Origin of the sequence: Pseudomonas sp. N2-3-1-14, assembly GCF_041228395.1 — a bacterium.
Lineage (GTDB): Bacteria > Pseudomonadota > Gammaproteobacteria > Pseudomonadales > Pseudomonadaceae > Aquipseudomonas.
The window spans coordinates 2,106,625-2,219,286 of record NZ_CP166199.1; the positions used below are offsets into that span (position 1 = coordinate 2,106,625).

A 112,662-nucleotide genomic window follows, 5' to 3' on the forward strand; every position below is an offset into this window, starting at 1 on the left:
GCCACGCCCGGCATGATCACAAAGTGCGCGACCACGCCCAGGGCCACGCGCCACGGATGGCGGGCAACCTCGGCGAAATCTTCAAGTTTCAAGGTCAGCCCCATGCCAAACATCACCAGGCCCAGCAGCGGCACAATGGCGCCTTTCAGGCCAATGAACCAGCCGGGCTCGAGGAAGGCGAGCACCGCGAAAATCAACACCCAGTAGGCGAAGGTATTGCCGACGAAGCGGCTCAAGGCGGCGAGTGCGCGCATGGGGATGTCCTTGTTATTAGAGTGTTCGGGGGAGCAGCGCGATCAAATGTGGGAGCTGGCTTGCCTGGGATGCAGGCACCTCGGTTTGTCAGTAACACCCAGGTGATGCTATCGCAGGCAAGCCAGCTCCCACATTGACCGTGTCCGTAAAGGCCTGTGTTGCGTTTAGATGCCTTGTGGGGTTTCTTCGCCGCCCAGCGCTTCAACCAATGCCGGCAGAAATTCGCCGAACGTCAGCATCATCAGGGTAAAGCTGGCGTCCAGTTGGCCCAGGGCTTCGTCGCCGCCGTCCTGTTCGGCCTGGTCTTGCAGCAGGTCTTCGAACTTCAGGCGCTTGACGGTCATCTTGTCGTCGAGCATGAAGGACAACTTGTCCTGCCAGGCCAGTGACAGTTGGGTCACGACTTTGCCGGTGGTCAAGTGCAGCTGGATTTCTTCACCGGTCAGGTCCTGGCGCTTGCAGCGCACAATGCCGCCGTCTTCATGGGTGTCGCGCAGTTCGCATTCGTCGAGGACGAAGAAGTCATCGGCCGGTTTCTGTGTGGTGACCCAGTCGGTCATGATCGCGGTTGGCGCGGTTTTTACCGTGAGCGGGCGAACCGGCAGGGTGCCGATCACTTCACGCAGGGTCGACAGTAGGTCTTCGGCGCGCTTGGGGCTCGCTGAGTTGACCAGGATCAGGCCTTGCTTCGGCGCGATGGCGGCGAAGGTCGACGAGCGACGGATAAAGGCGCGCGGCAGGAAGGCCTGGATGATTTCATCCTTGATCTGGTCGCGCTCCTTTTTGTAGACCTTGCGCATTTGCTCGGCTTCGATCTCTTCGACTTTCTCTTTGACTGCGTCGCGCACCACGCTACCCGGCAGGATGCGTTCTTCCTTGCGCGCGGCGATCAGCAGGAAGTCACCGCTGACGTGAACCAGGGGAGCGTCTTCACCTTTACCAAAAGGGGCGACGAAACCGTAAGTGGTCAACTCCTGGCTTGCACAAGGGCGCGCCAGTTTGGTGGCCATGGCCGCTTCCAACGCCTCGGCATCAACAGGCAGATCTTGGGTCAGGCGATAGATAAGCAGGTTCTTGAACCACATGGGGTGAGTCTCTCCTTTATACAAAGGGGGGCATTATTCTCTTGATAGCGCTCGAGGCCAACCCTGCCTAAGCCATTGGAAGGGCTGAAAAAAAAGATTTAAGAAAGTGCTTGCCAGACCTAGGGTCGCTCCGTAGAATGCGCGCCACACCGAAACGAAGGGTGATTAGCTCAGCTGGGAGAGCATCTGCCTTACAAGCAGAGGGTCGGCGGTTCGATCCCGTCATCACCCACCATTCGCTTCAAGTGTTACGCGCAGCGGTAGTTCAGTCGGTTAGAATACCGGCCTGTCACGCCGGGGGTCGCGGGTTCGAGTCCCGTCCGCTGCGCCATATTCGGTAACCTGGAACGCTGAACGCCAGGTCACCACGGAAAGCCCGCTCATTGAGCGGGCTTTTTGCTGTCTGGGGTGTGCGAAACCTCAAAAAACGCCGCCGATCATTTCCGATGATCGGCGGCGTTTTTTATTGGCCGGTTAGAAATCCCAGCGCACGCCACCGCCGACGGTCAACTTGTCCAGGTTGCCCTTGAGTTTGTAGGTGGAGATTTTTGCGTCCTGGTCATCACGCACGATCTTGTGGGTATAGCCGGCCTGCAACTGCCAGCCCGGCGCCAGTTCGCCAGTTATTTCCAGCTCATAACCTTGGTCACCGCCTTCGATTGTTTTCGTGGATTTCGAAATAGGCCGCGCTGGCGCTCAGGCGTCCGTCGAAGAAATCTGCCTTGGGGCCTAACTCGCAATACACTTGAGTTTGCGGGCCAGAAGCCCGGTTTTCCGGGGCGTGCGCTGCGCTTGAGAAAATATTTCAAATAAAGTGCATTTAAATCAAGACATTGCGAATTTTTGGTGTATGATGCCGCCCACACCGAAAGTGAAGGGTGATTAGCTCAGCTGGGAGAGCATCTGCCTTACAAGCAGAGGGTCGGCGGTTCGATCCCGTCATCACCCACCATTCGCTTCAAAGTGTTACGCGCAGCGGTAGTTCAGTCGGTTAGAATACCGGCCTGTCACGCCGGGGGTCGCGGGTTCGAGTCCCGTCCGCTGCGCCATATTTGCTTCCACTAAGGCCCACTGAGCGCCTGGAAGCCACGGAAATAGCGGCCTTGAGCCGCTTTTTTCGTTTTCTGAATTCCACTGAATTCCACTGGAATCCATCCCCAGCCACGGTTTTTAAGTACACATTTAAGTACACCGCTGGCACAGCCTTTTAAGATTCCTTGCGCATCAATTTTCGTATTGGTCCGTCTACCGCTGAGTTGTATTCCCCTCCTTGATGCAAAAGGAGGTGTCTGATGGCGCTGACAGATACAGCGATCAAGCAAGCCAAGCCTGCCAGCAAGCCTTATACGTTAACCGATGGGGATGGCTTATCTATGCAAGTGCCACCGACAGGTTCGAAGCGCTGGCATTTCCGTTCTATTGGGATGACAAGCAATGGCGTATTTCCCTCGGCATCTATCCAGGCGTCAGTCTCAAGGAGGCTCGCCAGCGGAGGGAGGCGGCACGTGCGCTGGTGGCCAACAATATCGATCCCCGCTCCATCGTCGCGCCGAGCGGCAGAAAGCCTCTCACGCCGCCAACAATACGTTTGAAGCGGTTGCCTATCGCTGGCATGAGTTCCGAAGTAAAAAGTTGACGAAAAGTAAGGCTTCTTTATGTGTCTTCTTTGGCCAAGGGTCGACAGCTGACCTGCTATTGGATGCGGACATCACGTCGCTCTTTGATGGGCGCTGATATTTCTGGGACACCGGATTGCTGACCGACGGGTGCTCGGGCTAATTTGAACCTCAAAGGGGAATGTGGGTTGTCGACAAGACCTGGCGCAACCCCATGAACGAGCGAATCTGGCGAACCCCGGGCAGGTAAAGCAATTGCTCCGCATGGAGCCGGTTGAAACTGTTGCTGTCCTTGGTGCGCAGCAACATGAAGTAGTCGAACTCCCCTGTCACCACATGGCACTCCATGCAGCCGGACACTTTTTGTGCCGCCGCCTCGAATGCAGCGAAGGATTCCGGTGTGGAGCGGTCCAGTACCACGCCGATCAAGACCACCATCCCCGCATCCAGCGCTTCATTGTCCAGCAGGGCGACGATGCCCTTGATCAGGCCGGCCTGTTTGAGCCGTTCGACGCGCCTGAGGCAGGCCGGTGCACTCAATTTCACCTTCTCTGCAAGCGCCACGTTGGAGATGGAAGCATCTCGCTGCAGGGTCTTGAGAATGGCGCGGTCGGTTCGATCCAGCGGCTGCGGCAACGGGACTGTTTTGCCCTGCTTCACTTGAATATTTGTTGCGTTCATATGGATTTATACGCAATTAAAGTATGTTTAGTGTTTCTTATGAAAAATTATGTTTCTTTATCTAATAGAAATTTGCAACACATATTTTTCGAACTCTTCTTAATATTGAACTCATCGAAGCCCCCTGAAAGAGCCTGGAACGCAGCCTCTTTTGCCTTTCGGTCTGGCGCTTTGATACTCAATAAACAAGGAGCAGAGTCATGAACCTGAATCGTTTTAAACGTTATCCGCTGACCTTCGGTCCTTCTCCCATCACGCCCTTGAAACGCCTCAGCGAACACCTGGGCGGCAAGGTCGAGTTGTATGCCAAACGCGAAGACTGCAACAGTGGCCTGGCCTTTGGCGGCAACAAGACGCGCAAGCTCGAATACCTGATTCCCGAAGCACTCGAACAGGGCTGCGACACCCTGGTGTCCATCGGCGGGATACAGTCGAACCAGACCCGTCAGGTCGCCGCCGTCGCTGCCCATCTGGGCATGAAGTGTGTGCTGGTCCAGGAAAACTGGGTGAACTACTCCGATGCGGTGTATGACCGCGTCGGCAATATCGAGATGTCGCGCATCATGGGTGCGGATGTACGGCTGGACGCCGCCGGGTTCGACATTGGCATCCGGCCCAGCTGGGAGAAGGCCATGAACGATGTGGTGGAGCGGGGCGGCAAACCCTTTCCGATCCCTGCGGGGTGTTCCGAACATCCCTACGGCGGCCTTGGGTTTGTCGGCTTTGCCGAGGAGGTACGGGAGCAGGAAAAACAACTGGGGTTCAAGTTCGACTACATCGTGGTCTGCTCCGTGACCGGCAGTACCCAGGCCGGTATGGTCGTCGGTTTCGCCGCGGACGGCCGTTCGAAGAACGTTATCGGCATTGATGCCTCGGCCAAGCCAGAGAAAACCAAGGCACAGATCCTGCGTATCGCCCGGCACACCGCAGAACTGGTGGAATTGGGCCGCGAGATCACCGAAGAGGATGTGGTGCTCGACACACGCTTCGCCTATCCGGAATACGGTTTGCCTAACGACGGTACGCTGGAAGCCATTCGCCTGTGCGGGAGCCTGGAAGGTGTGCTGACCGATCCGGTGTACGAGGGCAAATCCATGCACGGGATGATTGAAATGGTCCGCCGTGGCGAGTTCCCCGAAGGTTCGAAAGTGCTTTACGCGCACCTGGGTGGGGCGCCTGCGCTGAATGCCTATAGCTTCCTGTTCCGCAACGGCTGATTAACGCCAATCACCTGTAGGAGCGAGCTTGTTCACGAAGCGGTGGGTCAGTCGGCATCAATATTGAATGTCACGACCTCATCGTCAGATCGCCGTCCGGAGCAAGTGGCTCCTACCAAACCGCCGGGAGTACCGCCATGCATGCGATATCGCAATCTGCAGTCTGGATCAAGCAACCTTCGGCGGATGCCGGAGTGGTCATCGTTACCAGCGCCGCGTTGCCCCAATACATGATCGACAAGCTGCACGTAGCGATAGATGACTGGGACCAGGTGGCTTACCTAGTCATCAAGCAATCCGAGGCGTTGAGGGTCGACTGGTTACGGGCGGGGTCTAGCCCGGAGAACTCTGCCGGGGGCGATGCGTGTTTCGTCAGCCAACTGTTGTGCTCCGTCTCCCACGGAAGCTTTTTACTGGATGTCGAAGTTGGCATGGTGTCTGGCCTGACCTGGCTGGGATCCGTCTGCGGCCACCCGCTGCGCGTCGTCGAACTTGGAAAAATAGCCTCATCCACGGCGGCGATGGATCAACAGGTTGAAGAGGTGTTATCGGCGGCCCGCAGCCTGGCCAAAAGCCTGCTGCAGGCGCGGGGCGTGATTTAACCAATGCCCTCGTCAACCCGCCTGTTGCAACAAGAAAGGCAACGCATATGAGCCAAGCTGCCGATTGCCGTACCCACGCAATGAAGTGGGTGCGCGAGCCTTCAAGTTGCACGCGTATCGTGGTCATCGTGTGCGGACTTGATAGCGACCATATTGATTTGATCCATCAGGGTTTCAGCTGTTTTGACAATGTTGCGCTGATCCATGTCGATACGGTGAACACCGCGCCTGGCAAACGCGTCGAAGTGCGAGTGGCCAAGAGTGACTACTGCTTTGTGGTACTCGGTGAACTTGATGAGCGTTTATTGCATGACCTTTCCATTGGTCAGTCATGCATCTACCCGATAACACCCGACGAGGCGGCTGAACGTTCCGTCATTGCGGCAGTAGAACAGGTTAAAAGCCTCGCCCGAGTGAGCCATTCGCGCCACCTTGAAGTGATACCCGACACCAGCAGAAGTTGCCTACGGGCCTGTCTGATACCCTGACCCCGGCGATTCGTAGAGACCCATTACCTCAAACGCTGTCGCCGACAGCCAGAATGGTCGCCACCAACGCCAGGGCGCGAGGCACCAGCGTGTCCAGTTCCAGGTATTCACGATCAGTGTGGACCTTGCCACCCACTGGGCCCAGGCCACACAGGGTTGGAATGCCCAGGCTGGCGGTGAATCCGGAGTCGGCGCAACCGCCGGTGAACTCGCCTTCGACGCTGAAACCCAGCGCCAGCGCTTTTTGCTGGTAGATGTGCAGCAGGCGTTCGCTGTGATGTGCTTCCATCGGTAGAAAGGTTGTCGCTTCCTTGAGGACGGCGCTGGTACCGATCAGTTCTTCTTCTGCGACGATGGCCTGGATTGCGGTGAAGATCTGGTCCCAGTGCTTGAGTTCGATGAAGCGCACGTCAAGCCGGGCGCAGGCGCTAGGCGCGACGGTGTTGCTGGAGGTGCCACCGGATATCAGGCCTACGTTCGTGGTGATGCCTGCCGGGTAATCGGTCAAGGCATGGAGCTTGACGATCTTGCGCGCCAGGGCCTCGATCGCGCTGGCTCCGTCGGCATGGTTGACCCCCGAATGTGCCGCGCGGCCGCTGACTTCGATGATCAGCGTGGCACCGCCCTTGCGTGCGCTGACCACGTTACCGCTGGCCCGGCCGGGCTCGGTATTGAGCACGGCGCGGGCGGCCCGGGCGGCCTTTTCGATATGGGTTCTGGCGCTGCCGGAGCCGATTTCTTCGTCACCGGTGTACAGAACCTGCACCGGATAGGGCAACCGACCGGCGCGCTTGAGTGCCTTGAGGGCGAAGCAATTGAGCACCAGGCCACCTTTCATATCGGCGACACCGGGGCCATAGGCGAAATGGGTGTCGCGGCTGTAGCCGCGAGTCGTGGTGGTACCTTTGGGGAAAACCGTGTCGCGATGGCCCAGCAGCAACACCGGCTTTCCAGATTCGCCTGGCACTTCGGCGAGCATCACGTCGCCAAAACCATCGACCGGTATGCGCTTGAGCAGGATGCCGTCGGCTTCCAGTTCAGCCGCGAGCAGCGCGCCCACAGCGTCAACGCCCGCCTTGTCATAGCTGTTGGAGTCGGTGTCGACGATGCGCTGCAGCAGCGTTTCCATGGCTTGGCGCTGGTCAGCCAGCCAGTCCAGCGCCTGTTGCGCAGAGGCGCTCATTGCGCCCGCTCCCGTAACTGATGTTCCTGGGTCAGGCGTGCCGCGTCGTTGCCCAGGTCCCAGAACAGCCCGGCCATGATTTGCAGGCTTTCCTTGACCACCGGTGCCAGCAAGTGCTCGTTCGGCGCATGTTGCGAGCATGCAGGGTACGAGTGCGGCACCCACAATGTTGGCAGGCCGAGCACGTCCGCGAACACGTCGTTGGGCAGCGAGCCGCCGAGGTTTGGCAGCAGCGCAGGCTTTTTGCCGGTGGTCTGTGCCAGGGAGCTGAGCGCCCAACTGACCCACGGGCTTTGCGGATCCAGCCGAGTGGCATGCATCACATCGATGCGGCTTTGCTTGACCTCGACATTGCTGAAACCATGAGCATCCAGGTGGGCACGTACAGCCGGGATAAAGGTCGTGTAGTCGCTGTTTACCACGAAGCGGATATGGCAGTGGGCGTTAGCCTTGCCGGGAATCGCATGCACGGGTGCGTCCGGGTTGCCGGTCTTGAAGGCGATGACGTCGAGGGTGTTCCAGCCGAACACCTTTTCGCTCAGCGAGAGCTGCGGGTTACCCCAGTCGGCGTCGATTTCCGGATCGCCCGGTCCGCCACCGACGTCAATATCGGCCAGTGCCTGCCGAACCGGCTCCGGCAGTGTCTCGGGCATCAGGCCCGCAACTTTCACCCGACCGTGTTCATCGACCATGCTCGCGATGGCATTGGCCAGAATAATGCCGGGGTTGGCCAGCAACCCGCCCCAGTTGCCGGAGTGATGAGCGCCTTCGCGCAAATTGACCACCAGCTCGAAGTTGAATACACCGCGTGAGCCGAGAAAAATCGTCGGGCGTGATGCCGCCAGGCGCGGGCCGTCCGAGGCGATGAAAACATCCGCCGCGAGCTCTTTACTGTGTGCGGCACAGAACGCATTCAAGCCCGGCGAGCCTTCTTCTTCGCCCATTTCCAACAGCAGCTTGACATTGAAACCCAGCTTGCCGTCGCGAGCCTTGAGCGTTTGCTCCAGCGCGGTCAGGTTGATCAGGTGCTGGCCTTTGTTATCCGCTGTGCCGCGGCCGTACCAGCGATCGCCTTCGACCGTGACTTGCCACGGCGACAAGCCTTCACGCCATTGCGCTTCATAGCCGCGCACCACATCACCGTGGCCGTAGCTGAGCACGGTCGGCAGTTCTGGATGTTCAATGCGTGTGGCGATCAGGAAGGGGCCGCGTTCTGCCACCGGGTTGTTATAGACCATGACGCTGAAGCCCATCGCCTCGACATGCGGGGTGATGAAATCATTGAGGTAGCGATACAGCTCGGGCTGGCTATCCGCTGCCTGGCTTTCGGTGTGCAAGGCGACGCTACGTTCGAGCAGATTAAAAAAATCGCCGTTGTCGAATTGCTCTGTGGTGTTGCTGATGGCCAGTGAACGACTCATGAGTGGATAAGCTCCAGTGTTTGGGCAGAATTGTCGTGAAGGTGGCAACGCACGTTGCCGCCGATAAGCGGACCATTGGCCGGATAGGCCGTTGTGCAGGGGGCGAAGCAGCTCGGGCAGCGCGGATGAAAGGCGCAACCGGACGGCGGTGACATGGGGTTGGGGAAGGTGCCGTGCAGGCCGATTTCAGGAATGCCCAGGCGCGGATCGGGCGTGAGCACCGAATCCAGCAAGGCGCGGGTATAAGGGTGGCCGGGGTTGGCGAACAACGATTCGCGAGTGCGTTCTTCGACGATGCGCCCCAGATACATCACTGCGACCCGGTCTGCGAGGTGTTCGATGACCGCCAGGTTATGGCTGATCAGCAGATAGGTCAGGCCGAATTCGCGCTTGAGGTCCTGCAGCAGATTGAGGATCTGCGCCTGCACCGACACATCCAGCGCTGATGTGGGCTCGTCGCAGATCAATACATCAGGGCGCATGATCAGCGCCCGTGCAATCGCCACCCGCTGGCGTTGCCCGCCAGACAGCTGGCTCGGGTAGCTGTCGATCACCCGCTTGGGCAGGCCGACCACATCAAGCATCTCTTCGGTCTTCTTGCGTCGCTCGGCGGTGCTGCCGATGTCATGCACGATCAGCGGCAGGGTGACGATTTCGCGCAGGGTCTTGCGTGGGTTCAGCGAGGAGTACGGGTCCTGGAAAATCGGCTGGATATGCCGGGACATTTCCTTGCGATCAGTCGCCGCCAGATGTTTGCCATTGACCAGCACATCGCCGCTGGTAGGCGGCAACAGACCGAGCAGCATCTTGGCCAGGGTACTTTTGCCGCAACCGGACTCGCCTACCAGACCGAGGGTTTCGCCACGCATCAGGCGCAGGGAAACGCCGTCCACGGCCTTCAGGGTGGCGGCGGGTTTGAAAAAGCCCTTGTTGATCCGAAACTCGCGGCGGATGTCACACAGCTCTAAAGCGATGTCTTTTTTCATGAGCTTGCACGCTCCTGAAGGCGAATCGGTGCCGGGTTCGGTGCGGCGAGCAGGCAGCGCGCCATGTGTCCGTCCTGTTCGACTTCGGGGATGTTTTGCGCGCAGTCCGGTGTCGCCTGGCTGCAACGATTGCGGAACGCACAACCTTGCTGTTCGCCTACCAGACTCGGCACAAGGCCCGGAATCGAACCCAGCGCCTCACCCGGTTTAGTCCGGCCAGGGATTGGAATACTCGCCAGCAGACCGCGGGTGTAAGGATGCTGCGGGTTCTCGAACAGTTGCAGGGCAGGGGCGGTTTCGACGATTTCCCCGGCATACATCACTGCGACCCGATCGGCGATCCGTGCCACCAACCCAAGGTCGTGGGTGATAAAGATCACCGCCAGGCCGAGTTCTTTCTGAATGTCGCGAATCAAGCGCAGGATCTGCGCTTGAATAGTCACATCCAGTGCCGTGGTTGGCTCATCTGCGATGATCAGGTCCGGTTCGCACATCAACGCCATGGCGATGATTACCCGCTGGCGCAAACCGCCAGACAATTGATGCGGATACTGACGCAAGCGCTCGGTCGCATTGCTGATACCGACTTTCTCCAACATCTGCGCGGCGCGAGCCAGGGCATCCTTGCGCGACACCTTGCGATGCTGAGTCAGTACTTCGCTGAGCTGATCGCCAATGCTGTAGGCGGGGTTCAGCGAGGTCATCGGTTCCTGGAAGATCATCGCCAGACGGTTGCCGCGCAGGTCGCACATGCGCCGCTCGCTCTGGTTTAGCATGTCGATACCGTCCAGCGTCAGCCGTGACGCGGTGCGTTTGGCCTTGCGTGGCAACAGGTCCATCAGCGCCAGTGAGGTCAGGGATTTGCCGCAGCCGGATTCGCCGACGATGCACAGCATTTCACCGCGCTCGACTTCAAAATTCAGACCGCGCACGGCATGCAGCATGTCATCCGGTGTCGGGCTGTTGCCCATTGGAATGTCCACGCGCAGGTTTTCCACATGGAGTAGTGCCATGTTCGGTACCCTCTTTAGTTACGGCCGTCTATCAGTTACGGCCGTCGGGCAGGATCAGATCGCGCAGGCCGTCGCCGACCAGGTTGATGCCCAGCACCAGAATCATCAGGGCGACGCCGGGAATGGCGATGACCCACGGGGAAAAGAACATGTAGGGTTTGCCTTCAGCGATCATCAAACCCCAGGACGGCGTCGGCGGCTGCACACCAACCCCGAGGAACGACAGTGCTGACTCCAGCAGGATCGCGTGGGCCATTTCCAGCGTCGCGACGACGATCAGTGCACCGACCAGATTGGGCAGAATTTCACTGACCAGAATGCGCAGGGTCGAGCAGCCAAGCGCCTGGGCCGACGCCACATATTCAGCATCGCGAATCTGTTGCACAGAAGCCCTGACCACCACCGCGAAGCGATCCCATAACAGGCAGCCGAGCAGCACGATGACCACTTTCAGCGAGCCGCCCATCAGCGAGGCCGAGGCCAGTGCGACCATCACGACCGGCATCGCCAGCCGGGTAGTGATCAGGTAGCTGATAAACGCATCGACCTTGCCGCCGTAGTAACCCGCCAACAGCCCCATGACGGTGCCGATAAAGCCGGAAATCAGCGCCGCCGCAATCCCGATGAACAGCGAAATGCGTGCGCCGTAGAGCAGTCGTGACAGGTAATCACGGCCCAGCTTGTCGGTGCCAAGGATGTATTCCCAGGTGCCGTGGGCCATCCATACCGGCGGTTTCATGCGCAGCATCACGTCTTGCGCATAAGGGTCGTAAGGTGCCAACCACGGCGCGAACAGTGCGCCAGCGAAGATGATGAGCAACAACACCGCGCCGATGGCGAAACCACGATGACGAAAGCTCTTGCCAAGTACTCGGCTCAGGCTGCTCGGTGGTGGCAGGTAGTCATTGATCGTGAGGGTAGTGGGGGTGCTCATGTAAGCCTCCTAGCGCACGCGAATGCGCGGGTCGAGCAGTGCGTTGAGCACATCGGCCAGCAAGGTGAGGATGATGTAGATCACCGCAATCAGCAGGACCACGGCCTGCACCACCGGGAAGTCGTCACGGGCGATGGCGTCCCAGGCGAGTTGCCCGATGCCTTGCAGGGAAAACACGGTTTCGATCACCACCGAACCGCCGAGCATGAAGCCGAACTCCACCGCCGCCAGCGCGACTACCGGAATCAAGGCGTTGCGCAGTGCGTGCTTGAACAACACGCGGGCAGGGCGCAGGCCCTTGGCGCGGGCGGTGCGGATGTAATCGGAACTGAGCACATCAAGCATGCCGGCGCGGGTCAGCCGCATGATTGCCGGAGTTGCGTAGTAGCCCAGGGCAATGGCCGGCATGACGAAGTGCAGCAGGGTCGAGTTGCCGGACACCGGCAGCCACTTGAGCGTCACTGCGAACACCACGATCAACATCAGCGCAAACCAGAAACTTGGCATTGCCTGACCCAGCACCGCAATGCTCAAGGCCAGTCGGTCAACCCAGGTGTCGCGTTTGACCGCGGCCAGCACGCCCAGGGGAATTGCCACCAGCAAGGCGATGCCCAATGCCATGGCGCCCAACCCGAGGGTAATCGGCAAGCGGCTGGCGACGAGGTTGTAGACCGACTCCTGAAAGAAAAATGAATTGCCCAGGTCCAGCCGTAGCAAATCGCCCAGCCAGTTGAAGTACTGGGTCGGTAGCGGTTTGTTCAAACCGTACTGCACGCGGATCTGTTCGATCTGTTCGCTAGTGGCTTCCGGTCCGCCAATGGCAGTGGCCAGGTCGCCGGACAGATGCAAAAGAGAAAAGCTGATCACCGACACGGTAATGGCAACGCAAATAGCGATGCCCAGACGGCGCAGAAGGAATCCAAGCATGGCGAGTTTCCTCATATCTATTGGGTGACATGTGTGAGGACGTGTCTGTGGCAGGGACGAGTCCAGGCGCTACGGCACCTTTGGATCAGTCCGCCAGCTTGCGCATTACTTCCACGTGGACTCGACGAAACGCGGCAGCTCATCCGGGTACGGGGTGAACGCGAGTTCGGAGGTGTAGGCGTAGTTCATCGAGTAGTTGAACAGCGGCGCCCAATAGGCCTGTTCGCTGATGCGCTGCAACGCCTTGCGGTAGTTGTCCTTGCGCACTTGCGGGTCGAGGGCATTGTCGGCGGTCTGCAACCAGCCCTGGACTTGTGGGTCCTTGATGTTGTCGTCCGGGTTGCCCTTGAACCAGGTACCGGCCGACGCCGAGGTGTCGAGGATCGAGAACGAGCCCCAGGCCTGAAACGACATGGGTACCTTGCCACCACGTTGCTGATCGCGCAGGGCGGCGTACTTCAAGTAGCGCAGCTTGGCGTTGATGCCCACGGCGCGCAGGTTGCCGATGATGGCTTCGACGTAATCACGGTCGCGATAAGCGAAGATTTCTGTCTCGAAGCCATTTGGGTAACCGGCTTCGGCGAGCAGCGCCTTGGCCTTGGCCGGGTCATAGTTGTAGACCGTGGCTGCGGTAGTATCGCAGCCGAACTGGCCTGGATAACAGGCAACCTGCAGGGGTTTGGCTTCGCCACCCACCAATTGCGTGGCCAGCGCATTGCGGTTGATCGCATGGTTGATGGCCTGACGCACCTTGAGGTTCTTCATCGGCGAGTTTTCAGTGGAGGTACCCCGAGCATCGAGAATCAGGAAGCCGATGCGCATGGTTTCGCCGCTGGTCACGGTCAGGTTCGGCATGCCTTTGAGGTCGACTGCCTGATCCGGGGTGACACGCCAGGTCCAGTCGACACCATCGGTCATCAGCTCGGCCAGGCGGGTTTCCGCATCCGGGATCACCCGGAACTTGAGGTGGCTGATATGTGGCTGGCCTTGTGGGCTGTCCGGGAAGTAGTCCTTGTTGATCTCCATGGTCACGCCTTCGCCGGCCACCACCGACACGGCTTTATACGGCCCGGTGCCAATGGGCTTGCGACTGAATTCGGCCAGGCCGACCTTCTCGAAATACTGCTTGGGAAACATCGGAACGGCGTTGGACAGGTATTCCAGTGCGGGAGGGAAAGGCTTCTTCAAATGCAGGCGAACGCTGTAGTCACCGGTTTTTTCGGCGCTCTTGATCCAGTCTACGTTTTGCACGGTAACGACTTTCGCTTCGGGCGACACCACGTAGTTGAGGGTGAACACCACGTCGTCGGCGGTGAACGCGTCGCCGTTGTGAAATTTGACGCCTTTGCGCAGCTCAAAGTCGATGGTGGTGTCGTCGACCTGTTTCCAGCTGGTGGCCAGCATGGGTTTGTATTCGCCGCTTTTGGGATCGCGGTAGATCAGGTTGTCCCAGATCAGCCGGCCGAGAATCACACCTTCGCGTAAATCGTTGTGATAGGGACTGATGTTTTCAGGCTCGCTGTCGGAAGCGTAAACCAAGGTGTCGTTGGCTTTACCGGCATGAGCCGGAAAACTGATGATGATGCCCATCAGCGCAATACTGCAGGCGAAACCTTTGATGCCCATGCCGTCGTCTCCGTTGGCGAGTGTGGTTGAATCAAAGGGCAGCGGGTCGCAAATGCGTAAGGAGGATGAAAGCTCAGGCAAGGTTTTTTTGGTCTGGACACGAATGTAGGGAAAGGCTATCAATGCCACAAGAATAATATTTCGATACTTCCTTTGCCGAAAAGGCAACCCTTGGAGGCGCCGATGCAACTGTATGGCGTGCAGTCCACAGCACTGCGCTATTTTCTCGAAGTCGCGCGATGCGGGTCGATCAGCGAAGCCTCATTGCGGCTGAATGTAGCGGCATCAGCGGTGAGCCGACAAATTTCCAAGCTTGAGGTGGCTCTGGATGCCAGCCTGTTTGAGCGTCGTGCCCGGGGCATGGTGCTCAGCGAGGCGGGGGCGCGATTGGCGGCCTATGCGCGCAAGTCGCAGCTTGAGGCCGAGCAGGTGGTGCTGGAAATTACCGAGCTGCATGGCTTGCGGCGGGGCCATGTGCATGTTGCTTGCTCGGAAGGATTTGCACTGGAATACATGCCCAGGAGCATCAGCGCGTTCAGGCGTGAGTATCAGGGCATTCATTTCACATTGGAGGTCTGTGCGCCTGCGCAAGCAACTGAGAAAGTTCGTTCCGGCGAAGCCGATCTGGCGATGACCTTCAGCCTGACGCCGCAAAAGGAAATCAAGGTTGAACATGTCCTGAGCGGGGCGATTTTCGCCGTGGTCTCCAATTCTCATCCCTTGGCCGGGCGTGAAGCGGTCACCCTCGCCGAGTTGCAACCCTGGCCCATTGCGTTACCCAAGGCTGACACCACCATACGGCAGCTGTTTGACATCTGTTGCGGCGTACAGGGGTTGTTGTTCGACCCGGTGTTGACCACCAATTACGTTGCCGCGCTCTACAGCTTCGTCCGCGAAGAAGGCGTTATCAGCCTGGCCAGCGAAATGACCTTGCACAAGCAGGTGGCGGACAAGGCGCTGCAATGCGTGCCGATCCTTGATGAAGGCATGCAGGCACGCCGCATCGAACTGCAGAGCATGGCTGGGCGCAATTTGCCGGCAGCGGTTTCAGCGTTCAGGGATTTTTTGATTGCTGAGCTGGTGAAAGCCAAACGTCGCTGAACACCATCAGTAGGGCGTTGCCGCCGAGTTCAAGGGCAACGCGATTGATGGGCTTGCCGACCGTGGCGATGCGTCCGGTGTTACGTCCCTCATCCGTAGATGACCTGCGCACAGGTCAGTCCAGAAGTTCTGCTCTGTGCGCCAGTGCGGTCATGAGTTGTGAAAGATTGTCGGCAAGGGTGAGGATCTGCTGGCCCTGCACTTCATCCTGTTCGCTGTCGCGTTGCGAGGTCGGGCGCACGCAACTGATGCTACCCACGACTTTGCCGTCGCCATCGAAGATGGGCGCCGCCAGGCCGAAGACGTCAGCATCCACTTCGCTGATGCTCAGCACATATCCCTGGCGGCGCAGGCGCTGCAGCGAGCGTCGGAATTGCTCCCACGTCTTACCCAGGTTGCTGGATTCGACATCACTCGGGTTTTCCAGAAATATCCGGCTTTGGTGTCGCGAGCCCATATTGGCCAGAATGACTTTGGAAGTGGCGCCCATGAACAACGGTCTTGGCGAACCTCGTGAATAGCTCACCTGATTGGACAGATTGCCGGTTTGATGGACGCAGACCACTTGATCCTTGAACGATCGGCACACCAGCCATGCTTGCTCGGCGCCCCACTTTGGAAAGCTGGGCTCGAGTGCATGTGCGGCACGAACCAGCGGATCACTGACGCGCAGTTGGCGATCCCAAGTGATGATTCTCGCGCCCAGAGCGTAGCGCCCGGCCTCGACCTGAAACAGCAAATTGGCCTCGGCCAGTTCACGTACGTAACGGTAGGCGGTGGAGCGTGTGAACCCCAGCGCATTTCCCATCCCATCGACCGTCCAGATTGGATGGCGCTCGGTAAACAGGTCCAGGATTCGCAACATCCGCTCCAGGCTGGAGCCTTTGCTGTCAGCCAGGTGCTCGGTGTTGTCTTCGCAATCAAACGGTTTTTGCATGTCAGCGCTCGTCTACATTACTGGTGCGCAGGATACCAATTCGCTCGATTTCGATTTTGACGATATCACTCGGCTTCATCCAGGCCGGGGCGGCCGGCCGGAATGAACTGGAGGGGAGCACTTTGCCAGGGCTGGCAATAACCGGCAGAAAGCCGATTTCACTCAACCCCTGGCGGGCAGGTCTTTGAGCGCATCAGCGCCCGTTCGCTTTGTGAGCGTGTTGGTTGTTGCTTGCTTGCGGGGTCCAGTCGCAGCAAGGTAATCGCCGTCAGCGCGATGGCGCCCGGGATCAACGCTGCGATGAGGATCTCTGTCAAAACCCAGCCGGCCGCCAGCATCAAGCCTCCGCAAACAGGCCCTGTAATGGAACCCACGCGCCCGACGCCTAATGCCCAGCCGATACCTGTGGAGCGTATTTCCTGTGGGTACAACTCGGCGGCTAAAGCGTTAAGACCGGCCTGCGCGCCCTGTACCAGAATGCCCAGCGCCAGCATCGCGGGGAAAAGCGAATAAAGCGAAACCGGTAATTGGCTGAGCGCCAGCACGACCGCCAGGTAGCCCATGAACTCGAGGGTCAGCACATTGACCGAGCCCCAACGGTTCATCAGCCAGCCTTGTATCACTGAGCCGATCACACCTCCCAGGCTGAACAGAATAATCGCGCGGATCCCCATGCTTAGCGGTGCATGGGCTGCCACCAGCAGTGTCGGGATCCAGCTCATGATGAAGTACAAAATCAGCAGGTTCATGGCGTACGGCAGCCAGAGTAACAGTGTGCGACGCCACATGCCGGCGGTGAAAAGACGGCTCAGGGAAGTAGAGGAGGTTGCCTGTTGACGCGGACGGCCAAGGCTGGCGGGCAGTTCAGCGAGATCGGGTGCGAGCCGCTTGATGATAGCGCTCAGGGCAGGGCGACTGCCGGGCTTGCGACTGAGGAACTCAACCGACTCCGGAAGCCGCCGTGCCACGACGCCGGCGACCAGCAAGGGCAGCGCGCCACCAATCAGGAAAAGGTTTTCCCATCCCCAGGTGGCGAGGAGTTGGTCGACTGTCAAACCTGCCAGCATCGCGCCCAGTGGCATGCCACAGAACAGCAGTGTGACGGCACTGCGCGCATAACGCCGTGGGCTGTATTCAGAGATCAGCGCCACCAGGTTGGGGATCGCGCCGCCAAGACCTATACCGGTCAGGAAGCGCACGACCAGCAATTGCGGAACGCTGTTAACAAAAGCGGTCAGTAACGCGAATGTGCCGAACAACAGGATCGACAGCACCAGAATCTTCTTGCGCCCCAGGCGGTCCGCCATAGGGGCAAGTAGCAGGGCGCCGAGCATCAAACCCAATAAACCTGCCGCGAACACCGGGGCCAGGGCTTGGGGCGTCACGTTCAAGGTCGAAGCCATGGCCGTCACCAGGAATCCGACGATCTGGGTATCGAACCCGTCAAGCACTGCAACCAGTACGCAGAGGGCGAGCAGCTCCCATTGCAAGCGACTGACAGGCCGGGCGTCCACTACGTCGCAGAGGATATTGCTGGGGGTAGGTGTGTGCATGAACGTACCTCTTATTGTTTTTATTGTCTGGGGCAGGCAGGTGTCCTCGACTACGGCCAAATCTATTACTAAGCAAAAATCCTGTAAAGACAAAATACTGCAAAATCCCAAATTGCAGGAAATATGTAGTTTTTTATTTGATGGCTCGACCGCGGGCGCCGTTCCTGGCGTGATCTGCCGCATCGGGCTGTTGCCCGAAGAGGGAGCGGTGTGGGAGTTGGCCCTGGTTATCGTGCTCTATAAATGCGAGCCAAAATCTTCACTCGGTTTTGAGGCGCGTTGAGGAACAGTGCATTCCTTCGCCCACCCTTTGGGCACTCCATGATGTGGACGAACTTTCTGGGTATGTCCATAGCCGCGTAGCTCTGATTGGCGATGCTGCTCACGCCATGCTCCCCCATCAAGGTGCCGGCGCAGGGCAGGGACTTGAAGATGCTTGGTTTCTCGCACGCTTACTGGCTGATCCGCAGGTTCAAAGCAGGTCACGAGGGGCGTTGGTGCGGTAACCCAACGACACCAACACGTCTAAAATGAGTGGAATGAGCGTAGATCGTGATACCGCAGTTTTCTTCGTTTACACCCAATCTATTTAAGTACCATCTCGTGGTTCGGACCTGCTGGAGTTTGCATTTCTCAGGCCGCAAAAGCGTTCTCATCCGCGCCCGTACTTTTTCTTGTACAAAGTCGTCCTCGATATGCCCAACTGTCGAGCTGTGGCACTTATGTTGCCGCCATTAACCTGCAAAGCACTTTCAATTGCGCGTTGCTGCGTCTGCCTCAGATCCATCGGCGCTTTTGTAGGCGATGGCGCAACCGACAGTAATAGGCCCTCAAGCATGATCATCATGTCATTGCCTGCAAGGGCACTCGCCAATCGAAGGGTTTGCTCTAACTGACGAATATTTCCCGGCCAGGCCTGTTCTTGCAGTGCCAGCAACGCATCTGGATGCAGTGGTGGGGCGTCGAAACGCTGGCGCAGCCGTTCCACTAACACGGCGAAATCAGTGCGCTCACGCAGCGCCGGTAGGGTAATAGCCAGGCCATTGAGGCGGTAATACAAATCTTCGCGAAACGCCTTGTGAGCGATGCGTTCAGCCAGATTACAGTGGGTGGCGCTGATCAGTCTGACGTCCAAGGGGGTGCGCACGGCGCTACCCAGACGTGATATTTCTCGCTCTTGAAGCACCCGTAGCAAGCGGGTTTGAAGGGCGAGCGGCATGTCGCCGATCTCGTCCAGCATCAAAGTGCCGCCGTTGGCGGCGGCAAGTTGCCCAGCGTAGCCGCCTTTGCGCGCACCGGTGAAGGTGCCTTCGGCATAGCCGAAGAGTTCGGACTCAATCAGGCTTTCCGGAATTGCGGAGCAATTGATCGCAACGAAGGGCGCTTCAGGATGCAAATGCTCGTGCAGCGCACGAGCGAAGACTTCCTTGCCGGTGCCGGTTTCACCCTGCAGCATAATCGGCACGCCAGCGGCGAACGCCTTGTGTGCTTGTGCCAGTTGCCGGTTAACAGTGGGGTCTGTGCCCATAGGGGTCGACAATTGCGGACTTGAGACGATGATCTTGGATTCCGGTAACAGCATCTTGGCGTATAAACGCGAGCCATCCGTGAGGGTTAGCTGTTGGGCGTGCTCCGCGCTGGCGACGGTTCGGGTTTCAAACAACTGCTCGATGTGGCACTCGATTGGGGCGAATTGCTCTAGCCCCAACAGGCGTTGTGCGGCGCGATTGGCGTTACAAATACGCCCTCTGGGGTCGATCGCGATCAGTCCTTGCAACGGGGTGCCCAGCAGACGCCGATCATGCTGGAGAGACAGGATCTGGCAGTTCTTTAGCGTGCCAAATAGCAGATTTTCAGCTGCCATAGCAGCATGGCTCAGCTGCTCCAGGACCGCTGCAATCTGCCGTTCGCCAGTGCCCGTGATATCAAGCCCGCCGATGAAGTCCCCGTTCAAGCCGCGAATGGGGACACTTGCGCAGAATATGTTGCCGAAGTCGTTGAGATAATGCTGGTTGCCAATCAGCACCGTCGGGGCACAGGTGGCAATGGTGCAACTGGGTGCCGTAGTTCCGAGATCCGCCTCCTGGATTCGCCGACCGACCTGCAGCTCGCGTAGAGGTCCATATAACTCAGGCGCCTGCCTGGCGTGGACGATAACCCCTTGCGGGTTGACGCAGAACAATGTCCACGAGGCCCCGCCTATTTGCTGCCATAACCGATCGATCTGAGGCCCGACATACTCAGCCAGTGAACGATCGTTGTCGTTCAGCGGGATCAGGCTCTCAGGGCCCGCTCGCCAATGGTCTGACGGCAGCAGGCCGCTTGCACGTGAGCGAAACCACGATTCGGCTACGACGGGGGGAACCAGACCGACAGGCAAGTCTGCGCCTTCACTGAAGCGCCTACGGGCATGGAAAAGGCGTTGCTGGTCGACCAAGGCGTGGGCATCCATTAAAGACACCTCTAATAATTATAGGGATTACTGCTCGGACCACACAGCATAGGCAGGGCCCGCGATAGCCACTGATTTATACCCAACGACCAGCAAGGTCAATATCTGCATAACAATCAGAACACCAACAGCGCACGCAAATTAATACCAACGTCCTCCTGAAAGCCACCGACAGCTCGCACGTCGTGGGTCAATTGCGCGCTAAGTTGGACGGTGCGTCCGACCATCTGTTGAAACTCCATTCGTACCTGCTGAACCTCGGTCTTCTGCCCTGTGTAATCACCGTCCAGATATTGCTTACCGCCGATGCTGGCGCTGTAGCCGAGGGCCATGCGCTGCGTCGGATTAAAGTCATAGCGCAGATTGCTCTGCACCTGGTAGGTAGGGTCCTGTTTGAGCGTCTGATTTCCAGTGCCTGCATTAGCGTTGTGACCATAGGCTACGACATCGCCGTACAGCTCCATGCCCAGTTTGCCCCACAGCGGTTCGACCCAGCCCAGCTGCAGGTCGCCTTTGTAACGGTTTTCGCCCAGGTTCAGCGCGTCGTGACGATCGTAGTTGCCCCAAGGCAGGTAGAGCAAAGGTGTAATGCCGAAGTAGCGACCGCTGACGCCGGCCTCTGGCTGGTTAACCAACCAGAAGGTCGCGCCCAAAATAGGGTCGGCCAAGCCACTGGCACTGCCCAGCGCATGCCCACCGATACGCGCGTCGTAGACATGTCCAAACGGCAGGAGAATCTGTGGGTCGACCGTGATTCCGCCAATCTCGGTGAAGTGGATCAGACGCAGGATGCTGATATTGGATTTCAGGCTGGTCTGACGACGGCTGTCTCCGGCCCCGTCCGTATCGTAGCGGTCGGAATGACTGTATTGCTGATACCAGGCCGCGACACTGGTGCCAGCGGGAAGGGCTGTATAATCGCCAACATTGACGTCGACTGCCCAGGCGGGGGTGGAACCCAGGGCGAGCGCCATGGCGCCCACGTAAACGCGAGATATAAGTCGCATGTTCGACTACCTTTCTTGTTTTTATTTGCGTGATATGGCCCGGAGCATCACTGCTCCGGGTCAAAAGGTTATGGCGCGATGCGAATGATCGGCTTGAGCGTTATGCCTTTCTCGCTGTCCTCAGCGGCCTGGTTGATCTCGTCGAAGCGGTAGAATTTCACCAGCTTGTCGAAGGGGAAGCGGCCCTGCAGATAAAGGTTCACCAGTTCCGGGATGAACTTCTTCGGCACGCTATCGCCTTCGACGATGCCGCGAATGGTCTTGCCGCCCAGCAGCAGATCATTGACGTCGAACTCGGCGGTGGTGCCTAGCGCGGGTGCGCCAACGACGCCGAGGCTGCCGCGACTGCCGAGTGCATCGACGGCTAGACGCAGCACCGCCGGACGCCCCGTAGACTCCAGGGCAAAATTGACACCGCCGCCCGTGATCTCGCGGATGGCCGCTACCGGGTCAGTGTCCTTGCTATTGATGACATGGGTCGCACCCAACTCCGTGGCCAAGGTCAACCGTGACGGCACCACATCCACGGCAATGATGGTGGTGGCGCCCGCGACCCGTGCAGCGAGTACTGCGCTCAGGCCCACCGCCCCCCGCCAAACGCGGCGAAGCTGCTGCCGGGGGTGACCTTCAGCGAGTTGATTACCGCCCCGGCCCCGGTCTGGATCCCGCAACCGAGCGGGCCGAGCAATTCAAGCGGTGCTTGGCGACTGACTTTGATCGCGTTGTTTTCACGACTCAGTGCAAAGCTGGCAAACGACGATTGGGCGAAAAAGTGATCGTTCAGACGGGATCCCGCCTCATCCTGCAACGCGCTGCCGCCCTCCGGATCGCCACCACTGAAGTTACGGCCAAAAAACTCCTGGCAGTAGGACATGTGCCCGGCACCGCAAGACAGGCATTGGCCGCAATAGCCGTAGGTGAGCACGACATGGTCGCCCACTTGCAGGCCCTGGACAAGCGGGCCGACGGCCTCGACGATGCCTGAGCCTTCGTGGCCCAGTACCGCCGGTAACGGCACGGGGTAGTACTGGTCGCGGACGATCATATCGGTGTGACACATGCCGGTGGCAACGATACGTACGAGTACTTCATCGCCCCGCGGTTCTCGAATCCGCGCATTTTCCAGCACGAAGGGCGCACCTTTACCACGGGTAATAGCAGCAGTTATGGGGCGGTAGACTTGGGTACTCATTATTTTTATTCTCCTGGTTTTAAAGCGGATAAGCCGGTGCTTCACCTTTAACGGTGAGCCACTGCCATTGTGTGAATTCTTCCCAATTGGCTGGCCCGCCAATACTGGTCCCGTTGCCGGAGGCGCCCACGCCACCGAACGGATTAACCACTTCGTCGTTTACTGTCTGGTCGTTGATGTGCAGGAGGCCGACTCTAAGCTGCTCGCCTAGTTTCAGCGCACGGCCAACGTTCTGAGAAAGAATGGCGGCCGACAGTCCATACTCGGTGTCATTGGCCAATTCGATGGCCTCGGCATCAGTGTCAAACGGCACGACCACGGCCACAGGGCCGAAAATCTCTTCGTGAAACGCCGGGTTGTCGCGGGTCACACCGCTGAGTACGGTGGGTTTGAAGAACAGTCCCTCCGATGTGCCTCCTGCCGCCAGCGTCGCACCTGCCTGCACGGAGGCATTGACGACATGCAGCGCATGGTCACGTTGCTGCTGATTGATCAAAGGCCCCAGATGTACCTGCCCACTGGCGGGGTCGCCAACCACAAGGCTGTTGGCCTTGGCCACCAACTTTTCCAGCAGGCGCTCGTAAATGCCCCGTTGCACCAGCAGGCGGCCCGTCGACATGCAGATTTGCCCCTGATGCAGATAGACGCCCCAGGTGGCATTGGCCAGGGCCAGCTCCAGGTCGGCGTCGTCCAGCACAATGAGGGCGTTTTTTCCGCCCAGTTCCAAGGAGACTTTTTTCAGGTTACGGCCCGCGGCCTCACCGACCTTGCGACCGGCACCGGTGGAGCCGGTGAACTGAATCATCGCCACGTGCGGATCGCTGGTGAGCGCGGCGCCGGCTTCCGCTCCTCCTGGTAAAACGTGCAACAGGCCCATCGGAAGACCTGCCAATTCGAAGATCCGGGCGATGACAAAACCGCCGCATACCGCCGTACGTAAGTCGGGCTTAAGCACCACACCGTTGCCTGTCGCCAGGGCTGGGGCGACCGCGCGGATGGCCAAGTACAAAGGGAAGTTGAACGGCGAAATAACCCCGACCACGCCTAGCGGTCGACGGCGAGCAATGCTTAAACGCCCAGCGCTTGAGGGCAACACCTCGCCTTGGCTTCGAGACGGCATGGCCGCGCTCTCATGGAGCACCTTGATGCTAAGGCTAGTTTCAAACTCCGCCTTGGGCCGCGTGGAACCACTTTCCTGAATCAGCCATTGCACGATGGCCTCAAAATTGTCCTCTGCGGTTTTTGCAGCCCGGCGTAGTACGGCCGAGCGCTCGTCGTAGTGCAATTGGAACCATGCGTTTTGCGCGAGGCTGGCCGCCTGGGCTGATTGCGCCACTTGGCGGGCATCAGCGCAGGCCAGGCTACCGAGCGTGTGGCCCGTCGCCGGTTCCAGCACATCTGCAGAGCTGGCCGTCGTCGTCCAAGTGCCCGTGAACAGCCTGTTATTCCACAGCGCCGCAGGGAGGAAATCACTTTGTAATTCGCTGCTCATATCGAGGGTGCCCTTGTCAGACCTGATTCGTGGGTGTGTGGTCATCTGACAGCAGGGGACGTGCCAAAACGATACTTAAATCGCAACTTATTGTTTTAAAAGGAAATTATTAAAATAAGTTTTACGTCTTACCGATCCACTGTTCAGAATCTGGACGCTTCGCTATGGGCATGCGTCCATTTTCTGAACACTCAAGCCAACTCAGAAATTCCAAGCAATTCCAGGCACGCCTTCAATACGGTCGATTTATCGCCTGCCCGATAACTGACGACGATTGGAGAGCTCACGCTGGCATCCAGCAGCGGTGTGTAGCCGATGTCGTCTCGGTGCAGGCGCTGCACCGAGGCAGGCACCAGCGTGATCCCCACGCCCGCGGCCACCAACCCAATTGCAGTCTGCAGTTCGTTGGCCATTTAAGCCAAATGGATGCTTAAGCCGCGCAGGGCAAAACATGGTCGGCATAACTTGGACGGGGGCTGCCGGATAGAGAATGAACGGTTCAGCGGCCAATTGCTGAAGGCTCACCGGCGCGCCCAATAGCGCATGTCCGGCGGGCAATGCTGCAACCAGCGGGTCTTGGTGAACCACTTGCTGAATAATGGACGGAGCATCGAACAGTAAGCGACCGAAGCCGATCCCTAGCCACCGCTTGCTGCCCGATGCGACACGGCGGGTGTCCTCGCACACGCGATCGAGTTGAGTAAGCAACAAGTTGGAGTGCTCCTGAAAAAACGCCCGGCCTCGGTCAATCGCAGGGGCCTGCTGCGGTCGAGTAACGCCACGCCAATCTCGCATTCCAGTTGCTGGATCTGCCGACTCAACGGTGGCTGGGCGATGTGCAGTTCTTCAGCCGCGCGGGTGAAATTCAGGGTGCAGGCCAGCACCCTGAAGTAACGCAAATGGCGCAGTTCTATGATACCTCCAAGGTATGGCGAGAGACTTATTCAATATTGGACGGGCCATTTAGCGGAGGTCAATCTTTGATGAAGAACAAACACAATGCACACGGAACGCTCATGACTGCTATCGCCATCGAACGCTTCGATACCCATATTGTTGATTTACCGACCCTCCGCCCGCACAAACTGGCCATGCACACCCTGCAAGGCCAGACCTTGGTGATCCTGCGCATCTACTGCAGTGACGGCATTGTCGGCGTCGGCGAAGCCACCACCATTGGCGGCCTGGCATATGCCGGAGAAAGCCTGGAAAGCATTAAGGTCAACCTCGACAAGTGGTTCGCACCGCTGCTGACCGGCCAGGATGCCAGCGCCAGCGTGCGCGTCGATATCAATCAGGCCTGGAGTGAAGCGGTGGCAGTACGCGCTTGCCATTTGCTGGCCGATGCCGGGGGCGACATTGTCGCGCCATGACCGGGCCGGCAGGGTGCGTCTGAGTGCCCATAGTCCTATTCCGTTGATGGCGGATGAGGCGATTGAGTCAGTGTCCGACAGCTTTGCCTTGGCCCAGATGGGCGCCGCCTCGATCTTTGCCCTGAAGATTGCCACGTATGGCGCGCTTTGCCCGCCGCTGATCATCTTCAAATAAACAGGAATCCACGCCATGCTTTTTCAGGTACGCATGACCGTCAAGCTACCTACCGACATGCCAGTCGAGAAGGTGAATAAGCTCAAGGCGGATGAAAAGCAATTGGCCCAGCACCTGCAACGAAAGGGCATCTGGCGCCATCTCTGGCGCATTGCTGGGCTTTACGCCAACGTCAGCATCTTCGACGTTCCGGATAATCAAGCGCTGCACGATACCCTGATGCAGTTGCCGCTTTACCCGTTCATGGAGGTCGAAGTCACAGCCCTGTGCCGACACCCATCTTCGATCCACACCGACGACCGCTGAGTTCATCCAGTCAGCAACACGTAAATCGACAAAAACAATGAATTGATGAGGGTAAGCACCATGACCGTACGTATTTCCCAAACCGCTGAAGTGCAGCAATTTTTCGAAGGCGCAGCGGGCTTTGATCAACCGGCTGGCAGTCAGCGAATGAAGAACGTGATGCATCGCGTGCTGAATGACACCATCAGGATCATCGAAGACCTACAGATCACCCCCGAAGAGTTCTGGAAGGCCGTCAATTACCTCAACGATCTTGGCAACCGTCAGGAAGCCGGGTTACTGGTCGCAGGCCTGGGGCTTGAGCATTACCTTGACCTGCTGATGGACGCCGAAGACGCGCAGGCCGGGCATGTCGGCGGCACCCCACGCACCATCGAAGGTCCGCTTTACGTGGCTGGCGCTCCCCTGTCGAAGCACTACGCGCGGCTGGACGATGGCCAGGATCCCGGCACGGTATTGTTCATGACCGGTCAGGTTCGCGGCACCGATGGCGCGCCGCTGAGCAACTCCACCGTCGACGTTTGGCACGCCAACACCGGGGGCACGTACTCATACTTCGACCCCTCGCAATCGGAGTTCAACCTGCGCCGTCGCATCCAGACTGACGCCGAAGGCCGCTACCGCTTCCAGAGCATCGTGCCGTCCGGCTACGGTTGCCCGCCAGATGGTCCGACCCAGCAATTGCTTGACCAACTGGGGCGCCATGGTCAGCGTCCGGCGCATATTCATTTCTTTATCTCGGCGCCTGGCCATCGTCACCTGACGACGCAGATCAATCTGGCTGGGGACAAATATCTGCACGACGACTTCGCCTACGCGACCCGAGACGAGCTGATCGCCGAGATTCGTTTCACCGAGGATGCCAACGGTCCGCGTGCAGATATCGAATTTGACTTTGTTTTGCAGCCGACCGCCGCGGCGGAAGATGAACGTCGGCATGAACGGGTAAGGGCATTGGAAGTCTGATCAGTCATTGCCGCCCGAGCCTGCGTAGCGTTTGCTGGCGGGGGCTTTGTGGCTTCTATCCGGCCTTGCATAAAAGAATAAGAGAGGCGCAGACATGACCGTGTTATTGACTGAGCGCAGTCAGATTTTCGACCGCGCAGATGCCTATGCAGTGTCCGACTACGTTAACCAGCATGTGGGCAGTCACCATATTCGCCTGCCGCCCAAAGGCCACCCCCGGGCGAGTATCAGCCATCGCAACTTTTCGAGTCTGGACTTGTGTCGCATCAGTTATGGAGCCCCGGTGCAGGTCATCTCTGAGGCGCTGGAGACGATCTATCACTTGCAGATCCTACTTCACGGTCATTGTCGATCGGTGGCCTGGGGAAGGGAGCAGATTTTCCGTGCGGGCGAGGTATTGCTGATCAATCCGGATGACCCGGTCGATCTGACCTATTCCGCCGACTGCGAGAAATTCATCGTCAAATTGCCTGTCAGGCTGCTCGAAAACGCCTGCCTGGAGCAGCACTGGGTGCTTCCCCAGCAGGGCATTCGTTTTGTTGCCGAGCGCCATCAACTCAGTGCCATGAGTGGCCTTTTACAACTGCTGGGTTTGATTTGCCACGAGGCCGAGAACACAACGCAAGGTGAGGTTCAGGCGCTGTACGAACGGATTGTCGCGAACAAACTGCTGGCGCTATTGGGCAGCAACGTTTTGCGGGTTGTCCCCCGAACTGAAGGCGGCGGCGGATTTGATCGGGTGCGACAGTTCATCGAAGAGCATCTGACCGAGGACATCAGCATCGAACAGCTCATGGTCGTGGCGCGGGTCAGCGAGCGTTCGCTGTATAAATTGTTCGAGCGTCAGGTCGGCCTGTCCCCCAGGGACTACATGCGCCAGTGCAAGCTGGAACGGGTGCATACAGAGCTGCAAATGGCAGCCGCGCGAAGCGTCACCGAAGTTGCGCTTGATTATGGTTTTCTGCATTTGGGGCGCTTCTCTGAAGCCTACCGCAAGCGTTTTGGCGAACTGCCTTCGCAGACCTGGCGGCGCCAGCGTCAGCAGGTTGCGCCAGGCGGATAGTGATTTGCAGTCATCGGATATTGTTGGGGTAGGCGAGCACGTAGGGTGAGGGGGCCTGATACAAGAATAACCGAGGGCCTACCCCATGATCAGCACTCTCGACAGACTCGCCCGTCAACTCAGCGAATCCGTTCAGGAAGATCCCGCTACTGGGGTTTTCCGTTGCCGCCGTGACATCTTCACCGACACCGAACTGTTTGCGTTGGAGATGAAGCATATTTTTGAAAGTGGTTGGGTGTACCTGGCGCATGAAAGCCAGGTGCCAGAAATCAACGACTACTTCACCACCTACATCGGTCGTCAGCCCGTCGTTGTCACTCGCGACAAGCAAGGGGCACTGCACGGGCTGGTCAACGCCTGCGCCCACCGCGGCGCTATGCTGTGCCGCCGCAAGCAGGGCAACAAGGGTTCGTTCACCTGCCCGTTCCACGGATGGACCTTCAGCAACGCCGGCAAGCTGCTCAAAGTAAAAGACGCCAAGACCGGTGCCTACCCCGACAGCTTCGATTGCGACGGCTCTCACGACCTCAAACGTCTGGGCCGTTTCGAAAACTATCGCGGCTTTTTGTTTGGCAGCCTCAACGAAGCGGTTCCGGAACTGAGTGATTACTTGGGCGAAACCCGGGTCATCATCGACCAAATGGTCGACCAGGCACCGCAGGGGCTGGAGGTCCTGCGTGGTAGCTCGTCGTATGTATACGACGGTAACTGGAAGCTGCAGATCGAAAACGGTGCAGACGGTTATCACGTCAGCTCAGTGCACTGGAATTACTCGGCAACCATGGGGCGGCGTAATTATGAGGCCCAAGGCACGCGTGCCGTCGATGCCAATGGCTGGTCGAAAAGTCTTGGTGGCGTGTATGCGTTCGAGCATGGCCACATCCTGCTGTGGACCCGCCTGCTTAACCCCGAAGTCCGACCGGTGCATGCCCATCGTGCAGCGCTCGCCGAGCGCCTCGGGCAAGAACGTGCGGATTTCATTGTCGATCAGACCCGCAATCTTTGCCTGTACCCCAATGTCTACCTGATGGATCAGTTCTCCACGCAGATCCGTGTGGTGCGGCCAATCGCTGTAGATAAGACTGAAGTGACGATCTACTGCATGGCGCCCAAGGGCGAGAGCGCTCAGGAGCGCACAACCAGAATTCGCCAGTACGAAGATTTTTTCAACGTCAGTGGCATGGGCACGCCCGATGATCTCGAGGAATTTCGTGCGTGTCAGACCGGCTATCAAGGCGCGACGACCCTGTGGAACGACCTCAGTCGCGGTGCCAAGCAATGGATCGAAGGCGCTGACGACAATGCCCTGGCCATGGGCATGAACCCTCAGCTCAGCGGCGTGAAAACTGAGGACGAAGGCTTATTTGTGCGTCAGCACGCGTACTGGGTGACCAGCCTGCAACGAGCGATCGAGCTGGAAAAACAGGGCCTGATTGCGACTGACAAGGAGGCACTGTCATGAGCATTTCCCGTGAGAGCCTGCTGGCTTTTCTCTACCGCGAAGCGCGTTTGCTGGATGACCGCCAGTGGGACGAATGGCTGGAATGCTACTCGCCAAAGGCCGAGTTCTGGATGCCTGCGTGGGACGATCACGATACGCTAACGGAGGACCCGCAGAGCGAAATCTCGTTGATTTATTACCCCAGTCGCGACGGCCTGGAAGACCGGGTGTTTCGCATCAAGACCGAACGTTCCAGTGCCAGCACCCCAGAGCCGCGCACTGCACATTTCATCACCAACCTCGAAGTGCTCGCTGAAGACGCCGGGCATGTGGAACTGCGCTTTAACTGGCAAACCCTCAGCCATCGCTACAAGACCACGGATACGTATTTCGGCACCTCGTTCTATCACCTGGATATCAGTGCGCAACAGCCGCTGATCACGCGCAAGAAGGTGGTACTGAAAAACGATTACATCCATCAGGTCATCGACATCTATCACGTCTGAGGACAGACCCATGAAGTATTCCATAGCGCTCAATTTTGAGGACGGGGTGACCCGTTTCATCGACTGCAAAGTAGGTGAAAAGGTGCTGGACGCGGCCTTTCGGCAGCGCATCAATCTGCCCATGGACTGCTCGGACGGGGTTTGCGGTACCTGCAAATGCCGATGCGAAACCGGCGCCTATGACCTAGGTGACGACTACATCGAGGACGCGCTGAGTGAGGATGAAGCGCAAGAGCGGCAAGTGTTGACCTGCCAGATGGTGCCTCAATCAGACTGCGTTCTCGCCGTGCCGGTCCCTTCCAGCACGTGCAAGACCGGCACCGGCCGTTTCTCTGCCAGTATCACCCGCATTACTCGCCATGCCGATGCAGCGCTGGAAGTCAGTTTCGAACTGGATCAGGCGCCGGTTTTCCTACCCGGCCAATACGTCAACATTGACGTGCCGGGCAGTGGACAGACGCGCTCGTATTCATTCAGCAGTCGCCCGGGAGAAAAACACGCGAGCTTTCTGATCAAGCAAGTGCCCAACGGGCTGATGAGTAGCTGGCTGGAGCGCGCTCGGGAATCCGAGGAAGTCTCAATGACTGGACCATTGGGTAGTTTCTATCTTCGTGAGGTCACTCGACCGCTGCTGTTCCTGGCCGGCGGAACCGGGCTTGCGCCGTTTCTGTCAATGCTCGAAGTGCTCGCCGAACGTGATGAAATTCAGAAGGTATCGCTGATCTATGGCGTGACCCGGGATCAGGATCTGGTGATGGTCGAGGCCCTGAAAGCTCTCACTGAGCGCTTGCCCAATTTCAGCTTCGTCACCTGCGTTGCCGATCCTCAGACCTTCCATCCTCAGCAAGGCTATGTCACCCAGCACATGACCGCTGACATGCTCAACGGTGGCAACGTTGACGCGTATCTCTGCGGACCACCACCGATGGTCGACGCGGTGCGACAGTACTTCAAAGATCAGGGCGTCGTCCCAGCCAACTTCCATTATGAGAAGTTTACGCCCAATGCAATTGTTAGCGGCGACGCCGACCGAGGGCAGTGAAATGAACCCACGTTTCAAAGCAAAAGTTGCGCTAGTGACCGGCGCAGCCCAGGGCATTGGCCGGCGTGTCGCCGAGCGTTTGTTGGAGGAGGGCGCGTTCCTGGTCGCCGTCGACCGTTCTGAACTCGTTCATGAACTGCAGCATGACCGTGCGCTGACCTTGACCGCTGACCTGGAGCGGCACGCAGAATGCGCGCAGGTGATGGCCACGACCAAAGCGCGTTTTGGGCGCATTGATATCCTGATCAACAACGTCGGCGGAACGATCTGGGCCAAGCCCTTCGAGCACTACGCCGAGAGTGAAATCGAATCCGAAGTGCGCCGCTCTCTGTTCCCCACGTTGTGGTGCTGCCACAGCGCGCTGCCCTACATGCTCGAACAGGGCACCGGCGCCATCGTCAATGTTTCATCAATCGCCACACGGGGCGTGAATCGGGTGCCGTATGGCGCAGCCAAGGGCGGCGTTAACGCACTGACTGCCTGCCTGGCGCTGGAAACTGCCGGCAGTGGCATCCGCGTCAATGCTACCGCGCCAGGCGGAACTGAGGCTCCACCGCGCCGTATCCCGCGTAACAACCAACCGCAAAGCGAACAGGAGCGGATCTGGTACCAGCAAATCGTCAATCAAACCATCGACAGCAGTTTGATGAAGCGCTACGGGACCGTTGATGAGCAGGCGGGCGCAATTCTTTTCCTGGCCTCGGACGAGGCTTCCTACATTACGGGCGTGACGTTGCCGGTGGGAGGCGGCGACTTAGGCTGACTCAGCGGTAACATCTGCGGATCTCACATATACAACAAAAATAATGAGACTAACGCCATGAAAACTTATCTACGTACCTGGTTTTGCCGTAATTAAACTTTGCTATGGTTTTTTGGTGTTGTTCTATGCGCGTCGCAGGATGTATTTGCTAATAATGGCGTGATGTTGCCCGGCTACGGTTCACTCCCTAGAACTTTTCAGCGCGGATGAGGGCGTAGCCCAGGTAAGCGAACAGGCCCACGGCACATAAGCCGCTGGCGACATAAATGAAGGTCAGTGTGAGCACGGTGTAACTCCCCTTGTTGAAGAAGCGGGGGAGGTTATGCGCTTGGGTATCAAGCCCGGGCACTGATTACAGGGGGCGGTATTAAGACGGTATATAGATGAGTGATTGCCGGGCGAACGAAAACAAGGGATAGCCCGGGGGTGGGGTATCCCTTGAAAGTCTGGGGCTCTGCTGATTTCAGTGATCAGCTTATTTGGCTTTCTTTTTCTTTTCGCCGCGGGTGGCGAGGTGCTCGAAGCAAAACGCGGCGGTGCCGAAGAGCGCAATCATTGACAGGACGACCATGCCTAAAGTTGAACTTTCCACGATGACTTCCTACGGGTTTTGGGGGTAGGAATTGACGGTAGAGGGTGGGGGGGTAGTTGCTCAATAGGGACGACGGAATCGTTATGGGGAAGTTGGGATTTATACGGGTTCTTTACGGGCCGGGGGGAGGGTACATATCCGTTGCTGCGGTAACGGCGGCTGGCGGTTCCGCTCTTACAGCGGGTCACTTTTGGCAAACGCCCGGAATGCCGGCCCAGCCAAAAGTAACCAAAAGGTCTTTGCCCACCACTCGGTGCCTCGCTTCGGCCAGCGTGGTTGACGGGGCCTGTCAGATCAAAAGCAAAAGCACGGCGGCCTGAAAGCCGACCTGAGTGGTAGAAGCAAAAGCACAGCAACACACTTCTATCTGATGCACAGAGCTCCAAATGTGGGAGCGAGTTCAGCCGCCAGCACCGCACTGCTTTTGCTTTTCTGTGGGAGCTGGCTTGCCTGCGATGCAGACACCTCGGTCCAGCAGGTACACCGGGTTGATGCCATCGCAGGCAAGCCAGCTCCCACATTTGATTGAGTTCAGCTTTCAAGATCAGGTCGGCTGTCAGGCCGCCTCGGCTCCGCTTCTACCACTCAGGTCGGCTTTTGATCTTGATCTGCTTTTGAGCTCAGGCACACCGAAGCGTGAGCGAGGTGCCGAGTGGTGGGGCAAGAGCCCTTTGGTCACTTTGGGGCTTTTCCAACGTGACCCGCCGTAAGGGCGCAACCCATACCCGACACCTCACAAATTACGACTATGCCGATAGTCGCTCACAGCCTCATACACCGCCTTACGCAACCGATTAATCCCCCCAATCGGCCGGTGCGCCTCCAGCCCAAACCACGGATTAAACGACTGGTTATCACAAGCAAGATTCAACGCCGGCGTATCAAAATCCTGCGCCTCAACCCGCACGTTCGCCACGGTCTCATACGGCGCATCGCTCTCCTTCCATTCAATGCTGGTGTCTTCAATCGGCATGAATTTCTGTGGATTCTGCCGCTGAACCTGCAACACAAAACACGCCGGCACACGGTCGGTCGACAGCTGCTGGCTCAAGGCACTGCGCAGAAAGTTCGGCAGGTCCTGGTTCTGCTTGGGCAACACATACTCAGGGCAACTGAGCGGGTCAGGCGCTACGCGAAACTTGGCATTGGCTGCGCCGAACTTGTAGGGCGACACCGAAAAGTAAGTCGTCTGCGTCGGGCTGGCCGGGGCAGGCGACAGTGTGGCCAGCGCGATAAACAAATGGCGCACCTGCCAGCTGCGCGGGTCTGCCTTGGGAAAGAACGCCAGGACCTTCTTGCCGTCGGCCTGGGCGCCGATGTTTTGCGCATACTCCGCCACATCGCTGACAAAGAAATTCGGATGGCTGAACATCACGAAATCCTGTTCGGTGCGCGCCTGCTGATCCGCCATCAACTGTTTGCCCGGAACATCCAGCAACTTGATCGCCATGCCCCGCGCATCGCGGATGCTGTCGAATTGCGGATAAGCATTGCCATTGGACAGGCGCATCAGTGCCTGCCAGGTTTTGCCCGGCTCGGCGAACACCCCTTGGCGCAATGCCGGGTCAAGATCCGCCACTACGCTGACTTGCGCCTTCACGCAGCCGTGAGCCTTGGCATGCGCATCGCGCAGGTAGCGCGTGCCTTCGCGGTGCTGATCGACGATGCGCACGGCCGTCTGAATGATGCCCTGGGTCATGGCCGCTTCACCGGGCGGGATCTGCTCGTCCGTCGACACCGGGCCGCTGTGCTGCCAGGCAAACCAGGCGGCAGCGATCAGCCAGCCCAGCAGCCCCAGGCCCACCAGCCATAACAGGGTTTTACCCAGAAACGCGCCGAGGCGCAGCCACAGACGCGCGAGCATCGAAGATTCCTTGTAGTCAGATCGGATATTCATGGCAACTGTTGCTCCAGCGGGCCGCCCAGTACTTTGAGGTATTCCAGCAGCGCCCAGCGTTCCTGCGGTTGCAGGCCGCGGCCGATCACGCCATTGCCACGTTGGCCGGCGCGAAACTCGTGGCCGCTGTTGTGATTGCCGGTGACTTTGGTATCGAACAGGAAGCCATTCTTGAACGCCTGCGTTTCAAAGCCCAGGTGGCGCGGGTCGTAGGCGAACGTGCCTTTATAGAAAGTGGTGCTGCGCTCGTCCTGAGGCGAGAGCAATTGGTAGATCGTCGGCACCGAGCCGTTATGCAGGAAGGGCGGCGTGGCCCACACGCCGGCCAGTGGCCGCGCTTTGTAGGCACGCACCTCGCGCACACCGATAGGCAGGCCGAAACCGTCCAGGCCTGGCCGCTCGGCCGGGGTCACGCCGGCGGCGCGGTAAGCGTGGTCTTCGACAAAGGCGGTGACGTAGGCCAGGCCTTGCGCCACCGACATATTGTGCAGGTCCAGCGGCGCGGTCGGCGTGGGGTGCAGTTCGACGTTGAGCCTGGCCAGTTCCGCCGGGTCCCATTGCAGCGCGCTGAGGTCGTAGCGTTGGTCGGCGATGTTGCTGGCGGTGCCAGGGTCGGTGCCGATGTATTCAACGGGGAGCATTTTCAACTGCTGCACCGGGCGGCCATTGACCTGGCTGACGGCGGGCACATGGCAACCGGCGCAGTTCTCGGCGAACAACCCGCGGCCCTGGGCGGCGAGGGGTTTGTCGATGGCGCCGAACAAGTCTTCCGGCCAAGTGGGCGGCTTGAGGCGTTGCAGGGTTTCTTCGATCAGGTTGAGGTCACGCACGCGCACGCTGGAAGGGTAGCGCGCTTCGCCTTGAAGGGGCTGGCCGGCACTGTCGAAGAAGTCCAGTGTCGCGCCGACGCCGAGGGCTTCGCCGATGTTGCGCGCCATGGGTTGCTGGGCCGAACCGTTCCATTGCACCCAGTCGAAGGTCCAGATATCCCACAGGTGCGGGTAGTCCACCGGAGCATTGGCAACGCGGTAATTGTCCGGCGAGATTGCGTCGCCAAAGCTGGCGTTGGCGATGCGGCCAAACGCGTCGGTACGGCCCGGGCCTTCTTCGGTGGGGTAGAGGCCGCGGTGGGTGTCATTCCAGGCGACTTTGAGGAACTGGTTGAGCGACCGTTTGAAGTCCTGACGCAGCTGGCCATGTTCGGCGTCGTATCGTTCCCCCAGCACCTGGCGGGCAAAGCGCTCGAATTTCCACGGGTTGTAATAGGTGGCGGCCAGGCTGGCCACCAGTGCCTGGCCGAAGCTGCCGCCGCGCAAGGTGGGCACGCTGGAGGGCAGCACGTGCTGGGCCGAGCCACCATCAATGCGCAGAGCCTGGCCTTTGAAGTGCAGCTCGCCGGTGTGGCAGGCGGCGCAGGTGATATCCAGGTATTCAACCGCGCTGCCGGCATTCTGATGGCGGGCAAAACCGACTGGCAGATTGCCGGGGTTCTGCGCGGTGGGGACCTGCTTGGGGTCGACCAGAAAACCAAAGCGCGCCAGGTACTCGGGCGTGGCAAAACGCTGTTCGGAGAACGGCAGCTCCAGGGCGGTGAACCAGTCGTAGTGCAGGCCTTTCACTTGAGTGCCCTGAGGCGTGAAGTAGTAGGTCTGGCGATCGGCGGCACTCCATTGATCCTGGTAGCGCACCTGCTGCACGGGCACGTAGTCGGGCAGCTTGGGGTTGATGGTGTAATAGAGCACGACGGCCAGCAGCAGGCCGAGTGCGAGCAATATCAGAAGCAAAACACGGGAAAAAATGCGCAAGATAACTATCCTTGTCGAGTTGTCGCGTTGTTATGCCACTACGCCATAGGTGCGGCAAGTGGCCATGAGCCTGGTTGCAGGCAGTCCCGCGATCCGTCGCGGGCCTCCATCATGAATGAAAATGCTTTTAAACACGTGAACTTATCGGAAGTTTCCTGCTCACATGCCGGTAGCCATTGGTCGTGGCCGCCTGATAAGCTCGCGACTTTACTCGAATGCCCTTTTGGCGCACGAACAAGGAAATAGCATGAAACAGCATCGGTTGGCGGCGGCGGTGGCCCTGGTTAGCCTGGTACTTGCGGGTTGTGATTCGCAGACCAGCGTAGAGCTGAAAACCCCGGCGCAGAAAGCTTCCTACGGTATCGGCCTGAACATGGGCAAAAGTCTTGCCCAGGAAGGCATGGATGACCTGGACTCCAAAGCGGTAGCCCAAGGCATCGAAGATGCCGTCGGCAAGAAAGAACAGAAGCTGAAAGACGACGAACTGGTTGAAGCGTTTGCCGCACTGCAGAAGCGTGCAGAAGAACGTATGACCAAAATGAGCGAAGAGTCGGCAGCCGCCGGCAAGAAATTCCTCGAAGAAAACGCCAAGAAAGACGGCGTAGTGACCACTGCTTCCGGTCTGCAGTACAAGATCGTGAAGAAGGCCGACGGCGCTCAGCCTAAGCCGACCGACGTGGTGACTGTTCACTACACCGGCAAGCTCACCAACGGCACGACCTTTGACAGCTCCGTTGATCGCGGTAGCCCGATTGACCTGCCGGTCAGCGGCGTGATCCCGGGTTGGGTCGAAGGCCTGCAACTGATGCACGTTGGCGAGAAGGTCGAGTTGTACATCCCGTCTGACCTGGCCTACGGCGCTCAGAGCCCGAGCCCGGCGATTCCAGCCAACTCCGTGCTGGTATTCGACCTGGAACTGCTGGGCATCAAGGACCCAGCCAAGGCTGAAGCCCCTGACGCACCTGCTGCTCCAGCCGCCAAGAAGTAATCGGCGCCTGAACAGACAACGCCCCGTTTCGACGGGGCGTTGTCGTATCTGCGGCCCGGCAAATCCGCGTGATTCCACACCCCACGTAAATTCAAACGAACCCCTGCAAGCTGAAACAGTCTGATATAAGACTCGAGCACGGGTAGCCGCACATCAACGCCAAGTCAATGAAATCTTGGGTTTTTTTTATGTGCGCAAAAAACGCCCGATCTGACTGCAAGCCTTGTAGTCCGTGGCTTTCAGCCGATAAAACAGGCTCTGTTCACAAGGTTATCCACAATTTGTGTGGATAACCTTTTATGTCGCCTGGAACTGGAGTGACAGATGAAACCACCGTTCAATTTCACCCGTTTTTTGCCCATGGCCGCGCGTCTGCTTGGCCGTGGGCGTTTGCCAACCCTGCTGTTTGCCGTGGCCGCAAAAGGCTCAAGCCAGGGCAACCGCCTGGGTAAGCTCAAGGATGATCTCAAATTGCTTCAGGCCCTGTGCCTGGCCTACTGGCGCGGCGAATACCGGGCGATCAGCCCCAAGGCGCTGATTTCAGTGGTGGCGGGCTTGATGTACTTCCTCAGTCCGATTGACGCGATCCCGGACTTTATCCCGGTATTTGGCATGCTCGATGACATCGCGGTGCTGGCATGGGTCATGAAGACCCTGGACGGCGAACTGAGCGCCTTTCGCGCCTGGCGTGACGCCCAGCGCCCGGAAAAGCTCGCAGTGGTTGAGCGCCTGCCTGCGACGCCTGCGCTGCTGGCTGAGGAAAACCCGCAAAAAAACTGATCACACGGCTATCCCCCTGCGACCTTTGTGGCTGTTAGGATTACACTCCTAAGGAAAGAGCTTACTTAGTGAGTGTTGTTATCCTACGGGGCAGTCATGGATATTCAGATAATTTCACGCAATGGCGAACCCGAGTACGCGGTGTTGCCATGGGACCAGTATCAGGCGCTACTAAAAGCCGCCGGTCAGCAACAACCAGCACTCCCTCCTTCTTCTGACGCTCAGGTCGCTCCCGATCAGGCTTTGCGCCCGCTCGCGGACCTGCGCGGCCTGCGTGAAACCCGGGGACTGGCCATCGAAACCCTGGCCCGCACCGTGGGTATCAGCCCCTCGTATCTCGGATTGATTGAAAGTGGTGAACGCCAGCCGGATGCCGCCATTCGCCGCAGCCTGGCCTGGGAATTGGGCGTTGCAGGTTGGAGGGATGAATCTTGAGCCTACGTATCAGCCGTCAACACTGGGATGGACTACTCAACGAACTGGATCAGGCGCGCCGCCAGCGTCACCTGCTGACCTACCGCGCGTTGCTGGAGCGTCTGCAATTTCCCACGCCGGCCATGCAGACCCTGGCCGCCGCCCTTGAGCACCTGGCCGCGCTGGACGCCAAGGCCGAGCAGCCGTTGCGCAGCTCACTGGTGATCAGCCAGGGTGCCAGCCGCCTGCCGCGTACCGGTTTCTTCGAATGCGTGGAGCGCCTGGGGCGTTTCAGCGGGCCGTCCGATGGCGTGGCCGCCGCCTCCTGGCACGCCTCGGAAGTAGTGCGCGTGTTCGAATACGATTACCCGGAGTCTGCCGAGGCCTAAAGCGCCTGGGCCAGCATGTCCATGCTGTCGATCACATGAATGCTGTAGCCCGCCACATCCTTGGCGTGGTGCTTGGCCTGCGAGGCCAGCTCCGCCAACTGGCTGGCATCGAGTTGCCCACAGGCCTGTGGATATAAGTGAACCACGCCGATCGACAGCGACAGCAAGGCGAACTCCTGACGCGCGCCCTGGCGGTTCAATGCCACAAAGCAGCCGGCGTCGAGGTGTTCAGCGCGGTAGAAGCGTCGGCACTGGGTGTGAAAATCATCCAGCAACTGGTTGAGGCGCTTGCGCCAATCCTGTGGGCCGAGCACCAGCAAAAAATCATCGCCGCCGATATGCCCGACAAAGTCGCGGCTGGGGTCAACCCGGTCGTTGAGGCATTGCGCCAGGCACAGCAAGACCTCATCCCCGCGCCCGTAGCCGTAGATATCGTTGAACGGCTTGAAGCTGTCGATATCCACGTAGCAGATCACTGACTCTCGTTGTTGCTGCAACAGCCGCGTCAGGCATTGCTGGATCGGCACGTTGCCCGGCAGCAGCGTCAGTGGGTTGGCGTAACGCGCCTGCTGGATCTTCAGCTCGGTGATCAGCTTGAGCACATCGATCACCCGCCCCAGGCCCAGGTAATCGCCATTGAGCGTGATGATGAAATCCTCTTCAATTCGTTGCCGTGCGCGGCTGGTCAGCAGGCGGCTGACTTGCTGCAGCGATTGGCTCAACTCAACCGCCAAAAAGTCATCGCTCATCAAACGGCTGATGGGCTTGCGTGCGAACAGATCGGTGGCGAAGGGCTTGAGCAGTGCGTCCGATAACGAATGCCGGTGCACGATGCCGACCGGGTGGCCACGCCCGTCCAGTACCGCCAGCGAATTGAGATTGGCCTGGCGGCGGAACGACTCCAGCACCTGGGCGGTGGCCGTGTCCTGATCCACTGCCGGTTGCTCGTTCAGCAGGGCACTGAGGTCGCTGCCTTCTTCGCTCAGGGCGAGATTGGCGTTGTCCTGCTTGGGCAGCATCAGGCGTGCTTCCTGGGGCGGCTGTTCCTGCGGGCGGCAGAGCAGGTAGCCCTGGACCAGGTCCACGCCCATCTCGGTCAACACCGCCAATTCTTCGGGTAACTCAATACCTTCGGCAATGACCTGTGCCCGCGACGCCCTGGCGATTTGCAGGATGGAGCCGACGAACTCTCGCTTGAGCGCGTCCTGATGGATGCCGTCGATAAAATGCCGGTCAATCTTCACGTAGTCCGGGCGCAGCTCCGACCACAACCGCAGGCTGGAATAGCCGGCGCCCAGGTCATCCAGGGCGATGGCGAAGCCCATGTCGCGGTAATGGTGCAGTGCGGTTTGCAGCAGATCGAAGTCGTCGGTAGGGGTCTGCTCGGTGAGTTCGATCACCACTAGGCTTGGGGGAATGCCGACGTCGCGCAGCAGTTGCAAGGTGCGCCCCGGTTGATGCGCGGTCTCCATCAAGGATTCCGGCGAGATATTCAGGAACAGCTTGCCTGGCAGTTTCTGTTCGCTGAACCGTCGACACGCGCTTTCGCGGCAGGCCATTTCCAGTTCACTGAGGCGCCCGATATGCCTGGCCACGGAAAACAGCGCGACCGGGGAGTGCAATGGGCTATTGGAGGGGCCACGGCTGAGGGCTTCGTAGCCGAGGATGCGCCGTTCGGACAGGCAAATGATCGGTTGGAACAGGCTGTGCAAACTGCCTTGAGCCAGGATAGAGCCCAATGCATTCAGCTGTTCGGTCATGGTCATGGCGATCTCGATCGAAAAAAAAGGACCGCGGGCTTGGCGCCTGCGGTCCTTCATTTCACGACAGAATGATGTCTATATGATGACACTCCGAGGAGCATTCACATTAAACTGCCATCATTTACTGCTTGGCCACCTGCTTGCTGATCTTCAGGTAGTCGAGCAGGATCCGGCCTGTTTCAGACAGGTAGGCGTCGTCTTCCGGCTTGGTTTTTTCCGGCTCGGTCGGCAGCGCATCTTCATCTTCTTTCTTCAGTTCCTTGAGCGGGTCTTCGCCTTTGGCCTTGCGGCGGGCGTTTTCCAGTACCAGTTGCTGATTTTCGATGCTGGTGTGCTGCGCACGGCGATCGGCTTCGTTGAGGCTGACGGTTTTCTCTTCCATCAGCTTCTTGGCCAGGGCCAGTTTGTCGCGGATGAACACAAACTCGGCATCCTTGGCGGAGCGCGCGTCATGGTCAGCCTTCAACTGCGTCAGGAACGGTTTGAACGGGTCCGACGCCGGCTTGATCGCAGGGCGGATGGTGTCCCACGGCATGGCTTCAGGCAGGGCGCTCTCGCCGATTTCCTTGGTGTCGATGATCGACGGGAAGTCGACATCCGGCAGCACGCCCTGATGCTGGGTGCTCTGTCCGGAAACCCGGTAGAACTTGGCCAGGGTCAGTTTCAGCTCGCCATGGTTGAGCGGCTGAATGGTCTGCACGGTGCCTTTACCGAAGGTCTGGCCGCCGATGATCAGCGCACGGTGGTAGTCCTGCATCGCACCGGCGAAAATCTCCGAGGCCGAAGCCGAGAGACGGTTGACCAGCAGCGCCATCGGCCCTTTGTAGAAGGCACCCGGGTTCTCGTCTTCAAGCACGTCGACGCGGCCGTCAGCGTTGCGTACCAACACGGTCGGGCCTTTGTCGATAAACAGGCTGGTCAGCTCGGTGGCTTCCTGCAGGGAACCGCCGCCGTTGTTGCGCAGATCGATCACTACGCCGTCGACTTTGTCCTTCTGCAGCTCGGTCAGGATTTTCTTCACGTCGCGGGTGGTGGACTTGTAGTCCGGATCACCGGCACGAAACGCTTTGAAGTCCAGGTAGAAGGCCGGGATCACAATCACGCCGAGCTTGTAATCCTTGCCATCCTGCTTGAGGTTGAGGATCTGCTTCTGCACGGCCTGGTCTTCAAGCTTCACCGCTTCACGGGTGATGGACACGATCTTGCTGGTCTGGTCGTTCGGCGCATTGGTGTGCGGAATCACTTCCAGGCGCACCACGCTGCCTTTCGGCCCGCGGATCAGCTTGACCACTTCGTCCAGACGCCAGCCGACTACGTCGACCATCTCTTTGTCGGCCTGGGCCACGCCGATGATCTTGTCGGCCGGAGCAACCTGCTTGGTCTTGTCTGCCGGACCTGCCGGCACCAGACGCACGATCTTGACCTGGTCATTGTCGCTTTGCAGGACGGCACCGATGCCCTCCAGCGACAGACTCATGTTGATATCAAAGTTTTCCGCGTTATCTGGCGACAGATAATTGGTGTGCGGGTCGTAGGACATTGCGAAGGTGTTGATGTAGGCCTGGAAGATATCTTCGGCACGGGTCTGGTCCAGACGTGCCAGCTGATTCTTGTAGCGCTTGGTCAACAGCTCTTGAATGGCCTTGGGCTCTTTGCCGGCGATCTTCAAGCGCAGCACTTCGTCCTTGACGCGTTTGCGCCACAGGTCGTCAAGGGCGGCGCTGCTGGTCAGCCAAGGCGCGTCCTTGCGATCCACCAGAAGGGTTTCCTTCTGGGTGAAGTCGAGCTTGTCGACGCCTTTGTCCAGCTCAGCCAGGGCGAAGTCCAGACGCGCTTTGACACGGTCCAGGTAACGCTTGTAGATGGTGAAGCCGGGCTGCAGGTCGCCGCTTTTGAGGAAGTCGTCGAACTGGGTCTTCCACTTGTCGAACTCAGCGATATCGCTGGCCAGGAAGTAGCTGCGCGACGGATCCAGCAGCTTGAGGTAGCTGTCGTAGATGATCACCGAGCGCGCGTCGTCCAGTGGCGGCTTGCTGTAGTGATGACGCTTGAGCAACTCGACGACGTTAAGGCTTGCAATCACCTCATCGCGATCAGGCTGAAGGTTGTCCCAGCTGTTGGCTGCGAACGTATTGGTCGACATCGACGCGAAGCCGAGACCAATGAAAAAAGCGAGGGCGGTGCTGGGGAACAGATGCTTCATGCTGATTCGACGCGGGGGCAATTGATAACGCATATTAGGCCGTCTTTGAGGGAGCCGGTTCCATATGATCCGGTCGCATAATGCAAAAAGCCCGGCGCTACAGCTACGGGCTCAGTCCAGACTCACTATGGAGGCACTGTGAAAGCATTGCAAGGCGTTGAAGGTCATGTGGAGTGGCTGACAGAACCCAGCCCTACCTGCGATGTAGGCCAAGTTCGCATTCGTGTGGCGGCTGCGGGCCTTAATCGCGCCGATTTATTACAGCGCGCCGGGCTCTATCCGCCGCCGCCTGGTGCCAGCCACGTGCTGGGTCTTGAGTGCTCCGGGGTCATCAGTGAGGTCGGGCCGGGGTCGTCCTGGCAGGTCGGTGACCGCGTCTGCGCATTGCTCGCCGGTGGCGGCATGGCCGAAGAAGTGGTGGTGGATGCGCGCCACGTCCTGCCGGTGCCGGAAGGCTTGTCGCTGACCGAAGCGGCGGCATTGCCTGAGGTGTACAGCACCGCGTGGCTGAATTTGTTCCAGCTGGCGGGCCTCAAGCCCGGCGAAAAAGTCTTGCTGCATGCCGGCGCCAGTGGCGTGGGCTCGGCGGGGATCCAGCTGTGCAAGGCGTTTGGCAGCCCGTGCTGGGTCAGCGTCGGCTCGGCGCAGCGCCTGGCGTACTGCGAGGCACTCGGTGCCCAGGGCGGCGTGGTACGTACTGACGGCATTGAAGGGCTAAGCGATTTCGGGCCGTTCGATGTGATCCTTGACCCGGTGGGTGGCAACTACGCCGCGCTGGACCTCAAGCTGCTGGCCCTGGACGGCCGTTGGGTATTGATCGGCTTGATGGGCGGGCGCGATGCGCAGCTCGACCTGGCGCAGGTGCTGGGCAAGCGCATTCAGTTGCTCGGCTCGACTCTGCGCAGCCGCAGCGATCAGTTCAAGGCGGACTTGTTCAGTGACTTGAGCCAGCATGTATGGCCGCTGTTTGCCGAGGGACGCTTGAGCCCGCAACTGGCCAAGACCTTCCCGATCAAGGATGCCGAGGCGGCGTTTGCTGAGTTGGCGAGCAATCAGATTTCGGGGAAATTGGTGTTGGTGATTGACGAGACGTTGGCCTGATCTCAAGTTGAAATGCAGTGAGTGTGGGAGCTGGCTTGCCTGCGATAGCGGTGCCTCAGTGAAGAATGTTTCATCTGGTACACCGCTATCGCAGGCAAGCCAGCTCCCACCGTTGATTGCATTTCAATTAAATAGAGTCACACCCAGTGATGAATCGGCCAACCGGCCTTTTGCGCATGTTCACGCAACACCGGATCCGGATTCACCACCTGCGGGTGATCCACTTTCAGCAGCAACGGCAAATCATTGCGTGAATCCGAGTAGAAATACGCGCCGTCCAATGTCTCGCCTTCCTGCTCCAGCCATTCCAGCAACCGCGTGATCTTGCCTTCACGGTACGTCAGCACGCCCACGGTATGGCCGCTGTACACGCCATGGCTGACATCCAGGTCGATGCCCAGCACTTCATCAATACCGATACGTGCCGCAATCGGTTTGACCAAGTGAGTGCCCGACGCGGAAATCACCAGAATCCGGTCGCCATTCGCGCGGTGGCGGGCGATGGTCTTGGTGGCGTCGCTGTAGATCAGCGGCTCGATGACGTCCTCGACCCATGGCTCTACCAGGTGCTCGATCTCTTCCGGCGTGCGGCCGATCATTGGCTCCAGGCTGAAGTCCATGAAGTCTTCCATGCGCAGCTTGCCCTGGCCGTAGGCGTCCATCAGTTCGTTGTTCTTGCGCATGAATGACTCAGGGTCGACCCAGCCCAGGCGGCCCATCTGCTCGCTCCACAGCGTGGCGCAGTCGCCGTGGATCAAGGTGTCGTCCAAATCAAAAATTACCAATGCCATCCGTCATGCTCTCTGAAATAAATCGTGGCGTCAGGCTACTTCACACAGCGCACTGGGGTCGATGGAAAGTGCCAGGCGCTGGCCATCCGGGTGCAGGTCGTCGGCAGAACGGTTGAGCACATCCACCACCAATTCCACGCCGCGTGCCTCGATGCGGTAGCGAATCACGTTGCCTAGCAGGCTGTGGCTGCGCACCAGTGCGTCCAGTTCGCCGCTGCGGCTCAGTTCGATGGCCTCCGGGCGAATCGCAATGCGCCCACTGATCGGGCGCTGCAGCAATTGGCTGGCCTTGTCGGCGTCGAGCAGGTTGTAGTTGCCGATGAAACCGGCGGCGAACACATCCACCGGCGCGGTGTAGAGCGTCTCGGCATCACCGCTCTGCACGATCTTGCCCTGGTTCATCAGGAAGATGCGGTCGGACATGGTCAGGGCTTCTTCTTGGTCATGGGTGACGAAAATCGTGGTCAGCCCCAATTCGCGCTGAATCTGCCGGATTTGCTCGCGCAGGTGCTTGCGGATCCGCGCGTCCAGCGCCGACAGTGGCTCATCGAGCAGCAACAGGCGTGGGCGGGTCACCAGCGAGCGGGCGAGGGCCACGCGCTGGCACTGGCCACCGGACATTTGATGCGGGTAGCGGCCGGCGAGATCCTTGAGCTCCACCAGTTGCAGCACTTCCTGCACGCGCTTGTGGCTGTCGTCGGCGTTGACCTTTTGCATGCGCAGGCCGAAGGCAACGTTCTGCTCCACGGTCATGTTGGGGAACAGCGCATAGCTTTGGAACACCATGCCGATGTGGCGTTTCTGCGGGCTGAGGGGAACGATGTCCTGGCCATCCAGCAGAATTTTGCCGCTGTCCACCGACGTGAGGCCGGCGATGCAACGCAGCAAAGTCGACTTGCCGCAACCGGACGGGCCGAGCAGGGTGACGAATTCGCCCTTGGCGATCTCGCAGTTGATGTCACTGAACACCGGGGTGCCGGCGTAGCCTTTTTGCAGGTGTTGGACGCTGACGAAGCTCATTGGCTTTTGTCCTTGTTCAAGATATTGGCGGCCCAGGTCAGCACCAGCACAAAGAAGAAATAGGAAATGACGACAGCACTGGTGAAGTGGCCGCTGCTGTTGCGCATGTTGTTGAGGTACACCTGCAGGGTTTCGTAGCGGGTGCCCACCAGGATGTTGGCGAACACGAACTCACCGAACAGGAACGAGAACGACAGCAGCAGCGCCACCATCAAGCCCTTGCGCAGGTTCGGCAGCACCACCAGGATTGCTGCCTGCCAAGTGCTCGCGCCGAGCAATTGCGAGGCGTCCATCAGGTCGCGCAGGTTGATCGCTTGCAGGTTGTTGGTGATCGCGCGGTACATGAACGGCAGGGCCACGGTGAAGTAGCAGCCGATCAGAATCCACGGCGTGCCCACCATCGCCAGCGGCCCGGAACCGTAGAGTTGCAGCAGGCCCACCGACGACACCACCGGCGGCACCGCGAAGGGCAGCAGGATGAGGATGTTCATCAGCGCATCGAGCCGAGGGAAGTGGTAATGCACCACGAACAGCAGCGGCAGAATCAGCACCACCGACAGGATCAGCGCACCCACGCACACCAGCAGCGATTGGCCAAAGGCGGCCAGAAAGCGTGGGTCGCTCCACAGTTGCACATACCATTTCACCGTGAAGCCGGCGGGCAGGATCGTCGCTGACCAACTGCTGGCAATCGAGTAGACAAAGGTGCCCACCAGCGGCAACACCAAAATCGCAAACAACAGGTACACCACTACGCGATGGTAGAGGGAGGCCGAGCCGGCTTCAGCGCGAGACATGGTAGCTCCTCTTGAGCAGCAGTTGATGAACCACGGTGACCACGGTCATCAGCGCCACCAGCACCACGGCCAGGGCACTGGCCATGTTCGGGTCCAGGGAAATATCACCGGAGACCATCGCCGCGATGCGAATCGGCAGCACGTTGAAGTTGCCGGTGGTCAACGCGTACACCGTGGCATAGGCGCCGAGCGCATTGGCCAGCAGGATCACGAAAGTGCCGAGCAGCGCAGGGGTCAGCACCGGCAAGCCGATGTGCCGCCAGAACTGCCAGCCGCTGGCGCCCAGCAGCGAGGCCGACTCGCGCCAGTCTTCACGCAACGCATCGAAGGCCGGGTAGAGCAGCAGCACGCCCAATGGAATCTGAAAATAGGTGTACAGAATGATCAGGCCGGTTTTGGAATACAGGTTGAAGTCCTGAATGATCCCGGCCTGCTTGAGCATGATCGTGATGCTGCCGTTGAAGCCCAGCAGGATGATGAAGGCGAAGGCCAGCGGCACGCCGGCAAAGTTGCTGGTCATGTTGGCGAAGGCGGTGACGAAATTGCGCAACGGCCCATCGACGCGGCGCAACGAATAGCTGCCGAGCACCGAGATGATGATGCCGAACACGCTGGAGTAGAAGCTGATCTCCAGGCTGTACTGGATGGCTTGCAGGTAGAACTTCGAACTGAAGATCTTGATGAAGTTGGCCACGCCCCAGCCGGACTCCTCCGATTGCAGGCTGTTGATCAACACCCACACCAGCGGGGCGATTTCAAACACGATAAAGAACAGCGCAAAGGGCACCAGGCACAGGATCGCCAGCCATTTGCCACGGGTTAGGGAATTCACTTCAACAGCTCCCGGCATACAGGTTTGTCGTGGGGCACACCGAGCAGTTCGCAGACAGTGCCGCACAGTTCGGTTTGCTTGGGGGTAGCGGCAGGGTCGAAGTTGAAGGCCGAGCCCAGCACGAACAGCGGCACTTCACGCTCCTCGGGCAGCAGGCCGTTGTGCGAGCGATCGTTGTTCATGCCGTGGTCGGCGGTCACCAGCACCTGGTAGCCGGCGTCGAGCCAGCCTTGCAGGTAATCGGCGAGGATGATGTCGGCCGAGCGTGCGCTGTTGCGGTATTGCGAGGTATCGAGGCCATGCTTGTGGCCGGCGTCATCGATGTTCATCGGGTGCACCACGAGGAAGTTCGGCGCGTGTTTGCGGCGCAGGCTTTCGGCGTCGGCGAACAGGTGCGAATCCGGGTAGTGGTCATTCCAGTAGAAATGCCCGTGCTGGATCGCCAGCGCCGTGTCGTCGGTATGGCGATCACGTGCGGCAATAAAGGGCGTGCGGTTATACAACTCGCTGACCCAGTGGTAAGCCGCCGCCGCTGTGGTGAGGCCGGCGTCGGTGGCGTAATGGAAAATGCTGCGCTGGTTGGACAGGCGCGAGACATGGTTGTGGACGATGCCGCTGTCGATCGGGGGCACGCCGGTGAGGATGCATTCATACAACGGCCGGGACAGGGCCGGCAGTTCACAGTCCAGTTTGTAAAGCGCTGCGCGTCCTGCGCCGATATAGGCCTGGAGATGCCCCATGGCATGTCGGGCAACCTCGTAGTTCAGGCCGTCGAGCACCACAAGGATGACGTTGTGCTTCATAGGGGCTGGGGCTCCGCGACGGATTAATCTTGGCTCGGTTTTCTTGGAGGAACCGGGTAAAAATGTGGGAGCGGGCTTGCTCGCGAAAGCAGTGTGTCAGGCAGCACTTCTTTCACTGAACCACCGCTTTCGCGAGCAAGCCCGCTCCCACACAAGCCGCTTCCACATTGGATCTCCAGTGGAGAGCCAATGTGGGTTGAAGCCTTACTGCATATTGATGATGACTTCTTCCTGCCACTTCTGCGGCAGTGCCTTGGAGGTCTTCTCCCAAGCATCGGCATCCTTGATCGGCGTGACTTTCTTGTATTGCTCGTTCGGCAGCAGCTTGGCCTGCACGTCAGCCGGCAAGGTCAAGTGCTCGGCACGGATCGGACGGGCGTTGCCGCGCGCCAGGTTGGTCTGGCCGGCGTCGCTGAAGATGTACTCACGGGTCAGCTTGGCGGCGTTCGGGTGCTTGGCGTATTTGTTGATGATGGTGGTGTAGCCGGAAATCACCGAGCCGTCCGATGGGATCAGCACCACGTAGTCATCCGGGTTGGCCATCTTGGCTTTGTAGCTCAGGCCGTTGAAGTCCCAGACCACGCCCACTTCGACTTCGCCTTTTTCCATGGTGGCGATGGTCGGGTTGGCCAGCGACAGGCGGCCTTGCTTGGCGATGTCGGCAAACATCAGCAGCGCAGGCTGGATGTTCTTCTCGTCGCCACCGTTGGCCAGGGCTGCCGCGAGCACGCCGTTGGCGGCCTGGGCGGCGGTGCTCACGTCACCGATGGAAACCTTGTATTTGCCGGTTTTCAAGTCAGCCCAGCTTGTTGGAGCTTCGGAGCCGTGCAGCAGCTTTTTATTAACGATAAAGGCGATGGTGCCGGTGTAGGCCAGGGCCCAGTTGCCGTCTTTATCTTTTGCCCAGTCCGGCACTTGCGCCCAGGTGCTCGGCTTGTACGGTTGGGCCACGCCCTGTTTCACCGCAATCGGGCCGAAGGCGGCGCCGACGTCACCGATATCGGCGCTGGCGTTGTCTTTCTCGGCGGCGAACTTGGCGATTTCCTGGGCCGAGCTCATGTCGGTGTCGATGTGCTTGAGGCCGTAGGTCTTGGCCAGGTCTTCCCAAGTGCCTTTCCAGTTGGCCCAGTCATCGGGCATGCCGACGCTGTTGACGGCGCCTTCGGCTTTCGCGGCAGCTTCCAGAGTCTTTAGATCGGTATCAGCAGCCATGGCGGCGGTGCACATGGCAATGGTCGAGCCTAACAGTGATGCCAGGAAAAGCTTTTTCATCCGAAGCTCCTTTGGGCGTTTTCAACGCGGCGTTTTTATGAACGTTTGCGGTGGTGTTGGTCTAGGTCAGAGCAATACCTGAGCCAATCTAGGCTCGGTGCATGACAGTTTCATGTCGATGTCGTTTTTAAATCGCTTTTATCGCGCAGTGCAGGCTTAGCGTAGACCATGCTCAAGTGCCCGCAGGACCTGGACTTGGCCGATGTATTGCAGGGTGTGGTGCAGGGCGCGGACAGGGACTGTCATCTGTCGGTCATCTGTAATGCCTAGGCTGGCAAGCAGAAGCAAAAGCCCATTTACGGAGCGGTATGTGCACCTGAACGGTGCTGGTCTAGTCCAGATAGGTAACGTTGATGCGTGATGAGGCAATCAAGGCGGTGACATCCATCGGCCTGGCGCTGCAAGAGCAGATCGACCACGGCCTGTTGCCGCCCGCGAGTAAATTGCCCGCCGAGCGCAAGCTCAGCGAGTTGTTTGGTACCACTCGCATTACCGTGCGGGAAGCCTTGTTACAGCTGGAAGCCCAAGGGCAGATTTACCGTGAAGAGCGCCGTGGCTGGTTTGTCTCGCCGCCACGGCTGGCCTACAACCTGATGCAACGCAGCCACTTCCACGCGATGGTTGGGGATCAGGGCCGGGTGGCGTCCACCGAAGTGATTTCTGCGCGGCTGCAACCGGCGTCGGCGGCGGTGTGTGCGTGGTTGCAGTTGCCGGCGCTGTCGAGTGTGATCCAGATCTGCCGAGGCCGGCGCATTGATGGGCGCCTGGTGTTGTATGTGGAGCACTACCTGAACCCGCAGTATTTTCCGGGGATTCTGGCGTGTGATCTGAATCAGTCGATGACCGAACTGTATGCGCGCAAGTACGACCTGCACTATGGCCGCGTGCGCTTTGAAATCGTACCGACGTCACTGCCAGTGGAAGCCGCCGCCGCGTTGCGCGTGTCGGTGGGCAGCCCGGGGTTGCGCATTGCTCGGGTCAACTATGACCAGCACCAGCGGTTGATCGACTGCGACCTGGAGTTCTGGCGCCATGATGCGATTCATGTAGGTGTGGATGTGGTGTAACCCGGTGGCTGGCAGGTTGGGTGTGGCGAGCAGGCTTGCCCTGCGTTGGGCTGCGAAGCAGGCCCACAGGCTGCAAAGGGGATTTGCCTGAAAGAAACGTGGTGGTTTTATTGGGGCTGCTTCGCAGCCCAACGCGGGGCAAGCCCGCTCGCCACAACACGCGTGCGGTCAGTCCGGCATCAGCGTCTTGGGCGGCATGATGCGATTCATGTGGGGGGGATGTGGTGTGACTTGGTGGCTGGTGGGTTTGGTGTGGCGAGCAGGCTTGCCCTGCGTTGGGCTGCGACGGGGATTTGTCTGAAAGGAACGCGGTGGCTTTATTGGGGCTGCTTCGCAGCCCAACGCGGGGCAAGCCCGCTCGCCACACAAGCCTGCTCGCCACAACATGCCCGCTGTCAGTCAGGCGTCAGCGTCTTGATCACCTGATCCACATTGGTCTCCAGCTCCGCTACCGGGTCGGTACCGTCGACGTTCAACACCAATAGCTGCGCACCCGATGCCGTCACTGCTGCTTTCACCGCTTCGCTCGGTTGACGATGGTGCAGCACCACGGCCACGTCGCTGTCTTTCAAACTGGCGGTTAACCCCTGTAGCGCTTCGGGCGTCCAGTCTGCGTCCGGCCGTGCATCGGTGCTGACCACTTCCAGGTTCAAACTGCTGACCAGGTACGCAAAGTGATCGCTCAGGCTGACCACGCTCAGGTTATCGGCCTGCGCCAGTCGCGCTTCGCTGTCGGCGTTGAGTTTGAGCAGGCGTTGCTTGAGGGCGGCGAGGTTGGCATCAATCGTCGGTTTGGCATTCGGCGCCAGCCGGCTCAGGTCGGCGGCCATCACATCGGCCATGCGCCCCATATTGTTGCTTGACTGCCAGGGTTGGCTATTCAGCCCGTCGGTGCTGCCTGGTTGCACGGCAATGCCCGGCAGGCCGCCGTCCACCGGGCGCGCAGCGTCGATTTCAACGATGCGGATATTGCTGCGCCGCGCCACCGGATACAGCGGGTCATCCGGCCACAACGAGCGCAGGCCGATGGCGGCGTCGGCGTCCAGTGCCAGGCTATTCAACGCGGGTGCGCCACGGCCGGTGAAATAAGACACTTGCCGCGAGCCGGGCAAATTGGCGGGGGCGGCGCGTTCCAGTTTCACGCCGGTGCCTTTGAGCAGCACCTCGGCCAAGCCGTAAGTGATGGGCAGCGAGGCCAGCACCTTGAGCGGCTTGGTGGTCTTGGTCAGGGCGGCATGGCCGAGGCCTAGGTTGACTTTGAAGTCCCTGGGCTCAAAGCCGTCAACGGCCGCCAGCGCCGAGGTGCTGATCAAACAGGCGATGGCCAGGGCCAATGGGCGAAGTACAGGGCGCATTATCCAAGATTCCCTTTGAGGCTGGGCACGGTGCCGCGCGCGATGGCGGCGAAGGCGAAAGCGATACCGGCGACCAGAATGATCGCGGCGCCGGACGGGATAGGCAGGTCGAAGATGATCGGCAGCAAGATGCCGCACAGCGTGCTCACGGTGGCGATCACGACCGACACCCAGAAAAAACCTTTGAGCGACTGGCTCAGCAGGCGCGCCGCCGCGGCTGGAATCACCAGCAGGGCGCCCACCAGGATCGCGCCGATGACCTTGACCGCCGCCACGGTGATCAGCGTCACCAGAATCACGAACAGGTAGTCCAGGGTCTTCACCGCCACGCCGCGCACGGCAGCCAGTTGCGGGTTGAAGCTGGCCAGCATGATGCGGTTGTACAGCGGCAACGCCAGCGCCATCACCAGCGAACCCACCACGGCCAGTACCAGCAAATCATTGCCGTTGACCGTCAGCACCGAACCAAACAGCACGTTTTCCAGAATGTGCACGTTGATCTTGCCCGCCAGAATCAGCAACAGGCTCGCGCCCAACGCCAGCGACACGGAGAGGAACACGCCGATCAAGGTGTCCGGCGCCAGGCCGGTGCGGTTGCGCAGGTAATTGAGCAGGATGCCGAACAGCAGGCAGTAGCCGAACAGCGCACCATACGGCCCGGTATAGGGTTCACCTAACAGAATGCCCACGGCCACGCCGGTCAGCGCGGCATGCCCGACCGCTTCGGAGAAAAACGCGAAGCGCTTGACCACCACCAGCGTGCCCAGGCCACCCAGTACCGGGCCGATCAGCAAGCCGGCGAGCAAGGCATTGACCACAAACCCATAGGCCAGCGCTTGCGGCAGATAGCCGGAAGAGGCCCAGCCCTGGACCATCAGACTAAACGCTTCATAACTCATGGTGCCGGGCTCCGTGGGTGAGTGGAGAACAGGGTCAGCAGGCGATCGGGTGTCAGCGCCGCTTTCGGCGCGGCGTCGAACAGCACGCGACGGTTCAGGCCAGTCACACGGTCGGCCAGGCGGCCCACGGCTTCGAGGTCGTGCTCGATCCACAGCACGGTAATCCCGGCCAGGCGCCAGTCATTCAGCAGGCGTTCGAAAACCTGGATGCCGGCTTCATCGAGCGCCGACATCGGTTCATCCAGCACCAGCAGGTGCGGAGCCGGAATCAGGCCCTGGGCCAGCAACACACGCTGACGCTCGCCGCCCGACAACGCGCCCATGCGGCGTTTACGTTTGTCCTGCATGCCCACCCGCTCCAGTGCCTCGCCGATTGCCCCGGCGTAGTGCCTGGACAGGCCGAGAAACGCCGGGCGCCGTTGACACATGGCGGCCATGAAATCGTCGACGGTCATCGGCAAGCCACGGTCGAACTCCAGCGCCTGGGGGACATACCCGATGGTGCCGGGCGTGGCCTGCCAGTGCAGGCGCAAGTGGCCCTGATGCGGCATTTGCCCCAGCAGGGTCTTGATCAGCGAGCTTTTACCGCCGCCGTTCGGGCCTACCAATGCATGGATGCTGCCCGGCTCTACCTTCAAGCTCACACCGTCAAGAATGGTCGTGCGGCCCAGGGTCAGCGATACCGTGTCGAACTCGATCGTCGGGCCAATGCTGGCCACCTTCAGTTGCTCCGCCGCCGTCATGCCCCGGACTCCTGAATCGCCCGCACCACGGTGTTGAGGTTGCCGGTCATTTCCACTTCGTACTTCTCAGGCGTGTATTGGCCATAGGAAATATGCGACAGCGGGTAAAGTTTCACGCCGGATTCGCGCTGGATGGTCTCGACATAGGTGGACGGGAAATCCATCTCCGAGAAGATCACCTTCACATCCAGCGCGCGCAGTTCGTCGATGGTCTTTTTCAACTGGCTAGGGCTTGGTTCGATGCCGTGGGCGGGCTCGACCACAGCCGTGACTTCCAGGCCGAATTCGCGCAGCAGGTAGTCGTAGGCCGCATGCACGGTGGCCACGCGCAGGTCGGGGTTGGGCGCGCTGGTCAGCTTGGTCAGGGCGTCGGCGCGCATCTGGCGCAGGCGCTTGCCGTAGGCGCGGGCGTTCTGGGTATAGGTCCTGGCGTTGTCCGGGTCGAGTTTGCCCAGCTCGCGGGCGATGTTGTTGACCTGGGCAATGGATGCGCTGATCGACAGGAAGGTGTGCGGGTTGACCACCTTGCCTGCACCGCGCGCGGCATTGCCGGTGGCAGCCAGCAGTGGCACGTTGGCGTTGGCCTCGATCACCGGGATGTCCGGGCGCTCGCTGGTGGCGATCATGCGGTCGGCGAAATCGTCATGGCCGACGCCGTTGAGCACGATCACGTCGAGGGTGCCGATGCGCTTGATGTCTTCGGCGCGCGGCTCGTAGGCGTGCGGGTTGAAACCGGCCGGAATCAACGGCACCACCTCGGCCTTGTCGCCGACGATGTTGGTCACGTAGCTGTAATAAGGGTGCAGGGTGATGCCGATGCGCAGGCGTTTGGCCGCCTCGGCGTTCGCCAAAGGCGCCAGCAATAAACTGAACAGGCTGATCAGTAACAGGCGCAACAGGGGAGATGAAATAGACATGGGCACTCGGTCTTCTCGGGTCAGTGACGGTGCTGGCGCGTGACGCCGGCATCGAATTGCGCGACCACCTGCTGCCAGCCGGCCGCGATCAGCGCCTGGTCAGAGAGGTCGGAAGGGGCGGCGAGGTTGGCCTTGCGGTTGAGCCAGATATCCGGCTCGGCGCCGTGCACGCGCATCAGCAGCGAGCCGCTGGTGCTGGGCGTCTGGCTCACGCCCAAGTAGGCCGAGGGCTCCAGCAATTGCCAGCGATGGTCGCCACGGCTGACCGAACTGGCGTCCTGGGCAAACGGCGCAAACCCTTCTTCGGCCAATTGTTCAGGCGTCGGCAGGGCGCCTTGCTCCTGTTGCAGCAACTGGATTTCGTCCAGGGTCACCCGCAGGTCGGCGTAGATGCCTTGCTCGGAGGCGCTGAGGTCGCGGCGTGCATCCAGCTGGTGGCTGGGCAGCGCTGCAACTTCCTGGGTTTCACCGTGCAGGGCGACCACCGAGGCTGCCACCGCCAGGATGATCAGGCACAGCAATAGCACGTAGAGGGTTTCGTGGCCGGCACCGGCGGGGCGTACAACCTGTGTGGTGCTCATTGAGGTTGGATATCCGCTTGGTCGATTTCCACCACGTGACCGGGGCCTGCGTCAAACAGCACATAAAACTCGGCGGCGGGCTTCTTGAAAGTCAGGGTCGAGTCCTGGCCGAGCTTGCCGGGCAGCAGGATGGTTTCGTCGTAGCCGATCACGTCCAGGGTCACGCCCGGGGCGCCGCTGCCGTCGGAGAAACCGCCGGTGCACTGGATCTGCTCGCCGGGGATTTCCTTGCATTCGCACATCGGGTTGTGGGCGAAGGCGGTGGTACTGAAGCCGGCGCACAGCAACAGCGCTGCACCGGCGCGGGTCAGGCGCATCAACGTCATGGTTTGACTCCTTGCTTGTTCAGCCAGGCAATAGTGGCAGGCGAGGCCTGGCTCAGCGGGATGGAACCCTGGTGCATCGTGCCGTCCCAGCCTTCCATGGTGATCCACAGTTCGGCGTCGGCCAGCGTGCGTTCCGGCACCGGCAGGGCGGCGCCCATGCGGTACGGCGTGCCGAAGAAGATCACTCCGGCGGCGCGCAGGCTGCGGGGCTTGCCGATACGCAGGTAAGTGGCCTTGACCTGCTCGGCGCAGGTGTCGCACAGGGCGGCATTGAAAAATTTCATCGGGCCGGCCGGGTCCGGGCGCGGGCCTTCATTGCGGAATTCGGCGAGTTTCAGGCTCCAAGGCCCGACCTGCACGTCACCGACCACTCGCTCACCAATGCCGGTGTCGCCGCGAAACAACGCGGCATCGGCAAAGTACTTGGGCATGAACCCCAGCGGCACCAGCAACAGCAGGATGTTGATATGGAACCGCCATTTCAGCCAAAAGGCGCGCAGCGGCGAAGGCGGTGTTGCAGCACTGACCTTGCTCATTATTTGGCCTCCGAGGTTTCAGCCTGCCGGGCTGGAGCGGCAGCAGGCGCACGTTGGGTCTTGGCTTCGCGCTTGAGGGCATTGAGGGTCGCCAGCGCGGTGCGTTTGGTCCAGATCAGCAGGCCGCTCAACACCATCATGCTCAGCACCAGGCCGAAAAACGCCCAGATCAGCTTGATCCACAGCCCGCCAAAGTCGCCGGTGTGCAGCGGGCGCATGGATTCGGTGACGAACTCCAGCGTCGAGCGATCGGAGAGCAGGTGCGACACCGCGATTTCACCGCTGTAGGGGTTGAGTTGAGCGGTCTGGAACATCAACGGGTACCAGCCGCGCCCGCCGATTTGCAGGTGGCTGTAGGCGTTGAGCGGCAGGAACACGAATGTGGCGTCCAGCCCGGGAATGCGCTGGGTGGCGATTTCGATGGCTTCGTCCAGCGCGATCATCGGTGCCGGCACGCCGGGCGCAGACATCGGCACTTTCTCGCGGGCAATCACTGGGACGATCGGTTCGCTGGAGATGGAAATCTGGTTGTCGCCCAAAATCGCCTGGATCAAGAACCAGGTGCCGGTGATGGAAATCACCGCGATAAACCAGATCGACCAGATACCGCTGAGGCGATGGAAGTCGCCCCAGAAGATTCGCGCGCCGTGGCGGATGCGCAGGGTTGGGCGCAGAAACCCTTTCCAGAAGCGTTTGTAGACGACCAGCCCGGTTACCAGCGACGCCAGCAACGGCAGGCCGAGCGCCGAAACCAGGTACCAGCCCCAGCTGAAGCCGTTGGTGAACGGCACCAGCCACCAGCCATGCAGAGCGCGGGTAAATTGCTTGAAATCGAACGACGGGCTGATGCCTTGGATCGCCCCGGTGTACGGGTTGACGTAGACCTCCACGGAACGCCCGTCCGGGTAGCTGAGGTCGACACTCAGCGCAAAGTGCGTTTCGTCCGGACGGATGATCGATTGCACGATCACCTGGGGTTCTTCGCGCTTGATGGCGGCAATCACCTGGTCAAAGCTCAGCATTTGGGCATCATCCGACGGCTTGCTCGCGCGGATATCCGGGTTGGCCAGCCAGACGATTTCCTGGCTGACCACCGCCAGGGTGCCGGTGACGCAGACGATCAGTACAAAAAACCAGATGGGCAATGCCAGCCAGCTGTGTACGAGAAACCAGAGTTTTGAGCGTGACTTCTTCGACATGTGAATGCGGGTCTTGATCGGAGAGGGGCGAAGGAGGCCCGGAAAAGGCCGGTCGTAGCTTTTGCTGACGCGACGGGCTGTATCTAAGTTAAGACGGATGAGGTCTGGAAATCCCTAACCCGGATATGAAAGAAAATGTTTCAGGTTTCCATTCAAAGCGCTGACAGGGCCTTCATCGAACACGAAACATGTTCCAAGCCATCACCCGGTCGCCATTGATAGGGCCCAAGGGCTGCGTAGGATGGATTTATACCGTTGAGCCCGCCTCCAGAAACGTGAGCCCTGAGAAAAATGACTGCCAGAACCCTCTACGACAAACACATCGATTCCCACACGGTGTGCCCCCTGGATGACCAGGGCCATGTCCTGCTTTACATAGACCGCCAGGTGATCAACGAATACACCAGCCCCCAGGCCTTCAGCGGCCTGCGCGATGCCGGGCGTGAGGTGTGGCGCCCCGGCACGGCGCTGGCGGTGGTCGACCATGTAAACCCCACCACGCCCAAGCGCATCGCGGCGATGCCCGACGCCGGCGGGGCGCGGCAAGTTTCGTACCTGGCCGAAAACTGCCGCGATTTCGGCATCGAGCTGCTGGATATCCTCGACAAACGCCAAGGCATCGAACACGTGATTGCCCCGGAGCAGGGCTTTATCCTGCCGGGCATGGTGATCGCCGCCGGCGACAGCCACACCACCACCTACGGTGCGCTCGGCGCGTTCGGGTTTGGCATCGGCACTTCGGAAATCGAGCACCTGCTGGCCTCGCAGACGCTGGTCTACAAACGCCTGAAAAGCATGTGCGTGACGGTTGAAGGCGACCTGGCGTCAGGCCTCACGTCCAAGGACGTCATCATGGCCTTGATCGGCAAGATCGGCGCATCCGGTGCCACCGGCTACGCTATCGAATTTCGCGGTTCCACCATCGACGCGTTGAGCGTCGAGGCACGCATGACCATCTGCAACATGGCGGTCGAAGCCGGTGCGCGCGGCGCCTTCATGGCGCCGGACGAAAAAGTCTTCAGCTACCTCAAGGGCAAGCCCCGTGCGCCCAAGGGCGAGTTATGGGAGCAGGCACTGGTGGGCTGGCGCCAACTGCATTCGGACGCCGACGCCGTGTTCGACCAGGAAGTGCACCTGGATGCCCACACCCTGGAACCCATGGTCACCTGGGGCACCAGCCCCGACCAGGCTGCGCCGATTGGCGCCCGCGTGCCCGACCCGCAGGACGTCAGCGACCTGATCCTGCGCCAGGACATGCGCCGTGCCCTCAACTACATGGGCCTGGAAGCCGGCATGCCGCTGAGCGACATCGTCATCAGCCATGCGTTTATCGGCTCCTGCACCAATGCCCGCATCGAAGACCTGCGCGACGCCGCCAGCGTGGTGCGCGGCAAACACGTGGCAGAGCACGTACGGGCGATGATCGTGCCCGGCTCCACCGAGGTGCGCGACCAGGCCGAGGCCGAAGGGTTGGCGGCGATCTTTATCGACGCCGGCTTCGAATGGCGCCAGTCCGGCTGCTCGATGTGCCTGGCGATGAACGACGATGTGCTGGCCCCCGGCGACCGCTGTGCCTCCAGCACCAACCGCAACTTTGAAGGCCGCCAGGGCGCCGGCGCGCGCACGCACCTGATGAGCCCGGCAATGGTCGCCGCTGCCGCGATCACCGGCCGCCTCACTGATATTCGCCACTTTGGAGACCGTGCATGAGCCTGCAACCTTTTACTGTGGTCACCGGCAAGGCCGCGCCGATGCTGGCGGCCAATATCGACACCGACGTGATCATGCCCAAGCAGTTTCTCAAGGGCATCGACCGCAGCGGCCTGGACCGGGGGCTGTTCTTCGATCTGCGCTTTTTGGCGTCCGGCGAGCCCAACCCCGCGTTCGTGTTGAACCAGCCGGGCTGGCAGGGCGCATGCTTCATGGTCGTCGGGCCCAACTTCGGCTGCGGGTCCAGCCGCGAGCACGCGGTGTGGGGCTTGAAACAAATGGGCATTCGCGCGCTGATCGGCAGCAGTTTTGCCGGGATCTTTTATGACAACTGCCAGCGCAACGGGGTGTTGCTGATCACCCTGGACGAAGCGCTGCTGCACACACTCGCACAGGCTGTCAGCCAGGCAGACCAGGCGCAGATCAGTGTCGACCTGGAGGCTCAGCAGATTCGTCTGGCGGATGGCCAGGTCATTGCGTTCCAGATCGACACCTTGCGCAAGACCGCACTGCTGCTGGGCCTGGATGCCATTGGCAGCACGTTGCAACGCAGTGAACACATCAAAGCATTTGAACGCGAGCATTTGGCTGCCAACCCTTGGCTCAGTTGATAAACACGTAGTTATATAAGTAGCCAACACAGCGCCCTCTTTAATAAGAGGGCGTTTTTGTGTGCTATTTACTTTTCAAATAACAGTCATTAAATGCCGGCTTCGCCCATTATTACGGGGGGCGTGGCCAGTTGAAAGAATAATCCCGGAAAACCCACAAGGGTATTGGGTTGACACCCCGCAGACCATCGGCTTAAGTGGGGGCTGGCTTGGAAAGTCAGCACATTATAAGAAAGGGAACTTAATACTATGACCGTTGAGTTAGTGAGTGGTTATGTCTCTTGGGTGTCGGTGATCACGTTAATAACCTGATTGCGCGCGCTCGCCTGTAAACGATTGTCTTTGTTGCAGATATTTATGTTGTTCCGGTCCAGGAATGGCAGGCATTTATCTGCCCTTAACATAAGTTAAAACACAGAGAGTACATACTCATGTCGATTTTTGATCAGGCCACCCATCGCTCGGTGCAATGGCAAGATTGGCGCTGGCAGCAAAAGAACGCCCTGCGCGATGAACCGGCCTTGCGCATTGCCTGCGGGGGGTGGAGTGAGGAAATAACGGCGCATATCGAGCACAACTTGCAAGACCGCAAGATGCAGATCACGCCTTATTACATTGACCTGATCAAGCGCTCACTCACCAGCGGCCCGATAACCGACCATCCGCTGTGGCGCCAGGTAGTGCCGTACTGGAGCGAGCAGGTGGCGGGCGATTACGACGGAACGTCGGAGAACTGGGAACTCGGGCATGAGATGAAAACGCCCATTTGCCAGCACAAGTACGACAATCGCGTGATCCTGCGCATGACCAACACCTGCAATGCCTATTGCCAGTTCTGCTTTGAGGCACTGCGCACCTTGCAGGTCGGCACGGACAAGCCCAACGCCAGCACCGACTCATTCAAGGATTCGGTGGCGTACATCCGCAGCAACCCGGCCATTGAAGAGGTGATCCTCAGCGGCGGTGACCCGTTGATGCTGGCCGACCGCAGGCTGGAAGAAAACCTCGCGGCGTTGCGTTCGATCCGCGACGACCTGCTGATTCGAATCCATTCACGGGCGTTGAGTTTCAACCCGTTCCGGGTAACCGATGAATTGGTGGCCATGCTCAAGAAGTACAACGTCAATGCATTTGGGGTGCACGTTTGTCACCCGCTTGAACTGACGGCTGATTTTGCGGCGGCGGTTAAACGTATTCAGAGTGCCGTGCCGATAGTGTTCTCCAACATGCCATTGTTGCGCGGCGTCAATGATGATGAAGCCACCTTGCATAAACTCTTTATTGATCTTTATCGTCTGGGCGTAAAACCGTATTACTTGTATCACTTCATGCCGTTTTCGCCGGGGCGTCCGAATATAAAGCCTCGATCAGCCAGGCGATCGCTATTATGGATCGTCTCAAACGGCGCGTGTCGAACATTGCCCTGCCCGAATATGTACTGCCGCACGCACAAGGCAAGTTTACGGTGCCGTTGCTGGACTTTGAAAAGCCTGAAGACTTGCCACATTTTGAAGTGCACGACGGGCAGCGCCATTATCGTTTCCGTAATTGGGAAGGGCACTGGTGCAGTTGGCAGGATGCCTGAATCAACTCACGGAAGAGGCAACGATGGTCATGAAGCAAGAGGCGGTTCTTTTTATTGATGTCGATGACAGTGCCACGGTGCGTTACAACTACCGCGAGCCGCACTTTGCGGTCGCCCGCGCACGAGGCCTGGCCTGCTTAACCGCCGGGGTTGCGGGGCGTCATCACCTGCAGCGGCTGCGCGACGACAGTGATGAAGTGTTCCTGCTCGACGCATTAAGCGAACAGTCGATTCTGGACCTGGTGGGCCGTCTGGACGGGCGTTACCAGATTCGCGCGATTTTCTGCCAGGCCGGGCACCCGTCTGCATTGGGCGAAGTGGGTTGCATCGTTGCAAACACCTGCAAGCGCCTGGGGCTGGTGCACAGCTGTGCCGAGGCGATTGCCGCGTGCAATAACAAGTACCTGATGCGCAGCGTGTTGCAAAAACACGGGCTGCGCTCGGTGCCGTATGCACTGTGCAATAACGAGCAGGCGCTTCAAGCCGGCGCCGAGCGGGTGGGCTATCCGCTCATTGCCAAACCGCCTTTTGGCGGTGCGTCGGCCTTTGTCAGGAAGTGCTCCAACTGGGCCCAGTTGCGCAGCCATTACGCGCAGTTCGTGAGCGGCCACGGCGCGGCGGCTTACGCGGATTTCTACGGTTGCGCGCACCGTTTGCCGGCAGTCGACGGGCAGGCACGCGAGTACATTCCGGGGCGTAGCATCCTGCTCGAAGGCTACATCCCAGGCATTGAAGGCAGCGTGGAGTGCGTGGTTGTCGGCGAGCGCATCCATGCGCTGCTGATCAACGAGAAACTCATGCTGACCGAGCGCAGCGGCACCGTGTTGGAGAACCTGCTGATTTCTCCGCCGACCTCTTTCACGGCCGAGCAGTGCGAGCAGATCCGCACGTACGCCATGGCATGCCTGCGCGCGGTCGGGCTGACCAACGCGGTGGTGCATTTTGAATTTCGCATGACCGATCAAGGCCCCGTGGTCATTGAGATCAACCCGCGCGTGGGCGGGCTGTATGTCAACGCGGCGTTCCGAGACCTGGCCGCGATCAATCCGTACCAACTGTATCTGTCGCTGCTGCTGGGCGAGCCGGACGTTAACGCGCAACTGGAGGCTGGCGCGCACAAAGTCGCCAACGGCAACCAGCACTACGCGATGCTGGCGATTTACCCGGAGCACAGTGGCCGCTTCAAGGGGATCGAGGGCGTGCAGTTTCTCGATCATCACGCCGCGGTGCTGGAGTACGCGCAACTGGACGCCGGCCACTGCCTCGACGCCGATATCGAGGAGCACTATTTGCTCAAGTGCTGGGCCAAGGTCGACGGTGCCGCCGACGCTCACGCCGTGCATGACGCGATCAGGCACAACCTGCACGTGATCATCGAGGATAAGGTTTAGCGCTATGGACATCCCACAGATCTCTGCGCATTTGCGCGACCATCACTACTGCCATCGCCGCGACTATGGCGCGTTGATCGGCGTTGAGCCCGGGCAGGAGCAGAGCTTTCGTGCCTACTGGGCCAACCTGGTGCGGGACGAGGCATTCAAGGCATACACCCACCGCGAGCGCCGCATCCTGCGCTATCGTTTATTGCCTTCGCGGCAGTTGCAGCTCGACCGCAACACCGCGTTTACGTCGCCGGTCACCTACGCCGTCAATTATCGGCAGGGCGTGAACCATTTGAGCTATTGCGAGGACGGTTTTATCGAGCACCCGCTGATGCAGAAGCTGTTGGCCACCGACCTTGCAGTGATTGCCCCGCACTTGGGCGAGCAGGCGTATACGATCGATATTCACCAGTTCCGCGTTCGCGCGGATGGGCAATCGAGCAGTCCGACGACCTCGGGGATTCACCAGGATGGCCTGGACTGGGTGTTCATGCACTTCATTGGGCAGAGCAACACGGTGCCGGTGGTTTCGGAGGTATTTACCTCGCCGGCCGAGCAAAGCCGGGTGCTCAACCTGGCGATGGAGGCGTTTCTGGAAACCATCGTGATCAACGACCGTGGGCTCTACCATCGCGCCGGTGATGTGCGGCCCCATGCCGATGCGGCGCCGGCCTGGCGCGACGTGCTGCTGGTGAGCCTGCGCGGCGTGCCGACCGACCAAGAGGCGCAACCTGCATGAGCCATGATCCGCAGCTGACCCTGTCGACCCGCAATGCCCGCTTGATCATCTTTGCCCGCGGCGTGTCGGATTTTGGCGCGTTCCTCAACCTGGTGGCGCTGTCCACTTACGTTTACTGGCTCAGCCAGAGCGTAGTGTTTGTCAGTGTGTTTCTGGCGTGCCGCGTCACCGGCGGGATAGTCGCCAGCCTGTTCGGCATTCCGTTTTTTCGGCGTTTTCCCGGACGCAGCACACTGGCCGGGCTGGACCTGGCCAGGGCATTGCTGCTGTTGCCGCTGCTGGTGCTGATACCGGCGTATCAGCTCCACGTGCTGCCCTTTATCGCGTTTGGCATTGGCTTGTGCAACTCGCTGTTTGCCATTGGCCTGAACAGCCAGCTGCCCACCTGGGTCGCGCTTGAGCAGCGGGTGAGCACCAATGCGTGGATCACGTCGGCGGCGGCTACCGGCGCGGTGTTCGGCAGCCTGCTCTCCGGGTTGTTGATTGCCACGGGAGGCTTCGAGGCGGTGTTTGCCGTCAACATTGGCACCTACGTTTTGGCGGCCTGCCTGATCCTGCCGTTGCGCGCGTTGTTCTCGGTCGCCGTTGCCGTGCACCGCGGGCTCGCGGCTGAATGGCGCGAGCTGACCCAAGGCCTGCGCGGCGCGCCCGTGCTGGCGGCGATGTTGCTGATCAGCATGCTCGACACCCTCGGCAGCGCTGCGCATAACGTCGGCTGGCCGGTGTTGTCGCAGTACATTTCGCCGGACACGGCCAAGACCGTCATGGGTTATCTGCTGGCGGTGTGGGCGTGCGGCAAGTTTGTCGGTGCGCGCGTTGCCAGTGCGCTATTGAAGGGCCGTGGCACTCAGGCCATGGAGCGCCTGTTCATGCTGGGCGTGGCGCTGATGTCCAGTGGCTTTATCCTGACCTTCCAGCAAACCGAGCTGTGGCTGGCGCTGCTGTTGGTGGTGTGGGCCGGGCTGGGCGATGGTGTGTCCGAGGTCGCGTTGGTCTCACGCGCGCAAAGCGAACCGGATAGCCTGCGCTTGCCGCTGTTCAGCCTGTTGACGCTGATTCAGATGGCCGGCTTCGGGGTGGGCATGCTGGTGGTGGGGCCGTTCTACCTGACGTGGACGCCGGCCCAGGTGATCGTGTTGTTCCATGGCCTGCCGCTGACCGCGTTGCTGGTCATGACGGTGTGGCTGGGTTACAGCGCCCACCGGAGCGTCAGATCGACAAGCCCTTGAAGTGCTCCTGCAAAAACTCCACGCAGGCTCTTAATTTTCCGGAGTAGGCCAACCGTGTCGGGTACACCGCCCACACGTTGGCACTCTGGGTGCAGTCGTGCAGCACCTGCACCAGCTTGCCTTGTTCCAGCAGTGGCTTCACATCCCACATCGAGCGCAGCAATACGCCGCGCCCATCCAGCGCCCATTGCAACACGATCTCGCCGTTGTTGGAGGACAGCGGCCCGCGTACGCGCACGCTTTCGGCGGCGCCATCGCGCTCCAGGTTCCAGATGCCGAAGGCGTTGTCGCGCTCCTTGAGCACCAGGCAGTCGTGCTGCTCCAGGTCACTCAACTGCTGCGGTGTGCCGCGCCGCTTGAGGTAGGACGGCGCGGCGCACAGCACGCGGCGATTGCTCACCAGACGTCGGCCGATATGCTGGCCGGGGATGTCATCGCCTACGCGAATTTCCAGGTCAAAGCCCTCGCTGACGATATCCACCACGCGGTCAAACAGGTCCAGGCGGATTTCCAGGTCCGGGTATTGCTCGGCCAACAAGGACAGGGCCGGCGCCACATGGTTACGACCAAAGCCGAAGCTGCTGCACAGGTGCAGATGGCCACGCGGGCTGTCGTGGGCGTCAGACAGCTCATCGGCCAGTTGCTGGAAATCTTCGAGGATGCGCACGGCCCAGCGCTGCACCCGTTCACCGTCTTCGGTCAAGGCGATGCGGCGGCTGGTACGGTGCAGCAGGCGCGTGGCCAGGGTGGTTTCGAGGATCTGGATGCGCTTGCTGACGTACGCGGGCGACAGCCCCAGTTCATCGGCGGCGGCGGCAAAGCCGGCCTTGCGGATCACGGTCAGGAACACCCGCAGGTCTTCGGGTAGGGGCACGGTATCTTTCTTATGGGTCATCAGAAACAGACGTGGCGGCATGAGCCGCCAGAATAGCACCGGATCGGCGCGCCTTCCGGCACGCCCAGGCGTTATTGCTTACTCGGCAGCGATCTTCGCCTGTGCCGCCTGGGCCGCCCGCGCATGGCGGCCGCGCTTGAGGGCGATGGGCGCCATTTTTTCGCGATCCAACTCACCTTCCCACGCTGCCACCACCAGGGCTGCGACGGCGTTGCCGATAATATTGGTCAGCGAGCGGCATTCAGCCATGAAGCGGTCAACGCCCAGGATCAGCACCATCGCCGCCACCGGCACCGTCGGCACCACCGCCAGGCTGGCGGCCAATGCCACGAAGCCGGCGCCAACCACGGCACCGGCGCCCTTGGAGGTGAGCATGGCCACCGCCAGCAAGGTCAGTTGTTGTTCCAGCGGCAGGGGTGTATTGGTCGCCTGGGCCAGGAACAGCACGGCCAGGGTCATATAGATGTTGGTGCCGTCGAGGTTGAAGGTGTAGCCGGTAGGCACCACGATGCCCACCACGCCTTTGGAGGCACCCAGGCTTTCAAGTTTCTGGATCAGTTGCGGCAGCGCCGATTCCGACGAGCTGGTGCCGAGTACGATCAACAGCTCCGACTTGATATAGCCCATCAGTTTGAAAATGCTGAAGCCTGCGTAACGCGCGATGCCGCCCAGCACCACTGCGACAAAAAAGAACGCGGTGAGGTAGAAGGTGCCGACCAGCTTCAGCAGCGGCAGCAGCGAGCCCACGCCATACTTGCCGATGGTAAAGGCAATGGCGCCGAAGGCGCCGATCGGGGCGACGCGGCTGATCATGCCGACGATGCGGAAAAACACCTCGCTGGCCTGGTTGATTACACCTACCAGCGGTCGTGCCTTTTCGCCGACCATCACCAGGCCCAGGCCGAATAATACGGAAATAAACAGTACCGGCAGGATCTCGCCCTTGGCGAAAGCGTCGAAAAACGTGCCCGGGATTACGTTCAGCAGAAAACCGGTGACGCCTTCACCGTGCTGCGCCTGGCCGACGAAACCGGCGATGGCCGAACCGTCCAGGGTCTTCACATCGATGTTGAAGCCCACGCCGGGGTGCAGCAGGTGAGCAGAGAGAATGCCGATCAGCAGGGCAATGCTGGAGACGATTTCAAAGTACAACAGCGCCTTGCCGCCGACCCGACCGACCTGTTTCACATCGTGCATGCTGGTGATGCCGGAGACCACCGTGCAGAAGATGATCGGGCCGATGATCATCTTGATCAGCTTGATAAACCCGTCGCCCAAGGGCTTGAGGTCGATGCCGACTTGCGGCCATTGATGGCCGATCAACACACCCAGTGCAATAGCGATGAGCACCTGCACATACAGGGTTCCCAGCAGTTTTTTGATTGTCATTGTTATTATCTCAATCGTTTTTTGGGCAAGCAGAACTCGTCGCAGGCCATCAGCAGCCTGCGAGGCGGGTCTTTCAGGTCACGGTGTTACAGCGTTCAGCGCAGGAAGGTCAGGACCTCGGCCAGTAACAGTTCAGGCACTTCTTCGGCAATGTAATGGCCGGCCGGCAGGGCCTTGCCACGCACATCAGTGGCGACTTTCTGCCACTCCTTGAGCGGCTCGAAACAGCGGCCGACGGTGCCTTCGGCGCCCCACATCACCAGCAAGGGCAGGTTCAGGTGATGGCCGGCGTCGATATCCGCCTGGTCGTGTTCAAGGTCTATACCGGCGGCGGCACGGTAGTCTTCGCAGATGCCGCGCGCAGTGCCCGGCAGTTGCAGGCAGCGCAGGTATTCGGCGAGGGCTTCTTCGGTAAACGGTTTGAGGCCCGCGCTGCGGCTGCCGATGACGCTGCGCAGGTAGAGCTCGGGGTTGGACTCGATGAAGGTTTCCGGGAGCGGCGCCGGGCGTATCAGGAAGAACCAATGCCAGTAGGCGCGGGCAAACGCTTCGTTGGTCTGGGCATACATGGCCAGCGTCGGCGCGATATCCAGCAGCACCATGCGCTGCACGGCGTCGGGATGGTCGAGTGCCAGGCGATGCGCGACGCGGGCGCCTCGGTCGTGGGCGAGTACCGAGAACTGCGCGAAGCCCAGCGCCTGCATCAGTTCGACGCCGTCGCGGGCCATTTCGCGTTTTGAGTAGTGTGTGTGCTGGTCATTGGCCGGCGGCTTGCTGCTGTCGCCATAACCGCGCAGGTCGGCAGCCACCACGGTGAAATGCTCGGCCAGTTGCTCGGCAACTTTGTGCCAGATGACGTGAGTTTGCGGGTGCCCGTGCAGCAGGAGCAGACCGGGACCTGTACCGCCTTTGCGGTAGCTGATGTCCACGCCGTTGACGTGGCATTGGTCTTTTTGGAATCCGGCGAACATGGAATGACTCCTTGTGATGATTGCCTGCATCCTGGAATCACGCGGCGTGCGGGGCAAGGGGGAAAGCGTGGAGGGGTTGTTCATGAAGTGTGTAGGAGCCTCAACCTTTCAAACACTGAGGACTCCTGTGGGAGCTGGCTTGCCTGCGATGCAGACACCTCGGTATGCCTGTCACACCGCGGCGATGCCATCGCAGGCAAGCCAGCTCCCACATTGATCGCATTCCCAGATCAGGGTGCAGTGGTGGGTTCCAGCAACTGGGCGCCCGGCCCGCGCTCGCCGAGCTGGTCATCCTGATTGCGCAGCGGGCACGCCTCCAGCGACAAACACCCACAGCCGATACACCCGCTGAGCTTGTCGCGCAGCAGCAACAATTTGTTGATGCGAGCGTCCAGGTCCTCTCGCCACAGCGCCGACAAGCGTTCCCAGTCTTCAGTGGTGGGCGTGCGCCCATCCGGCAAGGTTTGCAGCGCCTCGCCAATTGTCGCCAGCGGAATGCCCAAGCGTTGGGCGATCTTGATGACCACCACCCGGCGCAGCACATCCCGTGGGTAGCGCCGTTGGTTGCCGGCATTGCGCTGGCTCTTGATCAGTCCCTTGGCCTCATAAAAATGCAGGGCCGTGACCGCCACGCCACTGCGGGCGGCCAACTGGCCGACGGTGAGTGCTTTGTTGAGCATGAAAACTCCGAAACAATGCTTGACCTTGACTTAACTAGAGGTTTTACCCTGCGTGGCATCGAATCGCAAGATTTTGCCTACACCGAAAGGGGAGTGTTCATGCAGGTATCAGAGAAGAATCGCAGCTTCACTCAATTGATCGAATTTCAGATCGAGCCCCGGCAGCAACGCGCGCTGGTGGCGGCCTTGTCCACCCAAAGCGAGCGCCTGGCCCAGGGCCATGGCGGCTTTATCAATGCGAGTGTGCAGGTCAGCGACGACGGCCGGCGGGTGCTCAACTACCTGCAATGGCGCTCGCGCGAGGAGGGCGAGGCAGCCTTCAAATGCTTTGAGCATGGCGAGGAAGATTTCTGGACGCTGATCCGCGCCCACCAGGCCACAGCGGTGACGTTCGACTCGTTCCAGGTACTGCGCAGCTTTGAGCGCAGCCATGACAACGCGTTGCACTGTCGCCTAAATGGATAGGTGCAACATGCGCTCGCCTTGCACGTTTTCACCGGGCCTGCGCTTGTTTACCGCCAGCTCACCGATCTTGATCAGGCGTGTGCGCGTGACGTTGCGGCTCAGGCCCAGCAGGTTGGCGGTGTGCACCTGGTTGTAATGGCTGAAGCGGTAGGCGGCGCGCAATAACGCGTCCTCGACCTTCTCATGCAGGGCGCCGGCCTGTTCCTCGAAGAGCTTTTGAAACGCGCGCGCCAGCAGGGCTTCGGCGCTGTTGTCGGTGCCGTGCTGGCTGTCGTCCTGGCGCTCGATGCGCATGTTCGACAAGCGCAAATCATCGCGCTCGATCACGCCGTTGCGGCAGATCAGCAGGGTGTGGTGAATCACGTTCTCCAGCTCGCGAATATTGCCCGGCCAGCTGTAGCTTTTGAGTTTGTGCTCGGCCTCGCGGCTGATGGTGATCGGGCCGTAACCCAGGCGCTGGCTGTAGGCTTCGATGAAGTGCCGGGTCAGCGGCAGGATGTCGCCGGGGCGCTCGCGCAATGGGCTGAGTTCCAGGCTGACCACGTCGAGGCGGTAGTAGAGGTCTTCGCGGAAATGCCCGGCGTTGATGGCCTTTTCCAGTTGCACGTTGGTGGCGGCCAGTACACGCACATCAATAGGAATGCTCTTGCGTGAGCCCAGGCGCACCACTTCGCGCTCCTGCAACACGCGCAGCAACTTGACCTGGATCGCCATCGGCAAGTCGCCGATCTCATCGAGGAACAAGGTGCCGCCGTCGGCCTCCTCGAACCAGCCGGCCTTGGCGCTGAGGGCGCCGGTAAACGCGCCTTTTTCATGGCCGAACAATTCGGCTTCCACCAGCGACTCGGAGAATGCGCCACAGTTGACCGCCACGAACGGCCGGTTGCGGCGCGCGCTCAGGTTATGGATGTGGCGTGCCACCAGCTCTTTACCGGTGCCGGTCTCGCCGATGATCAGCACGCTCGCTTCGCTGGGTGCCACTTGCTGGATGTGGGCGAGCAGCGCCTGGGATTTGGGGTCTTCGAAGACCTGGGCCGTGGCGCGGATCGAGGTCGCAAGGGCGGGCGAGGGCGGTAAGGTTAAAAGCTGCATGGGCACCTCTCTTAGGAATAGAACGTGGGAATCGGCAGGGACTGGTTCAACGCCCAGTCCCCCAGCTCGTGAAGTTTGTAGTCCACCGGGTCGTGCAAGGTTTGTGTGCGCAGGTTGCGCCAGTGGCGGTCCAGGCGCAGTGAGGCGTGGGTGGAGCGCGCGCCGGTGACTTCAAACAGGCGGCTGCACAGCTCCAGGCCCTGGCGGGTGGCGGCAACCTTGGCGGTGGCAATCGCAATGGCCAGCTGGCCGCGCTCGTGCTCGCTGAGCTTGGCGCCTTTGGCCCAGGCCTGGTCGAGCAGATCGGTGGCGCGCTCGACCAGCAGGCGCACGCCTTCCAGCGCCACCCAGAACTCGCCGTAGTGGTGCAGCACGTAAGGGTCCTGGCGCACGTCGTCGGCCGAGGATTTGTGCCACGAACGGGTTTCGGTCAGGGTGTAATTGCGCGCTTCTTCAAACGCGCCTTCGGCAATCCCGAGAAACATGTGCGTGAACGTCAGTTGCGCGATCAGCGGGCGCAGGCAGGCGAAGGGCGTGCTCAGTGGGCCTGGATCGAGCAGCAGTTCCGATTCTTCGACACGCACCCGTTCAAAGCTGGCGCTGCCGCTGTCGGTCTGGCGCTGGCCGATGTTGTTCCAGTCATTGTGCAAGGTGATGCCGCTGCGCCCGCTGGGGATGGCCGCGATCAACAGCTTGCCGCCGGCACTTTCATCCACCGCCGAGGCGATGAGCATTTCCGAGTCGCTGGCGCCGGAACAGAAACTTTTTTTGCCCGAGAATTCGCGCCAGCCGCCGAAATCCTTGACCACCGTGCGGGTGTCCAGCGGGTTGAGGGCATTGCCCCAGAACCAGTTCTTGCGCGCGGTCTGTTCGAACCAGGGTTGCCATTGGTCCGGGCGTGCAAACAGGCGCACGGTGGCGAGCATCAAGTGGTGGAAGCCAAAGACATGGGCGATGGAGCTGTCGACCTTGGCGAATTCGCGCACGATGCCCAGGGTTTCGCTCCAGCGCGCGCCGAGGCCGCCGTACTGCGTGGGTATGCTCAGGGCCAGCAGGCCGCTGTGGCGCAGGGCGTCACGTTCGGCTTTCGGTGTACCGCCACGCTCGTCGCGCTCGACGGCCGTGAGGGCAAATTCGGCGGCCAGCAGTTTGGCGGTTTGCAGCGGCGATGGCAGGACGCTGTGGGGGTTGGCTGTCACGGGGTTTCCTCAATTGGCTCAGAAGCCGTGCGCTGTAGGTCTGGCAATGCAGCTCAAGTGTGGGCGCTGGCTTGTCGAGTCGTCGCACCGCTGCGATGGCATCAACCGGGGTTCACTGAAACACCGAGTCGCCTGTATCGCGGGCAAGCCGGCTCCCACAGAAAAGCAGTTGCCCTATCAGGCCGATTTCAGCGTGCTCAGGCCTTTGTTTTGGGCAGCACATCATTGGCAATCATTTCGCCAAACGGGCCGGTAAGGTTGGTGATGCCGCGCCGGCGAGGCTGGCGTAGGGTTCCGGCAACAGCGGGAACACCAGCTCAGCAAAACGATAGGCCTCTTCCAGGTGCGGGTAGCCGGAGAAAATAAAGCTCTCGATGCCCAGGTCGGCGTATTCCTTGATGCGCTCGGCGACTTGCTGCGGGTTACCGACCAGTGCCGTACCGGCACCGCCTCGGACCAGGCCGACGCCGGCCCACAGGTTGGGGGCGATTTCCAGGTTGTCGCGGCGCCCATCGTGCAAGGCGGCCATGCGGCGCTGCCCTTCGGAGTCAAAGCGCGAGAAGGATTTTTGCGCGGCCGCGATGGTTTCGTCGCTGATGTGCTCGATCAGTTTGTCGGCGGCTTTCCAGGCGTCTTCTTCGGTTTCGCGCACGATCACGTGCAGGCGAATGCCGAACTTCACGGTGCGGCCGTGGCGTGCGGCGCGTTCACGCACATCCGCGAGTTTTTCCGCGACGGCGGCGGGCGGCTCGCCCCAGGTCAGGTACACGTCCACCTGTTCGGCGGCGAGGTCGTGAGCGGCGTCTGAAGAACCGCCGAAGTACAGCGGCGGATAGGGCTTCTGCACCGGTGGGTAAAGGGCCTTGGCGTTCTGTACGCGCAGGTGTTTGCCTTCGAAATCCACCGATTCGCCCTGCAGCACACGGCGCCAGATCTGCAGGAATTCGTCGGAGACTTCGTAGCGTTCGCTGTGGTCCAGGAAACTGCCGTCGCCGCGGTTTTCGTCGGGGTCGCCGCCAGTCACCACATTGATCAGCAAGCGGCCGTTGGACAGCCGATCCAGCGTGGCGGCCATGCGCGCCGAGACGGTGGGCGAGATGATGCCCGGACGAATCGCCACCAGATAACGCAGGCGTTCGGTCAACGGCACCAGCGCCGAGGCGATGACCCAGGAGTCTTCGCACGAACGGCCGGTAGGAATCAGCACGCCGTAATAGCCCAGGTTGTCAGCCGCTTGCGCCACTTGTTTCAGATAATTGAGGGTGACCGGCCGTGCACCTTGGGTGGTGCCCAGGTAGTGACCGTCACCATGCGTCGGCAGAAACCAGAAAACATCCATGACAAATCCTTAAGCGATTTTCAGCAGAGAGGGGGAGTGCGCGGCAAACAAAGGTGCTGCGCGTTCTGCGGCAAGGCGTATGCGGCCCTTCAAGGGCTCGCTGGTTATTTGGTAGTCGGTGAAGTCGGCTTCGGTGGCGTACACACCGATCGGCAAGGTCAGTGCCTGGAAGAAGCTGAACAGCGGGCGCAACTGATGATCGAGCACCAGCGCGTGACGTTCGCTGCCGCCGGTGGCAGCGAGCAATACCGGCGTGTTGATCAGTGAATTGAGGCCGACCAGATCGAACAAGTGCTTGAGCAGGCCGGGGTAGGAGCCGCGGTACACCGGCGCGGCGACGATCAGCAGGTCGGCCTGTTCGATGGCCAACAGTTGCGATTCAACCTCGGCCGGCAGTTCGTCACGCGACAGAGCACCGCCCAATGGCCGGGCAATGTCGCCCAGTTCGATCAGCGTGGTCTGGATCGGCAGCAACGTCGCCAGCTCGGCCAACACGGCCTGGGTCAGCACCAGGGTGCGCGAGGGGCGCCAGGTTCCGCCGGAGAGGGCAACGACATTCAGGGGACGGGTCATGAACAGTTCCTTTATCAACAGGGGTACATAGCGGGTGCAGTGGAACGTGTTGAGCAAGAGCTGTACCAACGGCTGGAAGCCTTGATTGGCGTGGGCTTCAGGCTCACTGCTGAACAGTGAAGCTGTTGGCTGACTGGTGTTTTGTTGAATAGCTGTTGCTGGTGCAACAGTTGCGTGGCGAACAGTGTTGATTCGATATGGGGCTATTTATAGAGGGTTAGGTTTATTCCGTAAATGAACGTATTTCCATATTTATAGATCTTAAATGAATATGCATGGCTGGCTATCGCAGGTGTCTGAACGGTTGATAGCGACTATCACGGCGGGTGATTTTTCACCGTGCAGGGGCGGGAGTAGCCTGTGTTCATTGACTCGAAACCTCCTTCGCAGGGCCTCCACCATGAACCATTTTCTGGCTGTTTCCTTACTCGTTGTCAGCGCCGTCCTTGCTGGCTGTGCGACTCATCCATCACCTGAATCACGCCCTTACACGGCTGAAGAAACCAAGCAATTGGCCCTGGAAGCGCTGAGCCGTCGCGGCTTGTCGTTTGATGAATACCAACAGCAGCGCGCCGCACTGACCGCCCAGCCACAGAAGCCGTTCGGCTTTGATCACCAAGGCGAAATGAACGCCGAACGCAGCGTGGTGCTGCATGGTCGTCCCAGTTGAGCCGGCGCTCAGCAGCAAAAAGCCCGAGGATTCCCCTAAGGAACCTCGGGCTTTTTGTTTGCCATTGGGCTACTTCAGCCTGTTAAGCTGAATTTCAGGAGCGTTCCTACGCACATTTGCATAAAGTTGTTCTTCTTTAATGGCATTCGATCGGTTAAACCTGACGACCTCTGTTCCGGTTGATGCCCCTGAGACGTTGCTCTCGGGAATACGCTCTGCGAGTCTTAAACGTCATGAATAAACGTCCGTTGTATTTCGACTACGCCGCCACCACGCCGGTGGATGAGCGGGTCATCCAGGTGATGGTCGAGTGTCTGGGCTTCAATGCCAATTTCGGTAACCCTGCGTCCAGTTCCCATGCGTACGGCCAGGCGGCCCGGCAAACGGTTGAACAGGCGCGGCGCCAGGTCGCCGAGCTGGTCGGTGCCAGCCCTGAGCAGATCGTCTGGACCTCCGGTGCGACTGAATCCAACAACCTCGCGATCAAAGGCGTGTCCCAGGCGCGCGGCGTCGCGGGCGGGCACATCATTACCAGCCAGATCGAACACAAGGCCACGCTGGACACCGCGCGGCAGCTGCAGGAAGCCGGGGTGGCCGTCACTTATCTGGTGCCGGACGCCGACGGGCTGATCAGCGCCACCGCGGTGAGTGAAGCGTTACGTGACGACACCTTTCTGGTGTCGCTGATGCTGGTCAATAACGAATTGGGCACCTTGAACGACATCCCTGCCATCGGCGCACGGGTGCGTGAGCACGGCGCGCTGTTGCATGTGGATGCCGCGCAAGGTGCCGGCAAAGTCGCGATCGACCTGGCTGAATGGCCGGTGGATTTGATGTCGTTTTCTGCGCACAAGCTGTACGGCCCCAAGGGCATCGGCGCGTTGTATGTGGGCCCGCGAGCGCAGCAAAAGGTGTTGGCGCAGATTCACGGCGGTGGTCACGAAGGCGGCCTGCGCTCCGGCACCCTGGCGACACATCAGATTGCGGGCATGGGCACCGCGTTTGCCTTGGCGGCGCAGTCCTTTGCTGAGGAAAAGGCCAGCATCGTCGCCTTGCGTCAGCGTCTGCTCGACCAGTTGGAAACAGTGGCGGGCGTGCGCCTCAACGGCAGCGCCACACAGCGCATTCCCCATACGCTCAGCCTGACGTTCAGTGAAGGTGAGTTCAATTCCGCCGCACTCAGTGCCGGCATGGCGTTCTCGGCGACCTCGGCGTGTAATTCCGCGAGCAACGCGCCGTCCCACGTGCTTCTGGCCCTGGGCCATGACGCGCGCAGCGCTGGTCGTACCATTCGCCTGAGCCTGGGCCGGTTTACCACCGAACAGGACATCGATCAGGCCGTGCAGTTGATCAAAGCCGCACTCGGCAGTGCCCCGGCGTTCTGGGCGGTCTGATTTTTCATTCGCAACACATAACAATTATTAGTGGTTAGCAGGAGACACAATGAGTACGCAGCCTTTGACCCATGGAACGGTTCCCCAGCGCCTGGCGCACACCCGTGAACTGATGCGCCGCGAGGGCATCCACGCCCTGTTGGTACCGTCGGCCGACCCGCACTTGTCCGAGTACTTGCCGGGTTACTGGCAGGGGCGGCAATGGCTGTCGGGGTTTCATGGTTCGGTGGGCACGCTGATTGTCACTGCAGATTTCGCCGGTGTCTGGGCCGATAGCCGTTACTGGGAACAGGCGACCAAGGAACTCAAGGGCAGCGGCATCGAGCTGGTGAAGTTGCAGCCCGGCCAGCCGGGCCCGCTGGAATGGCTGGCCGAGCAAACCCCCGAAGGCGGCGTGGTGGCGGTGGATGGCGCGGTCATGGCCGTGGCCTCGGCGCGTACCCTGGGCGGCAAGCTGGCAGAGCGCGGCGCGCGCCTGCGTACCGATATCGATGTGCTCAACGAAGTCTGGCAGGACCGCCCGGCATTGCCGAACCAGCCGATCTATCAACACCTGCCGCCGCAGGCGACAGTCAGCCGCGGCGAGAAGCTCGCCGCGCTGCGTGCCAGCCTGAAAGAGAAGGGTGCCGACTGGCACTTCATCGCCACCCTGGATGACATCGCCTGGCTGTTCAACCTGCGTGGCGGCGATGTGTCGTTCAACCCGGTGTTTGTGTCGTTTGCCTTGATCAATCAGCAGCAGGCCACCTTGTTTGTGGCGCTGAGCAAGGTCGATGCCGAGTTACGCGCGGTGCTGGAGCACGAGGGTGTGACCCTGCGCGACTACAGCGAAGTGGCGGATGCGCTGCGGGCTGTGCCGTCGGGCGCGAGCTTGCATGTTGACCCGGCGCGGGTGACGGCCGGTTTGCTGGAAAACCTCGATGCCGGCGTCAAGCTGGTCGAAGGGCTGAACCCGACCACGCTGGCCAAGTCGCGCAAGAGCCTGGCCGACGCCGAGCATATCCGCCAAGCCATGGAGCAGGACGGTGCGGCGTTGTGCGAATTCTTCGCCTGGCTGGACAGTGCGCTGGGCCGTGAGCGCATTACCGAACTGACTATTGATGAACACCTGACGGCCGCGCGTACCCGTCGCCCCGGTTATGTGTCGTTGAGTTTCAACACCATCGCGGCCTTCAACGCCAATGGCGCGATGCCGCACTACCACGCCACTGAAGAAGAACACGCGCTGATCGAAGGCGATGGCTTGCTGCTGATCGATTCGGGCGGCCAGTACCTGGGCGGCACCACGGACATCACGCGGATGGTGCCGATCGGCACGCCGAGCGAAGAGCAGAAGCGTGACTGCACGCGAGTGCTCAAGGGCGTGATTGCCTTGTCGCGTGCGCAGTTTCCCAAGGGCATTCTGTCGCCGCTGCTGGACGCCATTGCGCGTGCGCCGATCTGGGCCGAAGGCGTGGACTACGGCCACGGCACGGGTCACGGTGTAGGCTATTTCCTGAATGTGCATGAGGGCCCGCAAGTGATTGCCTACCAGGCCGCCACTGCACCGCAAACGGCGATGCAGCCTGGGATGATTACCTCGATTGAGCCGGGCACTTATCGCCCAGGCCGTTGGGGCGTGCGCATCGAGAACCTGGTGTTGAACCGTGAAGCGGGCAAGACCGAGTTCGGTGAGTTTCTCAAGTTCGAAACCCTGACCCTGTGCCCGATCGACACCCGTTGCCTGGTGCCGTCGCTGCTGACGGCGGACGAGCGCGAGTGGTTCAACGCCTACCACGCCGAGGTGCGCGAGCGGCTTAGCCCGCTGCTCAGCGGCGCTGCGCTGGAATGGTTGCAGGTGCGTACAGCGGCGATTTGATCGGTTACAGTTCGGGCTCCTGGGCCAGGGCCTCGGCCATATAGTCGACGAACGCCTTGACCCGGGCCGACTGGCGGCGATTGGGCGCCGAGACCGCGTAGATGGGCAGTGACGGCGGGGTGTAGTCCTGCAACACCGATACTGGCCGACGCGGCCAGGTTGATCGATGCGGGCAAGCTCAAGCCGATCATGGACCCGCATCAATTCGACCTGCAGACGGCAAACGCCGCTTACGATTTGCTCGCAAGCGGCGCTTAGGGGCGATTGGCGATAGCGATTAGCTGAGGGCTTCGCGCACAAATTCCAGACGGTCCTGACCGAAGAACAGCTGGTTGCCTACAAACATGCTGGGCGCGCCAAACACGCCGCGCTGAACGGCCTGTTCCGTGTTGTCCTTGAGGGCGGCTTTCACGCTTTCGTCATTGGCCAGGGCCAGCACTTCTTCCGGGTTGAAACCGGCTTCGGTCAACACCGCGGCCACGACAGCGGGATCGCTCATATTCCGACCTTCGACCCAGAGGGCGTGGAACAGGCAGTCGATGAAGCCTTGGAAGCGCTCGGGCTGGTGACGCTGCATGCCGGTCACTGCGCGCATCAGCATCAGGGTATTGATGGGGAAGTGCGGGTTGAACTTGAGCGTCACGTTGTAGCGTTGGGCATACCGCGCCAGGTCATTAAACATGTAACGGCCCTTGGCCGGGACGCTGATGGGGGATGCATTGCCAGTGGCTTTGAACACGCCTCCGAGCAACATCGGCTGGTACACCAGGGTCGCGCCGGTTGCGGCGCACAGGGCAGGCAGTTGGGTGTAGGCCAGGTACGTGGCGGGACTGCCTAGGTCAAAGAAGAATTCCAGGGTTTTACTCATGGTCGATGCTCGCTGCTTATTGTTGTGGAGGCGTGCTTACCAGGGTTCATTCCAGGGGCGCAGGTCCAGTTCGAAGGTCCAGGCGTCGCGTGGTTGGCTGTGCAGGTACCAATAGTTGTCGGCGATGTGTTCGGGGTTGAGGATGCCGTCCTGATCCTTCAGGGCGTATTTTTGCGGGAAGTTGTCGCGAATGAAGTCGGTGTCGATGGCGCCGTCGACCACTACGTGGGCCACATGGATGTTCCTGGGGCCCAGCTCTCGCGCCATGCTTTGTGCGAGTGCGCGGATGCCGTGCTTGGCGCCGGCAAACGCAGCGAAACCCGCGGCGCCGCGCAAGCCTGCGGTAGCGCCGGTGAACAGGATGGTGCCGCGGTTGCGGGTGACCATGCGCTTGGCCACTTCGCGTGCATTCAGGAAGCCGGAGAAGCAGGCCATCTCCCAGATCTTGAAGTACTTGCGCGCGGTTTCTTCAAGGATGCTGCAAGGCACGTTGGCGCCGATATTGAAGACGAACGCTTCGATCGGGCCCAACTCGCTTTCGATCTGTTCGATCAGCGCGATGACCTCGTCTTCCTTGCGTGCATCACAGGCAAAGCCGTGGGCTTGGCCACCGGCCGCCTGGATGCTGTCGACCAAGGGCTGCAGTTTGTCTGCGCTGCGGCGGGTGACGCAGGCCACGTAGCCTTCGCGCGCGAAGCGCTTGGCAATGGCGCCGCCGGTGGCATCACCGGCACCCACTACCAATACGATTTTGTTGTTTTCTGTCATGGGAACTCCGTTGCTCGATAGTCGAGCAGGAGTGTAGCCGCAGCGTCGCAAAGGGCCGGGTCGAGATCAGATTTTCAGAAAAGAGGAGCAGTCGGATGAAGACTGCTCGGGTGCTCACTTACAGATGACGATCATGCTGCGACTGGTGTAGCCGGCAGGGTTGAGGCCGAAGGGGTAGTCTCCAGGCTCCTCGGAGTTGTCACCGGACTTGGCGATAACCCGGTAGCCCTTGGCACCGCATGAATTGGCTGCGCTGGTGTAGCACTGGTCCCAGGAGGAGGACAGCCCCGAACAGTTGATATGCAGCCCTTTTTTGCCCCGTTTCACTTCTGTCTTGGTGGTCGCAGCACAGCCCGCAATGCCCACGACCATGAACAGTATCAATATTCTTTTCATCACTATCCTTAATAGCCGCTTCGCAAAAAGGCTCGATGCAGGCTTCACTCGCTCTCGATTGTAGCGTTCAGCTGTCCTTGTCGAAATTCTCCATGAAAGACATTCATTTACGGCCTAAACATGGCCTAAATAAGCGGCAAATACCAGAGCTACCTTAGATAGCGATCAATCGGCCGGCACCAGCGGTTTGGATTCATTGCGCATCGTCAGCGTAGCGCCTACAGAGGCCAGGATAATGCAGGTGATGGCCAGCCACTGTGCCAGCGACAAGTGCTCTTGCAGGAAGAACAGCCCGGAAAGCGCGCCGAATGCAGGCTCGATGCTCATCAGGGTGCCGAAGGTGCGGGCAGGAAGGCGGGTGAGTGCGACCATTTCCAGGGTATAGGGCAGGGCCGTGGACAAGATGGCGACAGCCAGGGCGACGGGGATCAGTGCTGGGGTCAGCAGCGCGGCGCCTGCGTGGACGATGCCAATCGGCGCGACAAACAAGGCAGCAATCATTACGCCGAGTGCTGCGGTCTGGACGCCATTGTCGTTGCCGGCTTTTTGGCCAAACAGAATGTAGAGCGCCCAGCAGATACCCGCGCCGAGGGCATAGGCTGCGCCCGTCAGATCGATACCGCTGCTGGCTTCGCCTATGGGTATGAGCAGTAGAAGGCCGGCGATCGCGAGGCCGATCCATAGAAAGTCCACCGCCCGGCGCGAAGCGTAGATCGCAACGGCGAGCGGGCCTGTGAATTCCAGCGCTACTGCGATGCCCAGGGGCACTGTGCGCAAGGACATATAGAAGAGGAAATTCATGCCACCCAGTGCCATGCCATAAATGACGACGGTACGCAGGGACTTGGCCGTGAGCTGGGCGCGCCATGGGCGTAATAGAAGCAGCATGATCACACTGGCAAATATCAGCCGCAGGGTGGTCGTGCCCTGGGCGCCGACAATGGGAAACATGCTTTTGGCCAGCGAGGCGCCGGACTGGATGGACGCCATGGCTATTAATAGCAGGCCGACCGGGAACAGTGCCGATGCCAGGCTGCGGGGTGGGGTGGTCATTGGGGGTGTTTGTCCAAAGTCGTGGTGGAGAGGCAGGGGGCATATGATGCTCAACTGGTGAGCTTTGAGCAATATATTGCTCAGTTGCTGGATTTTGGCCCTCTATATAAAAGGTGTCGTTAGGTTTTCGGGGAGTTTGATAGAAAATCCAAATTAAGGGTTGACGGCAGATTCTGGAAGTCTATAATTCGCCCCACTTCCGGCGCAGTCGAAACGGAAAACTCCTTGGTAAACAAAGAGTTACGCGAGATTCGACAGCGAGTTGCTTCAGTTCATCGAAGCCCAGAAGGAGTTGGTAGGGCAGTGTTGTTTGGCTCTATTAACGTTTCGATCCTCTCGGTCGAAAGCAGAAAAAGAGGTGTTGACAGCAGCGTGTAACGCTGTAGAATTCGCCTCCCGCTAACGAGAGATCGGAAGCGCAAGTGGTTGAAGTTGTTGAAGAAATCTTCGAAAACTTCTGAAAATAATCACTTGACAGCAAATGAGGCTGCTGTAGAATGCGCGCCTCGGTTGAGACGAAAGATCTTAACCAACCGCTCTTTAACAACTGAATCAAGCAATTCGTGTGGGTGCTTGTGGAGTCAGACTGATAGTCAACAAGATTATCAGCATCACAAGTTACTCCGCGAGAAATCAAAGATGTAACCAACGATTGCTGAGCCAAGTTTAGGGTTTCTTAAAAACCCAAAGATGTTTGAACTGAAGAGTTTGATCATGGCTCAGATTGAACGCTGGCGGCAGGCCTAACACATGCAAGTCGAGCGGTAGAGAGAAGCTTGCTTCTCTTGAGAGCGGCGGACGGGTGAGTAATGCCTAGGAATCTGCCTGGTAGTGGGGGATAACGTTCGGAAACGGACGCTAATACCGCATACGTCCTACGGGAGAAAGCAGGGGACCTTCGGGCCTTGCGCTATCAGATGAGCCTAGGTCGGATTAGCTAGTTGGTGAGGTAATGGCTCACCAAGGCGACGATCCGTAACTGGTCTGAGAGGATGATCAGTCACACTGGAACTGAGACACGGTCCAGACTCCTACGGGAGGCAGCAGTGGGGAATATTGGACAATGGGCGAAAGCCTGATCCAGCCATGCCGCGTGTGTGAAGAAGGTCTTCGGATTGTAAAGCACTTTAAGTTGGGAGGAAGGGCATTAACCTAATACGTTAGTGTTTTGACGTTACCGACAGAATAAGCACCGGCTAACTCTGTGCCAGCAGCCGCGGTAATACAGAGGGTGCAAGCGTTAATCGGAATTACTGGGCGTAAAGCGCGCGTAGGTGGTTTGTTAAGTTGGATGTGAAATCCCCGGGCTCAACCTGGGAACTGCATTCAAAACTGACTGACTAGAGTATGGTAGAGGGTGGTGGAATTTCCTGTGTAGCGGTGAAATGCGTAGATATAGGAAGGAACACCAGTGGCGAAGGCGACCACCTGGACTAATACTGACACTGAGGTGCGAAAGCGTGGGGAGCAAACAGGATTAGATACCCTGGTAGTCCACGCCGTAAACGATGTCAACTAGCCGTTGGAAGCCTTGAGCTTTTAGTGGCGCAGCTAACGCATTAAGTTGACCGCCTGGGGAGTACGGCCGCAAGGTTAAAACTCAAATGAATTGACGGGGGCCCGCACAAGCGGTGGAGCATGTGGTTTAATTCGAAGCAACGCGAAGAACCTTACCAGGCCTTGACATCCAATGAACTTTCTAGAGATAGATTGGTGCCTTCGGGAACATTGAGACAGGTGCTGCATGGCTGTCGTCAGCTCGTGTCGTGAGATGTTGGGTTAAGTCCCGTAACGAGCGCAACCCTTGTCCTTAGTTACCAGCACGTAATGGTGGGCACTCTAAGGAGACTGCCGGTGACAAACCGGAGGAAGGTGGGGATGACGTCAAGTCATCATGGCCCTTACGGCCTGGGCTACACACGTGCTACAATGGTCGGTACAGAGGGTTGCCAAGCCGCGAGGTGGAGCTAATCCCATAAAACCGATCGTAGTCCGGATCGCAGTCTGCAACTCGACTGCGTGAAGTCGGAATCGCTAGTAATCGCGAATCAGAATGTCGCGGTGAATACGTTCCCGGGCCTTGTACACACCGCCCGTCACACCATGGGAGTGGGTTGCACCAGAAGTAGCTAGTCTAACCTTCGGGAGGACGGTTACCACGGTGTGATTCATGACTGGGGTGAAGTCGTAACAAGGTAGCCGTAGGGGAACCTGCGGCTGGATCACCTCCTTAATCGACGACATCAGCTGCTCCATAAGTTCCCACACGAATTGCTTGATTCATTGAAGAAGACGATAAGAAGCAGCCCGAAATTGGGTCTGTAGCTCAGTTGGTTAGAGCGCACCCCTGATAAGGGTGAGGTCGGCAGTTCGAATCTGCCCAGACCCACCAATTTTGTGTGGGAAACGCCTGTAGAAATACGGGGCCATAGCTCAGCTGGGAGAGCGCCTGCCTTGCACGCAGGAGGTCAACGGTTCGATCCCGTTTGGCTCCACCACTACTGCTTCTGAAAGTTTTGAAAGCTTAGAAATGAGCATTCCATCCAGGTGATGGTGAATGTTGATTTCTAGTCTTTGATTAGATCGTTCTTTAAAAATTTGGGTATGTGATAGAAAGATAGACTGAACGTTACTTTCACTGGTAACGGATCAGGCTAAGGTAAAATTTGTGAGTTACTCGTAATTGAGTATTATCGAATTTTCGGCGAATGTTGTCTTCACAGTATAACCAGATTGCTTGGGGTTATATGGTCAAGTGAAGAAGCGCATACGGTGGATGCCTTGGCAGTCAGAGGCGATGAAAGACGTGGTAGCCTGCGAAAAGCTTCGGGGAGTCGGCAAACAGACTTTGATCCGGAGATGTCTGAATGGGGGAACCCAGCCATCATAAGATGGTTACCTTACACTGAATACATAGGTGTAAGGGGCGAACCAGGGGAACTGAAACATCTAAGTACCCTGAGGAAAAGAAATCAACCGAGATTCCCTTAGTAGTGGCGAGCGAACGGGGACTAGCCCTTAAGTGGCTTTGAGATTAGCGGAACGCTCTGGAAAGTGCGGCCATAGTGGGTGATAGCCCTGTACGCGAAAATCTCTTAGTCATGAAATCGAGTAGGACGGAGCACGAGAAACTTTGTCTGAATATGGGGGGACCATCCTCCAAGGCTAAATACTACTGACTGACCGATAGTGAACTAGTACCGTGAGGGAAAGGCGAAAAGAACCCCGGAGAGGGGAGTGAAATAGATCCTGAAACCGTATGCGTACAAGCAGTGGGAGCAGACTTTGTTCTGTGACTGCGTACCTTTTGTATAATGGGTCAGCGACTTATTTTCAGTGGCGAGCTTAACCGAATAGGGGAGGCGTAGCGAAAGCGAGTCTTAATAGGGCGTCTAGTCGCTGGGAATAGACCCGAAACCGGGCGATCTATCCATGGGCAGGTTGAAGGTTGGGTAACACTAACTGGAGGACCGAACCGACTACCGTTGAAAAGTTAGCGGATGACCTGTGGATCGGAGTGAAAGGCTAATCAAGCTCGGAGATAGCTGGTTCTCCTCGAAAGCTATTTAGGTAGCGCCTCATGTATCACTGTAGGGGGTAGAGCACTGTTTCGGCTAGGGGGTCATCCCGACTTACCAAACCGATGCAAACTCCGAATACCTACAAGTGCCGAGCATGGGAGACACACGGCGGGTGCTAACGTCCGTCGTGAAAAGGGAAACAACCCAGACCGTCAGCTAAGGTCCCAAAGTTATGGTTAAGTGGGAAACGATGTGGGAAGGCTTAGACAGCTAGGAGGTTGGCTTAGAAGCAGCCACCCTTTAAAGAAAGCGTAATAGCTCACTAGTCGAGTCGGCCTGCGCGGAAGATGTAACGGGGCTCAAACCATACACCGAAGCTACGGGTATCACGTAAGTGATGCGGTAGAGGAGCGTTCTGTAAGCCTGTGAAGGTGAGTTGAGAAGCTTGCTGGAGGTATCAGAAGTGCGAATGCTGACATGAGTAACGACAATGGGTGTGAAAAACACCCACGCCGAAAGACCAAGGTTTCCTGCGCAACGTTAATCGACGCAGGGTTAGTCGGTCCCTAAGGCGAGGCTGAAAAGCGTAGTCGATGGAAAACAGGTTAATATTCCTGTACTTCTGGTTATTGCGATGGAGGGACGGAGAAGGCTAGGCCAGCTTGGCGTTGGTTGTCCAAGTTTAAGGTGGTAGGCTGAGATCTTAGGTAAATCCGGGATCTTAAGGCCGAGAGCTGATGACGAGTTAACTTTTAGTTAACGAAGTGGTTGATGCCATGCTTCCAAGAAAAGCTTCTAAGCTTCAGGTAACCAGGAACCGTACCCCAAACCGACACAGGTGGTTGGGTAGAGAATACCAAGGCGCTTGAGAGAACTCGGGTGAAGGAACTAGGCAAAATGGCACCGTAACTTCGGGAGAAGGTGCGCCGGTGAGGGTGAAGGACTTGCTCCGTAAGCTCATGCCGGTCGAAGATACCAGGCCGCTGCGACTGTTTATTAAAAACACAGCACTCTGCAAACACGAAAGTGGACGTATAGGGTGTGACGCCTGCCCGGTGCCGGAAGGTTAATTGATGGGGTTAGCTAACGCGAAGCTCTTGATCGAAGCCCCGGTAAACGGCGGCCGTAACTATAACGGTCCTAAGGTAGCGAAATTCCTTGTCGGGTAAGTTCCGACCTGCACGAATGGCGTAACGATGGCGGCGCTGTCTCCACCCGAGACTCAGTGAAATTGAAATCGCTGTGAAGATGCAGTGTATCCGCGGCTAGACGGAAAGACCCCGTGAACCTTTACTATAGCTTTGCACTGGACTTTGAATTTGCTTGTGTAGGATAGGTGGGAGGCTTTGAAGCGTGGACGCCAGTCTGCGTGGAGCCAACCTTGAAATACCACCCTGGCAACTTTGAGGTTCTAACTCAGGTCCGTTATCCGGATCGAGGACAGTGTATGGTGGGTAGTTTGACTGGGGCGGTCTCCTCCTAAAGAGTAACGGAGGAGTACGAAGGTGCGCTCAGACCGGTCGGAAATCGGTCGTAGAGTATAAAGGCAAAAGCGCGCTTGACTGCGAGACAGACACGTCGAGCAGGTACGAAAGTAGGTCTTAGTGATCCGGTGGTTCTGTATGGAAGGGCCATCGCTCAACGGATAAAAGGTACTCCGGGGATAACAGGCTGATACCGCCCAAGAGTTCATATCGACGGCGGTGTTTGGCACCTCGATGTCGGCTCATCACATCCTGGGGCTGAAGCCGGTCCCAAGGGTATGGCTGTTCGCCATTTAAAGTGGTACGCGAGCTGGGTTTAGAACGTCGTGAGACAGTTCGGTCCCTATCTGCCGTGGACGTTTGAGATTTGAGAGGGGCTGCTCCTAGTACGAGAGGACCGGAGTGGACGAACCTCTGGTGTTCCGGTTGTCACGCCAGTGGCATTGCCGGGTAGCTATGTTCGGAATAGATAACCGCTGAAAGCATCTAAGCGGGAAACTAGCCTCAAGATGAGATCTCACTGGAACCTTGAGTTCCCTGAAGGGCCGTCGAAGACTACGACGTTGATAGGTTGGGTGTGTAAGCGCTGTGAGGCGTTGAGCTAACCAATACTAATTGCCCGTGAGGCTTGACCATATAACACCCAAGCAATTTGCTTGCTTCAAGCTGAAAAGCGAAAGAGCACCAGATTGCGGTGTGTGAAGACGAAATGAACCGAAAGTTCGAATCTCACAAAACACCGAAAGCTGTCACATACCCAATTTGCTGAAGCGAGGCCACATGGTCACGACTCAGTACCCGAATTTCTTGACGACCATAGAGCATTGGAACCACCTGATCCCATCCCGAACTCAGCAGTGAAACGATGCATCGCCGATGGTAGTGTGGGGTTTCCCCATGTGAGAGTAGGTCATCGTCAAGATTAAATTCCAGAGCCCCTGTTTGCTAACGCAAACAGGGGCTTTGTTTTGGGCGGTCGAAAAGCGTAAGTGCAAGCGTGCTGCCGATGGGCGTCGACCATAATGCGTGCTCTCTGATACAGAACTTGTGTATCAGAACTCTCGCTCCTTGATCATCTCAATCAGCGCCCTCGATCCAGCCGGTACATGCCACCGTTGGAGTCCACTCTCCAAGTACACGTATCAGCGCCCCCGCAGCCAGGTCTGCAGCGGCTTCCACTCCGTCAATCCCATCCCCGCCCAACGCTTGGATGAGATAGAAGCGCTGGTAACCGAGCAAGTCGCCGATATCCGGGCGGGCGGCCCTAATATCCTGCCACCAGCATCGGTCCGATGGTCAGCCTCAAGCAGTGGCAGCGGGCGCAGCGATACATTCAGATCGGCATCGAGGAGGGCGCTCACCTATTGGTGGGTGGCCCCGGTTTGCCTGATGGAATCGACGCGGGCTGGTTGATCAGGCCCACCGTCTTCAGTTGCGTTGCCAACCAGCTGACCATCGCTCGTGAGGAGATCTTCGGGCCTGTTCTGTCGATCATCCCCTACGATGACCAGGATGAAGCGCTGACCATCGCCAACGATCGCCCTACGGTCTCCAGGCTTACATTCTGTCCTCAGCCCTGCAAAGAGGCTTCGCGCATCGACGCCGTTCGCGTGTTGATCGATACCCGTGGCCCACGAGCCGCTAGCGCCCTTCGGCGGCTTCAAACAATCAGGTATAGGCCGTGAGTACTGCACACTCGGATTGGAGGCCTTTCCGGAGCCTAAATCCGTGCTCTCCTGACAAAACAGCATGCCGTTGGGGAAATCGATGCAAAGTGTTTCTGCATTTTTGGTATGGTGCAGCACATTTTCACAAGGATTGATTTTTCATCCGCAGGACGCGGCGTCGACCTTCTTCAACGAGATGCTGTAGAAATGCCTGAACCGATACCGATCAAGGATCACGAAAAAGAAAACCGTCTGGTCAACAAGCGCCTGCTTGCCTGCGCGCTGTTGGTCATCGGCATCACCTGCGCTCTGGTGGGCCGCATGTATTTCCTGCAAGTGGTGCAGTACGACTACCACTCCACGATTTCCGAAAACAACCGGGTCCACGTACTGCCGATTACGCCCACGCGCGGGTTGATCTATGACCGCAACGGTGTGGTTTTGGCCGACAACCGTCCCAGCTACAACCTGACGATTACCCGCGAACGCACAACCGACCTCAAGGGTGAGCTGGATGCCATCGTCAACCTGCTGCACCTGCCCGCCGAAGACCGTGCGGTGTTCGACAAGGCGCTGAAGCAGGCTCGTCATCCTTTTGTGCCCGTGACGCTGTTTTACGAATTGACTGAGGAACAGATCGCCGTACTGGCCGTCAACGAATTCCGTTTGCCTGGCGTGGATGTCGAGCCGCAATTCGTCCGTCATTACCCGCTGGGCGCACATTTTGCCCACTCGATCGGCTACGTCGGTCGAATCAATGAAAAAGAATCCAAAGCCCTTGATTCGGTCGAGTACCGAGGTACGCAGTCCATCGGCAAGACCGGTATCGAGCGCTTCTACGAATCCGAACTGCACGGCCATGTCGGTTATGAAGAGGTGGAGACGAATGCGCAAGGCCGCGTACTGCGCGTGCTCAAGCACACCGACCCGATCCCCGGCAAAAACATCGTTCTGAGCCTCGACGTCAAACTCCAGGAGGCGGCGGAAGAAGCCTTAGGCGATCGACGTGGTTCGGTTGTCGCCCTCGATCCACAAACCGGCGAAGTACTGGCGATGGTCAGCAAGCCGAGCTTTGACCCTAACCTGTTCGTGACCGGTATCAGCTTCAAGGAATACGCGGCGCTGCACGACTCAATCGACCGGCCGCTGTTCAACCGTGTGCTGCGCGGGCTTTATGCGCCCGGTTCGACCATCAAGCCGGAAGTGGCCATCGCCGGTCTCGACAGTGGCGTGGTCACCGCACAAACCCGTGTGTTCGACCCCGGTTACTACCAGCTGCCCGATTTTGACCACAAATACCGCAACTGGAACCACAGCGGCGACGGCTGGGTGGACATGGACGCGGCGATCATGCGCTCCAACGACACCTACTTTTACGACCTTGCCCACAAGCTGGGCATCGACCGTCTGCACGATTATCTGGCCGAATTCGGGCTGGGGCAGAAAGTCTCCCTCGACATGTTCGAGGAATCTGCAGGCCTGATGCCGTCCCAGGCGTGGAAGCGCGCGACGCGACGCCAGCCGTGGTTCCCGGGTGAAACGGTGATTCTCGGCATCGGCCAGGGCTATATGCAAGTCACGCCGTTGCAGCTGGCCCAGGCCACCGCATTGATCGCCAACAAAGGCGTCTGGAACCGGCCGCACCTGGCCAAGACCATCAATGGCGTGCCGCCGGTGGATGAAAACCCGATGCCCAACGTGGTCCTCAAGGACCCGCGTGATTGGGAACAGGTCAACCATGGCATGCAACTGGTGATGCACGACCCGCGCGGTATCGCCCGGGCTGCGGCGGTCGGCGCCCAGTATCGCATTGCCGGCAAGAGTGGTACCGCGCAAGTGGTTGCGATCAAGCAAGGTGAGCGTTACAACCGGAACAAAACCCTGGAACGCCATCGCGATAATGCTTTGTTCGTCGGCTTCGCGCCGGCCGAACATCCGAAAATCGTGATCTCGGTAATGATCGAAAACGGTGAAGCCGGCGGCCGTGTGGCAGGCCCTGTTGTGCGGCAAATCATGGATGCCTGGCTGCTCGACCAGGAAGGCCATCTAAAGCCGCAGTATGCGACCCCGGCCAAGGCGCCCGGAGATCCACACGTCTAAGTCAAACCTTCCATTCGTCCCAGTGCTCTACGCTTTCATAGGCAAGCCAGGGCACATCATGGGCCGTCCAGATGTGCGAGGTGGGCCGTACGCCCGGATCATCATCCAGCGTCGCCACTCGCACAATCACATGGGGCTGGTGCCTACGCTCAGCCATCAGATGTGAGCCGCATCGCGAGCAGAAATGCCTGAATTTGCCCGGCGAAGATTCAAGCGACGACAGCAGCGCTTCGCCCCGTGTCCAGCGGAAATGTTCGCGCATCACCCCGGCCGTGGCCACGAACGCTGCTGCATGCACCTTGCGGCAGCTGTCGCAGTGGCAGTGGCTGATAGGCATATCCAGGCTGTCCACTTGGTAGCACACAGCTTTGCAAAAGCAACTTCCATTCAACGGGTCAGTCATAAACGTATTGCCTGATCAAGGATGGGGTCATCATCATCGCGCACACGCCAAGGTTGCGCATTGGTCGATGTCGCCTACTGTCAATGGAGGAGGTGACTTATGCACGTATTAGATCGCATCGAACGAAAAGTCCTGCTCAATGCTTCACGTAAACAGGTGTGGGAAGCCCTCACGGATGCCGAGCAATTCGGCAGTTGGTTCGGTATCGCCCTGAAGGGTAAAACCTTTGCTGCCGGGGAAACCCTCGAAGCCCCCATCACCTACCCAGGCTATGAACATGTGGTGTGGAAGGCCAAAATCGAAAGGGTCCTGCCACAAACCCTGTTTTCCTTCTGGTGGCATCCTTATGCGGTCGAGGAGGGTGTCGACTACGACAGCGAAACGCCTACCCTGGTGGAGTTCACCATCGAAGATCGGGCGCCAGGTATTTTGCTGAGGGTGGTTGAATCCGGGTTTGATGCGGTGCCCGAGGCCCGACGCCAGAAGGCCTTCAAGATGAATTCCCGTGGCTGGGATGAACAAATGAACAACATCGAAACCTATCTCGCCCAGGCGCGCCGCGCCTGACCCAACCGGGCATCTTGATGATGCCCGTGTTCGTCGCTGTCAGCCTTCGTGAGTTGTGGTGATTTCCAGGGTATCGGTGAAGGTCACCAGCACACTTTGCCCGACCTTGAGGTCTTTGAGGCCGGCACGGATCTCCGGTTTTTCAACGTTCAGCACTTTCGTCGCACCGGTAGGGTTTTCCAGGGTCACCTGGTTTTTGTTCAGGTCGATATGGGTAATCTTCAACTGCACCTGGATCTGCCGGAAAGCGGCACCGCCGGGGTGCGGGTTATCAGCCGTGGCACGCACCACGCCGGTACTTTCGCTTGAGTCCGGGGCACTTTTATCCACGTCGGTGTCGAGTACCGCAGCCACCGAATGGGTGGTCAGCACTTTCACTTGATCGCCAACCTTGAGGTTGGCCAAGTCCTTGGCGTCATCACTGAGTTGCACATGCACCGGGTTACCTTCGGCACCTGCCAGCACCACCTGGTGCGTGGCGGCATTGACCGACAGCACCCTGGTGGTCACTTCATCGGCTTCAAGGGATTTGGACAGCGGGATGTCGGCGGCATAAGCGGCAAGGTTGCCGGCGCACACCAGGGTGACCAGAGCAAGGGCCTGGCGCACGGAGCGGGGTACATTCATTGAAGGGACTTCCATGTGAGAGAAGCCCTTGAGTCTAGTGGCGAGTCAGCGGTGCGCAAATTCGCTGACCCTCCACGTTGTAACTTTAGAAATCCACCGTCGCCGACAACTTAGCCACCCGCGGATCACCCTGGGTCAGATAGCCACCCAGCGCAGATTCCCAATACTTGGTATTGGCCACGTTCTCCACGGTTGCGCCCAACGTCACATCACGCTGCGCCACCTTGAAGTTGTAGCGCGCACCCACATCGAAGCGATTCCAGGCCGGCAGGCTCAGGTTGTTCGCTGCATCGGCGTACTGGCCGCCGGTGCGCAGCATGCGGCCGTTGACGCTTACGCCTTGCAGGCCCGGCACATCCCAATCCACCCCGGCGTTGAGCTGAAACGACGGCACGCCAATCGCACGGTTGCCGTCATTGGCGCCGTTTGCCGTGCCGTTGACTTCAGTGTGAATAATCGTCGCGCCGCCCAGCAGACGCAGGCCGCTGACCGGTTCACCGAAGACGTTCAGCTCAACGCCCTTGTTGACTTGCTCGCCCTGGAAGACATAGGTGGCGGTGCCGTCCGCATTCAGCTGGGAGTAACCTTGAGTCGGCTGTTCAATGCGGTACACGCCCAGTGTCGCTCCGTAGGTGCCCATATCAACCTTGACGCCTGCTTCGGTCTGTTTCGAGCGGGCCGGTGCGAAGGTCTGGTTGGCGTTGGTCACGCTGGTAGCGCTGCCAAACGTGCTCGGAGCGGTCGGCCCCGAAGCCAGGCCTTCAATGTGGTTGGCATACAGCGAAACATGGTCCCAAGGCTTGAACACCAAGCCATACACCGGCGTGGTGATGCCCTTGGCGTAATTGGCAGTGCGCGTGCCGGTGCCGTACGCATAGCCTTGAACCACCAGTTCCTGGCGACGCAGACCGGCCGTGAACAGCAGGCGGTCATCCATAAAGCCGAAGGTGTCCGATACCGCAGCGCTGCGGGCGAAGGTCTTGGCGGTAATGCCTGGGTCGTTCAGGTCGCTGCCGGAGGTGAAACCGCCTTTGGCCGGTGCAGACACGCTGGCCGGACTGTAGATATTGGTTGGCTGGCTGCCGGCGGCAAAGTCGAAGGCGTTACGGGTCTGGGTCCAGATGCCGGTCAGGCCCAGGTTCAACTTGTGGCTGACAGCGCCGGTCTGGAACTTGCCGTTCAGGCCGGCCATCAGGCTGGTGTTGTCTTCCTGGTGCGCGATGTTCGAGCCGCTGACCGTGGCATTGCCCAATGCGTCGTTCAGGGTGACCGACGAGTAGCGCCCCAGTTCGTTGGTGTGCTTGGCACCGCCGGCAACGTAGGCGGTCCAGTTGTCGTTGAGGTCGTACTCGCCGCGCAACATGCCGAACGTGTCTTCGAGGCTGGTGGTGCCCCAGTTCGGCGCGTAGTTGGTGTCGGCAGACGGGGCGTTGGGGATGTGGGTCAGCCCACTGCCGAGCAGCACCGTATTGCGCCCGCCGTTCACTTGCTGCTTCTGATACACAAAGTCCCCCGACAGGCGCAGCGCATCGCCGCGGTAATCGAGGCCGACCGAGAACAGTTTTGAGCGCTGGTTCTCGTCGTCAACGGCCGTATCGCCTTCACGCTGGGACAGGTTTACCCGCGCACCAAAGCGGTTGTCCTCGCCAAAACGCTGGCCGATGTCGAGGTGTTCACCCACCCGGCCATCACTGCTGATGTCGGTGCTGAAACGGCGCAACGGCACATCATCGGCGCGCTTGGGCTGCAGGTTCACGCCGCCGCCAATGCCGGAGCCGCCGGGCGTTACACCGTTGATGAACGCGTTGGGCCCCTTGAACACTTCAACCCGTTCCAGGGCGTCGGTGGACATGATCTGGCGCGGCAGGATGCCGTACAAACCGTTGAAGGAAATGTCGTCGCCATTGAGCGGCAGGCCGCGAATCACAAAGGCCTGGGCCTGGTTCGCGTAGCCCGATGCCTGGCGCACCGACGAGTCGTTGAGCAGCACATCGCCGACGGTTTGCGCCTGCTGGTCGCGAATCAATTTCTCGGTGTAGGAGGACATGCTGAATGGCACGTCCATGATGTCCTGGTTGCCCAGCACACCCAGTTGCCCGCCGCGTGCAACCTGGCCACCGGCGTAAACCGGCGGTAACGCGTTTGGCGCGGGCGCGTCGGCGTTGATGTTGGTGGCACCCAGTTCCAGTGTGTTGCCGTCCTGATGGTTATTCGCATCCTGCGGGGTGACTGGGGTTGCAGCATGAGCAGCAAGGCTCACGGAGCAGCAAAGGGCGAGCAGGGTAGGGCGAAACGGCACACAAAGTCGGGTACGGAAGGGCATGGTCGATCCTGACGGCGAACCGTCAATGTGAGGAAAAGGGCAACAACGTTGCGCTTCCTCGCTGCGCGGATACGACTCCGGTGCGAATGATAGTGATTGTTATTAATGTTCTGCAACAAATTTGTGAGATTGCGGTCTGCGTGCGCGTTAACGTGCCGCGTTTACGCGGATGCCGAGTAGAATCACGCCCTGAAAGCGATTCCTGAGGTGCGGCACGGTGGATTTACAGCAGGGTTTTGTCCTGACCCGGCATTGGCGCGACACGGCGGCGGGTACGGAGGTCAGCTTCTGGCTGGCGACCGACCAGGGCCCTCGGTGCGTGCGCCTACCCGTGCAAACCTCGGTGATGTTTATTCCCGAGGCCTATCGCAAACAGCTCGACTGGTTGCTCCAGGGCGAGCGCGATATCGAACTGCGTCCGCTGCAGCTGTGTGATTTCCATCACCGTCCGGTGTTGGGCCTCTACACGCGCCAGCACCGCCAGCTGATAGACCTGGAAAAACGCCTGCGCGCCGCCGGCGTCGATGTCTACGAAGGCGATGTCCGCCCGCCCGAGCGCTACATGATGGAGCGCTTCATCACCGCTCCCGTGTGGTTCGGCGGCACACCAGACGCCAACGACGTGCTGATCGATGCGCAGATGAAACCCGCACCCGACTACCGCCCGCCGCTGAAACTGGTGTCGCTGGACATCGAAACCACCGCCCAGGGCGATCTTTATTCCATCGCCCTCGAAGGCTGCGGCGAGCGCCAGGTGTACATGCTCGGCCCGCCGAATAAAACCGACGCGGTGGACTTCAAGCTCGACTATTGCGACAGCCGCGCGCAACTGCTCGAGCGCCTCAACCAATGGCTCGCCACCTACGACCCCGATGCGATCATCGGCTGGAACGTGGTGCAGTTCGACCTGCGCGTGCTCCACGAACATGCCCAGCGCCTCAACGTGCCGCTGCTGCTTGGCCGTGGCGGCGAAGCCATGGCTTGGCGCGAACACGGCAGCCGCAATCACTATTTCGCGGCGGCAGCGGGGCGGTTGATTATCGACGGCATTGAAGCCCTGCGTTCGGCCACCTGGAGCTTTGAGTCCTTCAGTCTGGAGAACGTCGCGCAAACCTTGCTCGGCGAGGGCAAGGACATCTCCACGCCGTACCAGCGCATGGACGAAATCAACCGCATGTTCGCCGAGGACAAGCCTGCGCTGGCGCGCTACAACCTCAAGGACTGCGAGCTGGTCACGCGCATTTTCGAGAAGACCGAGTTGCTCAAGTTCCTGCTGGAGCGGGCCAGCGTCACCGGGCTGCCGGCCGACCGCAACGGCGGCTCGGTCGCCGCGTTTACCCACCTGTACATGCCGTTGATGCACCGCCAGGGCTTTGTCGCGCCAAACCTGGGCGACAAGCCGCCCCAGGCCAGCCCCGGCGGTTTTGTCATGGACTCGCGTCCCGGCCTGTATGAGTCGGTGTTGGTGCTCGACTACAAAAGCCTTTACCCGTCGATCATCCGCAGCTTCCTGATCGACCCGGTGGGCCTGATCGAAGGCCTCAAGCACCCCGAAGCGAGTGAGTCGGTGGAAGGCTTTCGCGGCGCGCGGTTCTCGCGAACCCGGCACTGCCTGCCCTCCATCGTCACGCGTGTTTCCGAAGGCCGTGAAGCGGCCAAACGCGAGCACAACGCGCCGCTGTCCCAGGCGCTGAAAATCATCATGAACGCCTTCTACGGTGTGCTCGGCTCCAGCGGTTGCCGCTTCTTCGACACGCGCCTGGCGTCCTCGATCACGATGCGCGGGCACCAGATCATGCGCCAGACCCGCGAACTGGTTGAGGCCAAGGGCTATGAGGTGATCTACGGCGACACCGACTCCACCTTCGTCTGGCTCGGCAGCGCGCATTCGGCGGATGACGCCAGCCGCATCGGCCGGCAACTGGTGCAGCACGTCAACGACTGGTGGCGTGCGCATTTGCACAGCGAATACGGCCTGCAAAGCGCCTTGGAACTGCAATACGAAACCCACTTCAGCCGCTTCCTCATGCCGACCATCCGCGGCGCAGAGGAGGGCAGTAAAAAGCGTTACGCCGGCTTGGTCGTGCACGCCGATGGCCGCGAAGACATGGTCTACAAAGGCCTCGAAACCGTGCGCAGCGACTGGTCACCGCTGGCCCGGCAATTTCAGCAGGAACTCTACCAGCGCATCTTCCACCGCCAGCCCCATCAGGACTACGTGCGTGACTACGTGCGCCGCACCCTGAGCGGCGAACTCGACGACCTGCTGATCTACCGCAAACGGCTGCGCCGCCAGTTGGACGACTACGAGCGCAACGTCCCGCCGCATGTGCGCGCCGCCCGCCTGGCAGATGAATACAACGACCGCCTGGGACGCCCGCGCCAGTACCAGCGTGGCGGTTGGATCAGCTATGTGATCAGCGTCAACGGCCCGGAACCGCTGGAAGTGCGGCAGGCGCCGATCGACTACGACCACTACGTCACTCGGCAATTGCAGCCGGTGGCCGACGCGATTCTGCCGTTCGTGAACGATGATTTTGGCACCCTGGTCGGCGGGCAGATGGGCCTGTTCTAAAACGCTTGCCTGGATGGGATCAGAGCCTGCACTCTTGGCCTCTGACGACCATCCTCCAACGGCGCAGCTCTTCATGACTCAGATCACTTTGACCGGCAGCTCGGTCGAACTCCAACCCTTGCAACGTGAACATGCCGCCGCGCTGGTCCAGGCTGCCGCCGACGGTGAATTGTGGAACCTTAAAGTCACCAACGTGCCGGGTCCCGAGACCGTCGACACGTACATCAACGTCGCCCTCGCCGGGCGTGAGGCCGGCAGCATGATCCCGTTCGCGATCGTGCGTCGCGACACGGGTCAGGTAGTCGGCAGCACGCGGTTCTGGAAAGTCGACCGGGTGAATCGCAAGCTTGAAATCGGCCACACCTTCCTGGCGCAATCCACACAAAAAAGCGGCGTCAACACCGAAGCCAAGCTCCTACTGCTGACCTACGCTTTTGAAGTGCTCGACTGCGTACGTGTGCAATTCACCACCGACGAACTCAACGAAAAATCCCGCGCCGCGATCCTGCGCCTCGGCGCCGTACAAGAAGGCATCGTGCGCCACGAACGCATCATGCCCGACGGACGCAAGCGCAACTCGGTGCGCTTTAGCATCATCGATTCGGAATGGCCGCAGGTGAAGGCCAACTTGCAGGCCAAATTGCTGCGCTAAGGAGCAAACGCCCATGTACACGCTTTACGGCATTGATGAATCCGGCTCCTGCATGATCGAAATCGCCCTGCAACGTTGCGCGGTGCCGTGGCGTCGCATCGACGCCAGTTCCTGGGCAGATGGCGAGGGCAGTGAAGCCCTCGCGCGCATCAACCCGCTCAAACAAATCCCCACGCTGGTCACGCCCGATGGTCAGGTGCTGACCGAAAGCGCCGCCACCCTGATCCACCTGGGCCTGGAGTTTCCCGCCTCGGATCTCCTTGCCGGCAACCGCGCCCAGATCCTGCGCGGCCTGGTGTACATCGCTGCCAATTGCTACTCGGCCATCGGCATCATTGACTACCCGCAACGCTGGCTGGGCAACGCCGATGAAGCGGCGCAGACGCAATTGACCACCGGCACGCGGCGCTATCTGCACCATGCGTGGGTGGTGTTCGCCCAGCAGTTCGCCGACCAGTTGTTCGCCCCCAATCAGGTGCCGAACGCACTGGGCATCATGGCCGCAGCCGTGTCGCGTTGGGACGCGGCGCGCGAGGTGTTGAGCAACCTGGCGCCCGGCTTTGCCCAGACGTTGGCGCAAGTGGATGCCGACCCTGTCGTGGCGCCCGTGTTTGCGCGGCATTGGCCGGAATGGGGCGTCTCTTAATGTTTCCGCAATCAGAAGAAACAATCACCGTGGCACGCGCCCAACCCCTTGCGTAGCAGGCTTCCTGACCTACGCTTCTTAACGAGGTGTAGGAATCATCCTTGAAATTGACTGTCGCAGACATGAAACTCAAGAACCCTGCATGGAATTCAAAGGAGGTGCGCATGCTCATCCGGTCGCTGACCCTGGCTACCTTGATGGCTTTTACGGGGCCGCTGTTGGCCGCGGATGATATCAACCCGCTCAAGCAGGACTTGGGCAAGTCGCGTCCGCTGGTGGTGGTGGAACTTGACTCCGGAAACGAAGCATTGGCGAACCTGAAAAAACAGCTGGATGAGCCTGCCAACAAGCAGTCCTTTGAAGAGCGCAGCATGGTGTTCTACACCGTGAAGTTCGGCAGCATCGGTGCCGAAGGCGAGAAATTTGCCAAGGACGCCAAGGACAACAAAAAGCTCACTCCGCCTGAAACCAACGCGCTGATCCGTGCCCTCAAGCTCGGCGCCGGCAGTGGCACCAAAGTGATTTTGGTCGGCAAGGACGGCGAGAAGAAACTCGAAAAAACCGTGCCGCCGGATACCCTCGACCTGAAGGAATTCTTCAGCGCCATCGACCAGATGCCCATGGCTGAAAAAGAGCTTGCCGCGCCTGCAGAGCCAGAACCCGCCGCGCCCGCCAAAGGCGCAAAAGCGGCCAAGCCCGCAAAAGCCGGCAGCAAGGCCGCCGCGCCACAACTTGATGATTGAACCTACATAACCCCTGTGGGAGCGGGCTTGCCCGCGATGACGGAATGTCAGTCAAAACACCTTTGAATGACCCACCGCTATCGCGAGCAAACCCCCTCCCACAGGGGTTAGTGGTTTTCTGAAGGTTTGACGGCTTTGCGCACCGGAAACGGAAAGTAGAAAAACCGCAGGAACGCCACCCGCTTGATCACTTCCCCGATCATCAACGGCACCACCACCGCCACCACCAGGCCCACACACGCCGCCAGAAGCGAATGCAGGCCCAGGCGTTCGAGCAGGTCGACAGTCTTGTGCTGGATTTCGCCATGGAAGATCAACAGGATCAGGGTCGACTGACCGATGTAGGTCATCGCCCGAGTGAGCAGGGCCGACACCATCAGTACCCGCGCCAGTGCCCAGCATCCGTACACGCCGATCACCGCCAGCACGCTGGTCCACAGCCAGCTGTCGTAGCGACGTTGCGCCAGGTCCATGGTGTCCCACGTGGGAATGAACACCGCAGCAAACAACAGGACCGAGACCAGGCACGTCAGCCACGATCCCGAATGTGTACGCAACCAATCGCGTGCCAGGTAGCCGACGATGAAGTAGGTGCTGCTGATCAAGGTGATATCCAGGCTGAACGGCAGCCCCGGCAGCACCCAGTGGTGACCGCCGAGCGTCACCGGCAATTGCCAGAACAACGGCAGCAGCCAAACCCCGAGAAGCAGTTGCGCCGCGATCAGCACGCCGGTCACCCACAACGACAGCTTCAGGCGCTGGATCAACCGCAGCATCACCCAACTGAACAGAATCGCCACCCAGAAGTGCGGCAGGAACCACATGGCCTGCCACGGAATGGTGTCCACCGAGGCATACAGCACGCCGCCGATATCCGGCAGCAGCGGCTGGCCGCGCAGCAGGGCGCGCACGATGACATACACCAGCATGGTGAAGAAAAACGGCTTGAGCAGCCCGTCAGCCTTGCGCACCGCCATCTCCACGAACGGTTGCTCGGGTTTGAAGAGCACGCCAGAGAGGAAAAAGAACACCGGCAAGATGAACGAAGCGAGGATCGGATACAGCAGGTCCGGCGAGGTCGCCACGAACCAACTGTGGGCAAACACGATCACCAGGATGCCGATGCCCCTGGCGATATCCATCTGAATCCAACGATGCTTCATCTGACTATTCCCGATCGGTCGTTCACGCCTTGCGCCACGGCTTCAGCCACAGCCCCATGCCCAGCAACATCACCATGCCCGCCAGGGTACTGAGCCCCAGCTGCAGCCATACGCCTTGAATTGGAAACAACACCCACGCTGCCACGCCCATCACCACCGCACTGAGCAGCCAATGCCGCGCCCACGCCAGGGCGTCGAGCAACCCCTGGCGCTGCATCAGCAGCAAGGCCGTGCAGATCACCCCGGCCAGCGCGGCCAGCGGTATACCCGCCAGGCCAAACACAAAGGGCAGGGCGCCCAGCAGCAGCACATTGACCAGGCTGCCGAGCAATTCACAACGCAGCGGCTGGCGCGTGTCGCCAGCCGCGTAGGCATAGCGTGCGAGCAGGGCGTTCCAGGCGCCGAACACCAGCGGCACGGCAAACCATGCCAGCAACAACGGCAGCGGCGAATCCGCCGATTGCTTGGGCAACAGCAACGCCACCAGGCTTGGCGCCGCGGCCACCAGGCCGACGCCTGCCGGCAGTGTCAGCACGCTGGCGGTCTCCAGGCCGCGCTTGAGCAGGGCCAGGCGCTCATCGCCCTGGCGCCGGCTCATCATGCCCAGCAGCACCTGGTTAAGGCTCATCAGCGCGATCAACGGCAGGTTCATCAGCTTGCGGGCGAGGTTGACCCAGGTCACCGCCCCTTCGCCGAGCAGCGACGCCACCAGTCGCTCGATCAGCGCCAAGCCCTGGCTGGCGCCATTGCTCAACAGCAGGGGGCCGATGCGCTGGCCCAGTTCGCGCAGCGGCGTAAAGCTCAGCTGCCAGCGCCACGGCCGCCAGCCCTGGCGCCAGATCGAGGGCAGCAACGCCAACGGCATCAACAGGCTGCCGGCCAGGCAGGCGAGCGCCAGAGAATGAGGTTGGGTGGCCGTGCCCGCCACGGCGAGGTACGTCACCGGCGGCAGGTTGAACAGCAGCGACCCCAGCCCCGCCAGCACAAAACGTTCGCTGGCCTGCAACGGAATACTGAACAGCGCATGCAGCATCAAACCCGGCACGCACCAGGCAACGATCTGCAGATTGCTGGCCGCCAGTGCGGTGGCGCTGGCGGCCAGCCCCGGGCCGAGCAACTGCACCAGCCACGGCGCCAACAGCGTCAGCAGCAGGCTGGTGACCAACGCAATCAGCATCAAGGCCGGAAACAGCACCGCCAGCCAATTCAGACGCTCGTCGTCCTTGCGTTGCAGGTACAGCGGCAGCGCGGCGGCGCTCAATACGCCACCGGCCAACGACATGCGCAACGCCTCCGGCAAAAACAGCGCGATCAGGAACGCATCACTGCGCTCGCCCGCGCCCCAGGCGGCCACCAGCAGCCACTCGCGGGCGAACCCCAGGCACAGGCCCAGCAGGGTCGCAAGCGTCAGCCAGACGGCGGAGCCAAGCATGATTAAAGCCGTGCGCCGTCAAGGGCCGGCTTGCGGTAAGCCACTGTCTTGACTTGCGGCAGACGCGCCGGGAACAGCCGGCGGGCCTCCAGGACATTGAGGCCGACCATCAGCCAGAACAGCGCCACCATCACCACGGCAAAGCTGAAGTAGTGGTCAAACAACCCGCTGACCAGCGCCGACAGAATCCCGGCAGTGCTGCCCAGCCACAGCGCGTTGTCTTTGGTCAGGCGGATCGGGCCTTTTTGCGGGCGTGCTTCACGCCACCAGCGCACGGTCACGGCGATAAACAACAGCATGCCGACAATGCCGGTCTTGTAGATGAAGTTCAGCCACAGGTTGGAGATGCCCAGTAAATGCGTGCCTGGCACTGGCGGGTCGACCTTGAAGCCGATGCCGAACGGGTAAGAAGCCACGGCCTGCGGGAACATGCGGTATTCGTCGAAACGTATTTCGGTACTGGCGTTGTCCGATGAAAAAATCGTCGCCAGGCGATCCTGCAACGGCGGGTAGGCCATCACCAGCGCAACCGTCAGTGCCGCACCGATCATCAACAGCCTGCCGGTGTAGGGCACACGCCGCGTCGCCATCCAGATCAGCACCAGCGCCAGGCTGACCATCGCGCCACGGCTACTGGCCAACAGCAAGGCGGCGGCGCCAAGGCACGCCACGCCCAGGCCCAGTCCGCGCTTCCAGCCTTGTTCGGTCATGCCGTAGCAGAACGCCAACGGCAGCAGCAGCGCCATGATCCCGCCGATGGCATTCGGGTGCATCCACGGCGAGCCCATGCGCGATGACATCGCCTCCAGGCCGAATTTCAACATGTCGAAGTTGCCGTAGTTGAACAGCGCCAGGATCGGCGCAATGCCCGCCCCCGAACGCGTGCGCACAAACACCGCAATCGACAGCACCAGCATCGCCAGCGTGCCCAGCAGCAAGGCGATCACCAGTGATTCGCGGTGTTTGTAGTCGGTCAGCAACTTGGCGCAGAGGTACACCGCCGACAGGCTCAGCAACCAGCGCAGCCAGTTGGCCACGCCGCTGGTGTCGGCGTGGATGGTGACCTGGCCGACGATAAACGGGAACACACTGAACAGCATCAGCCACAGCAGCATCTGGTCGGTGGGGCGGCGCGACAGGCTCGGCGTGTCGGGCACGCGCGACAGAAAACTGTGCCACAGCACCGCGCCCCAGGTCAGCGCCAGGATCGCCTCGCTCACCGTACTGCGAATGCCCAGGTTGATGGTCGAGTACGGCATGAAGGTCGCGACGCCGGCGAACAGCAGCAAGCCCCAGAACGGGAAGCGCAGGATCGTCACCGCCGCGGCCAGGCCGATCACGGCGAGAAATGCCTTGGCCGGTGACAGCATCAGGGCCAGCGCGCCGAACAGCAGGCCGAACAGGATCGCGACGAGGCTTGCCAGGGAGAGTCTCATTTCAATTCCTCGATCAGTTCAGCCAGGCGCTGGCGATAGGCCTGATGGTTGAAGCGTTGCGCCCATTGTGTGCGTTGTTCGGGTGATTCTTCAGCCGGGCGATCCGCCAGCGCCAGCATCAATTGCACCAGCGCCGGGCCGTCGGTGGGCGAGAAGCGAGGAGCAGACGGCGGGGTGATTTCATCCAGCGAGGTGCCGCTGGCCACGGCCACTGGCGTGCCGACGCTCAGGGCTTCGATGACGGGTAGACCAAAACCTTCCGCATAGGACGGCTGCCACAGGCGCGAGGCCTGGCGGTACAGCGCGTGCAACTCGGCATCCGAGACACCGCTCAAGGCGCGAATGCCCGGCAGGTTGCGTTGGGTTTCGGGTAAATGCTCAAGGCTGCCCACCAGCACCAACGCCGGCACGGCGGGTGACAGGCTGCGGGCCTGCTGCCAGGCGTCGACCAGAAACGGCACGTTCTTGCGCAACTCACGCGTGCCCACCAGCAGCCAGTAATGCTCGGGCAGCTCACGGGCCGTCAGGTCTGCCGCCAGCTCGACAAAGCTGTCGACTTGATTGGGCAGTACGCGAACCTTGCCCGCCGCCTTGGGAAACAGCCGCGCGGTTTCATCGGCGCTGTACTGTGACGGCGTCCACACGCGGTCGGCGCTGTGCACCGCGTACGCAATCGAAAGCCGATCGCTGGTCTTGTAGATCAGCGCTTTGAGGCGGTTGGCGTGGTAGTTGTTCAACGTGATCTGGAACAGGTCATGCAACAGCACGACGGTGCGCAAACCTTTGGGCTTGGGTGGCAACGGCAGGCCCATATTGAACGTGCTGATGTACAGGTCGATCTGTTGTTCACGCAAGGCTGTTGGCAGAAAACCGGCCTCGAAGCGCAGCCGATTGTGCGGCTGGTGCATCGCCGTTTTCGCGCAGCCCCAGGCCGGGCAGTGCGCCTGCAAGCGGGTTTCATCACCCAGCGGCGCCACGGTAAACCGCGCCAGTTCCACACCCGGCAGCGTGCGCAGGGCATTTTCCAGGGCGTACACCTGGCGGCTGATCCCCGATTGCGGCGAGGTGCCGACGGTGCGGTAATCCAGGCCTATACGCATGCGGGCTCCTTTTGATTGAGCGGCGCGAGCGTCGCGTACACCTGTTCCAGCTGGCTGGCGGCCACGCTCCAGTCATGCGCCCGGCGTACATAGGCGCGGCCCGCTTCGCCCATGGGCGCGGCGGCGTCGGGAAATTGCAGCAGGCGTACCACGGCGTCCGCCAGGCTGTCGGCGGTTTGCCCACCGAGGTAATCCAGGCCTTCAATCAGGTCCAGGCCCGACACGCCTTGTTCGGTACTCGCCAAGGGCAACCCGGCAGCCAGGGCTTCGAGCACTTTGAGCTTGGAACCGCCGCCGTGGCGCAACGGCGCCAGAAACACCGAACAACTTGATTGCAGGTTCAACAGGTTCGGGACAAACCCTTGCCACTCGATGCGCGGGTCCTTCCAACGCTCGCGCCAACTGCCGGGCATGCCAAACCCGCACACGCTCATACGCGCATCCGGGCAGCGCGCCCAGACCTTGGGCAGGATTTCATCCAGGGCCCACTCGATGGCGTCCACGTTGGGCGCGTATTCATAGTTGCCCAGAAACAGCACGCGGCGCGTCGATGGGTCGGGTCGGGCGGCGGCGAAGTGATCGCAGTCCACACCGTTGACCACCACCGGCACCGGTTTGCCGGCGATCCCGGCCAGCACCTGGGCATCGCTTTCGGTCACCGCCACCACCTGCGCGGCCTGGCGCATCACGCGGTGTTCCCAGCGGCTGTAGCGCCATTGGTCGTAGCGAATGAAGGGCAGCGCCCAGCGCGGCAGGCGGTCGTAAGTGGCCGCGCCCAGCGCCGATTCAACGTTATGTTCGGTCAGCACGAACGGCTGCGATTGGCGCGCCAGGGCATCTTCATAAGGCTGGAACGTGTAGGTGTGCTCGATCTGCACCACATCCCAATGCTCTTTGAGCAATTGATTGAACGTGTCCTGCAGCACGCCCGACAGACCGTTGACGCTGGCCAGCAGTGGGTACGGTGCAAACAGGCCGGCCAGCAGGGTTTTCGCACTGCGCAGTGGACGGCGCGGCAGTACGATCACCTGCTCGAGGAAGGCCTCCAGCACTTGGCGATCGGTCAGCGACACCGGGTTTTTATCATGCAGCAGCAAGGTGATTCGATGCCCACGCGCGGCCAGGCTGCGCAGCAGATGAAACTGGCGCGTCTTGCCGCCGCTGGTGGCGGGCCAGGGCGAGTAGGGCAGGATCCATAAAATGCGCATGGCGGGCTTCAGTCCCATAACAGAATTTGCAGGTTCGACTTGACCGGGACGGTCAGCCCATGGGTGCCGCTTACCGGGGTTTGCGTGCCGCGCAGCGGGTCGTACAGGGTGGCGCTGGTGAGGCCAGGCAAGTGCGCGTTGCCGCCTTCGGCCGACCAGAAGAACCACAGTTTGCGGCCGTCGGCGCGGGTCCAGCCGATGCTGAACAAACCATCGGGCAATTGGTCGGCGGCGGGCGGATCGCCGGGCGTGAGCTGCGGCCCGCTCACATCGAGGAAGTTCTTCAAGGCGGTATAGACCGGCTTGGGGTTGGCGTCGATGTCGAGCAGGCCATAGAACTGGTCACGCACACTGGCGCGCTGGTCGAGGTCGCTCAAGGTGAACAGAAAGATCCGGTCGTAATCCATCGCGCTCATCAGTGCCACCCGGCGTACCACATAGTCAGCCTGGCCCTGCAGGGTGATCAGGTCCTGGGCATCTTTTGGCCCGGGGTAGTTTGACCAGCCCCACTCGGTGCTCCACAGCGTTTGCACGCCACTATTGCGCAGCGTCTGGTTGAGCGCGGTGGTTTTGGCGATGAAGTCCAGGTTGGACGGGTCGTTACCCTCGGGCAGCTGCGTATAGGGATGGTAGGAAATCACCGTGTTCAGGCTGGCCACACCCATGGCGCCAAGGGCGCCGAGGGCGTCGAGCATGGTCTGGCCATTGGGCATTTCGCTGAAAAACGCCATGCCGGCAGCCACCACCGGTTTGTTCGCATCCACCGCGCGCAAAGCGGATGCGGTGGCTGTCAACAAGGCGACGTAGCCAGCGGGGTCGGCCACCGGGCGCCAGAAGCCGAGCAAATTAGGCTCGTTCCACACCTGCCACGCATTGACGCTGGGGTAGCGTTGCGACAACAGCGCCATGCGGTTGGCGAACACGTTCAGATCTTTGGGCGGGTATTGGTCCTGATAGGGCGCACCGGCCGGCGCGGTGGTCGCGAAGGGCGCCGAACCGACGAGGTAAAACACCGACTTGAGCTGATTGGCTTGCAGGTTGCCAACCAGTTGATCAAGGGTTGCGACCTGATACTGGCCCTGGACCGGCTCCAGCTGGTCCCAGTGCAAATCCAGGCGTACCCATTCCAGGCCCAGTGCCTTGAGGCGGTCGATCTGCCGTTGATACAGCGTCGGGCTGAACCACAGGAACTGCGCGTTCACGCCCAGAAAATCCTTCCACACCACCACCTTGTTGCCCTTGAGCACATGGTTTTCGGCGTCAGCCTGGCGGCCCCACAGGAAGACCGTCAGGCCCAGTGCGGCAATCACCGCAAGGGTCGCAAGGTAGGTCCGTTTACGCGGCATAAGGGGCTCCCGCAATCGCCTGCTCAAAGAGGTGCTTGAACTTCTGCGCGGTCAACGGCCACAGGCGTTCGCGGCCAATTTCCCCGGCCCGTTCGGCCCAGTCGCGGGCCAGCGACGGCGTGCGCGCCAGGCGCAGCAGTTGTTGGCTCAACGCCGCCACATCGCCTTGGGGATAGATCGCGCCGTTGCCGCTGGCGACTTCTTCGGCAAACGCACGCGCATCCGAGGTGATCGCCCCGCGGCCGCACGCAGCGGCCCAGGACAGCGCGCCGCTGGTGCCGCGCTGGCGCCCCAGCAGGCCGAGTTTTTTTGATTCGCGATACGGCAGCACCATCACGTGGTGCGCCTGGATCGTCTGTGCAATCTCGCTGGCCGGCAAGTTCAGCCGCCAGTCGATGGCGCCCACCAGGCCGAGTTCGGCGATCTGGCGGTTGAGCTGCTCAAGGTAGTTGCCGCCCGCGCCAAACGCCATTTCGGCGGCAGTGCCACCGGCCAGGGTCAGTCGCACACGGTCACGCAATTCGGGGGCTTGCTTGAAGACGTCGGCCAGCGCTTGCAGCAGGTCTTCAATGCCTTTGCCACGGTAGATAAAACCGAAGTACAGCAGGTGCAGGGTGTCCAGCGCCGGTAACGGCGCGGGAGCAATGGCCAGGTTGGCGTGGTTGATCACCGCCACTTTGCCGGCCGGCAGTTGCATGCGTTGGCTCAGGCAATCGGCGCCCAGGCGCGTGAGGGTGATCAGCCGCGTCAGGCCTTGGGCGACATGGCGTTCTTCGCGCAAGGTCAGCGGGTCGGCCAGCACCACTGCCGCTTGCGGCAATGGGCTGGGCAAACGTTCCAGCAGGTTCAGCGGGAAGGGCAGCTGCTCGCGTCGCCAGACGATACGTTCAGGGTCGTGCACGGTCGCCGTCAGCGGCAATTCGGGGTAGGCCTTGCGCAGCTCGCGCAGGGCCAGAAACTCCCCCAGCCGGCCGCCGCCCAGCTCGGCGTGCACCAGCTCCACACTGCGCCAGTCGAAGGCGGCGATGGCCTGGCGGATGGCTTCGCTGTTGCCTTCCACGCCGCTCAACGGTGTCGCCACCGTCACGCCCAGCTGCTCCAGGGCCGTCTTGAAGTGGTTCGCGTAGTCGGCGATCCCGTTTTTCTCCGGCGGCAAAGGGGCGAGCAGGGCGATGCGCATCAGAACGCCCCCCGGTATTTGGCAATGGTTTTAAGCACCCTGGCCGGCACTTCGAATTTGCGTCGGTTGATGATGATGCCGTCCACCTTGCCAAACGCGGTGTTGAGGATCGACAGCGCGTGCTCCACCACCGGCACTGTGCTTTTCTGTGCTTCCACCACCAGGGCAATCAGGTCAGCGCGGCGCAGGTTGATAAAGGCGTCGCGGTTGTCCAGCAGTGCAGAGGCGTCCAGCAGTACCACTTCGCCCGGGGCGGCCGGTTCGACGCCGCCAACCCGCACCCTGATGCCGTTTTCCTGCAGCAAGTGGCGCAGTTGCTCCACCACAAAGGTCACCCCTTCGCCGTGACGCGCCGAGGTCAACCCCAGGGTCAGGCCTTGCTCGGCCACGCGGTCCAATTGCAGCAAGCCGTACAGGCGGTAAATGCTCGCATTGAACGCGTTGGTGCTCTGCGCGGTGCTGGTGTCCAGCTCCGGCAAGGTCGTCCACAGGGGCAGGCCGAACTTGCGCTCCACCAGCCCGCCATCGTGAATGCGCTGGTCCAGCAGGTAGCACAGGTAGATCACCAGCAAACCGACGACGATGGCAAACGGGATCGCCAACAGCAGCATCAGCAGGGTTTTCGGGAAGATGCGGCCAGGGTTGAGGGTGGCTTCTTCGATCACCGCAATGTTGCTGATCTGGCTGCTATCGAGCTCACGGTCGATGCGCGATTTTTCCAGGTTGTCCACATACAGCGCATAGTTGCGTTCGGTGGCGCTCAGCTCGCGAGAAAGACGCGCCAGTTCCGGTTCAATCTCCAGGGCCTGCTTGCGCTGGGCTTCGAGGTTCACCAGCTGTTTCTGCTGTTGCACAAGCTGAGTGCGCAGGGCCAGGTTGTTGCTCGACTCGTCCAGCAGCACGCGCTGCAAGTGAATTTCCAAGGTGTTCGGCGCGCGGTTTTCGGAGGCCTGTACCGTGTTGCTTTCATTCGCGACCTGGGCCTGCATCGCCAGAATCGACGCGTCCAGGGCTTTGACGGGCGGCGCGTTGTCGGTGTAGGTGCGCATCATGTCGGCCTTTTCCAGCAGCTTCTGGTTAAGCAGGCGCCGCAAATCCTGCTGCTGCGGGTTCAGTGCGATCTGGCGCACCGTGGTGACTTCCTTGGGCTGACCCTTGAGCTGGTCGCGGGTGCTCTGGATGGCGCTGTCGGAAGACGCAATCAGGCGCGTGGTGTTGAAGGTCTCGCCGCGCAACACGTTGATGCGCTCAGACAAGTCTTCCAGGCGATCGGTGATGCTTGCCGCGCCGATCTCGTTCAAGTGCTTGAGGATTTGCTCCTTGTAGCTCTTGATCTCGGTGGCGCTGGTGTTCACCTGACCTTCATAGAAGGCGTAGAGGCTCTTGCGCCCCAGGGCCTGGGTGCGTTCGGTGATGTACGTGTCGACCCAATCCTTGACCACTTGCTGGGCGATTTGCGGGTCACCCCAGGTAAAGCTGATGTCCATCACCGTGGAACCCACGGCATGGCTGACCTCGAAGTTTTTCTCCAGGCTCGCCGCCAGGCGTTCCACCGGCGTGGTTTTTTCGAGGATGCCGACGGTTTCCAGCACCACGCGAATACCGTCGAACACCGCGCCCACGCCTTCCTTGACGTAATACTTGCTGCGCTTCCAGAAGCCTTCCGGCGGCGGCGCGTTGGCGATGACTTCCAGGTAATGCTCGGCCACCGTGCGCACGATCGGGCGACCGGTCAGCAAGCGCTCTTCGTCGACAATCGGGTCACGCTGGGTGCTGGGCATGACCAGCGCCTGACGGTTGCTGATCTCGATGGGCAAGGTCGAATCGCGCCCCGGCTTGACCAGCAGGCGCGCGGTGGATTCGTACTTGGCGGGCAGCAAAAAGGCTCCCAGCAAAATGATCACCAGCGCCGCGATGGCTGCCAGTTTGAACTCATGCCGGAAGATGAAGAACAGGCGCAGAAGATCACGAAAAGAACGGATCTCGATCATGGGATGTCGCTCCTTCAGTTATTGCCGCCGCTGGTTTTGGTGTAGTTGTAGCCAACCCCAATGGATTTGGTGAACGGGATCAGTTGGTTCAAGTAGGTATCCACCCCTTGGATGCGCTCGCCGACGTTGGATTTAGGCACGAACACCACATCCCCGCGTTGCAAGTGCACCGGTTTACGCCCGTTCGGGCCGGGTTTGAGGTATTGGCTGAAGTCCAGGAAGTAGGCGTGGTAGGCGCCCTGAGCATCTTCGCGCAGCAGCGCGACCATGCTGGCATTGCCCGAAGGGTTCACCCCGCCGGCGCCGACAATCGCTTGCTCCAGGGTGTTGGCCGTGCCGAGTTGCACCGCCGTCGGGTTATTCACCGCGCCGCCGACGATCACCGAATTGCCCGGCGCCTGGTTGATGTTCACCGTCACCCGCGGCTCGCGGTAGACCGGCGCGAGCTTGTTGCTCAGCTCCGCAGCCAGTTCCGATGGCTGACGCCCGGCGACCTGGATCGGCCCCAGGAACGGGTAGTTGATCTTGCCGTCGGTCTGCACCGTGTACAGCGTCAGCTCATAAATGGTGCTGACGTTGAACGCCGACAGCGTCGGCATCTCGCCGGCATCGCGCACGATCCGCAGCTGATCGCCGATGCGGATACGTTCCACGGCCGGCGGCAGCTGCGCCAACTGGTCGAGGGCGCGTTTGCCGTCCTCGACGGTCTTGTCATCCGGCGGGACAATGCGTGCCGGCGTATTGCAGGCGGCCAAGGCCATCACGGCCAGGAGGAGCACGGTTTTTTTCATAAGGGCGGACTTCCTGTTAGTCATGCTGCTCACCTCCAATAACCGGGGAACATGCTGATGCGCCGCTTGAGGGCGAGGGGGAGCCGGCGTTCCTGTTGGCCCAGCCGATAGCCGAGCAACTTGAACGCGCTGCGCACCAGTACTTCGGGTACGCGGTGCAATGCACCGGCTGCGCGCAATGCCGCGAGCTCAGCCAGTACATAGCGTTTACCTTCACCGCCGGCATCGCCAAACGCCTGGCGAATCCACGGCTCGCGACCGTAGAACACGCCAATGTCGAAGTAGCGGTGAAACTCATCCATGAGTCGGTAATCGTGGGAGTGGTACACCCGCGCCGTGGCGGCGTAGCGCACCGTGTAGCCTTCAAGCAGCATGCGCGCAGCGACGTAGGCGTCTTCGCTGCCGATCACATCGGCGGGAAAACCGCCGACCGCCTGCAGGGCGCTGCGTCGGTACACGCAAAACGAGTCGGAGCTGAAGCAGGTCTTGATCCCCAACTGCGGCGCATCGGCCAGGCGCTTGCTACGGCTGTGTGGCGGGTAGTTGAAGTGCCGCGACTGCGCGCCCAGCACACCGGCGCCGGGGTGCGGCAATTGGCGGCCGTAGGCCACGCCGTTGAGCGGATCTTGCTGCAATTCTTCGAGCAGGTTGGCGAAGGTCTCGGGGTCTGCGGGGATCGCGTCCTGGGTCATCACGATCAGCGCCTCGCCGTTCACCTGTTCACTGGCCCAGCGCCGTGTGCCGCCGTGGTTGAAATCGCGGGCGTCGATCACCTCGACCCGGGCGCCGAACTCGCGAAAGCGCGCCACGGTGTCATCGCTGGAAGCGCTGTCGACCACCAGCATTTCGTCCGGTTGCAGCGTCTGCATGTTCAGCGCAGGCAGCAGCCGCGCCAGGTGACTGGACGCGTTGCGGGTCGGGATGATCAACGAGGTGCGCATGTCACTTTTTCACTTCTGCGGGCGCACGCCCGTAGATGTCGTCAAAGCGCACGATGTCGTCTTCGCCCAGGTACTCACCGCTCTGCACCTCGATCATCACCAGGTCGATGATGCCGGGGTTGGTCAGGCGGTGTTTGTGCCCGGCCGGAATGTACGTGGACTCGTTGGCGTTGATCAGGAATTCGCGCTCACCATTGGTGATCTGCGCCGCGCCGCTGACCACCACCCAGTGTTCGCTGCGGTGGTGGTGCATCTGCAACGACAGTGACGCCTGGGGCTTGACCACGATGCGCTTGATCTTGAAGCGGCTGCTTTCCTCCAGCACCGTGTAGGTGCCCCACGGCCGGGTGACGGTGCGGTGCAGGCTGTACGCCGGATGATTCTGGCGCTTGAGTTCGGCGACGATGTAACGCACATCCTGGCTGCGGTTGGCGTCAGCGATCAGCAGCGCATCCGGAGTGTCGACAATGATCAGGTCGTGTACGCCAACGGCGCCAAGCACGCGCTTGGGTGAGTCGATGTAGCAGTTGTGCACGTCATGCAAAATCGCTTCGCCATTGACCTGGTTGCCGTGGGCGTCGCTGGGCGTGAGCTGGCGCAGCGCCTCCCAGGAACCGATGTCGCTCCAGCCGATGTCGCAGGGCACCACGGCGACTTTCTGGGACTTTTCCATCAGCGCCACGTCGATGGAAATGTCCGGTGCGCTGCCGAAGGCGTCCGAGTCCAGTTCGCGCTGGCGCGAGGTTTTGTTTTGCAGGCTCTGGCTGTGGTCCAGTGCGGCTTTGGCGGCCGTCAGCACGTCGGGGGCATGGGCGGTGAGTTCCTCCACCAGGGTGCTGGCCTTGAAGCAGAACATGCCGGCGTTCCACAGGTGTTTGCCGCCGTCGAGGTAGGCTTGGGCGGTGGCCTGGTCGGGTTTTTCGACGAAGCGTTTGACCCGGTTGCCGGTGCCCAGCGCGTCGCCTTTTTCGATGTAGCCAAAGCCGGTTTCCGGATGGTCGGGCTGGATGCCGAAGGTCACCAGATAACCGGCTTCGGCCAGGTCGCGGGCCTGGGTGACGGCTTCGGCAAACGCGACTTCATTTAGGATCAGATGGTCGGCGGGCATCACCAACATTTGCGCCTGATCACCGAAATGTTCCTGCACATGCAGCGCCGCCACCGCAATGGCCGCCGCCGTATTGCGCCCGAATGGCTCCAGCAACAGGTCCAGAGGCAAGTGGGCCTTGTTGACCACGCGGTAGTCATCCAGGGTGCGAAACAGCAGGTCGCGGTTGGTCACCGTGAGCACGCTTTCGACGCCGGGCAGTTTGGCGGCGCGCTGAAAGGTTTTTTGCAGCAGGCTCTGGCCGTCACGCATGCGCATGAAAGGCTTGGGCATGTTCTGGCGCGACACCGGCCACAGCCGCGTGCCCGAACCACCGGAAATAATGCAGGGAATTAATCCGTTGAGGGTATTCATCAATAGACTTCCTTGGTGGAGAGGACGGCTGGGACCGTCATGAAGACGATGTACAAGTCAAACCACACCGACCACTTGGAGATGTACTCCAGGTCGTACTCGACACGTTTCTGGATCTTGTACAGGGTGTCGGTTTCACCCCGGTAGCCGTTGATCTGCGCCCACCCGGTGATGCCCGGTTTGACCCGATGCCGCGAACTGTACTCGCTCACCGCCACCTCGAACGGAACGCCGGCAGCCTTGGTCGCGGTGGCATGCGGGCGCGGGCCCACCATCGACATGTTGCCCTGCAGCACGTTGAACAACTGCGGCAGCTCGTCGATGCTGGTCTTGCGAATGATGCGGCCCACCCGCGTGATGCGCGGGTCCTTGCGGGTGGTCTGTTGCTCGGCGGTGAAGTCGCTCTGGTCGGTGAACATCGAGCGGAACTTGAACACGCGAATCTCGTTGTCGTTGTAGCCATAACGGTTCTGGCGAAACAGCACCGGCCCCTTGGAATCGAGCTTGATCGCAATCGCCGTTGCCAGCATCACCGGCGACAGCGCCACCAGGGCCATGCTCGCCAGCAGCAAATCTTCACAGCGCTTGATCACCGGCGACCAACCGCGCAAGGGCAGCTGTGAGGTGTTGAACATCAGGATGCCGCCCACGTCTGTGATGCGGCTGTGGCCGTAGCGCAGCGCGGCCATGTCGGGCACCAGCATGACGTTCACCGACAACTGGCGCAGGCGATTGACCAGGCCGTGGATACGCTGCTCGGCAGCCCAGGGCAGGCAGATCATCACTTGGTTGACCTGCTCGGCGCGGATCAGTTTTTCCAGGTCGCGGGTGTTGCCCAGCAAGGGCAGGCTGCTCAATTCCTTGGGGATGCGCTCGGTGCGGTCGTCGATGAAACCGATCAGGCCGGAGCGGATATCGCCATTGCGTTGCAGGTGGTCGGCAACGTGCACGGCGGTGTCGGTGAAGCCCAGGATTACAGTGCGCTGCAGGTATTTGCCCTTGCGCATCAGGTTGCGGTACAGGCGCAGCATCACCAGGCGTTCAATGCCGAACAGCGCCAGGCTGGCGAAGTACCACGCCACCAGGTTGCGCGGCGTCAATTGCGGGAAGAACTGCAGGATCTGGTACATGAACAGCAAGATGCAGAACGCCGCCGACCAGGCGACTATCTTGGCCCGCAGGCGCAGGCGATTGCTGAACAGCTCTTCGGAATAGATGCCCAGAGCCTGGAACAGAATGATGGTCATGATCGCAAAAAACAGCAGCAGACCAAGGAAGTGGGAACGCAGCTCTGGAGCCAGTGGGTCGAGGAACAACACCAACACCAATGGCGGCAAGATGGCAGTCAGGCCATGGATCAACTTGACGAAAACAACAAAAAATTCAACAAAACCAGCGCGGGTCAGAAACAGGCTATCGACTGAAGACTTTTCTCGCATAAACATCCCTCATTGCACTCCAGACCTACTATTCGGCTGTTTGGTCCATCGGCAGCAGGCTGCGTGAAGGAGGGCAAGTCGAACGATGGCTACTCTGGGTAAAACGCAACTATTTCATCCAAGTGAAGCCATCCAAATGAAGGAAACTTGCGGGGCTAGTGACTTAAGGAGTGTTCCTTTTCTGTTACTCAGTCAATTTTTTGACTGTGGCGCAAAGGTTGCATGCCAGACACGTTAAGCTGAGTTTTTCGTCGCATTTTATTGACTTTCCTTGCTCGAACACGCGGTGAAGAGGTGTGATTTTGAGTGTAGGAACAAATGTGAGAATTTTCCTGCCAGATGCACAAACCTTTTTCGAATAGAGGTAGGAAAAGGGGACAAGGACGCGGTGACAGAGCGCCTGATGCCTGCCACCGGGGACATCGGGGGTTAGAAGTTGCCTTTCACACTCAGGGTAAAATTGCGCGGTTCACCGTAAAAGTTGCCCCAGGCGGCGGTGCCCACGGTTTGATAATAGTGTTTGTCG

98 protein-coding genes, 6 tRNA genes, 3 rRNA genes and 8 pseudogenes (2 of these 115 cut by a window edge) are annotated in these 112,662 nt (G+C 60.0%); 49 read left to right on the forward strand and 66 right to left on the reverse strand.

What is annotated here, in order from left to right; translation table 11 throughout:
* A protein-coding gene (locus AB5I78_RS09815; protein WP_145166055.1) for a bile acid:sodium symporter family protein crosses the window boundary here: on the reverse strand, nt 1-254 show its start. 712 nt of this gene lie to the left of the window's left edge; only the first 254 of its 966 coding nucleotides appear in the window; the start codon lies at nt 252-254; its stop codon lies beyond the left edge, outside the window.
* A gap of 165 nt (nt 255-419) precedes the next feature.
* Complete coding sequence (gene rdgC, locus AB5I78_RS09820; protein WP_119735561.1) at nt 420-1,340, reverse strand: recombination-associated protein RdgC; 921 nt, start codon at nt 1,338-1,340, stop codon at nt 420-422.
* 159 nt (nt 1,341-1,499) lie between these two features.
* Between rdgC and AB5I78_RS09825 the strand changes: the two genes are divergently transcribed.
* Both AB5I78_RS09825 and AB5I78_RS09830 read left to right on the forward strand, forming a co-directional pair.
* A tRNA-Val gene (locus AB5I78_RS09825) sits at nt 1,500-1,575 on the forward strand.
* A 19-nt stretch (nt 1,576-1,594) separates the two neighbouring features.
* Nucleotides 1,595-1,671, forward strand: a tRNA-Asp gene (locus AB5I78_RS09830).
* 152 nt (nt 1,672-1,823) lie between these two features.
* Here the strand turns inward: AB5I78_RS09830 and AB5I78_RS09835 are convergent.
* Nucleotides 1,824-2,079, reverse strand: a pseudogene (locus AB5I78_RS09835) (TonB-dependent siderophore receptor); the annotation flags it as partial.
* A gap of 137 nt (nt 2,080-2,216) precedes the next feature.
* Between AB5I78_RS09835 and AB5I78_RS09840 the strand changes: the two are divergent.
* The 4 genes and pseudogenes from AB5I78_RS09840 (at nt 2,217) to AB5I78_RS09855 (ending at nt 2,976) form a co-directional block, all read left to right on the forward strand.
* Nucleotides 2,217-2,292, forward strand: a tRNA-Val gene (locus tag AB5I78_RS09840).
* 20 nt (nt 2,293-2,312) lie between these two features.
* Nucleotides 2,313-2,389: transfer RNA gene (locus tag AB5I78_RS09845), tRNA-Asp, on the forward strand.
* Nucleotides 2,390-2,632: 243 nt separating this feature from the next.
* Nucleotides 2,633-2,698 (forward strand): annotated as a pseudogene (locus tag AB5I78_RS09850) (DUF4102 domain-containing protein); the annotation flags it as partial.
* A 95-nt stretch (nt 2,699-2,793) separates the two neighbouring features.
* Nucleotides 2,794-2,976, forward strand: a complete 183-nt coding sequence (locus AB5I78_RS09855; RefSeq protein WP_370004741.1) for an integrase arm-type DNA-binding domain-containing protein — start codon at nt 2,794-2,796, stop codon at nt 2,974-2,976.
* Nucleotides 2,977-3,127: 151 nt separating this feature from the next.
* Here AB5I78_RS09855 and AB5I78_RS09860 read toward each other — a convergent pair whose 3' ends face one another.
* Nucleotides 3,128-3,637 (reverse strand): Lrp/AsnC family transcriptional regulator, encoded by a 510-nt coding sequence (locus AB5I78_RS09860; RefSeq protein WP_369302650.1) that lies wholly within the window; start codon nt 3,635-3,637, stop codon nt 3,128-3,130.
* 200 nt (nt 3,638-3,837) lie between these two features.
* On the opposite strand from AB5I78_RS09860, the gene AB5I78_RS09865 reads away from it, so the two are divergent.
* The 3 genes from AB5I78_RS09865 (at nt 3,838) to AB5I78_RS09875 (ending at nt 5,944) form a co-directional block, all read left to right on the forward strand.
* Nucleotides 3,838-4,854, forward strand: a complete 1,017-nt coding sequence (locus tag AB5I78_RS09865) for a 1-aminocyclopropane-1-carboxylate deaminase (protein ID WP_145166150.1) — start codon at nt 3,838-3,840, stop codon at nt 4,852-4,854.
* A gap of 137 nt (nt 4,855-4,991) precedes the next feature.
* On the forward strand, nt 4,992-5,456 hold the full coding sequence (locus AB5I78_RS09870; RefSeq protein WP_369302649.1) for a transketolase: 465 nt from the start codon (nt 4,992-4,994) through the stop codon (nt 5,454-5,456).
* Between the two features lie 47 nt (nt 5,457-5,503).
* Entirely contained in the window at nt 5,504-5,944 is a 441-nt protein-coding gene (locus AB5I78_RS09875; protein WP_369302648.1) for a hypothetical protein, read from the forward strand.
* A gap of 28 nt (nt 5,945-5,972) precedes the next feature.
* On the opposite strand, the gene AB5I78_RS09880 is transcribed toward AB5I78_RS09875, so the two are convergent.
* The 7 genes from AB5I78_RS09880 to AB5I78_RS09910 all read right to left on the reverse strand — a co-directional run bounded on the left by AB5I78_RS09880 (nt 5,973) and on the right by AB5I78_RS09910 (nt 14,034).
* Nucleotides 5,973-7,127, reverse strand: coding sequence for a M20 family metallopeptidase (locus tag AB5I78_RS09880; RefSeq protein WP_369302647.1), 1,155 nt, complete (start codon nt 7,125-7,127; stop codon nt 5,973-5,975).
* Entirely contained in the window at nt 7,124-8,548 is a 1,425-nt protein-coding gene (locus AB5I78_RS09885) for a M20 family metallopeptidase (RefSeq protein ID WP_369302646.1), read from the reverse strand. Before AB5I78_RS09885 ends, AB5I78_RS09880 begins: the two co-directional genes overlap by 4 nt.
* Entirely contained in the window at nt 8,545-9,534 is a 990-nt protein-coding gene (locus AB5I78_RS09890; RefSeq protein ID WP_145166155.1) for an ABC transporter ATP-binding protein, read from the reverse strand. Before AB5I78_RS09890 ends, AB5I78_RS09885 begins: the two co-directional genes overlap by 4 nt.
* The gene (locus AB5I78_RS09895; RefSeq protein WP_369302645.1) at nt 9,531-10,547 is read right to left on the reverse strand and encodes an ABC transporter ATP-binding protein; all 1,017 of its coding nucleotides are present in this window, start codon (nt 10,545-10,547) and stop codon (nt 9,531-9,533) included. The genes AB5I78_RS09890 and AB5I78_RS09895 overlap by 4 nt, the downstream gene beginning before the upstream one ends.
* Before the next feature lie 31 nt (nt 10,548-10,578).
* Complete coding sequence (locus tag AB5I78_RS09900) at nt 10,579-11,481, reverse strand: ABC transporter permease (protein WP_369302644.1); 903 nt, start codon at nt 11,479-11,481, stop codon at nt 10,579-10,581.
* Nucleotides 11,482-11,490: 9 nt separating this feature from the next.
* Nucleotides 11,491-12,408, reverse strand: coding sequence for an ABC transporter permease (locus AB5I78_RS09905; protein WP_024077467.1), 918 nt, complete (start codon nt 12,406-12,408; stop codon nt 11,491-11,493).
* Nucleotides 12,409-12,513: 105 nt separating this feature from the next.
* Nucleotides 12,514-14,034: an ABC transporter substrate-binding protein gene (locus AB5I78_RS09910; RefSeq protein ID WP_145166158.1), complete on the reverse strand. Its 1,521-nt coding sequence runs from the start codon at nt 14,032-14,034 to the stop codon at nt 12,514-12,516.
* 183 nt (nt 14,035-14,217) lie between these two features.
* Here AB5I78_RS09910 and AB5I78_RS09915 point away from each other — a divergent pair, with 183 nt between their 5' ends.
* Nucleotides 14,218-15,135, forward strand: coding sequence for a LysR substrate-binding domain-containing protein (locus tag AB5I78_RS09915; protein ID WP_145166159.1), 918 nt, complete (start codon nt 14,218-14,220; stop codon nt 15,133-15,135).
* Between the two features lie 115 nt (nt 15,136-15,250).
* On the opposite strand, the gene AB5I78_RS09920 is transcribed toward AB5I78_RS09915, so the two are convergent.
* Together AB5I78_RS09920 and AB5I78_RS09925 are read right to left on the reverse strand one after the other, a co-directional pair.
* Nucleotides 15,251-16,072 carry an IclR family transcriptional regulator gene (locus AB5I78_RS09920; protein ID WP_242193620.1) on the reverse strand — a complete coding sequence of 274 codons (822 nt, stop codon included), beginning with the start codon at nt 16,070-16,072 and terminating at the stop codon, nt 15,251-15,253.
* Nucleotides 16,073-16,230: 158 nt separating this feature from the next.
* Nucleotides 16,231-17,625, reverse strand: a complete 1,395-nt coding sequence (locus AB5I78_RS09925; RefSeq protein WP_369302643.1) for an MFS transporter — start codon at nt 17,623-17,625, stop codon at nt 16,231-16,233.
* Between AB5I78_RS09925 and AB5I78_RS09930 the strand changes: the two genes are divergently transcribed.
* Together AB5I78_RS09930 and AB5I78_RS09935 are read left to right on the forward strand one after the other, a co-directional pair.
* Nucleotides 17,624-17,908: a hypothetical protein gene (locus AB5I78_RS09930; RefSeq protein ID WP_369302642.1), complete on the forward strand. Its 285-nt coding sequence runs from the start codon at nt 17,624-17,626 to the stop codon at nt 17,906-17,908. The genes AB5I78_RS09925 and AB5I78_RS09930 overlap by 2 nt on opposite strands.
* Nucleotides 17,901-18,104 (forward strand): annotated as a pseudogene (locus AB5I78_RS09935) (FAD-dependent monooxygenase); the annotation flags it as partial. The gene AB5I78_RS09930 and the pseudogene AB5I78_RS09935, both read left to right, overlap by 8 nt.
* Nucleotides 18,105-18,277: 173 nt before the next feature.
* Here the strand turns inward: AB5I78_RS09935 and AB5I78_RS09940 are convergent.
* From AB5I78_RS09940 to AB5I78_RS09960, 5 genes and pseudogenes are all read right to left on the reverse strand, one after another.
* Nucleotides 18,278-20,077, reverse strand: coding sequence for a sigma-54-dependent Fis family transcriptional regulator (locus AB5I78_RS09940; protein ID WP_369302641.1), 1,800 nt, complete (start codon nt 20,075-20,077; stop codon nt 18,278-18,280).
* A gap of 116 nt (nt 20,078-20,193) precedes the next feature.
* On the reverse strand, nt 20,194-21,051 hold the full coding sequence (locus AB5I78_RS09945; RefSeq protein ID WP_256676538.1) for a transporter: 858 nt from the start codon (nt 21,049-21,051) through the stop codon (nt 20,194-20,196).
* A 101-nt stretch (nt 21,052-21,152) separates the two neighbouring features.
* Nucleotides 21,153-22,276 (reverse strand): annotated as a pseudogene (locus AB5I78_RS09950) (NAD(P)-dependent alcohol dehydrogenase).
* Between the two features lie 19 nt (nt 22,277-22,295).
* Nucleotides 22,296-23,768 carry a benzaldehyde dehydrogenase gene (locus AB5I78_RS09955; RefSeq protein ID WP_369302639.1) on the reverse strand — a complete coding sequence of 491 codons (1,473 nt, stop codon included), beginning with the start codon at nt 23,766-23,768 and terminating at the stop codon, nt 22,296-22,298.
* Between the two features lie 191 nt (nt 23,769-23,959).
* Nucleotides 23,960-24,682: pseudogene (locus tag AB5I78_RS09960) on the reverse strand (LysR family transcriptional regulator).
* 102 nt (nt 24,683-24,784) lie between these two features.
* Here AB5I78_RS09960 and AB5I78_RS09965 point away from each other — a divergent pair.
* The 8 genes and pseudogenes from AB5I78_RS09965 to AB5I78_RS10000 all read left to right on the forward strand — a co-directional run.
* Nucleotides 24,785-25,283 (forward strand): annotated as a pseudogene (locus AB5I78_RS09965) (enolase C-terminal domain-like protein); the annotation flags it as partial.
* 48 nt (nt 25,284-25,331) lie between these two features.
* A complete protein-coding gene (gene catC / locus AB5I78_RS09970; RefSeq protein ID WP_369302638.1) occupies nt 25,332-25,622 on the forward strand; it encodes a muconolactone Delta-isomerase in 291 nt (96 codons plus the stop codon).
* A 60-nt stretch (nt 25,623-25,682) separates the two neighbouring features.
* Nucleotides 25,683-26,588 carry a catechol 1,2-dioxygenase gene (gene catA / locus AB5I78_RS09975; protein ID WP_369302637.1) on the forward strand — a complete coding sequence of 302 codons (906 nt, stop codon included), beginning with the start codon at nt 25,683-25,685 and terminating at the stop codon, nt 26,586-26,588.
* 94 nt (nt 26,589-26,682) lie between these two features.
* A complete protein-coding gene (locus tag AB5I78_RS09980) occupies nt 26,683-27,651 on the forward strand; it encodes an AraC family transcriptional regulator (RefSeq protein ID WP_145166169.1) in 969 nt (322 codons plus the stop codon).
* A gap of 85 nt (nt 27,652-27,736) precedes the next feature.
* Nucleotides 27,737-29,113 carry a Rieske 2Fe-2S domain-containing protein gene (locus AB5I78_RS09985; RefSeq protein WP_369302636.1) on the forward strand — a complete coding sequence of 459 codons (1,377 nt, stop codon included), beginning with the start codon at nt 27,737-27,739 and terminating at the stop codon, nt 29,111-29,113.
* On the forward strand, nt 29,110-29,598 hold the full coding sequence (gene benB, locus AB5I78_RS09990) for a benzoate 1,2-dioxygenase small subunit (protein ID WP_145166171.1): 489 nt from the start codon (nt 29,110-29,112) through the stop codon (nt 29,596-29,598). The genes AB5I78_RS09985 and benB overlap by 4 nt, the downstream gene beginning before the upstream one ends.
* A 10-nt stretch (nt 29,599-29,608) precedes the next feature.
* The gene (gene benC / locus AB5I78_RS09995; protein WP_369302635.1) at nt 29,609-30,640 is read left to right on the forward strand and encodes a benzoate 1,2-dioxygenase electron transfer component BenC; all 1,032 of its coding nucleotides are present in this window, start codon (nt 29,609-29,611) and stop codon (nt 30,638-30,640) included.
* Nucleotide 30,641: 1 nt separating this feature from the next.
* Nucleotides 30,642-31,403, forward strand: a complete 762-nt coding sequence (locus tag AB5I78_RS10000; RefSeq protein ID WP_145166173.1) for a 1,6-dihydroxycyclohexa-2,4-diene-1-carboxylate dehydrogenase — start codon at nt 30,642-30,644, stop codon at nt 31,401-31,403.
* A gap of 187 nt (nt 31,404-31,590) precedes the next feature.
* Here AB5I78_RS10000 and kdpF read toward each other — a convergent pair whose 3' ends face one another.
* From kdpF to AB5I78_RS10015, 3 genes are all read right to left on the reverse strand, one after another.
* A complete protein-coding gene (gene kdpF / locus AB5I78_RS10005) occupies nt 31,591-31,689 on the reverse strand; it encodes a K(+)-transporting ATPase subunit F (RefSeq protein ID WP_053255293.1) in 99 nt (32 codons plus the stop codon).
* Between the two features lie 1,039 nt (nt 31,690-32,728).
* Nucleotides 32,729-33,892: a catalase family protein gene (locus AB5I78_RS10010; protein ID WP_369302634.1), complete on the reverse strand. Its 1,164-nt coding sequence runs from the start codon at nt 33,890-33,892 to the stop codon at nt 32,729-32,731.
* Nucleotides 33,889-35,697, reverse strand: coding sequence for a di-heme-cytochrome C peroxidase (locus AB5I78_RS10015; protein WP_369302633.1), 1,809 nt, complete (start codon nt 35,695-35,697; stop codon nt 33,889-33,891). The genes AB5I78_RS10010 and AB5I78_RS10015 overlap by 4 nt, the downstream gene beginning before the upstream one ends.
* 247 nt (nt 35,698-35,944) lie before the next feature.
* Here AB5I78_RS10015 and AB5I78_RS10020 point away from each other — a divergent pair, with 247 nt between their 5' ends.
* The 4 genes from AB5I78_RS10020 (at nt 35,945) to AB5I78_RS10035 (ending at nt 38,268) form a co-directional block, all read left to right on the forward strand.
* Nucleotides 35,945-36,685, forward strand: a complete 741-nt coding sequence (locus AB5I78_RS10020) for an FKBP-type peptidyl-prolyl cis-trans isomerase (protein ID WP_053255296.1) — start codon at nt 35,945-35,947, stop codon at nt 36,683-36,685.
* A gap of 324 nt (nt 36,686-37,009) precedes the next feature.
* Nucleotides 37,010-37,465 (forward strand): YkvA family protein, encoded by a 456-nt coding sequence (locus tag AB5I78_RS10025; protein WP_058420139.1) that lies wholly within the window; start codon nt 37,010-37,012, stop codon nt 37,463-37,465.
* A gap of 96 nt (nt 37,466-37,561) precedes the next feature.
* Nucleotides 37,562-37,900, forward strand: coding sequence for a helix-turn-helix transcriptional regulator (locus AB5I78_RS10030; RefSeq protein ID WP_119735601.1), 339 nt, complete (start codon nt 37,562-37,564; stop codon nt 37,898-37,900).
* Complete coding sequence (locus AB5I78_RS10035) at nt 37,897-38,268, forward strand: hypothetical protein (RefSeq protein ID WP_010565198.1); 372 nt, start codon at nt 37,897-37,899, stop codon at nt 38,266-38,268. The genes AB5I78_RS10030 and AB5I78_RS10035 overlap by 4 nt, the downstream gene beginning before the upstream one ends.
* Here AB5I78_RS10035 and AB5I78_RS10040 read toward each other — a convergent pair.
* Together AB5I78_RS10040 and AB5I78_RS10045 are read right to left on the reverse strand one after the other, a co-directional pair.
* Entirely contained in the window at nt 38,265-40,034 is a 1,770-nt protein-coding gene (locus AB5I78_RS10040) for a bifunctional diguanylate cyclase/phosphodiesterase (protein ID WP_262210699.1), read from the reverse strand. The two genes, AB5I78_RS10035 and AB5I78_RS10040, sit on opposite strands and share 4 nt — an antisense overlap.
* Nucleotides 40,035-40,152: 118 nt before the next feature.
* Nucleotides 40,153-42,234, reverse strand: coding sequence for a carboxy terminal-processing peptidase (locus tag AB5I78_RS10045; RefSeq protein ID WP_242193608.1), 2,082 nt, complete (start codon nt 42,232-42,234; stop codon nt 40,153-40,155).
* 138 nt (nt 42,235-42,372) lie between these two features.
* Here AB5I78_RS10045 and AB5I78_RS10050 point away from each other — a divergent pair, with 138 nt between their 5' ends.
* Nucleotides 42,373-43,335 (forward strand): zinc-binding dehydrogenase, encoded by a 963-nt coding sequence (locus tag AB5I78_RS10050; RefSeq protein WP_369302632.1) that lies wholly within the window; start codon nt 42,373-42,375, stop codon nt 43,333-43,335.
* A 137-nt stretch (nt 43,336-43,472) separates the two neighbouring features.
* Here AB5I78_RS10050 and AB5I78_RS10055 read toward each other — a convergent pair whose 3' ends face one another.
* From AB5I78_RS10055 to AB5I78_RS10080, 6 genes are all read right to left on the reverse strand, one after another.
* Nucleotides 43,473-44,126, reverse strand: coding sequence for an HAD family phosphatase (locus tag AB5I78_RS10055; protein ID WP_145165955.1), 654 nt, complete (start codon nt 44,124-44,126; stop codon nt 43,473-43,475).
* A gap of 30 nt (nt 44,127-44,156) precedes the next feature.
* Nucleotides 44,157-45,146, reverse strand: coding sequence for an ABC transporter ATP-binding protein (locus AB5I78_RS10060; RefSeq protein WP_065901349.1), 990 nt, complete (start codon nt 45,144-45,146; stop codon nt 44,157-44,159).
* Nucleotides 45,143-45,943 carry an ABC transporter permease gene (locus tag AB5I78_RS10065; RefSeq protein WP_106580568.1) on the reverse strand — a complete coding sequence of 267 codons (801 nt, stop codon included), beginning with the start codon at nt 45,941-45,943 and terminating at the stop codon, nt 45,143-45,145. The genes AB5I78_RS10060 and AB5I78_RS10065 overlap by 4 nt, the downstream gene beginning before the upstream one ends.
* The gene (locus tag AB5I78_RS10070) at nt 45,930-46,793 is read right to left on the reverse strand and encodes an ABC transporter permease subunit (protein ID WP_277933486.1); all 864 of its coding nucleotides are present in this window, start codon (nt 46,791-46,793) and stop codon (nt 45,930-45,932) included. Before AB5I78_RS10070 ends, AB5I78_RS10065 begins: the two co-directional genes overlap by 14 nt.
* Complete coding sequence (locus AB5I78_RS10075; RefSeq protein ID WP_145165953.1) at nt 46,772-47,578, reverse strand: alkaline phosphatase family protein; 807 nt, start codon at nt 47,576-47,578, stop codon at nt 46,772-46,774. The genes AB5I78_RS10070 and AB5I78_RS10075 overlap by 22 nt, the downstream gene beginning before the upstream one ends.
* Nucleotides 47,579-47,782: 204 nt before the next feature.
* On the reverse strand, nt 47,783-48,850 hold the full coding sequence (locus AB5I78_RS10080) for an ABC transporter substrate-binding protein (RefSeq protein WP_106580571.1): 1,068 nt from the start codon (nt 48,848-48,850) through the stop codon (nt 47,783-47,785).
* A 353-nt stretch (nt 48,851-49,203) separates the two neighbouring features.
* Between AB5I78_RS10080 and AB5I78_RS10085 the strand changes: the two genes are divergently transcribed.
* Nucleotides 49,204-49,917, forward strand: coding sequence for a UTRA domain-containing protein (locus AB5I78_RS10085; RefSeq protein WP_145165952.1), 714 nt, complete (start codon nt 49,204-49,206; stop codon nt 49,915-49,917).
* Between the two features lie 395 nt (nt 49,918-50,312).
* On the opposite strand, the gene AB5I78_RS10090 is transcribed toward AB5I78_RS10085, so the two are convergent.
* From AB5I78_RS10090 to AB5I78_RS10125, 8 genes are read right to left on the reverse strand one after another with little or no spacing between them, the layout of a single operon-like run.
* The gene (locus AB5I78_RS10090) at nt 50,313-51,272 is read right to left on the reverse strand and encodes a metal ABC transporter solute-binding protein, Zn/Mn family (protein ID WP_369302631.1); all 960 of its coding nucleotides are present in this window, start codon (nt 51,270-51,272) and stop codon (nt 50,313-50,315) included.
* The gene (locus AB5I78_RS10095; protein WP_369302630.1) at nt 51,272-52,171 is read right to left on the reverse strand and encodes a metal ABC transporter permease; all 900 of its coding nucleotides are present in this window, start codon (nt 52,169-52,171) and stop codon (nt 51,272-51,274) included. The genes AB5I78_RS10090 and AB5I78_RS10095 overlap by 1 nt, the downstream gene beginning before the upstream one ends.
* Nucleotides 52,168-52,914: a metal ABC transporter ATP-binding protein gene (locus tag AB5I78_RS10100; protein ID WP_369302629.1), complete on the reverse strand. Its 747-nt coding sequence runs from the start codon at nt 52,912-52,914 to the stop codon at nt 52,168-52,170. The genes AB5I78_RS10095 and AB5I78_RS10100 overlap by 4 nt, the downstream gene beginning before the upstream one ends.
* Nucleotides 52,911-53,831: a metal ABC transporter substrate-binding protein gene (locus AB5I78_RS10105; RefSeq protein ID WP_369302628.1), complete on the reverse strand. Its 921-nt coding sequence runs from the start codon at nt 53,829-53,831 to the stop codon at nt 52,911-52,913. The genes AB5I78_RS10100 and AB5I78_RS10105 overlap by 4 nt, the downstream gene beginning before the upstream one ends.
* A 20-nt stretch (nt 53,832-53,851) precedes the next feature.
* Nucleotides 53,852-54,412 carry a DUF6162 family protein gene (locus AB5I78_RS10110; RefSeq protein ID WP_369302627.1) on the reverse strand — a complete coding sequence of 187 codons (561 nt, stop codon included), beginning with the start codon at nt 54,410-54,412 and terminating at the stop codon, nt 53,852-53,854.
* Nucleotides 54,409-54,738 (reverse strand): hypothetical protein, encoded by a 330-nt coding sequence (locus tag AB5I78_RS10115; protein WP_262206512.1) that lies wholly within the window; start codon nt 54,736-54,738, stop codon nt 54,409-54,411. The genes AB5I78_RS10110 and AB5I78_RS10115 overlap by 4 nt, the downstream gene beginning before the upstream one ends.
* Nucleotides 54,735-55,274 (reverse strand): thiamine pyrophosphate-binding protein, encoded by a 540-nt coding sequence (locus AB5I78_RS10120; protein ID WP_369302626.1) that lies wholly within the window; start codon nt 55,272-55,274, stop codon nt 54,735-54,737. Before AB5I78_RS10120 ends, AB5I78_RS10115 begins: the two co-directional genes overlap by 4 nt.
* Complete coding sequence (locus AB5I78_RS10125; protein WP_369302625.1) at nt 55,274-56,473, reverse strand: PepSY-associated TM helix domain-containing protein; 1,200 nt, start codon at nt 56,471-56,473, stop codon at nt 55,274-55,276. The genes AB5I78_RS10120 and AB5I78_RS10125 overlap by 1 nt, the downstream gene beginning before the upstream one ends.
* Nucleotides 56,474-56,764: 291 nt before the next feature.
* Between AB5I78_RS10125 and leuC the strand changes: the two genes are divergently transcribed.
* The 6 genes from leuC to AB5I78_RS10155 all read left to right on the forward strand — a co-directional run bounded on the left by leuC (nt 56,765) and on the right by AB5I78_RS10155 (nt 63,729).
* Complete coding sequence (leuC, locus tag AB5I78_RS10130) at nt 56,765-58,183, forward strand: 3-isopropylmalate dehydratase large subunit (RefSeq protein WP_369302624.1); 1,419 nt, start codon at nt 56,765-56,767, stop codon at nt 58,181-58,183.
* Complete coding sequence (gene leuD / locus AB5I78_RS10135) at nt 58,180-58,794, forward strand: 3-isopropylmalate dehydratase small subunit (RefSeq protein WP_369302623.1); 615 nt, start codon at nt 58,180-58,182, stop codon at nt 58,792-58,794. The genes leuC and leuD overlap by 4 nt, the downstream gene beginning before the upstream one ends.
* 431 nt (nt 58,795-59,225) lie before the next feature.
* On the forward strand, nt 59,226-60,437 hold the full coding sequence (locus AB5I78_RS10140) for a KamA family radical SAM protein (protein WP_370004447.1): 1,212 nt from the start codon (nt 59,226-59,228) through the stop codon (nt 60,435-60,437).
* Nucleotides 60,403-61,770, forward strand: coding sequence for an acetyl-CoA carboxylase biotin carboxylase subunit family protein (locus AB5I78_RS10145; protein ID WP_369302621.1), 1,368 nt, complete (start codon nt 60,403-60,405; stop codon nt 61,768-61,770). The genes AB5I78_RS10140 and AB5I78_RS10145 overlap by 35 nt, the downstream gene beginning before the upstream one ends.
* A gap of 4 nt (nt 61,771-61,774) precedes the next feature.
* The gene (locus AB5I78_RS10150) at nt 61,775-62,500 is read left to right on the forward strand and encodes a 2OG-Fe dioxygenase family protein (RefSeq protein ID WP_369302620.1); all 726 of its coding nucleotides are present in this window, start codon (nt 61,775-61,777) and stop codon (nt 62,498-62,500) included.
* A complete protein-coding gene (locus tag AB5I78_RS10155) occupies nt 62,497-63,729 on the forward strand; it encodes an MFS transporter (protein ID WP_369302619.1) in 1,233 nt (410 codons plus the stop codon). Before AB5I78_RS10150 ends, AB5I78_RS10155 begins: the two co-directional genes overlap by 4 nt.
* On the opposite strand, the gene AB5I78_RS10160 is transcribed toward AB5I78_RS10155, so the two are convergent.
* The 4 genes from AB5I78_RS10160 to soxR all read right to left on the reverse strand — a co-directional run bounded on the left by AB5I78_RS10160 (nt 63,710) and on the right by soxR (nt 67,664).
* Nucleotides 63,710-64,624, reverse strand: coding sequence for a LysR substrate-binding domain-containing protein (locus tag AB5I78_RS10160; protein ID WP_218570672.1), 915 nt, complete (start codon nt 64,622-64,624; stop codon nt 63,710-63,712). The genes AB5I78_RS10155 and AB5I78_RS10160 overlap by 20 nt on opposite strands.
* A 78-nt stretch (nt 64,625-64,702) precedes the next feature.
* Nucleotides 64,703-66,013, reverse strand: coding sequence for a dicarboxylate/amino acid:cation symporter (locus AB5I78_RS10165; protein WP_242193574.1), 1,311 nt, complete (start codon nt 66,011-66,013; stop codon nt 64,703-64,705).
* A 95-nt stretch (nt 66,014-66,108) separates the two neighbouring features.
* Nucleotides 66,109-66,984 carry an alpha/beta fold hydrolase gene (locus AB5I78_RS10170; RefSeq protein ID WP_369302618.1) on the reverse strand — a complete coding sequence of 292 codons (876 nt, stop codon included), beginning with the start codon at nt 66,982-66,984 and terminating at the stop codon, nt 66,109-66,111.
* A 230-nt stretch (nt 66,985-67,214) separates the two neighbouring features.
* Entirely contained in the window at nt 67,215-67,664 is a 450-nt protein-coding gene (gene soxR / locus AB5I78_RS10175) for a redox-sensitive transcriptional activator SoxR (protein ID WP_369302617.1), read from the reverse strand.
* Nucleotides 67,665-67,763: 99 nt separating this feature from the next.
* Between soxR and AB5I78_RS10180 the strand changes: the two genes are divergently transcribed.
* Nucleotides 67,764-68,129, forward strand: a complete 366-nt coding sequence (locus tag AB5I78_RS10180; RefSeq protein WP_145165932.1) for an antibiotic biosynthesis monooxygenase — start codon at nt 67,764-67,766, stop codon at nt 68,127-68,129.
* Here the strand turns inward: AB5I78_RS10180 and AB5I78_RS10185 are convergent.
* The 4 genes and pseudogenes from AB5I78_RS10185 to msuE all read right to left on the reverse strand — a co-directional run bounded on the left by AB5I78_RS10185 (nt 68,118) and on the right by msuE (nt 72,332).
* Complete coding sequence (locus AB5I78_RS10185; protein ID WP_159955198.1) at nt 68,118-69,221, reverse strand: sigma-54-dependent Fis family transcriptional regulator; 1,104 nt, start codon at nt 69,219-69,221, stop codon at nt 68,118-68,120. The genes AB5I78_RS10180 and AB5I78_RS10185 overlap by 12 nt on opposite strands.
* An 11-nt stretch (nt 69,222-69,232) precedes the next feature.
* Nucleotides 69,233-70,420, reverse strand: coding sequence for an acyl-CoA dehydrogenase family protein (locus AB5I78_RS10190; RefSeq protein ID WP_369302616.1), 1,188 nt, complete (start codon nt 70,418-70,420; stop codon nt 69,233-69,235).
* A 197-nt stretch (nt 70,421-70,617) separates the two neighbouring features.
* Nucleotides 70,618-71,759, reverse strand: a pseudogene (ssuD, locus tag AB5I78_RS10195) (FMNH2-dependent alkanesulfonate monooxygenase).
* Nucleotides 71,760-71,768: 9 nt separating this feature from the next.
* Nucleotides 71,769-72,332 carry an FMN reductase gene (msuE, locus tag AB5I78_RS10200; RefSeq protein ID WP_106580598.1) on the reverse strand — a complete coding sequence of 188 codons (564 nt, stop codon included), beginning with the start codon at nt 72,330-72,332 and terminating at the stop codon, nt 71,769-71,771.
* A 400-nt stretch (nt 72,333-72,732) separates the two neighbouring features.
* Between msuE and AB5I78_RS10205 the strand changes: the two genes are divergently transcribed.
* From AB5I78_RS10205 to AB5I78_RS10215, 3 genes are all read left to right on the forward strand, one after another.
* Nucleotides 72,733-73,002: a hypothetical protein gene (locus AB5I78_RS10205; protein ID WP_145165928.1), complete on the forward strand. Its 270-nt coding sequence runs from the start codon at nt 72,733-72,735 to the stop codon at nt 73,000-73,002.
* A gap of 233 nt (nt 73,003-73,235) precedes the next feature.
* Nucleotides 73,236-74,396: a cysteine desulfurase family protein gene (locus AB5I78_RS10210; protein ID WP_369302615.1), complete on the forward strand. Its 1,161-nt coding sequence runs from the start codon at nt 73,236-73,238 to the stop codon at nt 74,394-74,396.
* A 49-nt stretch (nt 74,397-74,445) separates the two neighbouring features.
* Nucleotides 74,446-76,254 (forward strand): aminopeptidase P family protein, encoded by a 1,809-nt coding sequence (locus AB5I78_RS10215; protein WP_369302614.1) that lies wholly within the window; start codon nt 74,446-74,448, stop codon nt 76,252-76,254.
* A gap of 4 nt (nt 76,255-76,258) precedes the next feature.
* On the opposite strand, the pseudogene AB5I78_RS10220 reads toward AB5I78_RS10215, so the two are convergent.
* The 5 genes and pseudogenes from AB5I78_RS10220 to rhtA form a co-directional block, all read right to left on the reverse strand.
* A pseudogene (locus tag AB5I78_RS10220) lies at nt 76,259-76,402 on the reverse strand (LysR family transcriptional regulator); the annotation flags it as partial.
* A gap of 129 nt (nt 76,403-76,531) precedes the next feature.
* A complete protein-coding gene (locus AB5I78_RS10225) occupies nt 76,532-77,122 on the reverse strand; it encodes a 2-hydroxychromene-2-carboxylate isomerase (RefSeq protein WP_369302613.1) in 591 nt (196 codons plus the stop codon).
* 36 nt (nt 77,123-77,158) lie between these two features.
* Nucleotides 77,159-77,890 (reverse strand): SDR family oxidoreductase, encoded by a 732-nt coding sequence (locus tag AB5I78_RS10230; RefSeq protein WP_145165924.1) that lies wholly within the window; start codon nt 77,888-77,890, stop codon nt 77,159-77,161.
* A gap of 114 nt (nt 77,891-78,004) precedes the next feature.
* Nucleotides 78,005-78,286, reverse strand: coding sequence for a hypothetical protein (locus AB5I78_RS10235; RefSeq protein ID WP_145165923.1), 282 nt, complete (start codon nt 78,284-78,286; stop codon nt 78,005-78,007).
* A gap of 165 nt (nt 78,287-78,451) precedes the next feature.
* A complete protein-coding gene (gene rhtA / locus AB5I78_RS10240; RefSeq protein ID WP_369302612.1) occupies nt 78,452-79,339 on the reverse strand; it encodes a threonine/homoserine exporter RhtA in 888 nt (295 codons plus the stop codon).
* Nucleotides 79,340-80,035: 696 nt separating this feature from the next.
* Between rhtA and AB5I78_RS10245 the strand changes: the two genes are divergently transcribed.
* The 8 genes from AB5I78_RS10245 to mrdA all read left to right on the forward strand — a co-directional run bounded on the left by AB5I78_RS10245 (nt 80,036) and on the right by mrdA (nt 88,111).
* Nucleotides 80,036-81,572: ribosomal RNA gene (locus tag AB5I78_RS10245) — 16S ribosomal RNA — on the forward strand.
* 82 nt (nt 81,573-81,654) lie between these two features.
* A tRNA-Ile gene (locus AB5I78_RS10250) sits at nt 81,655-81,731 on the forward strand.
* Between the two features lie 30 nt (nt 81,732-81,761).
* Nucleotides 81,762-81,837: transfer RNA gene (locus AB5I78_RS10255), tRNA-Ala, on the forward strand.
* A gap of 251 nt (nt 81,838-82,088) precedes the next feature.
* Nucleotides 82,089-84,980: ribosomal RNA gene (locus AB5I78_RS10260) — 23S ribosomal RNA — on the forward strand.
* A 170-nt stretch (nt 84,981-85,150) separates the two neighbouring features.
* Nucleotides 85,151-85,266: ribosomal RNA gene (gene rrf / locus AB5I78_RS10265) — 5S ribosomal RNA — on the forward strand.
* Together the 16S, 23S and 5S rRNA genes with 2 tRNA genes alongside form the textbook arrangement of a ribosomal RNA operon.
* 370 nt (nt 85,267-85,636) lie before the next feature.
* Nucleotides 85,637-86,029, forward strand: coding sequence for an aldehyde dehydrogenase family protein (locus AB5I78_RS10270; RefSeq protein WP_369303301.1), 393 nt, complete (start codon nt 85,637-85,639; stop codon nt 86,027-86,029).
* A complete protein-coding gene (locus tag AB5I78_RS10275; protein ID WP_369303337.1) occupies nt 86,019-86,084 on the forward strand; it encodes a hypothetical protein in 66 nt (21 codons plus the stop codon). Before AB5I78_RS10270 ends, AB5I78_RS10275 begins: the two co-directional genes overlap by 11 nt.
* A gap of 134 nt (nt 86,085-86,218) precedes the next feature.
* Entirely contained in the window at nt 86,219-88,111 is a 1,893-nt protein-coding gene (gene mrdA / locus AB5I78_RS10280; protein ID WP_106580023.1) for a penicillin-binding protein 2, read from the forward strand.
* Between the two features lies 1 nt (nt 88,112).
* On the opposite strand, the gene AB5I78_RS10285 is transcribed toward mrdA, so the two are convergent.
* A complete protein-coding gene (locus AB5I78_RS10285) occupies nt 88,113-88,514 on the reverse strand; it encodes a GFA family protein (protein ID WP_369303302.1) in 402 nt (133 codons plus the stop codon).
* A 99-nt stretch (nt 88,515-88,613) separates the two neighbouring features.
* Here AB5I78_RS10285 and AB5I78_RS10290 point away from each other — a divergent pair, with 99 nt between their 5' ends.
* On the forward strand, nt 88,614-89,081 hold the full coding sequence (locus AB5I78_RS10290) for an SRPBCC family protein (RefSeq protein ID WP_369303303.1): 468 nt from the start codon (nt 88,614-88,616) through the stop codon (nt 89,079-89,081).
* Between the two features lie 39 nt (nt 89,082-89,120).
* On the opposite strand, the gene AB5I78_RS10295 is transcribed toward AB5I78_RS10290, so the two are convergent.
* Both AB5I78_RS10295 and AB5I78_RS10300 read right to left on the reverse strand, forming a co-directional pair.
* Nucleotides 89,121-89,708, reverse strand: coding sequence for a hypothetical protein (locus AB5I78_RS10295; protein WP_369303304.1), 588 nt, complete (start codon nt 89,706-89,708; stop codon nt 89,121-89,123).
* Between the two features lie 85 nt (nt 89,709-89,793).
* Nucleotides 89,794-92,031 (reverse strand): TonB-dependent receptor, encoded by a 2,238-nt coding sequence (locus AB5I78_RS10300; RefSeq protein WP_369303305.1) that lies wholly within the window; start codon nt 92,029-92,031, stop codon nt 89,794-89,796.
* Between the two features lie 217 nt (nt 92,032-92,248).
* On the opposite strand from AB5I78_RS10300, the gene AB5I78_RS10305 reads away from it, so the two are divergent.
* The 4 genes from AB5I78_RS10305 to AB5I78_RS10320 all read left to right on the forward strand — a co-directional run bounded on the left by AB5I78_RS10305 (nt 92,249) and on the right by AB5I78_RS10320 (nt 96,647).
* Entirely contained in the window at nt 92,249-94,606 is a 2,358-nt protein-coding gene (locus tag AB5I78_RS10305) for a DNA polymerase II (RefSeq protein ID WP_369303306.1), read from the forward strand.
* Between the two features lie 73 nt (nt 94,607-94,679).
* Nucleotides 94,680-95,258, forward strand: a complete 579-nt coding sequence (locus AB5I78_RS10310) for a GNAT family N-acetyltransferase (protein WP_242201665.1) — start codon at nt 94,680-94,682, stop codon at nt 95,256-95,258.
* 13 nt (nt 95,259-95,271) lie between these two features.
* Entirely contained in the window at nt 95,272-95,904 is a 633-nt protein-coding gene (locus AB5I78_RS10315; protein WP_369303307.1) for a glutathione S-transferase, read from the forward strand.
* Between the two features lie 164 nt (nt 95,905-96,068).
* The gene (locus AB5I78_RS10320) at nt 96,069-96,647 is read left to right on the forward strand and encodes a DUF4174 domain-containing protein (protein ID WP_106580031.1); all 579 of its coding nucleotides are present in this window, start codon (nt 96,069-96,071) and stop codon (nt 96,645-96,647) included.
* A gap of 107 nt (nt 96,648-96,754) precedes the next feature.
* Here AB5I78_RS10320 and AB5I78_RS10325 read toward each other — a convergent pair whose 3' ends face one another.
* From AB5I78_RS10325 to AB5I78_RS10385, 13 genes are all read right to left on the reverse strand, one after another.
* Nucleotides 96,755-97,810 carry an acyltransferase family protein gene (locus AB5I78_RS10325; RefSeq protein ID WP_262206291.1) on the reverse strand — a complete coding sequence of 352 codons (1,056 nt, stop codon included), beginning with the start codon at nt 97,808-97,810 and terminating at the stop codon, nt 96,755-96,757.
* Between the two features lie 22 nt (nt 97,811-97,832).
* A complete protein-coding gene (gene murJ / locus AB5I78_RS10330; protein WP_242201659.1) occupies nt 97,833-99,242 on the reverse strand; it encodes a murein biosynthesis integral membrane protein MurJ in 1,410 nt (469 codons plus the stop codon).
* Between the two features lie 2 nt (nt 99,243-99,244).
* The gene (locus AB5I78_RS10335) at nt 99,245-100,678 is read right to left on the reverse strand and encodes an O-antigen ligase (RefSeq protein ID WP_145163270.1); all 1,434 of its coding nucleotides are present in this window, start codon (nt 100,676-100,678) and stop codon (nt 99,245-99,247) included.
* Nucleotides 100,675-101,778 (reverse strand): glycosyltransferase family 4 protein, encoded by a 1,104-nt coding sequence (locus AB5I78_RS10340; protein ID WP_369303308.1) that lies wholly within the window; start codon nt 101,776-101,778, stop codon nt 100,675-100,677. Before AB5I78_RS10340 ends, AB5I78_RS10335 begins: the two co-directional genes overlap by 4 nt.
* On the reverse strand, nt 101,769-102,986 hold the full coding sequence (locus AB5I78_RS10345; protein ID WP_369303309.1) for a glycosyltransferase family 4 protein: 1,218 nt from the start codon (nt 102,984-102,986) through the stop codon (nt 101,769-101,771). The genes AB5I78_RS10340 and AB5I78_RS10345 overlap by 10 nt, the downstream gene beginning before the upstream one ends.
* A gap of 8 nt (nt 102,987-102,994) precedes the next feature.
* Nucleotides 102,995-104,332, reverse strand: a complete 1,338-nt coding sequence (locus AB5I78_RS10350; protein WP_262206288.1) for a cellulase family glycosylhydrolase — start codon at nt 104,330-104,332, stop codon at nt 102,995-102,997.
* Nucleotides 104,322-105,512 (reverse strand): glycosyltransferase, encoded by a 1,191-nt coding sequence (locus tag AB5I78_RS10355; protein WP_145163277.1) that lies wholly within the window; start codon nt 105,510-105,512, stop codon nt 104,322-104,324. The genes AB5I78_RS10350 and AB5I78_RS10355 overlap by 11 nt, the downstream gene beginning before the upstream one ends.
* A complete protein-coding gene (locus AB5I78_RS10360; protein WP_242201647.1) occupies nt 105,512-107,503 on the reverse strand; it encodes an exopolysaccharide transport family protein in 1,992 nt (663 codons plus the stop codon). The genes AB5I78_RS10355 and AB5I78_RS10360 overlap by 1 nt, the downstream gene beginning before the upstream one ends.
* 14 nt (nt 107,504-107,517) lie before the next feature.
* Nucleotides 107,518-108,294, reverse strand: a complete 777-nt coding sequence (locus tag AB5I78_RS10365) for a polysaccharide biosynthesis/export family protein (RefSeq protein ID WP_145163281.1) — start codon at nt 108,292-108,294, stop codon at nt 107,518-107,520.
* Nucleotides 108,295-108,323: 29 nt separating this feature from the next.
* Entirely contained in the window at nt 108,324-109,235 is a 912-nt protein-coding gene (locus AB5I78_RS10370; RefSeq protein ID WP_369303310.1) for a glycosyltransferase family 2 protein, read from the reverse strand.
* Between the two features lies 1 nt (nt 109,236).
* On the reverse strand, nt 109,237-110,697 hold the full coding sequence (locus AB5I78_RS10375) for a mannose-1-phosphate guanylyltransferase/mannose-6-phosphate isomerase (protein WP_369303311.1): 1,461 nt from the start codon (nt 110,695-110,697) through the stop codon (nt 109,237-109,239).
* On the reverse strand, nt 110,697-112,136 hold the full coding sequence (locus AB5I78_RS10380; RefSeq protein WP_242201640.1) for an undecaprenyl-phosphate glucose phosphotransferase: 1,440 nt from the start codon (nt 112,134-112,136) through the stop codon (nt 110,697-110,699). The genes AB5I78_RS10375 and AB5I78_RS10380 overlap by 1 nt, the downstream gene beginning before the upstream one ends.
* A 429-nt stretch (nt 112,137-112,565) precedes the next feature.
* Nucleotides 112,566-112,662 carry the 3' end of a TonB-dependent siderophore receptor gene (locus tag AB5I78_RS10385; protein ID WP_369303312.1) on the reverse strand. 2,390 nt of this gene lie beyond the right edge of the window, so the window shows 97 of its 2,487 coding nt (coding positions 2,391-2,487); the start codon falls outside the window, past its right edge; it ends in the stop codon at nt 112,566-112,568.

Excerpts from the sequence above, each read along its gene's own strand:
- rdgC (WP_119735561.1), bottom strand. The coding sequence starts at position 1,340 with ATGTGGTTCAAGAACCTGCTTATCTATCGCCTGACCCAAGATCTGCCT.
- AB5I78_RS09860 (WP_369302650.1), bottom strand. The coding sequence starts at position 3,637 with ATGAACGCAACAAATATTCAAGTGAAGCAGGGCAAAACAGTCCCGTTG.
- AB5I78_RS09865 (WP_145166150.1), top strand. The coding sequence starts at position 3,838 with ATGAACCTGAATCGTTTTAAACGTTATCCGCTGACCTTCGGTCCTTCT.
- AB5I78_RS09870 (WP_369302649.1), top strand. The coding sequence starts at position 4,992 with ATGCATGCGATATCGCAATCTGCAGTCTGGATCAAGCAACCTTCGGCG.
- AB5I78_RS09875 (WP_369302648.1), top strand. The coding sequence starts at position 5,504 with ATGAGCCAAGCTGCCGATTGCCGTACCCACGCAATGAAGTGGGTGCGC.
- AB5I78_RS09880 (WP_369302647.1), bottom strand. The coding sequence starts at position 7,127 with ATGAGCGCCTCTGCGCAACAGGCGCTGGACTGGCTGGCTGACCAGCGC.
- AB5I78_RS09885 (WP_369302646.1), bottom strand. The coding sequence starts at position 8,548 with ATGAGTCGTTCACTGGCCATCAGCAACACCACAGAGCAATTCGACAAC.
- AB5I78_RS09890 (WP_145166155.1), bottom strand. The coding sequence starts at position 9,534 with ATGAAAAAAGACATCGCTTTAGAGCTGTGTGACATCCGCCGCGAGTTT.
- AB5I78_RS09895 (WP_369302645.1), bottom strand. The coding sequence starts at position 10,547 with ATGGCACTACTCCATGTGGAAAACCTGCGCGTGGACATTCCAATGGGC.
- AB5I78_RS09900 (WP_369302644.1), bottom strand. The coding sequence starts at position 11,481 with ATGAGCACCCCCACTACCCTCACGATCAATGACTACCTGCCACCACCG.
- AB5I78_RS09905 (WP_024077467.1), bottom strand. The coding sequence starts at position 12,408 with ATGCTTGGATTCCTTCTGCGCCGTCTGGGCATCGCTATTTGCGTTGCC.
- AB5I78_RS09910 (WP_145166158.1), bottom strand. The coding sequence starts at position 14,034 with ATGGGCATCAAAGGTTTCGCCTGCAGTATTGCGCTGATGGGCATCATC.
- AB5I78_RS09915 (WP_145166159.1), top strand. The coding sequence starts at position 14,218 with ATGCAACTGTATGGCGTGCAGTCCACAGCACTGCGCTATTTTCTCGAA.
- AB5I78_RS09920 (WP_242193620.1), bottom strand. The coding sequence starts at position 16,072 with ATGCAAAAACCGTTTGATTGCGAAGACAACACCGAGCACCTGGCTGAC.
- AB5I78_RS09930 (WP_369302642.1), top strand. The coding sequence starts at position 17,624 with ATGAACGTACCTCTTATTGTTTTTATTGTCTGGGGCAGGCAGGTGTCC.
- AB5I78_RS09925 (WP_369302643.1), bottom strand. The coding sequence starts at position 17,625 with ATGCACACACCTACCCCCAGCAATATCCTCTGCGACGTAGTGGACGCC.
- AB5I78_RS09940 (WP_369302641.1), bottom strand. The coding sequence starts at position 20,077 with ATGGATGCCCACGCCTTGGTCGACCAGCAACGCCTTTTCCATGCCCGT.
- AB5I78_RS09945 (WP_256676538.1), bottom strand. The coding sequence starts at position 21,051 with ATGGCGCTCGCCCTGGGTTCCACCCCCGCCTGGGCAGTCGACGTCAAT.
- AB5I78_RS09955 (WP_369302639.1), bottom strand. The coding sequence starts at position 23,768 with ATGAGCAGCGAATTACAAAGTGATTTCCTCCCTGCGGCGCTGTGGAAT.
- catC (WP_369302638.1), top strand. The coding sequence starts at position 25,332 with ATGCTTTTTCAGGTACGCATGACCGTCAAGCTACCTACCGACATGCCA.
- catA (WP_369302637.1), top strand. The coding sequence starts at position 25,683 with ATGACCGTACGTATTTCCCAAACCGCTGAAGTGCAGCAATTTTTCGAA.
- AB5I78_RS09980 (WP_145166169.1), top strand. The coding sequence starts at position 26,683 with ATGACCGTGTTATTGACTGAGCGCAGTCAGATTTTCGACCGCGCAGAT.
- AB5I78_RS09985 (WP_369302636.1), top strand. The coding sequence starts at position 27,737 with ATGATCAGCACTCTCGACAGACTCGCCCGTCAACTCAGCGAATCCGTT.
- benB (WP_145166171.1), top strand. The coding sequence starts at position 29,110 with ATGAGCATTTCCCGTGAGAGCCTGCTGGCTTTTCTCTACCGCGAAGCG.
- benC (WP_369302635.1), top strand. The coding sequence starts at position 29,609 with ATGAAGTATTCCATAGCGCTCAATTTTGAGGACGGGGTGACCCGTTTC.
- AB5I78_RS10000 (WP_145166173.1), top strand. The coding sequence starts at position 30,642 with ATGAACCCACGTTTCAAAGCAAAAGTTGCGCTAGTGACCGGCGCAGCC.
- AB5I78_RS10010 (WP_369302634.1), bottom strand. The coding sequence starts at position 33,892 with ATGAATATCCGATCTGACTACAAGGAATCTTCGATGCTCGCGCGTCTG.
- AB5I78_RS10020 (WP_053255296.1), top strand. The coding sequence starts at position 35,945 with ATGAAACAGCATCGGTTGGCGGCGGCGGTGGCCCTGGTTAGCCTGGTA.
- AB5I78_RS10025 (WP_058420139.1), top strand. The coding sequence starts at position 37,010 with ATGAAACCACCGTTCAATTTCACCCGTTTTTTGCCCATGGCCGCGCGT.
- AB5I78_RS10030 (WP_119735601.1), top strand. The coding sequence starts at position 37,562 with ATGGATATTCAGATAATTTCACGCAATGGCGAACCCGAGTACGCGGTG.
- AB5I78_RS10040 (WP_262210699.1), bottom strand. The coding sequence starts at position 40,034 with ATGACCATGACCGAACAGCTGAATGCATTGGGCTCTATCCTGGCTCAA.
- AB5I78_RS10045 (WP_242193608.1), bottom strand. The coding sequence starts at position 42,234 with ATGAAGCATCTGTTCCCCAGCACCGCCCTCGCTTTTTTCATTGGTCTC.
- AB5I78_RS10055 (WP_145165955.1), bottom strand. The coding sequence starts at position 44,126 with ATGGCATTGGTAATTTTTGATTTGGACGACACCTTGATCCACGGCGAC.
- AB5I78_RS10060 (WP_065901349.1), bottom strand. The coding sequence starts at position 45,146 with ATGAGCTTCGTCAGCGTCCAACACCTGCAAAAAGGCTACGCCGGCACC.
- AB5I78_RS10065 (WP_106580568.1), bottom strand. The coding sequence starts at position 45,943 with ATGTCTCGCGCTGAAGCCGGCTCGGCCTCCCTCTACCATCGCGTAGTG.
- AB5I78_RS10070 (WP_277933486.1), bottom strand. The coding sequence starts at position 46,793 with ATGCCGGGAGCTGTTGAAGTGAATTCCCTAACCCGTGGCAAATGGCTG.
- AB5I78_RS10075 (WP_145165953.1), bottom strand. The coding sequence starts at position 47,578 with ATGAAGCACAACGTCATCCTTGTGGTGCTCGACGGCCTGAACTACGAG.
- AB5I78_RS10080 (WP_106580571.1), bottom strand. The coding sequence starts at position 48,850 with ATGAAAAAGCTTTTCCTGGCATCACTGTTAGGCTCGACCATTGCCATG.
- AB5I78_RS10085 (WP_145165952.1), top strand. The coding sequence starts at position 49,204 with ATGCGTGATGAGGCAATCAAGGCGGTGACATCCATCGGCCTGGCGCTG.
- AB5I78_RS10090 (WP_369302631.1), bottom strand. The coding sequence starts at position 51,272 with ATGCGCCCTGTACTTCGCCCATTGGCCCTGGCCATCGCCTGTTTGATC.
- AB5I78_RS10095 (WP_369302630.1), bottom strand. The coding sequence starts at position 52,171 with ATGAGTTATGAAGCGTTTAGTCTGATGGTCCAGGGCTGGGCCTCTTCC.
- AB5I78_RS10100 (WP_369302629.1), bottom strand. The coding sequence starts at position 52,914 with ATGACGGCGGCGGAGCAACTGAAGGTGGCCAGCATTGGCCCGACGATC.
- AB5I78_RS10105 (WP_369302628.1), bottom strand. The coding sequence starts at position 53,831 with ATGTCTATTTCATCTCCCCTGTTGCGCCTGTTACTGATCAGCCTGTTC.
- AB5I78_RS10110 (WP_369302627.1), bottom strand. The coding sequence starts at position 54,412 with ATGAGCACCACACAGGTTGTACGCCCCGCCGGTGCCGGCCACGAAACC.
- AB5I78_RS10115 (WP_262206512.1), bottom strand. The coding sequence starts at position 54,738 with ATGACGTTGATGCGCCTGACCCGCGCCGGTGCAGCGCTGTTGCTGTGC.
- AB5I78_RS10120 (WP_369302626.1), bottom strand. The coding sequence starts at position 55,274 with ATGAGCAAGGTCAGTGCTGCAACACCGCCTTCGCCGCTGCGCGCCTTT.
- AB5I78_RS10125 (WP_369302625.1), bottom strand. The coding sequence starts at position 56,473 with ATGTCGAAGAAGTCACGCTCAAAACTCTGGTTTCTCGTACACAGCTGG.
- leuC (WP_369302624.1), top strand. The coding sequence starts at position 56,765 with ATGACTGCCAGAACCCTCTACGACAAACACATCGATTCCCACACGGTG.
- leuD (WP_369302623.1), top strand. The coding sequence starts at position 58,180 with ATGAGCCTGCAACCTTTTACTGTGGTCACCGGCAAGGCCGCGCCGATG.
- AB5I78_RS10140 (WP_370004447.1), top strand. The coding sequence starts at position 59,226 with ATGTCGATTTTTGATCAGGCCACCCATCGCTCGGTGCAATGGCAAGAT.
- AB5I78_RS10145 (WP_369302621.1), top strand. The coding sequence starts at position 60,403 with ATGGTCATGAAGCAAGAGGCGGTTCTTTTTATTGATGTCGATGACAGT.
- AB5I78_RS10150 (WP_369302620.1), top strand. The coding sequence starts at position 61,775 with ATGGACATCCCACAGATCTCTGCGCATTTGCGCGACCATCACTACTGC.
- AB5I78_RS10155 (WP_369302619.1), top strand. The coding sequence starts at position 62,497 with ATGAGCCATGATCCGCAGCTGACCCTGTCGACCCGCAATGCCCGCTTG.
- AB5I78_RS10160 (WP_218570672.1), bottom strand. The coding sequence starts at position 64,624 with ATGACCCATAAGAAAGATACCGTGCCCCTACCCGAAGACCTGCGGGTG.
- AB5I78_RS10165 (WP_242193574.1), bottom strand. The coding sequence starts at position 66,013 with ATGACAATCAAAAAACTGCTGGGAACCCTGTATGTGCAGGTGCTCATC.
- AB5I78_RS10170 (WP_369302618.1), bottom strand. The coding sequence starts at position 66,984 with ATGTTCGCCGGATTCCAAAAAGACCAATGCCACGTCAACGGCGTGGAC.
- soxR (WP_369302617.1), bottom strand. The coding sequence starts at position 67,664 with ATGCTCAACAAAGCACTCACCGTCGGCCAGTTGGCCGCCCGCAGTGGC.
- AB5I78_RS10180 (WP_145165932.1), top strand. The coding sequence starts at position 67,764 with ATGCAGGTATCAGAGAAGAATCGCAGCTTCACTCAATTGATCGAATTT.
- AB5I78_RS10185 (WP_159955198.1), bottom strand. The coding sequence starts at position 69,221 with ATGCAGCTTTTAACCTTACCGCCCTCGCCCGCCCTTGCGACCTCGATC.
- msuE (WP_106580598.1), bottom strand. The coding sequence starts at position 72,332 with ATGACCCGTCCCCTGAATGTCGTTGCCCTCTCCGGCGGAACCTGGCGC.
- AB5I78_RS10205 (WP_145165928.1), top strand. The coding sequence starts at position 72,733 with ATGAACCATTTTCTGGCTGTTTCCTTACTCGTTGTCAGCGCCGTCCTT.
- AB5I78_RS10210 (WP_369302615.1), top strand. The coding sequence starts at position 73,236 with ATGAATAAACGTCCGTTGTATTTCGACTACGCCGCCACCACGCCGGTG.
- AB5I78_RS10215 (WP_369302614.1), top strand. The coding sequence starts at position 74,446 with ATGAGTACGCAGCCTTTGACCCATGGAACGGTTCCCCAGCGCCTGGCG.
- AB5I78_RS10225 (WP_369302613.1), bottom strand. The coding sequence starts at position 77,122 with ATGAGTAAAACCCTGGAATTCTTCTTTGACCTAGGCAGTCCCGCCACG.
- AB5I78_RS10230 (WP_145165924.1), bottom strand. The coding sequence starts at position 77,890 with ATGACAGAAAACAACAAAATCGTATTGGTAGTGGGTGCCGGTGATGCC.
- AB5I78_RS10235 (WP_145165923.1), bottom strand. The coding sequence starts at position 78,286 with ATGAAAAGAATATTGATACTGTTCATGGTCGTGGGCATTGCGGGCTGT.
- rhtA (WP_369302612.1), bottom strand. The coding sequence starts at position 79,339 with ATGACCACCCCACCCCGCAGCCTGGCATCGGCACTGTTCCCGGTCGGC.
- AB5I78_RS10270 (WP_369303301.1), top strand. The coding sequence starts at position 85,637 with ATGGTCAGCCTCAAGCAGTGGCAGCGGGCGCAGCGATACATTCAGATC.
- mrdA (WP_106580023.1), top strand. The coding sequence starts at position 86,219 with ATGCCTGAACCGATACCGATCAAGGATCACGAAAAAGAAAACCGTCTG.
- AB5I78_RS10285 (WP_369303302.1), bottom strand. The coding sequence starts at position 88,514 with ATGACTGACCCGTTGAATGGAAGTTGCTTTTGCAAAGCTGTGTGCTAC.
- AB5I78_RS10290 (WP_369303303.1), top strand. The coding sequence starts at position 88,614 with ATGCACGTATTAGATCGCATCGAACGAAAAGTCCTGCTCAATGCTTCA.
- AB5I78_RS10295 (WP_369303304.1), bottom strand. The coding sequence starts at position 89,708 with ATGAATGTACCCCGCTCCGTGCGCCAGGCCCTTGCTCTGGTCACCCTG.
- AB5I78_RS10300 (WP_369303305.1), bottom strand. The coding sequence starts at position 92,031 with ATGCCCTTCCGTACCCGACTTTGTGTGCCGTTTCGCCCTACCCTGCTC.
- AB5I78_RS10310 (WP_242201665.1), top strand. The coding sequence starts at position 94,680 with ATGACTCAGATCACTTTGACCGGCAGCTCGGTCGAACTCCAACCCTTG.
- AB5I78_RS10315 (WP_369303307.1), top strand. The coding sequence starts at position 95,272 with ATGTACACGCTTTACGGCATTGATGAATCCGGCTCCTGCATGATCGAA.
- AB5I78_RS10320 (WP_106580031.1), top strand. The coding sequence starts at position 96,069 with ATGCTCATCCGGTCGCTGACCCTGGCTACCTTGATGGCTTTTACGGGG.
- AB5I78_RS10325 (WP_262206291.1), bottom strand. The coding sequence starts at position 97,810 with ATGAAGCATCGTTGGATTCAGATGGATATCGCCAGGGGCATCGGCATC.
- murJ (WP_242201659.1), bottom strand. The coding sequence starts at position 99,242 with ATGCTTGGCTCCGCCGTCTGGCTGACGCTTGCGACCCTGCTGGGCCTG.
- AB5I78_RS10335 (WP_145163270.1), bottom strand. The coding sequence starts at position 100,678 with ATGAGACTCTCCCTGGCAAGCCTCGTCGCGATCCTGTTCGGCCTGCTG.
- AB5I78_RS10340 (WP_369303308.1), bottom strand. The coding sequence starts at position 101,778 with ATGCGTATAGGCCTGGATTACCGCACCGTCGGCACCTCGCCGCAATCG.
- AB5I78_RS10345 (WP_369303309.1), bottom strand. The coding sequence starts at position 102,986 with ATGCGCATTTTATGGATCCTGCCCTACTCGCCCTGGCCCGCCACCAGC.
- AB5I78_RS10350 (WP_262206288.1), bottom strand. The coding sequence starts at position 104,332 with ATGCCGCGTAAACGGACCTACCTTGCGACCCTTGCGGTGATTGCCGCA.
- AB5I78_RS10355 (WP_145163277.1), bottom strand. The coding sequence starts at position 105,512 with ATGCGCATCGCCCTGCTCGCCCCTTTGCCGCCGGAGAAAAACGGGATC.
- AB5I78_RS10360 (WP_242201647.1), bottom strand. The coding sequence starts at position 107,503 with ATGATCGAGATCCGTTCTTTTCGTGATCTTCTGCGCCTGTTCTTCATC.
- AB5I78_RS10365 (WP_145163281.1), bottom strand. The coding sequence starts at position 108,294 with ATGAAAAAAACCGTGCTCCTCCTGGCCGTGATGGCCTTGGCCGCCTGC.
- AB5I78_RS10370 (WP_369303310.1), bottom strand. The coding sequence starts at position 109,235 with ATGCGCACCTCGTTGATCATCCCGACCCGCAACGCGTCCAGTCACCTG.
- AB5I78_RS10375 (WP_369303311.1), bottom strand. The coding sequence starts at position 110,697 with ATGAATACCCTCAACGGATTAATTCCCTGCATTATTTCCGGTGGTTCG.
- AB5I78_RS10380 (WP_242201640.1), bottom strand. The coding sequence starts at position 112,136 with ATGCGAGAAAAGTCTTCAGTCGATAGCCTGTTTCTGACCCGCGCTGGT.